At 67.0% G+C, this 114,580-nt stretch carries 107 protein-coding genes and 1 pseudogene (2 of these 108 cut by a window edge); 52 read left to right on the top strand and 56 right to left on the bottom strand.

Features of this window, described 5'->3' with window-relative positions; translation table 11 throughout:
• Positions 1–382: the 5' portion of a phenylacetaldehyde dehydrogenase StyD gene (gene styD, locus J6U32_RS24780; RefSeq protein WP_208792581.1), read on the bottom strand. Its footprint begins 1,106 nt before the window's first position; the window shows 382 of its 1,488 coding nt (coding positions 1–382); the start codon lies at positions 380–382; the stop codon falls past the left edge of the window.
• A gap of 200 nt (positions 383–582) precedes the next feature.
• Between styD and J6U32_RS24775 the strand changes: the two genes are divergently transcribed.
• Positions 583–1,698 (top strand): alpha/beta hydrolase, encoded by a 1,116-nt coding sequence (locus J6U32_RS24775; RefSeq protein ID WP_208792580.1) that lies wholly within the window; start codon positions 583–585, stop codon positions 1,696–1,698.
• A 12-nt stretch (positions 1,699–1,710) separates the two neighbouring features.
• Here the strand turns inward: J6U32_RS24775 and J6U32_RS24770 are convergent, their stop codons facing one another.
• Positions 1,711–1,857 carry a DUF1059 domain-containing protein gene (locus tag J6U32_RS24770; protein WP_006369769.1) on the bottom strand — a complete coding sequence of 49 codons (147 nt, stop codon included), beginning with the start codon at positions 1,855–1,857 and terminating at the stop codon, positions 1,711–1,713.
• A complete protein-coding gene (gene kstR / locus J6U32_RS24765; protein WP_006369770.1) occupies positions 1,854–2,498 on the bottom strand; it encodes a cholesterol catabolism transcriptional regulator KstR in 645 nt (214 codons plus the stop codon). The genes J6U32_RS24770 and kstR overlap by 4 nt, the downstream gene beginning before the upstream one ends.
• Positions 2,499–2,635: 137 nt before the next feature.
• Here kstR and J6U32_RS24760 point away from each other — a divergent pair, with 137 nt between their 5' ends.
• The 7 genes from J6U32_RS24760 to J6U32_RS24730 are packed head-to-tail and all read left to right on the top strand — an operon-like array spanning position 2,636 to position 11,405.
• Complete coding sequence (locus tag J6U32_RS24760; RefSeq protein WP_208792579.1) at positions 2,636–4,783, top strand: acyl-CoA dehydrogenase; 2,148 nt, start codon at positions 2,636–2,638, stop codon at positions 4,781–4,783.
• Between the two features lie 49 nt (positions 4,784–4,832).
• Positions 4,833–5,903 carry an acyl-CoA dehydrogenase family protein gene (locus J6U32_RS24755; RefSeq protein ID WP_208792578.1) on the top strand — a complete coding sequence of 357 codons (1,071 nt, stop codon included), beginning with the start codon at positions 4,833–4,835 and terminating at the stop codon, positions 5,901–5,903.
• On the top strand, positions 5,893–7,056 hold the full coding sequence (locus J6U32_RS24750; protein ID WP_208792577.1) for an acyl-CoA dehydrogenase family protein: 1,164 nt from the start codon (positions 5,893–5,895) through the stop codon (positions 7,054–7,056). Before J6U32_RS24755 ends, J6U32_RS24750 begins: the two co-directional genes overlap by 11 nt.
• On the top strand, positions 7,053–8,063 hold the full coding sequence (locus tag J6U32_RS24745; RefSeq protein ID WP_208792576.1) for a bifunctional MaoC family dehydratase N-terminal/OB-fold nucleic acid binding domain-containing protein: 1,011 nt from the start codon (positions 7,053–7,055) through the stop codon (positions 8,061–8,063). Before J6U32_RS24750 ends, J6U32_RS24745 begins: the two co-directional genes overlap by 4 nt.
• Positions 8,060–8,476: a MaoC family dehydratase gene (locus J6U32_RS24740; protein WP_244332359.1), complete on the top strand. Its 417-nt coding sequence runs from the start codon at positions 8,060–8,062 to the stop codon at positions 8,474–8,476. Before J6U32_RS24745 ends, J6U32_RS24740 begins: the two co-directional genes overlap by 4 nt.
• Before the next feature lie 30 nt (positions 8,477–8,506).
• Positions 8,507–9,682 (top strand): lipid-transfer protein, encoded by a 1,176-nt coding sequence (locus J6U32_RS24735; protein ID WP_208792575.1) that lies wholly within the window; start codon positions 8,507–8,509, stop codon positions 9,680–9,682.
• A gap of 28 nt (positions 9,683–9,710) precedes the next feature.
• Positions 9,711–11,405: an AMP-binding protein gene (locus J6U32_RS24730; protein ID WP_208792574.1), complete on the top strand. Its 1,695-nt coding sequence runs from the start codon at positions 9,711–9,713 to the stop codon at positions 11,403–11,405.
• A gap of 7 nt (positions 11,406–11,412) precedes the next feature.
• Here J6U32_RS24730 and J6U32_RS24725 read toward each other — a convergent pair whose 3' ends face one another.
• Together J6U32_RS24725 and J6U32_RS24720 are read right to left on the bottom strand one after the other, a co-directional pair.
• The gene (locus tag J6U32_RS24725; protein ID WP_208792573.1) at positions 11,413–12,705 is read right to left on the bottom strand and encodes an SLC13 family permease; all 1,293 of its coding nucleotides are present in this window, start codon (positions 12,703–12,705) and stop codon (positions 11,413–11,415) included.
• Positions 12,706–12,714: 9 nt separating this feature from the next.
• The gene (locus J6U32_RS24720) at positions 12,715–14,226 is read right to left on the bottom strand and encodes an MFS transporter (RefSeq protein ID WP_208792572.1); all 1,512 of its coding nucleotides are present in this window, start codon (positions 14,224–14,226) and stop codon (positions 12,715–12,717) included.
• A gap of 150 nt (positions 14,227–14,376) precedes the next feature.
• Here J6U32_RS24720 and J6U32_RS24715 point away from each other — a divergent pair, with 150 nt between their 5' ends.
• Positions 14,377–14,544 (top strand): hypothetical protein, encoded by a 168-nt coding sequence (locus tag J6U32_RS24715; protein ID WP_238534764.1) that lies wholly within the window; start codon positions 14,377–14,379, stop codon positions 14,542–14,544.
• 52 nt (positions 14,545–14,596) lie between these two features.
• Here the strand turns inward: J6U32_RS24715 and J6U32_RS24710 are convergent, their stop codons facing one another.
• From J6U32_RS24710 to J6U32_RS24700, 3 genes are all read right to left on the bottom strand, one after another.
• Positions 14,597–15,025, bottom strand: a complete 429-nt coding sequence (locus J6U32_RS24710) for a DUF6918 family protein (RefSeq protein WP_006369781.1) — start codon at positions 15,023–15,025, stop codon at positions 14,597–14,599.
• A gap of 123 nt (positions 15,026–15,148) precedes the next feature.
• On the bottom strand, positions 15,149–15,832 hold the full coding sequence (locus J6U32_RS24705; RefSeq protein WP_208792570.1) for a hypothetical protein: 684 nt from the start codon (positions 15,830–15,832) through the stop codon (positions 15,149–15,151).
• A gap of 43 nt (positions 15,833–15,875) precedes the next feature.
• On the bottom strand, positions 15,876–16,619 hold the full coding sequence (locus J6U32_RS24700; protein WP_244332357.1) for an SDR family NAD(P)-dependent oxidoreductase: 744 nt from the start codon (positions 16,617–16,619) through the stop codon (positions 15,876–15,878).
• 194 nt (positions 16,620–16,813) lie between these two features.
• Here J6U32_RS24700 and J6U32_RS24695 point away from each other — a divergent pair, with 194 nt between their 5' ends.
• On the top strand, positions 16,814–17,728 hold the full coding sequence (locus J6U32_RS24695) for a LysR family transcriptional regulator (RefSeq protein ID WP_208792568.1): 915 nt from the start codon (positions 16,814–16,816) through the stop codon (positions 17,726–17,728).
• Here J6U32_RS24695 and J6U32_RS24690 read toward each other — a convergent pair.
• Genes J6U32_RS24690 through J6U32_RS24675 form a run of 4 tightly spaced genes read right to left on the bottom strand, consistent with a single transcriptional unit; the run spans position 17,683 to position 21,386 of the window.
• Positions 17,683–18,651, bottom strand: coding sequence for a vWA domain-containing protein (locus J6U32_RS24690; protein WP_208792567.1), 969 nt, complete (start codon positions 18,649–18,651; stop codon positions 17,683–17,685). The genes J6U32_RS24695 and J6U32_RS24690 overlap by 46 nt on opposite strands.
• Positions 18,652–18,675: 24 nt before the next feature.
• A complete protein-coding gene (locus J6U32_RS24685; protein ID WP_208792566.1) occupies positions 18,676–19,644 on the bottom strand; it encodes an AAA family ATPase in 969 nt (322 codons plus the stop codon).
• Complete coding sequence (locus J6U32_RS24680) at positions 19,641–20,498, bottom strand: mycofactocin-coupled SDR family oxidoreductase (protein WP_208792565.1); 858 nt, start codon at positions 20,496–20,498, stop codon at positions 19,641–19,643. Before J6U32_RS24680 ends, J6U32_RS24685 begins: the two co-directional genes overlap by 4 nt.
• 60 nt (positions 20,499–20,558) lie before the next feature.
• On the bottom strand, positions 20,559–21,386 hold the full coding sequence (locus J6U32_RS24675) for a mycofactocin-coupled SDR family oxidoreductase (protein WP_208792564.1): 828 nt from the start codon (positions 21,384–21,386) through the stop codon (positions 20,559–20,561).
• 129 nt (positions 21,387–21,515) lie between these two features.
• Between J6U32_RS24675 and J6U32_RS24670 the strand changes: the two genes are divergently transcribed.
• Positions 21,516–22,136, top strand: a complete 621-nt coding sequence (locus tag J6U32_RS24670) for a TetR family transcriptional regulator (RefSeq protein ID WP_208792563.1) — start codon at positions 21,516–21,518, stop codon at positions 22,134–22,136.
• Positions 22,137–22,158: 22 nt separating this feature from the next.
• Here the strand turns inward: J6U32_RS24670 and J6U32_RS24665 are convergent, their stop codons facing one another.
• Genes J6U32_RS24665 through J6U32_RS24650 form a run of 4 tightly spaced genes read right to left on the bottom strand, consistent with a single transcriptional unit; the run spans position 22,159 to position 27,080 of the window.
• The gene (locus J6U32_RS24665) at positions 22,159–23,019 is read right to left on the bottom strand and encodes a MaoC/PaaZ C-terminal domain-containing protein (protein WP_208792562.1); all 861 of its coding nucleotides are present in this window, start codon (positions 23,017–23,019) and stop codon (positions 22,159–22,161) included.
• A gap of 2 nt (positions 23,020–23,021) precedes the next feature.
• Complete coding sequence (gene kstD / locus J6U32_RS24660) at positions 23,022–24,803, bottom strand: 3-oxosteroid 1-dehydrogenase (RefSeq protein WP_208792561.1); 1,782 nt, start codon at positions 24,801–24,803, stop codon at positions 23,022–23,024.
• A gap of 58 nt (positions 24,804–24,861) precedes the next feature.
• Positions 24,862–25,947 (bottom strand): acyl-CoA dehydrogenase family protein, encoded by a 1,086-nt coding sequence (locus J6U32_RS24655; protein ID WP_208792560.1) that lies wholly within the window; start codon positions 25,945–25,947, stop codon positions 24,862–24,864.
• Positions 25,944–27,080 (bottom strand): acyl-CoA dehydrogenase family protein, encoded by a 1,137-nt coding sequence (locus J6U32_RS24650; RefSeq protein ID WP_208792559.1) that lies wholly within the window; start codon positions 27,078–27,080, stop codon positions 25,944–25,946. Before J6U32_RS24650 ends, J6U32_RS24655 begins: the two co-directional genes overlap by 4 nt.
• A 98-nt stretch (positions 27,081–27,178) precedes the next feature.
• Here J6U32_RS24650 and J6U32_RS24645 point away from each other — a divergent pair, with 98 nt between their 5' ends.
• From J6U32_RS24645 to dmpG, 3 genes are read left to right on the top strand one after another with little or no spacing between them, the layout of a single operon-like run.
• Entirely contained in the window at positions 27,179–27,967 is a 789-nt protein-coding gene (locus J6U32_RS24645) for a 2-keto-4-pentenoate hydratase (protein WP_006369791.1), read from the top strand.
• A gap of 40 nt (positions 27,968–28,007) precedes the next feature.
• Positions 28,008–28,913 carry an acetaldehyde dehydrogenase (acetylating) gene (locus J6U32_RS24640; RefSeq protein ID WP_208792558.1) on the top strand — a complete coding sequence of 302 codons (906 nt, stop codon included), beginning with the start codon at positions 28,008–28,010 and terminating at the stop codon, positions 28,911–28,913.
• Complete coding sequence (gene dmpG / locus J6U32_RS24635) at positions 28,910–29,986, top strand: 4-hydroxy-2-oxovalerate aldolase (protein ID WP_020170128.1); 1,077 nt, start codon at positions 28,910–28,912, stop codon at positions 29,984–29,986. Before J6U32_RS24640 ends, dmpG begins: the two co-directional genes overlap by 4 nt.
• A gap of 91 nt (positions 29,987–30,077) precedes the next feature.
• Here the strand turns inward: dmpG and J6U32_RS24630 are convergent, their stop codons facing one another.
• The 3 genes from J6U32_RS24630 to J6U32_RS24620 form a co-directional block, all read right to left on the bottom strand.
• Positions 30,078–31,007 carry a hypothetical protein gene (locus tag J6U32_RS24630; RefSeq protein ID WP_208792557.1) on the bottom strand — a complete coding sequence of 310 codons (930 nt, stop codon included), beginning with the start codon at positions 31,005–31,007 and terminating at the stop codon, positions 30,078–30,080.
• A 135-nt stretch (positions 31,008–31,142) separates the two neighbouring features.
• The gene (locus tag J6U32_RS24625) at positions 31,143–31,946 is read right to left on the bottom strand and encodes a VOC family protein (RefSeq protein WP_208792556.1); all 804 of its coding nucleotides are present in this window, start codon (positions 31,944–31,946) and stop codon (positions 31,143–31,145) included.
• 85 nt (positions 31,947–32,031) lie between these two features.
• Positions 32,032–32,943 carry a LysR family transcriptional regulator gene (locus J6U32_RS24620; RefSeq protein WP_208796323.1) on the bottom strand — a complete coding sequence of 304 codons (912 nt, stop codon included), beginning with the start codon at positions 32,941–32,943 and terminating at the stop codon, positions 32,032–32,034.
• A gap of 99 nt (positions 32,944–33,042) precedes the next feature.
• Between J6U32_RS24620 and J6U32_RS24615 the strand changes: the two genes are divergently transcribed.
• Complete coding sequence (locus J6U32_RS24615; RefSeq protein ID WP_208792555.1) at positions 33,043–34,182, top strand: TDT family transporter; 1,140 nt, start codon at positions 33,043–33,045, stop codon at positions 34,180–34,182.
• Positions 34,179–34,715, top strand: a complete 537-nt coding sequence (locus J6U32_RS24610; protein WP_208792554.1) for a hypothetical protein — start codon at positions 34,179–34,181, stop codon at positions 34,713–34,715. The genes J6U32_RS24615 and J6U32_RS24610 overlap by 4 nt, the downstream gene beginning before the upstream one ends.
• Here the strand turns inward: J6U32_RS24610 and J6U32_RS24605 are convergent.
• Positions 34,669–35,031 (bottom strand): hypothetical protein, encoded by a 363-nt coding sequence (locus J6U32_RS24605; RefSeq protein ID WP_208792553.1) that lies wholly within the window; start codon positions 35,029–35,031, stop codon positions 34,669–34,671. The genes J6U32_RS24610 and J6U32_RS24605 overlap by 47 nt on opposite strands.
• Positions 35,032–35,035: 4 nt before the next feature.
• Positions 35,036–36,250: a Rieske 2Fe-2S domain-containing protein gene (locus tag J6U32_RS24600; RefSeq protein WP_208792552.1), complete on the bottom strand. Its 1,215-nt coding sequence runs from the start codon at positions 36,248–36,250 to the stop codon at positions 35,036–35,038.
• A 235-nt stretch (positions 36,251–36,485) separates the two neighbouring features.
• On the opposite strand from J6U32_RS24600, the gene hsaA reads away from it, so the two are divergent.
• From hsaA to J6U32_RS24570, 6 genes are all read left to right on the top strand, one after another.
• Complete coding sequence (gene hsaA, locus J6U32_RS24595; protein WP_208792551.1) at positions 36,486–37,697, top strand: 3-hydroxy-9,10-secoandrosta-1,3,5(10)-triene-9,17-dione monooxygenase oxygenase subunit; 1,212 nt, start codon at positions 36,486–36,488, stop codon at positions 37,695–37,697.
• A 65-nt stretch (positions 37,698–37,762) separates the two neighbouring features.
• Positions 37,763–38,674 (top strand): iron-dependent extradiol dioxygenase HsaC, encoded by a 912-nt coding sequence (gene hsaC / locus J6U32_RS24590; protein ID WP_208792550.1) that lies wholly within the window; start codon positions 37,763–37,765, stop codon positions 38,672–38,674.
• Positions 38,675–38,687: 13 nt separating this feature from the next.
• Positions 38,688–39,263: a 3-hydroxy-9,10-secoandrosta-1,3,5(10)-triene-9,17-dione monooxygenase reductase subunit gene (gene hsaB / locus J6U32_RS24585; protein ID WP_208792549.1), complete on the top strand. Its 576-nt coding sequence runs from the start codon at positions 38,688–38,690 to the stop codon at positions 39,261–39,263.
• On the top strand, positions 39,260–40,459 hold the full coding sequence (locus tag J6U32_RS24580) for a hypothetical protein (protein ID WP_208792548.1): 1,200 nt from the start codon (positions 39,260–39,262) through the stop codon (positions 40,457–40,459). Before hsaB ends, J6U32_RS24580 begins: the two co-directional genes overlap by 4 nt.
• Positions 40,456–41,232, top strand: coding sequence for an SDR family oxidoreductase (locus J6U32_RS24575; protein ID WP_208792547.1), 777 nt, complete (start codon positions 40,456–40,458; stop codon positions 41,230–41,232). Before J6U32_RS24580 ends, J6U32_RS24575 begins: the two co-directional genes overlap by 4 nt.
• Positions 41,225–42,367, top strand: coding sequence for a sulfotransferase family protein (locus J6U32_RS24570; RefSeq protein ID WP_208792546.1), 1,143 nt, complete (start codon positions 41,225–41,227; stop codon positions 42,365–42,367). Before J6U32_RS24575 ends, J6U32_RS24570 begins: the two co-directional genes overlap by 8 nt.
• A 65-nt stretch (positions 42,368–42,432) precedes the next feature.
• Here the strand turns inward: J6U32_RS24570 and J6U32_RS27585 are convergent, their stop codons facing one another.
• Genes J6U32_RS27585 through J6U32_RS27575 form a run of 3 tightly spaced genes read right to left on the bottom strand, consistent with a single transcriptional unit; the run spans position 42,433 to position 43,810 of the window.
• Positions 42,433–42,672: a WS/DGAT domain-containing protein gene (locus J6U32_RS27585; RefSeq protein ID WP_244332353.1), complete on the bottom strand. Its 240-nt coding sequence runs from the start codon at positions 42,670–42,672 to the stop codon at positions 42,433–42,435.
• Positions 42,673–42,695: 23 nt separating this feature from the next.
• A complete protein-coding gene (locus J6U32_RS27580) occupies positions 42,696–43,079 on the bottom strand; it encodes a hypothetical protein (protein ID WP_244332351.1) in 384 nt (127 codons plus the stop codon).
• Positions 43,079–43,810, bottom strand: coding sequence for a wax ester/triacylglycerol synthase domain-containing protein (locus J6U32_RS27575; RefSeq protein ID WP_244332349.1), 732 nt, complete (start codon positions 43,808–43,810; stop codon positions 43,079–43,081). Before J6U32_RS27575 ends, J6U32_RS27580 begins: the two co-directional genes overlap by 1 nt.
• Positions 43,811–43,901: 91 nt before the next feature.
• On the opposite strand from J6U32_RS27575, the gene J6U32_RS24560 reads away from it, so the two are divergent.
• Positions 43,902–44,537, top strand: a complete 636-nt coding sequence (locus J6U32_RS24560; protein ID WP_208792545.1) for a TMEM175 family protein — start codon at positions 43,902–43,904, stop codon at positions 44,535–44,537.
• Positions 44,538–44,655: 118 nt separating this feature from the next.
• On the opposite strand, the gene J6U32_RS24555 is transcribed toward J6U32_RS24560, so the two are convergent.
• The 8 genes from J6U32_RS24555 to J6U32_RS24520 all read right to left on the bottom strand — a co-directional run bounded on the left by J6U32_RS24555 (position 44,656) and on the right by J6U32_RS24520 (position 52,193).
• A complete protein-coding gene (locus tag J6U32_RS24555) occupies positions 44,656–44,982 on the bottom strand; it encodes a hypothetical protein (protein WP_208792544.1) in 327 nt (108 codons plus the stop codon).
• A gap of 107 nt (positions 44,983–45,089) precedes the next feature.
• Positions 45,090–46,199: an acyl-CoA dehydrogenase family protein gene (locus tag J6U32_RS24550; protein ID WP_208792543.1), complete on the bottom strand. Its 1,110-nt coding sequence runs from the start codon at positions 46,197–46,199 to the stop codon at positions 45,090–45,092.
• Positions 46,196–47,167 (bottom strand): acyl-CoA dehydrogenase, encoded by a 972-nt coding sequence (locus J6U32_RS24545; protein WP_208792542.1) that lies wholly within the window; start codon positions 47,165–47,167, stop codon positions 46,196–46,198. The genes J6U32_RS24550 and J6U32_RS24545 overlap by 4 nt, the downstream gene beginning before the upstream one ends.
• Before the next feature lies 1 nt (position 47,168).
• Complete coding sequence (locus J6U32_RS24540; protein ID WP_208792541.1) at positions 47,169–48,335, bottom strand: acyl-CoA dehydrogenase family protein; 1,167 nt, start codon at positions 48,333–48,335, stop codon at positions 47,169–47,171.
• Between the two features lies 1 nt (position 48,336).
• Positions 48,337–49,248, bottom strand: coding sequence for an enoyl-CoA hydratase (locus J6U32_RS24535; protein WP_208792540.1), 912 nt, complete (start codon positions 49,246–49,248; stop codon positions 48,337–48,339).
• 15 nt (positions 49,249–49,263) lie between these two features.
• Positions 49,264–50,574 carry an MFS transporter gene (locus J6U32_RS24530; protein ID WP_244332346.1) on the bottom strand — a complete coding sequence of 437 codons (1,311 nt, stop codon included), beginning with the start codon at positions 50,572–50,574 and terminating at the stop codon, positions 49,264–49,266.
• Between the two features lie 98 nt (positions 50,575–50,672).
• Complete coding sequence (locus J6U32_RS24525) at positions 50,673–51,233, bottom strand: TetR/AcrR family transcriptional regulator (protein WP_208792538.1); 561 nt, start codon at positions 51,231–51,233, stop codon at positions 50,673–50,675.
• 78 nt (positions 51,234–51,311) lie between these two features.
• Entirely contained in the window at positions 51,312–52,193 is an 882-nt protein-coding gene (locus J6U32_RS24520; RefSeq protein WP_208792537.1) for an IclR family transcriptional regulator, read from the bottom strand.
• 87 nt (positions 52,194–52,280) lie between these two features.
• Here J6U32_RS24520 and cysD point away from each other — a divergent pair, with 87 nt between their 5' ends.
• From cysD to J6U32_RS24505, 3 genes are all read left to right on the top strand, one after another.
• Entirely contained in the window at positions 52,281–53,237 is a 957-nt protein-coding gene (gene cysD / locus J6U32_RS24515) for a sulfate adenylyltransferase subunit CysD (protein WP_208792536.1), read from the top strand.
• Positions 53,238–53,266: 29 nt separating this feature from the next.
• On the top strand, positions 53,267–55,144 hold the full coding sequence (gene cysC / locus J6U32_RS24510; RefSeq protein ID WP_244332344.1) for an adenylyl-sulfate kinase: 1,878 nt from the start codon (positions 53,267–53,269) through the stop codon (positions 55,142–55,144).
• A 63-nt stretch (positions 55,145–55,207) separates the two neighbouring features.
• Complete coding sequence (locus J6U32_RS24505; RefSeq protein ID WP_208792535.1) at positions 55,208–55,969, top strand: 3'(2'),5'-bisphosphate nucleotidase CysQ; 762 nt, start codon at positions 55,208–55,210, stop codon at positions 55,967–55,969.
• A gap of 26 nt (positions 55,970–55,995) precedes the next feature.
• Here the strand turns inward: J6U32_RS24505 and J6U32_RS24500 are convergent, their stop codons facing one another.
• A complete protein-coding gene (locus J6U32_RS24500) occupies positions 55,996–56,478 on the bottom strand; it encodes a hypothetical protein (protein ID WP_208792534.1) in 483 nt (160 codons plus the stop codon).
• Between the two features lie 14 nt (positions 56,479–56,492).
• Positions 56,493–58,292 carry a type VII secretion AAA-ATPase EccA gene (gene eccA / locus J6U32_RS24495; protein ID WP_208792533.1) on the bottom strand — a complete coding sequence of 600 codons (1,800 nt, stop codon included), beginning with the start codon at positions 58,290–58,292 and terminating at the stop codon, positions 56,493–56,495.
• Positions 58,293–58,433: 141 nt separating this feature from the next.
• On the opposite strand from eccA, the gene purL reads away from it, so the two are divergent.
• Both purL and J6U32_RS24485 read left to right on the top strand, forming a co-directional pair.
• On the top strand, positions 58,434–60,725 hold the full coding sequence (gene purL, locus J6U32_RS24490) for a phosphoribosylformylglycinamidine synthase subunit PurL (protein ID WP_244332342.1): 2,292 nt from the start codon (positions 58,434–58,436) through the stop codon (positions 60,723–60,725).
• Positions 60,726–60,835: 110 nt separating this feature from the next.
• A complete protein-coding gene (locus tag J6U32_RS24485) occupies positions 60,836–61,693 on the top strand; it encodes a hypothetical protein (protein WP_244332340.1) in 858 nt (285 codons plus the stop codon).
• Here J6U32_RS24485 and J6U32_RS24480 read toward each other — a convergent pair.
• On the bottom strand, positions 61,680–62,552 hold the full coding sequence (locus J6U32_RS24480; RefSeq protein ID WP_208792532.1) for a glycerophosphodiester phosphodiesterase: 873 nt from the start codon (positions 62,550–62,552) through the stop codon (positions 61,680–61,682). The genes J6U32_RS24485 and J6U32_RS24480 overlap by 14 nt on opposite strands.
• 73 nt (positions 62,553–62,625) lie before the next feature.
• Between J6U32_RS24480 and J6U32_RS24475 the strand changes: the two genes are divergently transcribed.
• The 4 genes and pseudogenes from J6U32_RS24475 to J6U32_RS24460 all read left to right on the top strand — a co-directional run bounded on the left by J6U32_RS24475 (position 62,626) and on the right by J6U32_RS24460 (position 67,319).
• A complete protein-coding gene (locus J6U32_RS24475) occupies positions 62,626–63,702 on the top strand; it encodes an NAD(P)H-dependent amine dehydrogenase family protein (protein ID WP_208792531.1) in 1,077 nt (358 codons plus the stop codon).
• Positions 63,703–63,824: 122 nt separating this feature from the next.
• Entirely contained in the window at positions 63,825–65,165 is a 1,341-nt protein-coding gene (locus J6U32_RS24470; RefSeq protein WP_338836543.1) for a PepSY-associated TM helix domain-containing protein, read from the top strand.
• Positions 65,166–65,173: 8 nt separating this feature from the next.
• Positions 65,174–65,539, top strand: coding sequence for a hypothetical protein (locus J6U32_RS24465; protein ID WP_244332338.1), 366 nt, complete (start codon positions 65,174–65,176; stop codon positions 65,537–65,539).
• Between the two features lie 120 nt (positions 65,540–65,659).
• Positions 65,660–67,319, top strand: a pseudogene (locus tag J6U32_RS24460) (DUF222 domain-containing protein).
• A gap of 253 nt (positions 67,320–67,572) precedes the next feature.
• Here J6U32_RS24460 and J6U32_RS24455 read toward each other — a convergent pair.
• A complete protein-coding gene (locus tag J6U32_RS24455; protein WP_208792529.1) occupies positions 67,573–69,081 on the bottom strand; it encodes a glutamate--cysteine ligase in 1,509 nt (502 codons plus the stop codon).
• 53 nt (positions 69,082–69,134) lie between these two features.
• Positions 69,135–70,028 carry an SGNH/GDSL hydrolase family protein gene (locus J6U32_RS24450; RefSeq protein WP_208796318.1) on the bottom strand — a complete coding sequence of 298 codons (894 nt, stop codon included), beginning with the start codon at positions 70,026–70,028 and terminating at the stop codon, positions 69,135–69,137.
• A 167-nt stretch (positions 70,029–70,195) separates the two neighbouring features.
• On the opposite strand from J6U32_RS24450, the gene J6U32_RS24445 reads away from it, so the two are divergent.
• From J6U32_RS24445 to purM, 3 genes are all read left to right on the top strand, one after another.
• Complete coding sequence (locus tag J6U32_RS24445) at positions 70,196–70,606, top strand: sterol carrier family protein (RefSeq protein ID WP_208796317.1); 411 nt, start codon at positions 70,196–70,198, stop codon at positions 70,604–70,606.
• 227 nt (positions 70,607–70,833) lie between these two features.
• Positions 70,834–72,417: an amidophosphoribosyltransferase gene (gene purF / locus J6U32_RS24440; protein WP_208792528.1), complete on the top strand. Its 1,584-nt coding sequence runs from the start codon at positions 70,834–70,836 to the stop codon at positions 72,415–72,417.
• Between the two features lie 23 nt (positions 72,418–72,440).
• Complete coding sequence (gene purM, locus J6U32_RS24435) at positions 72,441–73,562, top strand: phosphoribosylformylglycinamidine cyclo-ligase (protein ID WP_208792527.1); 1,122 nt, start codon at positions 72,441–72,443, stop codon at positions 73,560–73,562.
• A 212-nt stretch (positions 73,563–73,774) separates the two neighbouring features.
• Here purM and J6U32_RS24430 read toward each other — a convergent pair whose 3' ends face one another.
• The 3 genes from J6U32_RS24430 to J6U32_RS24420 form a co-directional block, all read right to left on the bottom strand.
• Positions 73,775–73,951 (bottom strand): DUF3073 domain-containing protein, encoded by a 177-nt coding sequence (locus tag J6U32_RS24430; protein WP_208792526.1) that lies wholly within the window; start codon positions 73,949–73,951, stop codon positions 73,775–73,777.
• A gap of 194 nt (positions 73,952–74,145) precedes the next feature.
• Positions 74,146–74,853 (bottom strand): MOSC domain-containing protein, encoded by a 708-nt coding sequence (locus J6U32_RS24425; protein ID WP_208792525.1) that lies wholly within the window; start codon positions 74,851–74,853, stop codon positions 74,146–74,148.
• Positions 74,850–76,043 carry a YgfZ/GcvT domain-containing protein gene (locus J6U32_RS24420; protein ID WP_208792524.1) on the bottom strand — a complete coding sequence of 398 codons (1,194 nt, stop codon included), beginning with the start codon at positions 76,041–76,043 and terminating at the stop codon, positions 74,850–74,852. The genes J6U32_RS24425 and J6U32_RS24420 overlap by 4 nt, the downstream gene beginning before the upstream one ends.
• 97 nt (positions 76,044–76,140) lie before the next feature.
• On the opposite strand from J6U32_RS24420, the gene J6U32_RS24415 reads away from it, so the two are divergent.
• The 7 genes from J6U32_RS24415 (at position 76,141) to J6U32_RS24385 (ending at position 85,034) form a co-directional block, all read left to right on the top strand.
• Positions 76,141–77,031: an aminodeoxychorismate lyase gene (locus J6U32_RS24415; protein ID WP_208796316.1), complete on the top strand. Its 891-nt coding sequence runs from the start codon at positions 76,141–76,143 to the stop codon at positions 77,029–77,031.
• Positions 77,032–77,229: 198 nt separating this feature from the next.
• Complete coding sequence (locus tag J6U32_RS24410; RefSeq protein ID WP_208796315.1) at positions 77,230–78,795, top strand: cytochrome ubiquinol oxidase subunit I; 1,566 nt, start codon at positions 77,230–77,232, stop codon at positions 78,793–78,795.
• A 12-nt stretch (positions 78,796–78,807) separates the two neighbouring features.
• Positions 78,808–79,884, top strand: coding sequence for a cytochrome d ubiquinol oxidase subunit II (cydB, locus tag J6U32_RS24405; protein ID WP_208792523.1), 1,077 nt, complete (start codon positions 78,808–78,810; stop codon positions 79,882–79,884).
• The gene (gene cydD / locus J6U32_RS24400) at positions 79,875–81,587 is read left to right on the top strand and encodes a thiol reductant ABC exporter subunit CydD (protein ID WP_208792522.1); all 1,713 of its coding nucleotides are present in this window, start codon (positions 79,875–79,877) and stop codon (positions 81,585–81,587) included. Before cydB ends, cydD begins: the two co-directional genes overlap by 10 nt.
• Before the next feature lie 52 nt (positions 81,588–81,639).
• Entirely contained in the window at positions 81,640–83,397 is a 1,758-nt protein-coding gene (cydC, locus tag J6U32_RS24395) for a thiol reductant ABC exporter subunit CydC (RefSeq protein WP_208796314.1), read from the top strand.
• Positions 83,398–83,783: 386 nt separating this feature from the next.
• On the top strand, positions 83,784–84,572 hold the full coding sequence (locus tag J6U32_RS24390) for a hypothetical protein (RefSeq protein WP_244332336.1): 789 nt from the start codon (positions 83,784–83,786) through the stop codon (positions 84,570–84,572).
• Between the two features lie 210 nt (positions 84,573–84,782).
• Positions 84,783–85,034, top strand: coding sequence for a hypothetical protein (locus J6U32_RS24385; protein ID WP_244332334.1), 252 nt, complete (start codon positions 84,783–84,785; stop codon positions 85,032–85,034).
• A gap of 43 nt (positions 85,035–85,077) precedes the next feature.
• Here the strand turns inward: J6U32_RS24385 and J6U32_RS24380 are convergent, their stop codons facing one another.
• The 4 genes from J6U32_RS24380 to J6U32_RS24365 form a co-directional block, all read right to left on the bottom strand.
• A complete protein-coding gene (locus J6U32_RS24380) occupies positions 85,078–85,749 on the bottom strand; it encodes an FABP family protein (protein WP_014361343.1) in 672 nt (223 codons plus the stop codon).
• Between the two features lie 257 nt (positions 85,750–86,006).
• On the bottom strand, positions 86,007–86,312 hold the full coding sequence (locus J6U32_RS24375) for a DUF1416 domain-containing protein (protein WP_208792521.1): 306 nt from the start codon (positions 86,310–86,312) through the stop codon (positions 86,007–86,009).
• Positions 86,313–86,314: 2 nt separating this feature from the next.
• Positions 86,315–87,154 carry a sulfurtransferase gene (locus J6U32_RS24370; RefSeq protein ID WP_208792520.1) on the bottom strand — a complete coding sequence of 280 codons (840 nt, stop codon included), beginning with the start codon at positions 87,152–87,154 and terminating at the stop codon, positions 86,315–86,317.
• A 396-nt stretch (positions 87,155–87,550) separates the two neighbouring features.
• Positions 87,551–88,519 (bottom strand): LmeA family phospholipid-binding protein, encoded by a 969-nt coding sequence (locus J6U32_RS24365; protein WP_208792519.1) that lies wholly within the window; start codon positions 88,517–88,519, stop codon positions 87,551–87,553.
• A gap of 183 nt (positions 88,520–88,702) precedes the next feature.
• Between J6U32_RS24365 and J6U32_RS24360 the strand changes: the two genes are divergently transcribed.
• From J6U32_RS24360 to J6U32_RS24350, 3 genes are all read left to right on the top strand, one after another.
• A complete protein-coding gene (locus J6U32_RS24360; RefSeq protein WP_208792518.1) occupies positions 88,703–89,503 on the top strand; it encodes a winged helix-turn-helix transcriptional regulator in 801 nt (266 codons plus the stop codon).
• The gene (gene mshD, locus J6U32_RS24355; RefSeq protein ID WP_208792517.1) at positions 89,493–90,443 is read left to right on the top strand and encodes a mycothiol synthase; all 951 of its coding nucleotides are present in this window, start codon (positions 89,493–89,495) and stop codon (positions 90,441–90,443) included. The genes J6U32_RS24360 and mshD overlap by 11 nt, the downstream gene beginning before the upstream one ends.
• A 70-nt stretch (positions 90,444–90,513) precedes the next feature.
• Positions 90,514–91,461, top strand: a complete 948-nt coding sequence (locus J6U32_RS24350) for an endonuclease/exonuclease/phosphatase family protein (protein WP_208792516.1) — start codon at positions 90,514–90,516, stop codon at positions 91,459–91,461.
• Positions 91,462–91,469: 8 nt separating this feature from the next.
• On the opposite strand, the gene J6U32_RS24345 is transcribed toward J6U32_RS24350, so the two are convergent.
• Positions 91,470–92,600, bottom strand: coding sequence for an LLM class flavin-dependent oxidoreductase (locus tag J6U32_RS24345; protein WP_208792515.1), 1,131 nt, complete (start codon positions 92,598–92,600; stop codon positions 91,470–91,472).
• A gap of 29 nt (positions 92,601–92,629) precedes the next feature.
• Between J6U32_RS24345 and J6U32_RS24340 the strand changes: the two genes are divergently transcribed.
• On the top strand, positions 92,630–93,454 hold the full coding sequence (locus J6U32_RS24340; RefSeq protein WP_244332330.1) for an arylamine N-acetyltransferase family protein: 825 nt from the start codon (positions 92,630–92,632) through the stop codon (positions 93,452–93,454).
• On the opposite strand, the gene J6U32_RS24335 is transcribed toward J6U32_RS24340, so the two are convergent.
• On the bottom strand, positions 93,412–94,614 hold the full coding sequence (locus J6U32_RS24335) for a 4-hydroxybenzoate 3-monooxygenase (RefSeq protein WP_208792513.1): 1,203 nt from the start codon (positions 94,612–94,614) through the stop codon (positions 93,412–93,414). The two genes, J6U32_RS24340 and J6U32_RS24335, sit on opposite strands and share 43 nt — an antisense overlap.
• Positions 94,615–94,654: 40 nt before the next feature.
• Complete coding sequence (locus tag J6U32_RS24330) at positions 94,655–95,992, bottom strand: hypothetical protein (protein ID WP_208792512.1); 1,338 nt, start codon at positions 95,990–95,992, stop codon at positions 94,655–94,657.
• Between the two features lie 398 nt (positions 95,993–96,390).
• Here J6U32_RS24330 and pstS point away from each other — a divergent pair, with 398 nt between their 5' ends.
• From pstS to pstB, 4 genes are all read left to right on the top strand, one after another.
• Positions 96,391–97,515 carry a phosphate ABC transporter substrate-binding protein PstS gene (gene pstS / locus J6U32_RS24325; RefSeq protein ID WP_208792511.1) on the top strand — a complete coding sequence of 375 codons (1,125 nt, stop codon included), beginning with the start codon at positions 96,391–96,393 and terminating at the stop codon, positions 97,513–97,515.
• Positions 97,516–97,572: 57 nt separating this feature from the next.
• Complete coding sequence (pstC, locus tag J6U32_RS24320) at positions 97,573–98,661, top strand: phosphate ABC transporter permease subunit PstC (protein ID WP_079930769.1); 1,089 nt, start codon at positions 97,573–97,575, stop codon at positions 98,659–98,661.
• Complete coding sequence (gene pstA / locus J6U32_RS24315; RefSeq protein ID WP_208792510.1) at positions 98,658–99,587, top strand: phosphate ABC transporter permease PstA; 930 nt, start codon at positions 98,658–98,660, stop codon at positions 99,585–99,587. Before pstC ends, pstA begins: the two co-directional genes overlap by 4 nt.
• A 69-nt stretch (positions 99,588–99,656) precedes the next feature.
• On the top strand, positions 99,657–100,433 hold the full coding sequence (gene pstB, locus J6U32_RS24310; protein ID WP_014361332.1) for a phosphate ABC transporter ATP-binding protein PstB: 777 nt from the start codon (positions 99,657–99,659) through the stop codon (positions 100,431–100,433).
• 94 nt (positions 100,434–100,527) lie between these two features.
• Here pstB and J6U32_RS24305 read toward each other — a convergent pair whose 3' ends face one another.
• The 6 genes from J6U32_RS24305 to J6U32_RS24280 all read right to left on the bottom strand — a co-directional run bounded on the left by J6U32_RS24305 (position 100,528) and on the right by J6U32_RS24280 (position 107,044).
• Complete coding sequence (locus tag J6U32_RS24305) at positions 100,528–100,680, bottom strand: hypothetical protein (protein ID WP_208792509.1); 153 nt, start codon at positions 100,678–100,680, stop codon at positions 100,528–100,530.
• A 145-nt stretch (positions 100,681–100,825) separates the two neighbouring features.
• Positions 100,826–101,482 (bottom strand): phosphate signaling complex protein PhoU, encoded by a 657-nt coding sequence (gene phoU / locus J6U32_RS24300; RefSeq protein WP_208792508.1) that lies wholly within the window; start codon positions 101,480–101,482, stop codon positions 100,826–100,828.
• Positions 101,483–101,599: 117 nt separating this feature from the next.
• Positions 101,600–103,825 carry an LCP family protein gene (locus J6U32_RS24295; RefSeq protein WP_208792507.1) on the bottom strand — a complete coding sequence of 742 codons (2,226 nt, stop codon included), beginning with the start codon at positions 103,823–103,825 and terminating at the stop codon, positions 101,600–101,602.
• Positions 103,826–104,010: 185 nt separating this feature from the next.
• Positions 104,011–105,096: a tRNA dihydrouridine synthase DusB gene (gene dusB, locus J6U32_RS24290; RefSeq protein ID WP_244333034.1), complete on the bottom strand. Its 1,086-nt coding sequence runs from the start codon at positions 105,094–105,096 to the stop codon at positions 104,011–104,013.
• 140 nt (positions 105,097–105,236) lie between these two features.
• Positions 105,237–106,229 carry an acyl-ACP desaturase gene (locus J6U32_RS24285; protein ID WP_208792506.1) on the bottom strand — a complete coding sequence of 331 codons (993 nt, stop codon included), beginning with the start codon at positions 106,227–106,229 and terminating at the stop codon, positions 105,237–105,239.
• A 284-nt stretch (positions 106,230–106,513) separates the two neighbouring features.
• Positions 106,514–107,044, bottom strand: coding sequence for a nuclear transport factor 2 family protein (locus J6U32_RS24280; protein WP_208792505.1), 531 nt, complete (start codon positions 107,042–107,044; stop codon positions 106,514–106,516).
• A gap of 166 nt (positions 107,045–107,210) precedes the next feature.
• Between J6U32_RS24280 and J6U32_RS24275 the strand changes: the two genes are divergently transcribed.
• Positions 107,211–108,614 (top strand): WS/DGAT/MGAT family O-acyltransferase, encoded by a 1,404-nt coding sequence (locus J6U32_RS24275; RefSeq protein ID WP_208792504.1) that lies wholly within the window; start codon positions 107,211–107,213, stop codon positions 108,612–108,614.
• A gap of 40 nt (positions 108,615–108,654) precedes the next feature.
• Positions 108,655–110,682: an NAD(+) synthase gene (locus J6U32_RS24270; protein WP_208792503.1), complete on the top strand. Its 2,028-nt coding sequence runs from the start codon at positions 108,655–108,657 to the stop codon at positions 110,680–110,682.
• A 144-nt stretch (positions 110,683–110,826) separates the two neighbouring features.
• On the opposite strand, the gene J6U32_RS24265 is transcribed toward J6U32_RS24270, so the two are convergent.
• The 3 genes from J6U32_RS24265 to J6U32_RS24255 form a co-directional block, all read right to left on the bottom strand.
• Positions 110,827–112,116: an HNH endonuclease signature motif containing protein gene (locus tag J6U32_RS24265; protein ID WP_208792502.1), complete on the bottom strand. Its 1,290-nt coding sequence runs from the start codon at positions 112,114–112,116 to the stop codon at positions 110,827–110,829.
• Between the two features lie 415 nt (positions 112,117–112,531).
• Complete coding sequence (locus J6U32_RS24260) at positions 112,532–113,689, bottom strand: acyl-CoA dehydrogenase family protein (protein ID WP_208792501.1); 1,158 nt, start codon at positions 113,687–113,689, stop codon at positions 112,532–112,534.
• Positions 113,690–113,703: 14 nt separating this feature from the next.
• Positions 113,704–114,580 carry the 3' portion of an acyl-CoA dehydrogenase family protein gene (locus J6U32_RS24255; protein WP_208796312.1) on the bottom strand. The gene runs 320 nt beyond the window's last position, so 877 of the gene's 1,197 nt are visible here — the last part of the coding sequence; its start codon lies off the right edge, out of view; its stop codon occupies positions 113,704–113,706.

Raw genomic sequence — 114,580 nt, 5'->3', positions numbered from 1 at the left:
GACGGAACGTGGCCGCCGCGTTGGGGACGTCGAGCATCGCCGGCTGGCCGATCGGCTTGCTGATGTCGAGCGACTCGAGGCGGGCCAGGATGTCGGCATCACGCTCGATGAGGTCGGCCACCCGGTTGAGCAGTGCGCCGCGGGCCGCGCCGGGGGTGGCGGCCCAACTGCCCGACAGCGCGGCACGGGCCGCGCGGACCGCGTCATCGATGTCGGCGGTCGAGCCCGCGGCGACGTCGACCAGCGGCCGACCGGTCGCCGGGTTCAGGTCGGTGAAGGTCTCACCGTCGGCGGCCGGGCGCCAGGCACCTCCGATGAAAAGCCTCGTCTCGGTGCCCGCGGGTAGGTGGGTGGCCGCGCCGTCGATGTCTACTGCCGTCATTGCGTCTCCGCTCTCTCGGTCGTTGTGACTGCTGCCACAATTCTCGAAATCGGCGGTCGGCATTACTTGCACGTGCGCGCATGGATTGTTGACCGAACGCGAACCATCACAACTGGCTAACGACCGCTCCCGCGATTTCCGGGACGCCGATTCGGGGCGTTAAGCTGAGAAAACTGTGACTGTTGTGATTGAAGGGGCTGATGGTGCATAAGAGCTTGGTGCGGGTTCTGGCGGCGGTGTCGACCGCCGTGACCGTCGGCGCGCTCACCGGCGCGGGCGTCGGCGTCGCCGACACCGATCCGGCGCCGCCCAATTCCTCGACCAACACCACGACGACGTCGACCACCTCGACTGCCGACCAGCCGGCCAACCCCGCCAATCCGGCACCGATGAACGCGTCGAAGATCCAGACCCTCGTCCATGACTCGCCCCAGCAGGTCACCGCGATCGTGTACTCGGCGTCGATGGACAAGCTGATCCCGGTGACTGTCCTGCTGCCCAAGGACAAGAGCAAGCCCGCGCCGACGCTGTACCTGCTCAACGGTGCCGGTGGCGGCGAGGACTCGGCCACCTGGGCCGCCAAGACCAGTTACATGCAGTACTTCGCCGACAAGAACGTGTACGTGGTGACGCCGATCGGCGGCGCCTTCTCCTATTACACCGACTGGCAGAAGGACGATCCGGTACTCGGGCGCAACAAGTGGACGACCTTCCTCACCAAAGAGCTTCCGCCGCTGATCAACAAGGAGTTCGACACGACGGGCGAGAACGCCATCGCCGGTATCTCGATGGCCGGCACCTCGGTGCTCAATCTCGCGATCGCCGCCCCCGGACTGTACAAGTCGGTCGCCGCCTACAGCGGGTGCGCCCGCACCAGTGACCCGTTGGGGCTGGCCTACATCCGGATGGTCGTCGGCGATCGCGGCCACGGCAACATCGTCAACATGTGGGGCGTGCCGGGCGGTCCCGGGTGGGTGGCCAACGACCCGTACGTCAACGCCGGAAAACTCAAGGGCACCAAGGTGTACATGACCAGCGGCAGCGGTCTGCCGGGTCCCAACGATCAGCTCAATGCGCCACTCATCAACGGTGATCCGGTCACCCTCGGCAACCAGATCCTCCTCGGCGGCGTGATCGAGGCCGCGGTGAACCAGTGCACCGAGCAGATGGCCCAGCGGATGAACGAACTCGGCGTCGAGAACAAGGTCATGTTGCGCCCCAACGGAACCCACTCGTGGGCCTACTGGGAACAGGACCTGCACGACACCTGGCCGATGATCGCCGCCGACCTCGCGAAGCGGACGGCCGGCAACTAGGCCGATAGACGCCTAGTAGGCCATGAACAGGATCTCGTTGCGCGAGTACTCGTGGTCGGGGTGATTCTCGGCCAGGTGCTTGCGAACGTTGTCGACGAGTTCGTCTTCGGTGGTGCCGCGCAGCATCTCGCCGCACGGGCAGGTCAGCCGGGTCTTCATGAGTGGGGCACCCGATCCTTCAGGAGTAGTCGGACGGTCAGTTCGAGCCGATTGGTGACATCGGTCGCCGACGCGCGGCGGGTGAGCCACTGCACCAGGTTCGACATCCACACGTCGGCGAGCACGCGGGCGATGGCCAGATCCTCCTCGCCCGGTTCTCCCTCGTCGACGATCGCGCCGGCGAGCAACCGGTCGATGATGCCGGCGACCTGATCGACCTCGGCGGTCGCCGACGCGTCGGCGAACATGAACGCCCGGGTCATCGCCTCGGTGAGAAGCGGATCGCGCTGCATCGCGAAGGTGATCATGTCCAGGACGTGCCGCAGACGTTCGATCGCGTTGTCGCCGCGCAGTTGTGACCGGTCGACCCGTGACTCGACGCGGGCGAGTTCGCGCGCCAGCGAGGTCACCAGCAGGTGCACCTTGGACGGGAAATACCGGTAGAGCGTGCCGACCGCGACGTCGGCTTTCTCGGCGACGGTCCGCATCTGGACGGCGTCGTAGCCGCCCTTGGACGCCAACGTCAGGGTGGCGTCGAGGATTCGACGTCGTCGGTCTCGCTGGGCCGCGGACCCGTATTCGCCTGTGCCGGTGTCGGCGACCGCTTCGGTCGCGGTTGCGGCGTTGTCAGATGCAGCCATGTGCTCTCGGACATCCTCACGTCGTCGGGTCGTGGTGGGCCGCGCGGTCGCGTAGGTGGGTAGGCGAACCCGCGCCCCTCATGGCATATTAGAACAGGTTCTAGTTCCTGGTCACCTTTCGACACCGAAGGAATCCCGTGACTCTCGCCACGTCTTCCGAACAGCTCGCGGTCTGCGAGGCCATCGCGGCCTGGTCGGCACGGGTCGGTACCACCGACATCGCGCGTGCCCAGATCGACAAACCGGGCGATGACTGGTTGGGATTGTTCCACCAACTCGCCGAGTTCGGGCTGTTCGCCGCGGTGTTACCCGAATCCAAGGGTGGTCTGGGCGCCGGCTTCACCGACCTCGCCGCCATGCTCGAGCAGTGCGGCCGCGACCTCGTACCCGGCCCGATCGGCGAGACCGCGGCGACCGCACTTGCGCTCACCAGGACCGACGACCCGCGGGCCGAGGAACTGCTGGCCGCAGTGGTCGCAGGCGAGGCGCCCGGAGTCGTCCCGGTCTGCGACCCTCCGCTGCCATCCATCGGGGATCGGCTGGAGCTGGTGGTGCCCGGATACGTCGACGCAGCGGTACTGCTCCTGCCCACCATCGACGGGTGGCGCATTCTCGCGCCCGGCGACGGGACGCGAGAAGCGACCGTCGAGACCCCGGTCGATGGGGCCACTCCGGTCGACCGTGTCACGATCGACGGCCTTGAGCCGGACGCGGCGATCGTGTGCGCCGACTCACCCCTCGTCGACGGTGTACTGGCGTTGGCGCGCAACGCTTTCGCGAGCGGCGTGTGCCGCTGGGCGCTCGACACCGCCGTCGGCTACGCCAAGGTCCGCACCCAGTTCGGGGTGGCGATCGGCTCCTTCCAGGCGATCAAACACATCTGTGCCGACATGCTGTGCCGCACCGAGCAGGTCGAGGCCGCGGCCTGGGATCTCGCGAACACCCTCGACTCCGCCACTGCCGACGCCGGCGCCGACGAGCAGTTGTCACTGAGCGTCGAGGTCGCCGACATCCTGGTCGCCGACCTACCCGTCGCCGTCACCAAGGACTGTGTGCAGGTCCTCGGCGGCATCGGCTTCACCTTCGAACACGATGCGCATCTGTATCTGCGCTCGGCGATGACCCTGCGCGCCCGTCTCGGCGGCGGCGTCCCCGCGCGGATCGTGCTGTCACAGCGCGGACTCGGCGGGCAGCGGCGCGAATTCGAGGTCGACCTGTCGGCCGTCGAGGGGCATCGTGCGGAGGTTCGTGCGATGGTCGAAAAGGTGCGTGCCGCACCGGAATGGGAGCAGCGTCGGCTGCTCGCCGCGAGTGGTTATCTGGCACCGCACTGGCCGCCGCCGCACGGCCTCGGCGCCGACCCCGCGCTCCAACTGCTCATCGACGCCGAGTTCGACCGCGCCGGTGTCGTCCGGCCCGACCTCGTCATCGGGGCCTGGGCCATCCCGACCATCCTCGAGCACGGCACCGACGCCCAACGTGACCGCTTCGTGGCGCCCACGCTGGCCGGCGACATCATCTGGTGTCAGCTGTTCAGCGAACCCGAGGCCGGATCGGATCTGGCCTCGCTGCGCACCCGCGCCACCCGGACCGACGGCGGCTGGATGCTGACCGGACAGAAGATCTGGACGTCACAGGCCCACAATGCGCAGTGGGGAATCTGTCTGGCGCGCACCGGCGATGGTGACACACCCAAGCACAAGGGCATCACCTACTTCCTGGTCGACATGGCCTCGCCGGGCATCGACATCCGGCCGCTGCGCGAGCTGACCGGTCGCGCGAACTTCAACGAGGTCTTCCTCGACGAGGTGTTCGTCCCCGACGATTGCGTGGTCGGTGAGGTCGGCGGCGGGTGGCGACTGGCGCGCACGACCCTGGCCAACGAGCGGGTCGCGATGGGCGGTTCCGGGCTCGGCAAGGAGATGGAGTCGCTGCTGCACCAGATTTCCGAAATGTCCCGGCCGCTCGACCGCGCCGAGCAGGCACGTCTGGGCCGACTCGTCGCCGACGCCCACATCGGTCGGGTCCTCGACGCACGTGCGGTCACCCGGCGCCTGGCCGGCCATGATCCCGGGGCGCTGTCGAATGTGCGCAAACTGATCGGCGTCGCCCACCGGCAGTCGGTGCCCGAGGCGGCGCTCGATTTCCTGGGACTCGACGCGGTGATGGCCGGTGGCGCTTCGGATCTCGCATTGCAGAATCGGTGCCTGTCGATCGCGGGCGGCACCACCCAGATCCTCAAGACCGCCGCAGCGGAGCGAATCCTCGGACTCCCGCGCGCCTGATCTGATACAACTAGAACAGGTTCTAATTCTTGCGATAGGAGGTGCCGGGGTGGACTTTGCCGTCGATACCGAGGCGATCGCCGTCGGGGACGTCGCCGCCGAGGTGCTCACACGACACGAGACGGTCTGGGAGTCGAAGTTCACCGACACCGTCGGTGGCTTCGACGCCGCGCTCTGGGACGAGATGACCGCTGCCGGACTCGGACAGTTGGCGCTTCCGGAGTCGCTGGGTGGTGACGATCTCGGCATCCTCGCGTTGACGCCGCTGTTGCGTCGGCTGGGGGAGTCGGCGGCCGTGGTGCCCGCGATCGGATCACTGGCCTCGGCGCTGCTGCTGCGCACCCTCGACTCGCGGCAGCGATGGGCGGGCACGCTCGCCGAGGGCGCCTGGCACGCCGTCGCACTCGGCGAGCTCGGCGGTGCACTCACCGACGCCCCGTCGACCACGCTGCGCGATGGCCGGCTGAACGGCGTCAAAACCGGAGTCCTGCACGCGGAGGGCTCGACGGTGCTGCTCGTCGGCACCGACGCCGGAGTAGTCGCGGTACGCACGGAGGCACCCGGAGTGGCGCTGGTGCGCACCCCGTCCTCGAGCGGCTGGGGTGAGTACACGGTGCGTTTCGACGACGTGCCCGTCGACGCCGCCGACCTGCTGACCGCCGACCTCGCGCTGTTGCGCGACGCCTACCGGATCGCGTTGTGCGCCTACGCCGACGGCCTGATCGCCGGCGCCACCCGACTGACCGCCGACCACGTCACCAACCGTCAGCAGTTCGACAAGCCGATCGCACTGTTCCAGGCGGTCAGCCAGCAACTCGCCGACGTCTACGTCGTCGGCCGTTCGATGAACCTCGCGACCACCTCCGCGGCGTGGCGTATATCGGAAGATCTTGATGCGCAACAGGATCTGGCCATCGGTACCTATTGGATGGCCGACGAGCTGCCCCCGACCCTGCGCACGATGATCCACCTGCACGGCGGACTCGGCGTCGACGTCACCTATCCGTTGCACCGATACTTCTCGATCGCCAAGGACCTCGCCAGGCTGGTCGGGGGGTCGTCGGCGCGGATCGACGAGCTGGCGGACCTGCACACCGAGGAGACCGCCGATGTTCATTGATCTGACACCCGATCAACGGGCACTCAAAATGCAACTGCGCGAATACTTCTCCGACCTGATCGGTCCCGAGGACGCGCACACCATGCTGACCGAGCGGCACGGTGAGACCTATCGCAAGGTGATCAAGCAGATGGGTACCGACGGGTGGCTCGGCGTCGGATGGCCCAAAGAGTACGGCGGCAAGGGTTTCGGTGAGATCGAACAACAGATCTTCACCAACGAGGCGGTCCGTGCCGACGTCCCGCTGCCCGCGGTGACCCTGCAGACCGTCGGCCCGACCCTGCAGGAACACGGCACCGAGGAGCAGAAGGACCTGTTCCTACCCAAGATCCTCTCCGGTGACGTGCATTTCGCGATCGGCTACACCGAGCCCGAGGCCGGCACCGACCTGGCGTCGCTGACCACCAGTGCCGTGCTCGACGGCGACCACTACGTCGTCAACGGACAGAAGATCTTCACCACCGGTGGCCACGACGCCGACTACATCTGGCTTGCGGTACGCACCGACAAGAACGCTCCGAAACACAAGGGCATCTCGATTCTCATCGTCGACACCACCGACCCCGGCTACTCGTGGACGCCCATCATCACCGCCGACGGCGCACATCACGTCAACGCCACCTACTACAACGACGTGCGGGTGCCGGTGTCGATGCGTGTCGGTGAAGAGGGCGGCGGCTGGCGGCTGATCACCACCCAGCTCAACCACGAGCGGGTGATGCTCGGCCCCGCCGGACGCATCGAGGGACTGGCCGCGCGCGTGCGGCGCTGGGCACAGCGACCGGGCGCCGACGGCGTACCGATCGCCGAGCACCCCGACGTCCGGCGCACACTCGCCCGGATCGACGCCTACGCCCGGATCAACGAACTGCTCAACTGGCAGGTCGCCCCCACCGGCGAGGCCATCTCGATGGCCGATGCCGCGGCCACCAAGGTCTTCGCGACCGAACGTCTGCAGGGCATCCACCGCATGATCGACGAGATCCTCACCCGCCATGGTGATCTCACCGACCCCGACACCGACGAGCTCGTGCGATGGCTCGACGTGCAGGCCAAACGCAACGTGGTCATCACCTTCGGTGGCGGCGTCAACGAGGTGATGCGCGACATGATCGCCACCGCCGGACTCGGATTGCCGAGGGCCAAGCGATGACCGCCCGGACGAGCGAGGCCATTCTCGAGGCCACCGAACAGATCAAGGCGGCCGGACCGAGCGCACCGGTCGCCGGCCGGGATCCGGTGAACCTGCCCATGATCCGCAACTGGGTGGAGGCGATGGGTGACGACAACCCCATCTACGTCGACGCCGATGCGGCTCGTGCCGCAGGCCACCGGGGGATCGTCGCACCACCGGCGATGGCGCAGGTGTGGACGATGCGCGGACTGCGCGGGGTGCGCAGCGCCGACGATCCGCTCGGGCGCGCCAGCGAACTGTTCGACGAGGCCGGCTACACCTCGGTCGTCGCCACCAATTGCGACACCACCTATCACCGCTACGTGGAGGTCGGTGAAGAGGTGAGCCTGTCGGCCGAACTCGTCGACGTCGTCGGACCCAAGACCACAGCACTCGGCGAGGGCTGGTTCTTCACCACCCGCAACACCTGGTCGGTCGGCGACGAGGTGGTCGCCGAGATGGACTTCCGCATCCTCAAATTCCGTCCGCCGGCCGGCCCAACCGTTCCGGGGACGACGACGGTCCCGGAGGATCTGGACCCCGCGAAGATGTTGCGGCCCAGTGCGTCCCGGGACACCGCGTTCTTCTGGGACGGTGTGGCGGCCCACGAACTGCGCATCCAGCAGGTCGCCGACGGCTCGTTGCGGCATCCGCCGATCCCGGCGACCTGGAAGCCCCGCGCGGCCGACGGTACCGTGCCGGACACCGACTACGTGGTCTCCACCGGGCACGGCACCGTGTACAGCTACGTGGTGCACCGCGCGCCGAAGGTACCCGGCCGCGGCCTGCCCTTCGTCGTCGCACTCGTCGAACTCGACGAGGGTGTACGTATGCTCGGCGAGCTGCGCGGCGTGGACCCCGATGCGGTGCAGATCGGGATGCCGGTCACCACCACCTATCTCGACTTTCCCGCCGACCCCGATACCGGTGCGCCGGCGTGGACGCTCTACGCCTTCACCCCGCGTGAGAACGGAGAGCGGTCATGACCATCGAGGCGGCACCGGCCGTGGAGGTGGGAACGAGGTTGCCGGAGTTGACGATCGAGGCCACCCCGACCTTCGTCGTGGCGACAGCGCTGGCCACCCGCGACTTCCAGGACGTGCACCACGACCGGGATCTCGCGCACGCCAAGGGCTCCAAGGACATCTTCGTCAACATCCTCACCGACACCGGACTGGTCGAGCGGTTCGTCACCGACTGGGCCGGCCCGTCGGCGCGCATCACCACGATCACCCTCAAGTTGGGGGTGCCCTGGTACGCCTACGATGCGGTGAGGTTGACCGGCGAGGTGACCGCATGCGATAAGGACGCGGTCACCGTGTCGGTGGTGGGTACCAATTCCCTTGGCAAACATGTCATCTCGACGGTCTCACTGACGTTGCACACAGGAGCGAAATGATGGGAACAGCGAAGTGACGGGGACACTGAAGTGACGGGAACACTGGGCGGACAGGCCGCCATCGTCGGCATCGGTGCCACCGAGTTCTCCAAGGATTCCGGGCGCAGTGAGCTCCGGCTGGCCGCGGAGGCGGTAAGTGCGGCGCTCGCCGACGCCGGATTGACTCCGGCCGATGTCGACGGCCTGGTCACCTTCACCATGGACACCAATGCCGAGATCGCCGTCGCCCGCGCGGTCGGCATTGAGGAGATGACGTACTTCTCGCGCATCCATTACGGCGGCGGGGCGGCGTGTGCGACCGTGCAGCAGGCTGCGATGGCGGTCGCGACCGGTGTCGCCGACGTCGTCGTGGCCTACCGTGCCTTCAACGAGCGGTCGGGATTGCGCTTCGGGCAGGTGAACTCGGCAGTCGCCAATCAGGAGAACTCGTCGGGTACCGACAATGCGTTCTCCTACCCGCACGGCTTGTCGACCCCGGCGGCGTTCGTCGCGATGGTCGCGCAGCGTTACATGCACGACTACGGCGCCACCAGCGCAGACTTCGGTCGGATCGCCGTCGTCGACCGCAAACACGCAGCGGTGAACCCGAATGCGTTCTTCTACGGCAAGCCCATCACCCTCGACGACCACCAGGCCTCACGCTACATCGCCGAACCGTTGCATCTGCTGGACTGCTGCCAGGAGTCCGATGGTGGTGTGGCGCTGGTGATCACGTCGGTCGAACGTGCCAAGGACCTGCCGCACACGCCTGCGGTGATCGCAGCCGCTGCCGCCGGAAGTGCGGCCGACCAGTTCATCATGACCAGCTACTACCGCGACGAGTTGGCGGTGCTCCCCGAGATGGGCCTCGTCGGCCGGCAGCTGTGGGAGCAGTCCGGATTGCGCCCCGACGACATGGATCTGGCGATCCTTTACGACCATTTCACCCCGTACACCCTGCTCCAGCTCGAAGAGCTGGGCTTCTGCGGTCGTGGCGAGGCAAAGGATTTCGTCGCCGAGCCGGGCGCGCTGGAAGTGGGTGGGTGGTTGCCGCTCAACACCCACGGCGGCCAGCTCGGTGAGGCCTACATCCACGGCATGAACGGCATCGCCGAAGGTGTACGGCAACTGCGCGGCACCTCGGTCAACCAGGTCGACGATGCGACGAGGGTCGTCGTGACCGCGGGCACCGGCGTCCCCACCAGCGGTCTGGTGCTGACCGCATGACCTCACACCCCGAAGGAGTTCGTCAATCATGACCCCAGACGCCCACATCCCCGTTTCGCAGACCCCCGTTTCGCAGACCCCGTTCAAGTTCAACCTGGCCGACGTGTTCGAGACCGTCGCGGACTCGGTGCCCGAGCGGATCGCCCTGAGTTACGAGGGCCGCCAGATCAGCTACGCCGAACTCGACAGACTCGCCAACCGGGTGGCACACCTGTTGCGCGACAACGGTATCGGTACGGCAGATCACGTCTCACTGTTCCTGAAGAACAGCGTCGAGCACGTCACCAGCCTGCTCGGGCTGCTGAAGATCCGCGCGGTCCCGGTGAACGTCAATTATCGGTACACCAACTCCGAGCTGCGCTACATCTTCGACAACTCCGACTCACGGGGCATCATCGTCGAACTCCCCGAGCATCAACGCAGCGTCGCCGCGCTGCTTCCCGAATTACCGCTGGTGCGCACGGTGTTCGTCGTCGGCGACATCATCGACGAATTGACCACGGCCGCAGCGTCGTTACCCGACGGGCGCACGGTTTCGATCGTGCCGTTCGCCGACGAGGCCGCGGCGTCGGAAGCGCGTGACTTCGAGGCCCGCACCGGCGACGAGCTGTACCTGCTCTACACCGGCGGCACCACCGGATACCCCAAGGGCGTGATGTGGCGTCACGACGACTTCTTCCGCAAGCCCATCTCCGGCGGCAACCCGTACGGCGACGCCCGCAAGGATCTCGCCGAGGTGGGCAGTGCGGTCAAGGAATTCGGCTCCATCGCCTTCAACATCGCGGCTCCGCTCATGCACGGCGCGGCGTCGTACTCGTTGTTCACCTTCCTCACCCTCGGTGGGCGGTTGGTGCTGATGCGCGACTTCGACCCGGCCGCGATCGTGGCGGGCATCGAGGACGAGAAGATCCAGATCATCCTCATCGTCGGTGACGCGATGGGTATGCCGCTCGTCGAGGAGATGGAACGCCGCAAGGACGACGTCGACCTGTCGTCGCTGTTCTCGGTGACCTCCGGCGGCGCGATCTGGTCGCACCACAATCGCGACCGGTTCGCGGCGATCAAACCCGAACTCATCCTGCGCGACAACTTCGGCGCGTCGGAGTCGGGCAACGACGGTGAGATCATGATGGACGACAACGGCAATCTGCGGGTGCCGCCGACCGACAAGATGATGGTCGTCGACGAGCGACTCAACCGGATCGACCCCGGCTCGGGGGACGTCGGCTACATTGCGCGCATCGGCAATGTGCCACTCGGGTACTACAAGGACGAGGAGAAGAGCGCCCGGACCTTCCCGACCCTGCCCGACGGCCGTCGCATCTCGATCCTCGGCGACATGGGCACCGTGGAGGCCGACGGGTCGATCGTCTTCCTCGGCCGGGGTTCGCAGTGCATCAACACCGGTGGGGAGAAGGTGTATGCCGAGGAGGTCGAGGCGGTGTTGCACGCCCATCCCGCGATCGGCGATGCGCTCGTGGTCCCGGTGCCCGACGAACGCTACGGTCAGCGGGTGGCCGCGGTCGCCCGCGTCGCCGACGGCGAGGCGGAGCCCACCCTCGCCGAGATCCAGGAGTACTGCCGCGAATCGCTGGCCGGATACAAGGTTCCGCGCACCATCGTGTTCGTCGACGAGGTCAAGCGCACCCCGGCGGGCAAGGCCGACTACCGCTGGGCCAAGAACACCGCGGCGGCCTCCGAACAGCAGATTGTGACAGCCTGACCGCAGGTCACATCACCTGCAGGCCGACCCAGAGCGCGACGACCGCGGCGACGAGGGTCGGCGGAACGGTGAGCGTGCCCAGCAGCACGTAGCGTCGCGTCGGCGGCGCGATGGTGTGGCGGCGCATCACGTCGCGCCACAACAGGTTTGCCAGCGAACCGAAGTAGGCGAGGTTGGGGCCGATGTTGGCGCCGAGCAGCATGGCCAGTGCCAAGCCGTGATCGTGGGCGACCATCGGCAGCAGGAGCAACGTCGCCGGGAGGTTGTTGAGCACGTTGGCCGCGACTGCCGCCAGCGCAGCCACCGCCAGGAGTGCCCACAGCGAGTTGCCGCCCGGGATGAGATGGGTGATCGCCTCGCCGATCGGTCCGAGCCGGATGGGCAGGATGATGATGCCCAGCGCGGCGACGAACGCGAGGAACGGGATGTTCACCGCGCGCAGCGCACGAACCGCGGTGACCACGGGCGCCTTGCGCATCGGAACGATGAGCATCACCGCCGCCCCGACGCCGGCGATCGCGGCCAAGGGAATTCCCAACGGCTCGGCGACGATGAAGCCGCACAGCAGCAGACCCAGCAGGATCAGGGTGACGACCGGCGCCGGGCGCCGGGTGGCGCTCCCCGGTGTGCCGCTGGGCGGCTCCGCCGGAGTGCGGGTGGTCTGCGGTGCGGTGGTCCGCAGTTCACCGGCGAAGAAGATCCGGAAGATGACGTATTCGACGACGATCGCGACCACCCATGGCGCCGCCATCAGTCCGGCGAAGGAGAGAAAGCCGAGCCCGGTCGCCGAAAAGGCCAGCAGATTGGTCAGATTCGAGACAGGCAACAGCGTCGAGGCACTGTTGGCCAGATGTGCGGTCGCCGTGCCGACCGGGGTCACCCGGGCGCCGATCCGCCGCGCGGTGGCCACTGCCACCGGGGTCAACAGCACGATCGTGGTGTCGATCGACAGCACCGCCGTGGTGAGCGCCGCGGCGACGAACACCAGGCCGAGTAGGTGCGTGGGCGATCCGCGGCTCCAGTCCGCGAGCAACTGACCCACCCAGGCGAAGACCCCGGTGCGTGCGCACACCTCGGCGACGACCAGCATGGCGGCGAGGAAACCGATGGTCGGCCCGATGAACCCGAGTTCGTCGCGCACCTGTGACCACGACACGACGCCGAGCAGGGTCAACAGCACCGCGGCCGGAACCGCGACGATCGCCGGCGAAAGGCGTTGTGCGGACACCGCGATCCCGATGACGGCGATCAGGGCGAGCACGGCCACGGCGGTGCCCAGTGGACTGTGGACGTAGAGCACGTCGAGAGCCTACGCAACCACCCGTCGCGGCGCGAGGATCGTGGTCACCACGGACCCGACCACGAGCACGATGCCCAGCACCAGACACCCCTGGTTCATCGGGACGACGAAGGCGTCCTGCGCGCCCTGCAGGACGCGGGCGCCGAGGTCACCGGGCAGCCGCGCCGCGACCTCCCGTGCCTGCGCCAGTGAGCTGGTGACGTGGTCGGCGGCAGCGGGCTCGGCACGGACGAGGTCGGCGGTCGGGCCGATGCGGTGTGCGTATCCGGCGGCGAGCAGACTGCCGGCCAGGGCGATGCCGATGGCGGCGCCGATCTCGCGTGCCGTGTCGTTGACCGCGGAGCCGACACCCTGATTCTCCAGCGGCGTGTTGGACATGATCGCGGTCGTCGACGGGGCGGTCGCCAGACCGATACCGATCGCGCAGATCGCGAGCATCCACGCCATCATCCAGTAGGCGTCGTAGTCGATGACCCCCAACAGGATCAGTCCGATGCCGGCGATGAGCAGCCCACTGCCCAACACGAAGCGCAGTGAGTGAAACCGCACCGCGAGCCAATTGCCCAGCAGCGCAAAGATGCTCACACCCAGGACCATCGGCATGAGGGCGAAGGCCGAGCGCAGCGGCGAGAAGTCGAACACCAGCTGCAGGCGTTGCAGCAGAAGGTAGAAGGCGCCGAAGGAGGCGAAGAACTGCAGCGCCACCGACAACGCACCGGCGCCGAATGCGCGATTGGTGAACAGGCGGACGTCGAGGAGTTGCCGGGTGCCGCGCAATTCGATCAGGCAGAACACGGCGACGAGGAGTACGCCGCCGATCAGGGTGAGAAGGACCAGCGCGTCGTCCCAACCGCGGTGTGGGGCCTCGAGGAGCCCGAACACGATGCCGGTGACCGCGAGGATCGACACGGCCGATCCGGCGTAGTCGAAGGGTCGTGGATGGGAGTCCTTGGAGGTGCCGATCGTCAGGCACACCAGTGCCGTCAGCACCGCCGACGCGGCGAAGGTGACGAAAATCGAATGCCACGAGAAGAATTCCAGCAGGATGCCGGAGACGAAGAATCCGGCGATCGCGCCGGCGCCGGCGACCGCGGCCCAGATACTGATGCCGATGCTGCGTTTGTCGGCCGGCACGCCGGAGGTGATGAGCGACAACGTCGTCGGCATGATGAATGCCGCGCCCACGCCGGCGACACAACGGGTGATGATCAACTGCGTCGGATCGGTGGCCCAGATCGCGGTCAGCGACCCGACCGCGAAGATGGCCAGACCGACGATCAACATCTCGCGGCGGCCGAAACGGTCGCCGATCGCGCCGGCGGGCAGCAGCAGCGCGGCGAGGGCGAGGGTGTAGCCGTCGGCGATCCAGGTCATCTGGCCGGTGTCGGCGCCGAGGTCGATGGCGATGTCGGCGAGCGCGGTGTTCAGTGCGGCCATGGCGGCGACCACCATGCTGACCGCCGCACAGGCGATCGCGATCAGCCACACCGAGTGCAGATCGAGCGCCCTGAGCCGATTCATCCGGCCCTCCTTCCCCGAACTGCTGCGGAAAACGAATCCAAGAGTGTGATCCAGGCGACACGCGGGGCGCAAATCGCGACACCACAGGCAACCTGTGACACATTGATCACTGGAGTAACAAACCCGAGGTTGCAGATCGCCACTGTGATCGTGTCCTCGGACAACCGAAAGTGGGAGATCATGGCCGCACCGGTCGCCTCTTCACGATCCACCGACACACCGACCGCACGCCTGCACGTCTGGCGGGTGCTGGTGATGCTGGCGGCGCTCATCGCCGTCGTGTGCGCGCTGGTACTCGTCGTCACCAGCGCCGCCTGAGGGCCGTGACGCCCACCCGGGTGTGACCGGGTGAGCGAGCCGCGGCCGCGGGTCACGCGTGCTTCTCGATCACGTCGCCGACGGCGGGAAGTGCCTCGGACACATAGCCCTTGGCCTTGCCGCGCAGCGTGCCGTAGGCCTTGGCCAGCGGCGCCTTGGCGGATTCCACCTGGGCGTCGGTCACCGCGAGCAGGGCCTCCGAGGCGGTGTCGGGGTCACTGGCCAGATGCGCACCGAACGGTGTGCCCGCGGGCTTGGAATCCCAGAACGGCTGCAGGGCGGCGACGAACTCGGGGAGCATCAGGTTGGTCGCCTTCTTCACGATGTCGGGCTTGACCTTGCCGACGGCACCGTATGCAGCCTTGACGGTCGCACCGCCGAGCCCCTTCTGGGCTGCGACCTGCGAGTCGATCACCCCCACCAGATCGTCGACGACGGCCGGACGGTTCGGACCGAGCAGGGACTGCAGCGAATCGCTCATCAGGATTCTCCTCAAGGGACGGGTTTCGACGAAGGAGGGGCGCGGCCGGCGCCCCCTGAGCAGAATAGACGGCTGAGCTCGAGAAGTATGGACCGTGTGTTCTCGGGCTCAGCCGTCGGTGGGTCAGCCGTCGAGGCCGTACTTGTCGATCAGTGGTGCAAGGAGTTCGGCAGCGCGGGCACCGGTGATCACGTCCGAGCGCTCCACCTTGGTGACCGACTTTGATGCCGAATCTTCGTAGACGTGCTCGCCGATCATGCGTACGTGGTCGTTGTAGGGCCACACGAACGCCAGCGTGCGGCGAACGAGGTAGTAGGCGTCGGGATCGTAGGCAGCGGGATCGTGGGCGGCCGGGCCGTCGCTCGGACCCTGCTCACCGAGTGATGCGAAGACGTTGTCGCCCAGCATGCTTCCCGGGACGAACTGGCTGAATTCGGCTTCGCCGGCGAAACCCCAGTCGGCGACTGCCATCTTCTGGCGTCCGGTCCACATCACGAGCATGTCCATCTCGGCGAGCGTCCGATAGAAGCCGCGCACGCTCTCGAGACCGTCGAGGATGACCGGTTGTCCGCCCTCGAAGATCCGATAGTGGGGGTGTCCGATGGTCATCGTGTCGGCGAGTAGTTCGTCGTAGCGACCCGAGACCTCGAGCAAGCCGTGGCGTCGGTAGTTGATCAAAATGCGTCTGTGGGTAGGGTTTTCGAGGGTTTCAATCATTGCGTCGACATCGTCGAACATGTGCACCAGCTCTTCTTCGAAGGGTGTGCACGGAGCGGCTGCGGGGGTGTTGCGGGCTGTCAGGGTCATGGTGCGGCCTTTCAGGCTGAAGGGAGGGAATGTGAGGGCCCGGTCAGAGGTACTTGCTCAGGTCGGGATAACCGCCGACCTCGTAACCGCCGTCGACGACGAGGCTGGCCCCGGTGATGTAGCTGGCACCTGAGCTGGCGAGAAAGACTGTCGGAGCGGCGAGTTCGTCGGGTTGCGCCGGACGTTTGAGAACGGCGTTGGCATCGAACTCGCGCATTATGCCCTCGTTGGCGAGGATGAACTCGGCCATCGGCGTCTCGACGAGTCCCGGCAGCACCGTGTTGACCCGGATGTTGTGTCGGGCGAGTTCGAGTGCGGCGTTGCGGCCGAACATCTCGACACCGGCCTTGCCTGCCGCATACGCGCTGCCTGCGTACAGCGGCATGTGTGCGTTGACCGATGCGATGTTGACGATCGCCCCGCTGGTGCCCGCGGCGATCATCGATCGCGCACCGAGTTTGGTGCACAGGAACACTCCTTTGAGCACCACATCCAGGGTGAAATCCCAGTCCTGTTCCTCCATCTCGATGATCGGTGCTGGCCTGATGGTGCCCGCTACATTGAAGATGCTGTCGAGACCCCCGAGAGACTTCTCGGCGGTGCTGATGGCGGCCGCGACCGATTGTGCATCGGCAACGCTTCCTGTCGCCGGAAGAAAGGCGTCGCCGAACTTCGCGGCGCATTCGCGTAGGCCGGCCTCGTCGACATCGAGACCGACGACGCGAGCGCCTTGTGAGATCGCTTCGGCGGCAACTGCTTTACCGATTCCGGACGCGGCGCCGGTCACCAGTGATCGTTGTGGATATGAATAAGGTTGTGGCATCGAGGGGTCTCCGTTTCGCTGGTATTCGTGATCGAGACGTTGTGCCGTCGGCGGCACGGTTAGACTCTGCGGCGCCCGGACTGTGACGTCCATTACATTTTTCCGGTACTGGTGTTAAGCTATCGCTTATCGCCACTGGTGAGGATGGGTAAGGGATCGTGACGGTTGTCGATTTGAACCTGCGGCAGGTGGGCTATTTGATCGCGGTGGTGGATGAAGGGCACCTCGGGCGTGCTGCCGAACGCCTGTTCATCAGTCCGCCCGCACTCTCGCAGCAGATCCGCAAGCTCGAACGGCACCTTGGTACGGAGTTGCTCGATCGATCCGCACATCCCTTGTGTCCGACGGCCGTCGGCGAGCGGTTCCTCGTGGAGGCGAGGCTCGCGATCGCGGCATCGGCGCGTGCCATCGATGCGGTGAGCGCCCAACCACACCGACTCCGACTCGGCTTTATGACCGCGGCGATCGGGCCGGCGACTCGAGAGTTCCTCAGGGGGCTACGAACCGCGTATCCGGAATCCGACATAGAGCTCGTAGAACTCGCCTGGCCGGAGCAGGCCACGGCAGTGCGTAGAGGAGTGGTGGACGCGTCGCTGATGCGACCACCCGTCGCGGACCCGACCGGGCTGCGCTTTGACACGCTCTGCCATGAGCGTCGGGTGGCTGCCATTTCGATCGACCATCCTCTCGCGCACCGGGAATCGGTCACCATCGACGAGCTCGACGGTCTCTCGCATGTCACCGATGACGAGGCCGACGCGGAGTGGGTCCGATGGTGGGCGTGCGATCCTCGACCGAGTGGTCGGCCGGTCACGTACGGCCCGTCGGTCCATACGATCAGTGAACTGATGGAAGTCGTCGCAACCGGGGAGGCAATCTCCATCACCGGGGAGTTGGTACCGGACGCCCACCGACATCCCGGCGTCGCGTTCATCCCGGTCGCCGACACCGAACCGTCCACGCTGTGTCTGTGCACCCGCGCCGATGACGTCTCGCCGATGGTGCGTGCCGCCCGCGCGGCCGCCGATCAGTTCTCGAAGACGGTGCGAAGCGCAGGCGCCACGCCGCGATGATCCCGGATCGGCAGGCAGCGGCCGTGGCCGAGGAGAGCCAGGTCGGCCGCCAACTCGAGGTCGTGCTCGCCGGAGACGTCGACGAGGACGTCGAGCCGGTTCAGGGTTCCCGGGATCTCCCGCGGGTCCGGGCCGGCGTTGTGCACGCAGTCGCTGAGCAGCAGCACGCGGGAGTCCGCAGCGGGTACCCCACGGAGTTGGTCGGCCGCGGTGTTCAACGCGAAGCTCAGATTGGTCAGCCCCTGGGTGGACAGCGTGAGCAGTGCGTCGATGACCCGGTCGGGGTCGACCGGATCGCCGAGCCGGGAGATCACGGCGGCATCGGACCAGAAGGCGATGACCGACACGGCATCTCGGGAGAGTTCACCGGTCAGCGCGCCGACGGTGGCCGCCGCGGTGCGGACCTGTTCTCCGCGGGCCGATCCAGAGATGTCGACGACGATCACCACCGACCGCCTGCGCCGGATGCGCCGGCGCACCGCGATGTCGTCATCGGTCGGCAGCGGATTCGCCGCGATCGCCTCGAGTGTCACATCGAGATCGATCTCGTCGGAATCGCCACGCCACCGACCGGTCCGCAGGGTTCCGGTGGCCGATCGTGGGGCACGCGGGGATCGGACGACCTCGGTCAATGCGAGTTTCCGGGCGATCTGGCGGGCCCGCCTGCGGGCTTCGTCGTCATGTGTGGATGGGTGGTCGGCAGTGTCGAGTTCGCCTGTCTCCGAGGTCATTCCCGGTTGGGTCGAGCCCGGCGTGCCAGGTGCCCCGGGCGGGCGGCGATCACGTCGGCCGAGGAGAACCCAGCCCGCGCCGCCGGCGCCCGGCACGAGGAGATCGGGCTCGGTGTCGAGGTGCTTCGGTTTACGACGCAGCGGTGCGAGTGTGCGCGGGTGGGTGTGCCGGGCACCGCGGCGGCGGGTCAACGGCGACTCGGCGGCGATCGCTCTTCAACCGGGCTCGGCCGCCGCGGGGTCGAGGACGAAATGGTCCTGCCAGATCTCGGTCAGGACCCCCTCCGGAGTGGTGAAGGCGGTGTCGTCGAGATGGATTCGACCCGACAGCGCCACCATCATCGCATCGAGGACGGTGGCGGTGTAGTCGGTCGGCAGGTCGCGCGGAGGTGGCACGGCGCCGTCGGCGGGCACCGGAACCCCGCGCATCGCGCACAACTGTGCGGTGATGAGCGCGAGGTCGATCGCTCCGCGCACGCTGCTGCCCTGGCGGATGTCGTCACGGATCCGGGTGGCCCGGGTCAGTGCCACCGAGTCGTTGACGATCCGATCCGACCCCGATCCGGTTCGGCGCCGGACGATCTCGCGTTCGGCAGCGTCGTCCTGATAGTCCACCACGAGTCGGCACATCCGATCGTGCACCGAGGTCGACAGGCGTGTGGTGCCCACGTTGTCGTACGGATTCATCGATGCGACGATCCGGAAACTGTCGGCGGCGACGATGGTTCCCACCCGAGGCACGGTGATGACCCGTTCGGCCATCGCGGTCAGCAGTGTGTCGACGGTGTCCTCGGGTGCGCGGTTGAATTCCTCGACGTACAGGAAGCCGCCGCTGCGCATCGCCTGCAGCAGAGGCCCATCGACGAAATTGTCGGGGCGGTAGTCCTCTTTGAGGACGCGGGCGGGATTGTGGTGGCCGACAAGGCGACTGGGCGTGAGATCGGCATTGCCCTCGACCAGCATCAGGGGAATGCCCCAGTGCGCGGTGATCGCCCGCAGCAGGGTGCTCTTGGAGGTACCCGGCGGGCCCTCGAGGATCATGTCGCGTCCGGCGGCGACCGCGGCGAGGACGAGATCCAATTCGCGGTCGCGCCCGACGATCTCGGTCGCGACGGCCGAACGGACCGCAGCGACATCGCTGCGGTCCGTCGTCGGGCTGGATCCCGTCGGAGTGGTCCCCGTCACTTCACCGGATCCGTGTTCACGCCGGTCAGCAGCATGTGCCCGGCGTCGACCGGAATGGTGACGCCGGTGACGGTGGCCGCCAGATCGGAATTCAGGTACAGCGCCGTGTTCGCGATGACCTCCGGCGGCATGAACGAGGTGCCCTTGAGTGCGTGGAAGCTGTAGCCACCCGCGATGAGGTCGTCGGGAGTGCCGCCTTCGTGCCCGGCGAACATGTCCCACGCGCCTTGCTGGTTGGTCATGGGCGTCAGGATCGCACCGGGATTGATGGAATTGCAGCGGATTCCGTACGGGGCGAGTTCGAGCGCGATGTTCTTCATCAACCCGATCACGCCGTGTTTGGTCGAGACATAGTGGGCGTAGTTCATGCCCGGTTCGAGTCCGTTCACCGAGGAGGTGATGACGATCGAACCGGACTGACGCTCGATCATGTGTGGTGCCACGGCTTTTGCCGATTTCCAGACCCCGGTCAGGTTGACGTCCATCATGTCCGACCACATCTGTTCGGTCATCTCCCAGAACGGTGCCCGGGTCCAGATGCCGGCGTTGGCGATGAGGATGTCGATCTTGCCGAACTCCGCGATGCCCGCGGCGACCGCCGCGTCGAGCTGGCCCTGATCACGAACATCGGCGTCGAAGGTCAACGCGCGACGGTCGAGTGCCTCGACCTGACGCACGGTCTCGGCCATGTCGTCGGCGGTTGCGAGCGGGTAGTCGACCGATCCGAGGGCCTGCGAGGTGATGTCGAGCAGGATCACGTCGGCGCCCTCGCGTGCCGAGGTCACCGCGTGGGCGCGGCCCTGTCCGCGGGCGCCGCCGGTGATGAGTGCGGTCTTGCCGTCCAAGAGTCCCATGTCAACTCCTTTGTCGTTGGGTCTGTGTCTTTGGGTCTTTGCCGTGGGGATGGGAGAGGTTTACAGCGCTCCGCCGGCGTCGATGACCTGTGTGGTTCCGGTGACGTAGCGTCCGGCGTCGGAGACGAGATAGAGGATTGCGTTGGAGATGTCGATGGGTTCGACCATCGACACCGGTAGCCGGTTCATCTGCGAGGCTGCCTCTTCGAAATCGGCCCGGGTCGGTTCCTCGAGATCCGGTCGGAACAGTTTGTAGGTGGGCTCGTTGAGGATCATGTCGGTCGCGACCGTGGTGGGATGCACGGTGTTCACCCGAATGCTCTGCGGCCCCAGCTCTTTCGCCAGTACGCGCATCAGTCCGATCAAACCGTACTTGGCGGCGGTGTAGTGGGCGATGTTCTCATTGGTGGCGATGGCCGCGAGCGAACTGGTCAGGACCACCGCACCGCCGCGCCCACCGGCGACGATGTGCGGCACCGCCGCGCGCACGGTCTTCCACACGCCGGTCAGGTTGATGTCGATCATGGTCTGCCACGTCTGCTCCTCCATCTCGAGGGTGGGGGCCATGGTGGAGATCCCGGCGTTGGCGAGGACGATGTCGAGCCGGCCGAGGGCGGCGACCCCGTCCTGCGCGGCTTTGGTCAGCCCGGCGAGATCCCGCACGTCCACCTCGGAGGCGATGATGCGACGGTCGAGTGCCTCGACCGCACGCACCGTCTCCTCGAGATCGCCGGGGCGCGCCGTCGCGTAGGGGACCGTGTCGACCTGTTCGGTGATGTCGACGGCGATGATGTCGGCGCCCTCTTGCGCCAGACGCAGTGCATGACTACGCCCTTGGCCGCGTGCTGCTCCGGTGATGAAGGCGACCTTGCCTTCGAGTGTGCCCATGATGATGACCTGCTTCCCTCGACGAACTCGTGTGATCCACGTCGCATCCCGAGGATATGTCACAGGGTGTCACAACACCAGAGGGACGAAGGTCCCCACGCTGACATCGGTCGGTGGGACGATGGGCGGATGGCATTCAGCGCAGAGCGGAGCGTCGCGGACACCTCGGGCGAGGTCGATCGCGGGGGACGGCCCGCCAGCACGAGTGCCCACGAACTCGCGGCGGCCGCACAACGCTTGTTTCTCCGCGACGGATTCGACGAGACGAGCGTCGAGGACATCGCTGCCGCGGTCGGCGTCAGCCGGCGCACCTTCTTCCGGTACTTCCCGACCAAGGCCGACGTGGTGTGGGTCGAATCCGACAAGGAACTCGACGAGTTCCGTCGTCTGCTCGCGGCGTCGGATTCGGAGACCGACCCGATCGAGATCGTGGTCGAGGCGTTCATCTCGGTCGTCGATCACGGGCGTCATGAGGACGAATGGGCCCGCGGGCGAGCGCAATTGATCCTCGAGGTGCCCGCCGTGCAGGCTCGCGCCAGCGAGGTCTATCGCCAGTGGCGCGCGGTGATCGCCGAGTTCGTCGGCGATCGGAGCGAGATGTCGGCGACTGCGATCTATCCGACCGCGGTCGCCCACTCCATGGTGGCCGCGTCGGCCGCCGGGCATGAGCAGTGGATCGCGAATCCGGGTCGTGGTCTCCGGGCGAGCCTGGCCCCGATGTTCGCGCTGATGGTGCCTCGACGCCCCTGACCGGGCACCGCGGCAGTGGCCGTCAGCGCTTCTCGATGACCACGTTCTTCAGCGCGGGTGCGCCGTCGCGGTCGGCGACGCTCGCCGCGACCAGTAGCGACCGGCCCTCATCCCACACGTCGACGTCGATGGTCTCGCCCGGGAACACCACGCCGGCGAAGGTGGCCGAGTAGTCGGCCACAGAGGTCACGTCGCCGTCGAGGAGTGCGTCGACGACGGCTCGGCATACTGTCCCGTACGTGCAGAGCCCGTGCAGGATTGGGCGGGGAAACCCTGCACGAGAGGCGAATTCGGGATCGGAGTGCAGCGGGTTGCGGTCACCGCACAGCCGATAGAGCAGCGCCTGGTTGGGCAGCGTCGGTACCGACAGGCGCTGATCGGGTGCCCGATCGGGGTAGTCGAGCTTGGCGGAGTTGCCGCGGTCGCCGCCGAAACCGCCCTCGCCCTTGGCGAAGATGGACGAGCGCGCCGTCCACAGCGGTGTGCCGGCGTCGTCGACGGTGACCGATTCCTGGATGATCACCGCAGCCGAACCCTTGTCCTGGATCTCGGCGATCGTGGTCCGGGTGGTGGCCTTGCCCGACGCGGGGATCGGGCGGTGCGCGGTGACCTGCTGGCTGCCGTGGACCACCTTGGCCAGGTCGATGTCGACACCGGGGAACGAGACCTTCGGCGCCTCGGTGGCATGGAAGGACGCCGCCACGGTCGCGAACGAGGGCAACACCTTCGGGGCGACGTCGTCGACGTAGGTCAGACCGGCGCGATCCATCGGGTCGGCGGCCGCACCGACGGCCAGGTGGTAGAGCGCGACGTCGGAGGCCGACCATTCGAAGCCGACCTCGGGTAGCTCGGCGCCCAGCGCCACGGACAGGTCGATCGGCATGGTCAGTTCTCCTCGCCGGCGGACGCGGATGTCGTTGCGGTATCCGGGATTCGGACGCCGGGGTGTTCGGCGCAGTCGAGTGCGGCGAGGTAGCCGAAAACCATCGCGGGTCCGATGGTGGCTCCTGGGCCGGCGTAGGTGTGGCCCATCACAGGTGCCGAGGTGTTACCGGCCGCGTAGAGCCCCTCGATGACCGAACCGTCGGCGCGCAGCGCCCGGGCGTGTGCGTCGGTGTCGATGCCGCCCTTGGTGCCCAGATCGCCCGGCACCATCTTCACCGCGTAGAACGGTGCTTTGTCGACCACCCCGAGACTCGGATTGGGCTTGTTGGTGATGTCGCCGTAGTAGTGGTCGTAGCCGCTGCGCCCACGCCCGAAGTCCTCATCGGTGCCGCTGCGCGCGAAGCCGTTGAACCGCTCGGTGGTGGCGCGCAATGCCTCCGCGGAAACCCCGATCTTCTCGGCCAGGGCTTCGACGGAGTCGGCCTTGACGACCACTCCGGACTCGAACCACTTCTTCGGAAGGGGTTGGCGCGCATTGATGCCGGCGAACAGGTAGCGGTTGCGGCAGCGCTGGTCGAAGATGAGCCACGACGGGACGTTCTCGCCGGGGCCTTCGCCCTGTCCGAAGTCGCCGCCGTACATCTGGTGCACCGCTTCGACATACGGCAGTGACTCGTTCATGAAGCGTTGTCCGCGTTCGTTGATCATGAAGGTGCCGGGGACGGCGCGCTCGGACAGTGCGAACCACGGCCCGCGCGGCAACGGGATGGTCGGACCCCACCACGAGTCGTCCATCAGTGATACCGCGGCGCCGATCTTGAGGCCCGCGTTGATGCCGTCGCCGGTGTTGGTCGGTGCACCGGTGGTCCACTCCGATCCGATGGGTTCGCGCTGATACTTCTTGCGCATCTCGGCGTTGTGCTCGAAGCCGCCGCACGCGAGGATGACACCGCGCTGCGCGTGCAGGCGGGTACGCGTGCCTTCGTGTTCGGCGATCACCCCGACCACCCGGTCGTTCTCGGTGATCAGGTCGACCAGGCCGGTCGACAGGCGCAGCGGCACACCGGCTTTGCGGACCCCGAGCAGCAGCTCGGCGGCCAGTGCGGCGCCCATCGCGATGAGTTTCTTTCCGCGGCTGCGGGCCCAGAAGAACCGGGCGCCGACCTTGCCCATCCGCACCGGTCCGCGCCAGTGCCGTAGGCCCGTGTTGAGCCAGCGGTAATCCGATTGCAGCACAACCATGTTGAGCGGCGCCTTGGTGTACTGCGGATGCAGGGTCGACAGGTCATCGCCGAGGGCCCGGGCGTCGAAGGGCCGCGGTTCGACGCTGCGTCCGCCGAGGCGTCCGCCGGGGGCCTCGGGGTAGTAGTCGGAATAGTTCTTCACCCATTCGAGGTCGAGGGGAGCATGGGCCATCAGGAACTCCAACGCCTCGGGGCCGCGGTCGATGTAGGCGTCGATCTTCTCCGCGGGCGCGTGCTCACCGATGATCGCGTGGACGTACTGCCGGGCCGTCTCCTGGTCGTCGCGCACCCCGTCGCGCTTGAGCACCGGATTGCCCGGAATCCAGACGCCGCCGCCCGAGCGCGAGGTAGAACCGCCCCAGTACGCCGACTTCTCGATGATCACCGTCCGCAGGCCCTGCGCGGCCGCGGTGATGGCGGCACTCAGGCCCGCGGCGCCGGCGCCGACGACGATGACGTCGTAGGTCTCGTCCGCCTCCGGACGGCCTGCGGGGGGAGTGGATGCCTGCTGTCCTGCTGGTTCGGTCGCGTCGGCCATGAATCGGTCCCTTCGTGCGCCGCGGGTGGAACGTGTTCTCATCTAAAAGTAGAACACGTTACAGATTCGCGGCGCCAGGGGTCGCGCTCGGCGGGGCGTGGTCGGCGTCGACGACGAGTTCCCACGGGTCGATCCCGTCGTCCAACGCACGTTCGGCAAGTGCCCGTGACCAGTACTTCTCGTCGCCGTGTCGGTCCCGCCAGGCCAGCAGCGCCATGGTGAATCGGCCGAGATGATGCTCCGAGGTGAATCCGATCGCGCCGTGAATCTGATGCGCTGCGGCGGCGACCTCCCGCGCGGTCGACGCGACGACGATCTTGGCCGCGGCGGTGGTGCCGGCGTGATCGGGGTTCCCGGCCATCTCGACGGCGTGCTCCACCGCGGCACGGGCCTGCGCGGTGAGCGCTGCCATCGACGCCAGACGTTGCTGGATGGCCTGGAACTTGGACAGCGGTCGGCCGAACTGGGTGCGTTGCGATGCGTGGCGCACCGTGGTCTCGACGATGGTGTCCGCGCAGGCGGACATGGCCACCGCATAGGCCAGCGCGCCGCGCAGGCGCAGTTCCGCCGAGTCGACCGGAGAGTCGGTGAGCCGTTCGACGACGACGGCGTCGAGAGCCACGTCGTCGACGGACGCCCCGAGCAGATCGGCGCCGTGGTAGAGCGTCAGGCCGGGTGCGGTTCGGGAGACCAGTGCCACCGAAGAGGCGACGTGCACGACGAGAACGTCGGCGTCGCAGGCGTGTACGACGCCTGGCAGCAACCCGTCGAGCGCCCATCCCTCGTCGGTGGAGCGCACGGTGGTGCTCTCGCCGCCCAGGGCGAGTGTCGCGGTGCGCCCGCCGAGGTCGAGTCCCGAGCGTGCAGCCAACCAGGCGGCGAGGACGGTGTGCTCGATGAGTGGGGTGAGTGCGCCGCTCGCCGCTGCCGCCGACACCACGGTCAGTGCATCGGTGAACTCGCCGCCGGTGCCCCCGAGATCCTCGTCGATGCCGACGCCGGTGAACCCCGCATCGGTCAGCGCCGCCCAGACCCCGGTGTCGATCGTGGTGTCCGACGTCGTGGTGTCCGGCCTCGTGGTGTCTGGGCCGACGCGCTCGATCACCGCGGTCACCGCCGCATGCAGCTGGGCGTCGCCGATCACCGCAATCCCATTCCTCTGGCCACGATTCCACGCAGGATCTCGTTGGTGCCGCCGCGAAGTGTGAAGGCGGGGGTGTGCAGCATCGCGGTCGCCAGCAGGGTGGCGAAGGGGTTCGCATCGCTGACCCGCGCCACGGTGTCCGAGGAGGATCGGATGGCCTCGACGACGTCACCCTCGAACTGCGAGCCGATGTCCTTGACCATCGCGGCCAACACATCGGGTGCGCCGCCCTCGGCGAGTTCGGCGGCCACCTGCAACGACATCCGGCGCAACGCCCACGCACGGGCGGTCAGCGTTCCGAGGGTGTTCCGCTGCTCGTCGGACGCTCCGGCTCTGCGCAACTCGTCGGCCCACGCCCGCAGCAGCGGCATCGTCGACAGGTATCGCTCCGGTCCGGAGCGTTCAAAAGCCAACTCGCTCATCACTTGTTTCCATCCCGCGCCGCGTTCGCCGAGTAGTGCCTCGGTGCCGACGTTCGCGTCGTGGAAGATCACCTCGTTGAAGTGGGTGCCGCCGTCGATGCTGCGCAGCGGGCGGATCTCGATGTCGGGGTGGGGGAGATCGACGATCAGCTGGGACAGTCCGGACTGGCGGTCGGCGGGTGTGCCGTCGGTGCGGGCCAACAACACCATCGCATGCGCGACGTGCGCGCCGGTGGTCCACACCTTGGTGCCGCTGATCCGCCACGACCCGTCGTCGGTGCGCACCGCGCGGGTCCGTACCGAGGCGAGGTCGGAGCCGGCGTCGGGCTCACTCATGCCGATTGCGAAATAAGTTGTACCCGAGCATATTCCGGGGAGGTAGCGTTGCCGCTGGCGTTCGGTGCCGTGGGCGAGGATGCCCGGCGCCATCTGCCGGTCGGCGATCCAGTGCGCCGCGACCGGAGCCCCGGCGGCGAGGAGTTCTTCGGTGATGATGAATCGTTCGACCGCGCTGCGGCCGCGGCCACCGTACTGCTCGGGCATCGTCATACCCAGCCAGCCGTGCTGTCCGAGGCGTCCACTGAACGCCGGGTCGAATCCGCTCATCCAGCTGTCGCAGGCCGGGACGAAGGTGCCGGCATCGAGTTCGGCGGTCAGGAACTCACGCACCTTGTGGCGCAGCGTGTCGATACCCGCCTGGTCGGTGCCCACGGTCGAACCGTAGCACCGGACCGGACCGAGGAGTCCTCCCTGAAACCTGGAACATGTTCTAAACTAGAACACGTTCATTCCCCGGAAGTGAGGCTCTCATGGCGGTTGACCAGGCAATCCGCGAGCGGATCGCCGCTGATCTGTGGACCGCGGAGCGGACCGCGACGGCGATCGGCCGACCGACCGATGCCCATCCGGAACTCGATGTCGTCGACGCGTACGAGATCCAGTTGATCAACATTCGCAAGCGTCTCGACGCCGGTGCGAAGGTCGCCGGGCACAAGGTCGGGCTGGCGTCGGAGGCCATGCAGAAGATGATGAACGTCGACGAGCCCGACTACGGGCATCTGCTCGACGAGATGCAGTACCACGAAGCCACCCCGATCGACACCGCGACGCTGTGCTTCCCGCGGGTGGAGGTGGAGGTGGGGTTCATCCTGGGCAAGGATCTGCCCGGTGCGGGATGCACCAACGACGACGTGATCGATGCCGTCGAGTGGGTGGTGCCGTCGATCGAGTTGATCGATTCGCGGATCACCGATTGGCAGATCACGTTGTGCGACACCATCGCCGACAACGCGTCGTCGTGCGGGTGGATTCTCGGCACCGAGCGAGTGGCGATCACCGACATCGACACCGGTGACATCGACGCGGTGTTGCACCGCAACGGCGAGGTCGTCGCGAAAGGCAATTCCTCTGCGGTGCTGGGCCATCCATTGAACGCGGTGAGCTGGCTGGCGCGCAAGGTGGAGTCTTTCGGGGTGCGACTACGCAAGGGGGATGTGATCCTGCCGGGCACCGCGACACGGGCGTTCGACGTCGGACCGGGTGATCACGTTGTCGCCGAGTTCGCCGGACTCGGCAGCGTCACCCTCGATTTCACCTGACCAACAACAGTTTTCGACAACACTCTCAGAGGAGGCGCAGGTGGCAGCCAAGCTGACCGCGGCGATCATCGGGTCGGGCAACATCGGTACCGACCTGATGTACAAGCTGGAACGATCCGAGGTGATCGCTCCCCGATGGATGGTCGGGATCGACGCCGACTCGGAGGGCATGAAGCGGGCCGCCGAACACGGGCTCATCACGATGAGTGGCGGCGCCGACGAGTTGCTCGCGTCGTCGGAGAAACCGGACCTGATCTTCGAGGCGACGTCGGCCTATGTGCACCGCGAGTATGCGCCGCGCTATGAGCAGGCGGGTATCACCGCGGTCGACCTGACGCCGGCGGCGGTGGGTCCGGCGGTGGTGCCGCCGGCCAATCTGCGCGAGCATCTCGACGCGCCGAACACCAACATGATCACCTGCGGTGGGCAGGCGACGATCCCGATGGTCCACGCGGTGTCGTCGTTGGTGCCGGTGCCCTACGCCGAGATCGTCGCATCGGTCGCGTCGGTGTCGGCAGGTCCGGGGACGAGGGCCAACATCGACGAGTTCACCCGGACCACGTCGAAGGGAATCGAGACGATCGGTGGTGCCGCCCGCGGCAAGGCGATCATCATCCTCAATCCGGCCGATCCGCCGATGATCATGCGCGACACCATCTTCTGCGCCATCCCCGACGACGCCGACACCGATGCCATCGCCGCGTCGATCCACAAGCGGGAAAAAGAGATCCAGGCCTACGTGCCCGGTTATCGACTGCTGCAGGATCCGCAGTTCGATCCGCCGAGTGTGCTCAACGGCGGCCACGCCCGCGTCTCGATCTTCGTCGAGGTCGAGGGCGCCGGGGACTTCTTGCCGCCGTACGCCGGCAACCTCGACATCATGACCGCCGCCGCCACCAAGGTCGGCGAGGAAATCGCGAAGCAGAAGTTGGGAGTTTCGGCATGAGTACACCGACGACGGACCTGATGGCCAACGCCCGCAAGTACTCCGCGGATCTCGACATCCGCATCACCGATTCCTCATTGCGCGACGGAAGTCATCACAAGCGTCACCAGTTCACCACCGACGAGGTGCGGGCGATCGTCGGTGCCCTCGACGACGCGGGTGTGCCGGTCATCGAGGTCACCCACGGTGACGGTCTCGGCGGATCGTCGTTCAACTACGGCTTCTCCAAAACACCTGAACAGCAGCTGATCTCCGCGGCCGCCGAGACGGCCAAGCGGGCGAAGATCGCGTTCTTGATGTTGCCGGGCCTCGGTACCAAGGACGACATCCGGGCCGCGCAGGACAACGGTGGCCAGATCTGCCGCATCGCCACGCACTGCACCGAGGCCGACGTGTCGATCCAGCACTTCGGACTGGCCCGCGAACTCGGGCTCGAGACCGTCGGCTTCCTGATGATGAGTCACAGTCAGCCACCGGAAGTGCTTGCCGCCCAGGCGCGGATCATGGCCGACGCGGGCTGTCAGTGCGTCTACGTCGTCGACTCGGCAGGCGCGTTGGTGCTCGAGGATGTCACCGTCCGGGTGCAGGCGCTCGTCGCCGAACTCGGCGACGACGCGCAGGTCGGTTTCCACGGGCACGAGAATCTCGATATCGCCGTGGCCAATTCGATCAACGCGGTGCGCGCCGGAGCCCAGCAGATCGACGGGTCTATCCGGCGCTTCGGAGCCGGCGCCGGGAACACGCCCACCGAGGCGTTCGTCGGGGTGTGCGACAAACTCGGCATCACCACCGGCGTGGACTTCATGAAGATCGCCGACGCGGCGCAGGACGTGGTGCGCCCGGCGATGCCCTCGGAGTGCCTGGTCGACCGATCGGCGATGATGATGGGCTACGCGGGCTGCTACAGCTCGTTTCTCAAGCACGCCGAGGGTCACGCCGAACGCTACGGCGTGTCCGCCGCGGAGATCCTCATCGAGGCAGGCAACCGCAAACTCGTCGGCGGCCAGGAAGACCAGCTCATCGACATCGCGCTCGAACTCAAGAAGAAGGCCGACGCCAACGCCGGTGTGTAGCGGGCTTGCGAAGTCAACATCGAAACGCGGCCTGAACTCGTAGACGCGGTCTTTGCACGGACCGCGTCCACGAGTTCGCACGGCATGTACTTCACGCTGCCATCAAGGCGAAGTGGGTCAGCCACCGACGGATGCGGGTGACGACGGTCCCGGCTTCGAGGTCGGCCCACACCCAGCGGATGACCATGATGCCTTGGGCGCGTAAGCGGTCTTCGCGAATCTTTTCGCGGATGACGGCGTCGGCCGCATCCTCTCCTGGCCGTAAGTGCTTCTGATACTTGACTTTTCCGTCGAACTCGCCGACGAGGACTCCGCTCCAATCGAAGTCGGTCCGGGCGATCTCGTTGCCCTCCGCGTCGTGGAAGCGATGCTGGAGCCGTGCCGGGGGAATGCCGGCTTCGATCATCTGTGCTCGGCTCCAGGACTCACCGGGGCTTTCAGCGTTGCCGTCGGCGTGATGCAGAGCGCGCCGCGCGACGCCGACCCCACGTCGAACCCCGCGCAGCAACGACTCCATCGTCGCCCGATCGGCGCCGGCACGCAGCGCCGCGTCGAAGACTGCAAGTGCCCCGGCGAATCCCGCCGCGGTGGTGCACGCCACGTCGACGGCAGCGTACTCGATACCTGGAACGATGACGCCGTCGATCTCGATGAGGTGGTCGGGAGGAACGATGCCGACGTGGTTGTGTCGCGTCGCTGTTCGTCCGCCACCGCGAGCGCGGCCGGTGGTCGTGTGGATGCGGCGGAAGTTGGGCGAGAGCATCGGCAGCCGGTGCAGTGCGGCAGCGGATTGGTGGCTGGGTACCGACTCGTCAAATCGTCCAAGGCGGCTGGTGGCGATGACGGCCAAGCGATGGATTTCGGCGCGTTCACGGTGCTGCGCGGGGAGGTAGGCGCCTCTTACCAGTTGGGTGATTTCGCCGTGGCTGCGTGCTCTGGCGAGATCGGTGTCGGTGAAACCGGCCGTAAGGCAGGCGTGTCGGTAGATGATGTCATGTTCGTCTGTGGGAAAGCGTGTCATGCAGGGTTGGACGCATGAGGGGACGGATCGGCTCCATCGACACCAAGACGCGGCCTGAACTCGTAGACGCGGTCTTTGCACGGGCCGCGTTCACGAGTTCATGCCGCGCCGGGCAGGCGCCGCCCGATCCGTCGCCTACATCCCGGCCGGCGGATGGCCGAGGCAGATCATCGCGCCGAACGGGTCGTTGATGACGGCGAGGGTGCCGTACGGGGTGTCCTCGCCGGGCATGACGATCTCGCCGCCGAGATCGGCTGCCTGTGCCACGGTCGCGGCGACGTCGTCGACGCAGATGTAGATCTGCCAGAACGACGGGGCGTCGCCGAACAGTCCGGTGGCGTCCATGACGCCGGCGTACGCGGTCTCCCCGAAGAACAGCTGCGAGTAGCGCAGCGGCCCGCCGGGGGCGACCTCCTGACCGGTGTTGTCGATGACGGTGTCGGCGCGGGCGCCAACGGTCTCGGTGTAGAACGCGAGTGAGGCCGGGTAGTCGCGGGTGGCGAGTTCGAACCAGTAGGGCGCTCCGTGCACACCCCACTCGGCGAAACCATGATGCTGGTTGGGCTTCCAGAACCCGATGACGGCTCCGGCGTTGTCGACGGTGACCATCATCGTGCCCTCCTCGCCGACTGCCATGGGCGGCACCATGATCGAACCTCCAGCGGCTTCGACGTTCTTGACGGTGGTCGCCGGGTCATCGGTACGCAGGTAGAGCGACCAGATGTCGGACGGGCCACCACCTTCGGCCATGTACGGACTCAGGCCGGCGACGCGTTTGCTGTGCAGGGTGAAGTTCTGATAGCCGCCGAACTCCTCGCGCGGTGGGCCCTCGACCTCCCAGCCGAACAGGGCCTGATAGAACCCGGCGGCCTTCGCCGGCTCGCTGCTCATCAGGTCGAACCAGATCGGTGCGCCCACGGGGGCTGAATATGCGGTCATGGTGAACTCCTGTTTCCGATGACGATTGGTGACAGACGGTTGGTGTCAAGGGTGAGACCTCCATCCTCGTCGAAACTCATCGGTGTCACGGCCGACCTGCCGATCTCGTGACGTGCGTGAGGAAGTCGCGTGCCGCACCGGCGCGCGGTTCGTCGCCGCCGATCCACACCGCCCGCAGGGCGCGTCGCAGATCGAGCCCGGACACCGGCACGGCGATCAGCCGACGACCGAGATCGTCGCGTACGGACAGATCGGACACGACCGCCGGTCCGGCGCCGGCGATGACCGCCGAGCGCACCGCCGCGGTCGTCGACAATTCGAGCACCGGTTGCGCCCGGGCCACGTCGGGGTCGTGGGCCCCGGCCAGCATGGTGTCCAGGAAGAGTCTTGTCCCGGAACCGGATTCGCGGGTCACCAGCGCTGTGCGGGCCAACTCGTCGGAGCTCACCGCCGTGCGCCGACGCGCCCACGGATGCTCGGGCGGTACGACGAGCACCAGGGTGTCGTGGGCGACGACGCGACTGCGTACCCCGGGGGCCACCTGCGGGCCCTCGACGAAGCCGAGTTCGACGTCGCCGGCCCGGACCAACTCGCAGGCGTGCTCGGAGTTCGTCGCGGTGAACGACACCTTGGGTGCGTGCTCGACGCTCTGCCCGAACGACACCAACCATTGCGGAAGGAGATGTTCGGCGACCGTCAGACTGGCGGCCAGACGCAGTTCGTCGCGTCGTTCGCGACGTAGTGCGGCGAGCCCGGCGTCGAACTCCGAGGCCAAGCCGAGAAGCCGATCGGCCCACTCCGACACCAGGATTCCGGCCTCGGTGGGTGCGGTGCCGGTGGGGGAGCGGGTCAGCAGTGAGATCCCGAGCGTGGCCTCCAACGCCCGCATCCGCGCCGAGACTGCCTGCTGGGTGATCCCCAACTCACCCGCGGCGGCATTGAGGCTGCCGGTGGTGACCACCGCGAGCAGTGTCTCCAGCGAGGGCAGGTCGGGCATGCGCGGGCTCAACACCCTCCCAGGTTACAACCATCCGTTGTAACTCTTGCAGGGAATTGCCCTCTACCTGCCAAGACGTCGATCGGCGACCGTAGGTGCATGACGTTGCGCGAACCACCGGTCCGGACCCACTTCGCCCACGTGCCGCCGAATTGGTTCGCGACGGTGATGGGCACCGGCATTCTGGCGATCGCAGCGCACGGGCTCGGCCACGGCACGCTGCTGACCGCGCTGTCGATCGTGTTCTGGCTGCTCGCGTGCCTCGTCTACATCGGGGTGATCGCCGCGACCGTCATGCACTGGCGTCGCCACCGCGACGCCGCACGCGCCCACCTGCGGCACCCGGTGATCGCGCACTTTTACGGTGCCGTGCCGATGGCGACGCTGACCGTCGGCACGTCGACCCTGGTGGCCGGCGTCCACGTGATCGGGCCGAGCGCCGCGCTCGCCGTCGACATCGTGTGCTTCACCCTCGGCACTATCGGCGGAGTCACGACGGCACTGTTGATTCCGGCCCGCCACCTCCTCGGCCGAGCGGCAGACCCCGAAGGACCGAACCGGCCGGAATCGAACCGGCCGGAACCGTTCGGGGGTTGGCTGATGTCGGTGGTCCCGCCGATGGTGTCGGCGTCGGCGGCCGCGGTGCTCGCCGGGGCGCTCGACGAACCGAGTGCACGCCGCGAGCTGCTGGTCATCGGGGTCGCGGCCTTCGTGTTCTCACTGGTCCTCGCCGCGCCGATCGCGGTCTCGGTGATCGGTTCCCTGATGACGCACGGAACGGGCCCCGCCGGACTGGCACCGACGTGGTGGATCGTGCTCGGACCGCTCGGACAATCAGTGACCGCGGCGTGTCTGCTCGCGCACGTCGCGACCGGGGTGACCGGAGCGGCCACCGCCGGAGTCCTCGGCGCCCTCGCCCACGACTACGCGCTCACGGTGTGGGCCGCGGCGGTGATCTGGATCGTCGTCGCCACCGTCATCACCGTGCGGTCGGTGCGCCGCGGTCTGCCGTTCGGTCTGACCTGGTGGTCGTTCACCTTCCCGCTGGGCACCTTCGTGACCGGGTCGTCGGCATTGGCGGCGACCACCGGGCACACGATGTTCGCGGTGGTCGCAGGTGTCGGATTCGTCGCCCTGCTCCTGGCCTGGGGGATCGTCGCGACCCGCACCGTCGCCGGGATCATCGACGGCGCCTTGCTCATCGCCCCCGCAGGAGCGCGTGGCACGCTGGGACGGTGAGCCTCGAGCGGATTCAGACGTTCCTGTGGCCGGCGTTGGTGGTCGTGGGTCTGGCGATCGCCGGCTGTGCGCAAGCGAGCTGGGGTGCCTCCGATCAGGGGGCGCAACTGCAGGTGAGCGGACTCGGTGGGGTCAGCGCCCGAGCGGCCGCGACCGCCGACGTCGAGGCGGCGTTCTCCGCCCACACCGAACGCCCGGCCTTGCTCACCCTCGTCTTCGGCATCGTCATCGCCCTGGCGGCGCTGCTGGGCTGGTGGAAACCGTTTCGCCGCAACCCCATCGGTGTGCTCGCCGTGTCGGCGGTGATCGTGGCGGCGGGGGTGGCGACGATCGTCGTGGCCGCGATGGTGATCGCCGACCCGGCGGGACATCTGTTCGACGCCGCGGTCAACGACGCCATCGAGACTCCGGGCCCGCTGTTGTCGCCGGCGTGGGGCGTGATCGCCACCCTGATCCTCGGGGTGCTGAGCGTGGTGCTCGCGCCGCTCACCAGTATCCGTCGGGGTCGGACTCGGGAGACTGCGCCGGGATGATCCCCTCGGCGACACCGTGATCGATACTCGCCGAGAGTCGCGGACACGTCCGCATCATCGCCGGGTTGCCGCCGATCCGCCGGATCTCCTCGAGCTCGTCGCAGCGCGCCCGGGCACCGGCATTCCATTGCACGCTGGTGTGGTGCGGACTGGTCTTCTTGACCATCACACAGGCGTGGCAGGACCGGCATTCGATCTCGGTCATACCGCCGCGCAGGTAGTGGTCACGGTCGCGGTCGGTGGCCTCGTGGACCCGGGCGAGGAGTTGCGGGTCGTCGGTGTGGTCGGGAGCCTTCGCCCAGCCCGCGCGGGTCATCGGGTCAGACCCGTGACTCGGTCGTCTCGGTGGACGAGTCGGCCTGCTGCGCCTCGTGTTCCTCCCGGAGCCGAATGTTCTCCTGCACCTCGATGTTCCAGCTCTCGACGGCCTTGGTGGTGTCGATCTCGTACTCGAAGCGCTGGGTCATCTCGTCGGTGACATCGGCCTTGTCGACGTAGAACTGCTCATACCATCGACGCAGCTGATAGACCGGTCCGTCCTCCTCGACGAGGAGTGGATTGTCGATGCGTGTCTTGTGCTTCCAGATCTCGACGTCCTGCAGGAATCCGACCTCGATGCCCGCGGTGATCTTCTGGGCCATCTTGTCGGCCTGTTCGGGGGAGAGGCCCTCGGGGATCTTGGCCATCACGCCGTACATGAGGACGAACGAATTGGCGTCGATCGGGTAGTGGCAGTTGGTGAGGATGGTTTCGATGGCGTAGCCGCCGTAGTACTGCACCATCGGATTCAGCATGTACGACGGTCCGTAATACGCCGCGATCGACTCCAGGCGGGTGTCACCGTAGGCGGTGCCCAACGAGATGTCGGGGCGCCCATGGGAGTTCATGTATTGTGCGGCGGTCTCACCCTCGAAGACGTTCTTGAAGTAGTCGGGGAGCGCGAAGTGCACGTAGAAGAAGTGCGCCATGTCGACGACGTTGTCGATGATCTCGCGGCAGTTGGAACCCTCGATGACGATCCGATTCCACGTCCACGCGGTCCACTCGTCGTTGTCGACCTCCGACAGCTCCGGGATGATGATTTCCTCCGGCGGAGGATTGCCCTCCGGGTCGTTGTAGACGAACACCTGCCCGTTGCGGACCATCGTCGGCCACGCCCGGGTCTTGGCGAGTTTCGGATTGCGCTTGGCGTAGGGTACGCCGGCGCAGCGTCCGTTGCCCTTCCACAGCCAGCCGTGGAACGGGCAGGCGACGTTGTCACCCTTGACGCTGCCCTGTGACAGGTCGCCACCCATGTGTCGGCAGTAGGCGTCGAGCACCTGGATCTGTCCCGACGTGTCGGTCCAGACGACGAGTTTGGTGCCGAAGATCTGCACCGAGTGCGGCTTGCCGTCGGCGAACTCGCCCACCAGGCCCAGGCAGTGCCATCCGCGGGCGAAGCGGGTCGGCGGGGTACCGGTGTCGATCTCCCGCACGCCCGGATCGGCCGCGTCGGCGGCCGAGGTTGCGTTCGGGGTGCCTGTGCTCACAGCCATTCGGATCTCTCCCATCGTGGCGCTGCATGCGAATCGCGTACAGCCGATACTAGAACATGTTACAAAAATAACAGTGGGCCGAGGCCGGTGAACCCGGATACGGGCAGGAAATGGGCACAAAGTCCCAGTACTCGACATAAATGAGAACGTGTTCTAGTCTTGGAATCGGTACGCGTCACGCCGGTGCCGGTGGGGGGACGAGCACACGAGAAGACACACAGTGAAGAGAACAGGGATGGGTGAGATGCCAGCACGAGAGAGCGATCCGAGCCAGCGCAGCGAGGCCGGGACGCAAGTCCTGGAGAAGATCAATGCGCTGCTGCCCGAACTCGAGCAGCGTGCGCAGCAGACCGAGGATCTGCGCCGGATTCCCGACGAGACGGTCTCCAGCCTCGAGAGCGCGGGCTTCTTCCGGCTCATGCAGCCCGAGCAGTGGGGCGGTTATCAGGTCGATCCGGTGACCTTCTACGAGGCCGTTCGGCGCCTGTCGACGGCGTGCGGGTCCACCGGCTGGGTGTCGGGGATCATCGGTATCCACAACTGGCATCTCGCGCTGTTCGACCAGCAAGCGCAGGAGGACGTGTGGGGCAACGACACCACGGTCCGAATCTCCTCGTCGTACGCGCCGATGGGCATGGGCGAGGTCGTCGACGGCGGATACAAGGTCAACGGCAACTGGGCGTTCTCGTCGGGATGCGAGATCGCCGACTGGACCTTCGTCGGTGGTCCGGTCATCAAGCGCGGCAAGCCCGTCGACTTCGTCAGCTTCTTGCTGCCCCGCTCGGACTACACCATCAAGGACGTGTGGAATGTGGTCGGGCTCAAGGGCACCGGCTCCAACACCATCGAGGTCAAGGACGCCTTCGTCCCGACCCACCGCGTGCTGTCGATGCGCACCATGGCCGAATACCGCAGTCCCGGACTCGAGCGCAACACCGCGCCCGTCTACAAGATGCCCTGGGGTACCGTCCATCCCAGCGTCATCTCGACGCCCATCATCGGAATGGCCTACGGCGCCTACCATTCGCACGTCGAACATCAGGGCAAGCGCGTTCGCGCCGCCTACGCCGGCGAGAAGTCCAAGGACGATCCGTTCGCCAAGGTCCGGATCGCCGGCGCCGCCAGCGACATCGACGCCGCCTGGCGTCAGGTGTCGGGCAACCTGCAGGCCGAATACGACCTCATCCTCGCCGGCGAGGAGATCCCGATGGAGTTGCGGCTGGCCGCCCGGCGCGACCAGGTGCGCGCCACCGGCCGCGCGATCGAGTCGATCGACAGTCTCTTCGAGAACTCGGGTGCCGGTGCGCTGAACGTGGATTCGCCGATCCAGCGGTTCTGGCGCGACGCACACGCCGGACGCGTCCACGCCGCCAATGACCCCGAGCGCGCCTACGTCGCATTCGGTAACGGGGAGTTCGGGATTCCCGTCGGCGACACCATGGTCTGATCCACGCCGATCTGATTCACGCCGATCCGGTGGACAGCACACGTGAGGACAGGAGAACCCAGCACATGACCGACAGTCCGATCCGTTCCCTGGGGTACATGCGCATCGAGGCGACCGACGTCGACGCCTGGCGCGAGTACGGTCTGAAGATTCTCGGCATGGTCGAGGGCACCGGTACCGTCGACGGCGCGCTCTACCTGCGGATGGACGACTTCCCGGCTCGCCTGGTGATCGTGCCGGGCGAGCACGACCGGCTCGCGTCCTCCGGCTGGGAATGCGCCAATGCCTCAGCGCTCCAAGACGTCCGAGATCGGTTGTCGGCGGCCGGCGTCGTCTATCGCGAGGCCAAGGACGAGGAACTGCTCGAGCGGCAGGTCGTCGAGATGATCGTGTTCACCGACCCGGCCGGCAACACCATCGAGGCGTTTCACGGTGTGGCGCTGCAGCATCGACGTATCGTCAGTCCGTATGGTCACCGCTTCGTCACCGGCGAGCAGGGCCTCGGGCATGTGGTGCTCACCTGCGACGACGACAAGGCCGCACTGGAGTTCTATCGTGACGTCCTCGGCTTCTCGCTGCGCGATTCGATGCGGCTGCCACCGCAGGCCGTCGGCCGCGAAGAGGGCGACGAGGTGCCGTGGCTGCGCTTCCTCGGCTGCAATCCACGACATCACTCGCTGGCGTTCCTGCCGATCCCCAATTCGACGGGCATCGTGCACCTCATGGTCGAGGTCGAGAACTCCGACGACGTGGGGCTGTGTCTCGATCGGGCGCTGCGCCGCAAGGTGAAGATGTCGGCGACCCTCGGCCGGCACGTCAACGACCTCATGCTCTCCTTCTACATGAAGACACCCGGCGGATTCGACGTCGAATTCGGTTGTGAGGGAAGAACCGTCGCCGACGACGACTGGATAGCCCGGGAGAGCACCGCGGTCAGCCTGTGGGGACATGACTTCACCGTCGGATTCTCCCAGTAGCGACGAGTCGGCCATGAGCGCCCATACCCCCTACGGCTCCGCCGATTTCGACTCCCGACAGTTCCGCACCGCGATGGGGCAGTTCTGCACCGGGGTCACCGTGATCACCACGCTCACCGCCGACGACCAGCCGGCCGGATTCGCCTGCCAGTCGTTCGCGGCGCTGTCCCTCGACCCGCCGCTGGTGCTGTTCTGCCCGCAGAAGACCTCACGAACGTGGTCGGTGATCGAGCAGCGGGGTGCCTTTTGTGTCAACGTGCTCTCGAATCGTCAGCAGGACGTGAGCGCGAATTTCGGTGCGCCGAGCGAGGACAAGTTCTCCGGCGTCGTCTGGGACCCTTCGCCCGCGGGGCTGCCGGTCATCCGGCACTGCCTGACCTGGGCGGAGTGCACCATCGAGCAGGTCGCCGACGGTGGTGATCACCACATCGTCATCGGCCGCGCGCAGACGCTGGGAGAGGTGTTGCAGGACAAGCCGTTGCTGTTCTATCGAGGCGGATACCTCTCCACCGAGCACCCGCGCGTGACACCCGCACAGGCCGAACTCGAGAACTTCCTGACCTGGACCGGAGGGGACACCTGGCTATGAGTGCACCGAGTATCACGATCGCCGAACAGGCCACCAAGCCGTTCACCGATGCCATCGCCGAGGCCGAGAAGCTGATCCGCTCAGCGGAATTCGTGAGCAGCGAACAAGATCTGGCCGAGGGGCTCGACTATCTCGCCGGCAGTATCTCGGCGATCGGTCACCTGGTCCGTACCCGCAACCTCACCCATCCGGTGTTCGTCGCCTCGACCGGGCCATACACCAAGATGGGTCTGGACAACCCCGACACCCTCTACTACCACGCCGACATCGACCCCGCAGGCACCTACCGGGTCTGGGGGCGGCGGGGCACCACCGCCGACCTGAGTTTCCAAGTGCTGCGCGGGGATTACACCCCCGACGCGGTCCCGGGCGGTGACGACGCCTTCGACGACCGGCGCATCACCATTGCCGACGACGGTTCCTTCGATATTGTCTTCCGCCCCGCGGGCAGCGCACCGGGCGGCGCGGACGAGTTCGTCCTCCCCGACGGCGCCACCGCACTATCGGTGCGCGAGGTCTACTCCGACTGGGCCCAGCGCAAGGGCGCCATCGCCATCGAACGCGTGGACACGAGCGGAACCGCGCCCACCGAACCGGACCTCGAACGGGTCACGCGTCGCTACCGGACCGCGGCCAAGATGTTGACCGCGCGCATCAACACCTGGTTCAACTTTCCCAAGTGGTTCTACCTCGACGAGCCGGTGAACACCTTCACCCCGCCGCGGCTGACACCCGGTGGGCTGGCCACCCAGTTCTCGTCGGTCGGCCACTATCGTCTCGCCCCCGACGCGGCGATCCTCGTCACCGTCCCGAAGTCCGACGCGCCCTACCAGGGATTCCAGCTCGGCAGCCTCTGGTACATCTCGCTGGACTACGTCCATCATCAAACGAGCCTGAATTCTGCTCAGGCACAAGTCGATCCCGACGGGATGATCCGCATGGTGATCTCCCATACCGATCCGCACATCACCAACTGGATCGAGACCACCGGGCGTGAACGCGGGATCATGCAGTTCCGCTGGCAGCGGACCGAGCGACCGATCACCGGCGAACAGGGCCCGACGGCGCAGGTCATCGACGTCGGCGACGTGGCGGCGCATCTACCGTATCTCGAGCACAACCGGGTCGACGCGGCCGGCTGGGCGCAGCGAATAGCACAGCGGCAGCGAGGCTTTGCCGAGAGGATGCTCGCATGAGTGACGGACTACTGGCCGGCAAGGTCGTCGTCGTGTCGGGCGTCGGGCCCGGGCTCGGACGCTCGATCTGTGTTCGGGCCGCGGCTGCCGGAGCGAGTGTGGTGCTCGCGGCTCGGACCGAATCCAGGCTCAAGGAGGTGGCCGCCGAACTCGACACGCCCACGCTCGTCGTACCCACCGACATCACCGACGACGACGCCGTCGACACACTGGTGAGCGCCGCCGTCGGCGAGTTCGGTGGCGTCGATGTGCTGGTGAACAACGCGTTCGCGCTGCCGTCGATGAAACCCCTGGCCCGCACCGACTTCGACCAGATCACCGCGAGTCTGGACCTGACCGTGCTCGGCACCCTGCGCGTGATCAAGGCCTTCACCGACGCCCTTGCCGAGCGGGACGGGTCGATCGTCAACATCAACTCGATGGTGATCCGCCACTCCGAACCCCGCTACGGCAGTTACAAGCTGGCCAAGTCGGCGATGCTCGCGATGTCGCAGACACTGGCCACCGAGCTGGGGGACAAGGGGATTCGGATCAACTCGGTGGCACCCGGCTACATCTGGGACGACCAACTGAAGTGGTACTTCGGCGAGGTGGCCAAGAAGTACGGCATCACCCCCGAGCAGGTGTACGAGCAGACGGCGGGCCGCTCCGACCTCCATCGGCTACCCGAGCCGGACGAGATCGCCGACGCGGTGGTCTTCCTCGCCTCGCCGATGGCCCGCGCCATCACCGGACACACCCTCGACGTGAACTGCGGTGAGTACCATGACTAGGTCAACGTTGACGACGGTGGGTACCGTCGACGACCTCCACGAATCGGCCATGCGGGCAACCGGTTTGGACGACTTCGGCGACGACGGGTACCGCGAGGCGCTGGCGATCCTGCTCACCTCGTACGCCGAGGAAGCCGGGCTCACCGAACTCGGTAGCAAGATGTTCCGGTTCTTCCTCAAGGGGGCGCTGGTGGCGCGGCTGCTGAGCGAGGCGTCGTGGAAAGCCAACCCCGGCTACGTCGACGTGCCGATCACCCGGCCGATCTTCGTCACCGGGCTGCCACGGACCGGGACCACCGCGTTGCATCGGCTGCTCACCGCCGATCCCGCCCATCAGGGCCTCGAGATGTGGTTGTGCGACGTCCCGCAGCCGCGTCCGCCGCGCGAGACGTGGTCGGACAACCCGGTGTTCACACAGATCAACGCGGGCTTCGCCCAACACCACGTGGAGAACCCGGAGTTCCTGGGACTGCACTACATGGATGCGTCCGAGGTCGAGGAATGCTGGCAGTTGTTGCGGCAGAGCATGATGTCGATCTCCTACGAGTCACTGGCGTATCTGCCCACCTATTCGCGCTGGCTCGCCGGCCAGGACTGGACGCCGGCGTACGCCCGACACAAACGCAACTTGGCGCTCATCGGCTCCAACGATCCCGAGAAGCGTTGGGTACTCAAGAATCCCAGCCACCTGTTCGCCTTGGATGCGCTGATGGCCACCTATCCCGATGCGCTGGTGATCCAGACGCATCGTGCGCCGGAAACGATCATCGCCTCCATGTGCAGCCTCGCCGAACATGCCACCCCGGGGTGGTCGACGACCTTCGTCGGCGAGCGGATCGGCGCCTCACAGCTCGAACTGTGGTCGCGTGGCCTGCGCGAATTCTCGAGTGCCCGACAGCGATACGACCCCGCACAGTTCGTCGACGTCGAGTTCGACGAGTTGCGAGCAGACCCGTTCGGCGTCGTCGACCGCGTGTATGGAGCGCTGGGGACATCGGTGTCCGACGGGGCACGAGCGGCGATGCGGGTGCTCGACGAGGAGAGCCGTTCGGGTGCGCGAGCACCCCGCCACACCTACCGGCTATCCGACTACGGTCTCGACGAGGACACCGTGACAACCGCTTTCACATCCTGATCGCTTGCGCCCGGGCGGTCGATCACCGCCGTCAGACGCCGGTCCGGCGGCTGGGGTCCGCGTGGCTACAGCAGATCGGCGATTGCGGTGCGCAGGCATTCGGTGAGCAACCGGCTGTCGGTGACGGCTGCGGGATCGCAGTTCACGCCGAGGAAGACGCCGCCGGCGTAGGACATGAGTCCCACGTTGACCGCGGCCCCCGACTTGGGTGCGAACGGGATCAGCTTGGTGACCTTGGCGCCCGCGGTGTAGACCGACATCGGTGGGCCCGGGACGTTTGTCGCCGCGACGTCGACCCCCTTCATCAACGATCCCGCGATCGAGGTGGTCAGCGGGGCCGTAACGAGGCGAGCAGTTGGTAGACGACGGTCGAGGCGCGCAGCGCCGGATCGTGTTGGGCCCGCCGCACCACGGGCTCGATCCGTCGGAGCAGGCCGCCGATGTCGGCGGGTTCGGCCGGCATCACGAAACGTGCGGGGACCCAATGATTCCCGGCTGCCGCGTCGGCGTCGGTACGCACACTGACCGGCATGTTGACCCGGACCCGGCGCAGTTGCTCGCCCAACGCAAGGTGATATTCGCGCAGCGCTGCGGTCACCACCGCCAGGAAACAGGTGTTGAGCGTGGTGTCGTGCCGACGCGCGGCGGCCTTGAGGGCATCGAGGGGTACCTCCACCACCGAGAAGTCCACCGACAGCGAGCGATCCGACATCAAGGTGGACAGCGGGCGGCCCTGGGTGCGAGCATCCGAATCGTCGACGCCGCGGTGTCGACGGCCTGCCGGGTCAGACCCACGGGGTCGGCGACAGCGGTCTTGGCGGTCGTGAACGCCAGTCGTGCGAGCCGGGCGGTGTCGTCGGCGGCGACACGGACCTCGAACCCCACAGCCTGCTCGACCCGATGGATCAGGCTCGACGGTTCGGCGGTGGGCATCATCGGCATGTCACCGGGTTCCGGTGCGTCGCGGGTGAGGTCGAACAGCGAGGCGGCCATCGCCAGACCACCGATGCCGTCGGTGATGCAGTGGTGGATCTTCACGATCAGGGCCGCCTGATCGTCGGCGAGACCGGTGATGATCGCGGCCTCCCACAGCGGGCGCGCGCGGTCGAAGTCGGCCTCGCTCATCCGCTCTGCGAAGTCGAGGACCTCAACGAGCGCTTCGCGTTCGCCCGGTGCGCGCCGCCACCGCAGGTGGAATCCGGCGTCGAAATGTGGATCGACCTCCCAGCGCGGCGGAGCCAGCGACATCGGATTGCCGACGGCTCGCTGACGTAGGCGCGGTTGGAGGCGGGTCAGTCGTTCGGTGCGGTCGGTCACCCGCTCGAGGTCAGGCGCGCGGTCGAGCATCGCGACCAGCGTGATCGACGACCGCAGCAGTGGGTCGTCCTCGATGCCGAACATCACCGCGTCGAATGCGCCCTTCCTGGGATCGAGGCCAACCATGTGCGTATTGTGCGACAGCCATCCTTGCCGGTGCCACGAATTGCGCGAGGTCGGCGATCGTCGGCGGGCCATCGGACCTAGGGTTGATCCCATGTCCGAGAAGTACGACCGCCGTACCGACGAGGGGTTCCGTCGACTGATCGCCTTCACCGATGCCGTCGTCGCGATCGCGTTGACGTTGCTCGTCCTGCCGCTCGTCGACATCATCCACGACGTCGCCCAGGATCCGACGGTGGGGCAGGTATTCGACGAGCATTCCGACGAGATCACCAGCTTCCTGATCAGCTTCGTCGTGATCTGGGCGTTGTGGCGCAACCACCACGGCACCTTCGAGTACTTCAAGAACTACGACCGGGTGATCTTCAACCTCCATCTGCCGTGGCTGCTGACCATCGTGGTGCTGCCCTTCGTCACCGCGCTGATCAGTGGGAACACCATCAAAGGGGCCAGCGTCTTCTACATGGCGGTGTTGTGGCTCTCGATCGCGTCGGTGATGGTGATGTCGATGTGGGGCCGCCGGCACCGCGAACTGCTCCACACCGGCGACGACGTCGACGCCTGGCTGGCCCGGCTACCCGACTTCGGCACGCTGATCCTGCTGACCGTCGCGATCGTGATCACGCTGGTGGTGCCGGGCTCGGGGCTCTACTCATTGCTCCTGCTGTTCGCCGTCGGTCCCGTCAACGCCGTGATCGAACGGTGGGTCGGTCGGGGAAAACCGGCCTGAGCTGCACCGGCGGGAGGGTCTTTTCCGGTCGGCGGGGTCTTTCCGGTCGTCGAGGTGTGACGAGCCGCCAGGCGAGGAGCCTCGAGACGTGGTGCGGTGGTGCTGGTTCTCAACCGTGTCACCGAACCGGATCAGCCGCCGGGTAGTCGTCGAACACGGTCTTCCAGTACTGCTCCGGAAGCTCGACGCCGCGGCGGAGAACGATCGCCAGTCCGGTGGCCATGGCGATACCCAGAAGCCCCAGCCACAGACCGCCGAGTGCGAGCGCCACGAGCGCGATGGTGTGCAACACCGGCCACCCGTCGAGCAGAAGAAGAATCGGCGCGAACAACAGGCTCACCACGATGTAGGACGAGGAGCCGAAGCGGTCGCTGCGCATGATCATCCGCAGCCACCGTGGAACGTCGATGTCGGGGGAGGTGTTGGAATCGGCGGTGGCGGTCATATCGAGCTCCTCTCGTCGGTTCCATTCCACTGTTCGCGGGGTTGCCCGGTCAATGACCTTGGAGGTCATGGTTGCCACACCGAGCTGATCGTTCGTCTCGACGAGCACTAGACGTTCAGGCGCAACCGTTTCACCATGTTGGCGACCACCTCGTGCGGTTGGCCGAACAGCTGGGAACTCGATTGCGCGCGTTTGAAGTACAGCTGGATGTCGTGTTCCCAGGTGATGCCGATGCCGCCGTGGATCTGGATGGCGTCGCCGGCGACGCTCGTGTAGGCCTCCGAGCAGTGGACGCGGGCGGCCGCCGCGAGCTCTGCGGCGTCGACCGAACCGGCGGCGAGTGCCTCGACCGCGGCGTGGGAGATCGCGCGAGACGTCGCCACGTGTGCATACATGTCGGCCATCCGGTGTTTGAGTGCCTGGAACGATCCGATGGCACGGCCGAACTGGTTGCGCTCCTTGCTGTATCCGACTGTCAGATCGAGGGCACGGGCGGCGCCACCGACCTGCTCCGCCGACATCAGAGCCCAGGCCGCGGTCCGGATCGCGTCCACTGTTCCGGCGCCGGCGGTGATCGTCTCGGCCGGCACATCGTCGAAAGTGACCGATGCGAGCGGACGTGTCGGGTCGAGCAGTGGTTGCGGAGTGATCGTCACGCCTTCGGCACGGGCATCCACGTCGTGGACGGTAAGTCCGGCGTCGGTGCCGGCAATGACGAGCAGATGATCGGCGGACTCCGCATCGAGGACGTAATGGGCTGTGCCCGAGAGCAGTCCGGCCTCCGCGTGGACACCGGACGACGACCACCCCGACGGTGCCGCCCAACACAGCGCGACGATCGACGTCCCCGCGGCGATCGCGGGCAGCAACCGCTCCGAGGCCGCATCATCACCGGCGGCCAGCAGCGCGGCGCTCGCGAGCGCCGCCGAGAACACCGGCACCACCGACAGCGCGCCGCCGAGTTCCTCGAGCACCACTGCGGTCTCGAGGAAGCTCGCTCCGGCGCCACCGAACTCCTCGGGAATCGGCAGTGCCGTGACACCGATCTCCGTCGACAGCGTCTGCCATAACCCCCGGTCGATGCGTGGTGTTGTTGTCATCGACGTACGCAGCGCGGCAGAACCACCCCGCTGCGTGAGCAACGCGGCAATCGACTCCCGCAGAGCCTCTTGTTCCTCGGTGGAGATGGATTCGCGCACAGTGGGTTCGGTGGTCACAGCGTCTCCAGGATTCGCGCCCGATGCGCGGCGGGGGTACCCCACGCGCCGATCAGGGCGCGGGTCTTGGTCAGATACAGGGAGAGATCGTGCTCGGCGGTGTACCCGATCGCCCCGAGTACCTGCAGAGCCTGACGCGACGCCAGGTACGCCGCATCGGCGGCGGCCACTTTCGCCGCGGAGATGTCGCGGCCCACATCGGTGCCCTCCGGGGCGCCGCCGTCGACGCCGACGGCCGCGCCGTGAATCAGCGGCCGTGCCATCTCCAACGCGATGGCAACATCGGCCAGATGGTGCTTGACGGCCTGGAAGGAGCCGATGGCGCGACCGAACTGTTTGCGTGCCACCGCGTACTCCGACGCGATCGACAGCATCCGATCACCCAGGCCGAGTAACTGGGCGGCGGTGGCCAGCGCGCCGAGATCGGCTGCGGCGGTACCGTTCACCTCGGTGGCGACCGGATCGACCGCGCTCACCTCGGAGACGGTGCGGGCCGGGTCCACCGTGCGGTGGGTGGCGGTGATCTGCGCCGTGGACAAGGTGCCGTCGGCGAGGAGGTACACCTGTGACGCGGCGTCGGCATCGGCGGCGCGAGGCGCCCACGGCGCCGCAGCCACCGACACCAGCAGGCCCCCGGCAATGGCGCCGAGGTCGTCGGCGGCATCGGTGCCGGCGAGCAGAGTCGGTGCGAAGGCCAATGTTTCGGCCAGGGGGCCGGGAACGCCGTGCCGGCCCAGAACCTCGGCGACGACCACCATCTCGACCGCTCCCGCGCCGGCGCCGCCGTGTTCGTCGTCGATGAGGAGCCCGAAGACACCGATCTCGGCGAGTTGGCCGAAGACCTTGGCGGCCGGCGCCCGGTCGCCGGCGGCCCATGCGCGGGCGACGGCGGGACTGTCGGCCTTGGTCATCAGCGCATCCACGCTGGAGGCGAGGTCGTTGTGGTATTCGGCGAGCAGGAAATCCATGTCAGCGATCCCCCCGCGGTAGGCCGAGGAGTCGCTCGGCGATCACATTGCGTTGAATCTCGTTGGTGCCGGCATAGATCGGTCCCGACAGCGAGAACAGGTAGCCGTCGAGCCACGCGTCGTCGAGTTCGGCGTCGACGCCCTGCAGGTCCAGGGCGGTCTCGTGGGCTGCGATGTCCCACTGACTCCAGAACACCTTGTTGATCGACGACTCCAGGCCGAGCTGACCGCCGGCGGCGAGCCGGCTCACGGTCTGATACGTCGACAACTCGTATGCGCGGGAACCGATCCACGCGTCCGCGACGCCCTTGTCGGTCGCCGCGGCGGGCGGAACACGGTCGCCGCATGCCTTCCACAGTTCGACGAGCCGGTCGGTGGTGGCGAGGAACCGGCCGGGGGAGCGCAGCGACAGTCCGCGCTCGTTGGCGGCGGTGCTCATCGCCACCCGCCACCCGTTGTCGACCTCTCCGATCACCCCCGACCCGGCGGGATCGGCCGGGTCGTCTGGGACGAAAACGTCTTCGAGGAACAGTTCCGCAAAACCGGGTTCGCCGTCGAGCTGGGCGATCGGACGCACCGTCACCCCGTCGCCACGCAGGTCGAACATGAAGTAGGTCAAGCCCTTATGGCGTTGCGCGGACTTGTCGGTGCGGAACAGACCGAATGCGCGATCGGCGAAGGACGACCGCGAACTCCACGTCTTCTGGCCATTCAGCAGCCATCCGCCGTCGGTGCGGGTGGCACTCGAGCGCAGCGACGCCAGGTCGCTGCCGGCTTCCGGTTCGCTCCACGCCTGACCCCAGATGTCGTCGGCGCGTGCCATCCGCGGCATGATCCGGGACAGCTGTTCGGTGCTCGCGTGCTCGAACAGCGTGGGCGCCAACAGGAAGATGCCGTTCTGGCTGACCCTGCCGGGTGCGCCGGAGCGGTAGTACTCCTCTTCGAAGATCAGCCAGTGCAGCAGCGGCTCGTCACGACCGCCGTACTCTTCGGGCCAGCTGACCACCGACATCCGGTCGGCCGCCATCGTTCGTTCCCACTCGCGATGCGCCTCGAAGCCCTCGGCGGTGTCCATCGACGGCAACGGCTCCGCGGGAACATGCTCGGCGAGCCAGCTGCGGATCTCCGCCCGAAATGCTTGTGCCGCATCGTCCAACAGATAGTCCACGTCAGGACCCCGCCCCGGCGGCGGCGCTCTTCATCGACTTCGCGTCCATGCCGCCCAGCGAATCCCCGCCGGAGGATTCGGCATTGGCCGAGTGCGCGAAGTGGTGCCAACCGAAGACCGAGTCCATCGCGTTGCGCATACCCATCTGGTCCTCGCAGATGTTGACCGCCTTCTTCGACAGGAACAGCCCCTGCATCGGCATCTCGACGATCTTCTCGGCGATGCCGTTCACCTTGCCCGCGAGGCCATCTCGCTCGACGACATGATTGACCATGCCCCACTCGGCGGCCTGGGACGCGGTGAACCGCTCGCCGGTGAACAGGATCTCCTTGGCCCGGCGGGGCCCGAGGACGTAGGCATGGGCGAAGTACTCGACGCCGGGGATGCCCATGCGGGCGACCGGATCGGAGAAGAAGGCGTCGTCGGAGGCGACGATGAAGTCGCAGACCCACGCCAGCATGAGTCCGCCGGCGATACATGCCCCGTGCACCGCGGCGATCATCGGCTTGGGGATGTCGCGCCACCGGCGACACATCCCCATGTAGACCTCCATCTCACGGGCCAGTCGCTGATCGGCACCCGACTTGTCGGTGTGATCCCAGTGCAGGACAGCAGCATTCTCGTAGTAGGTGTCGAAATCACGCTCCGGAGTACCGATGTCGTGCCCGGCCGAGAAGTGCTTACCGTTGGCCCGCAACACGATGACCTTCACCGACGCGTCGTCGACGGCCTTCCGGAACGCGGCGTCGAGCGAATACGTCATCACCGAGTTCTGCGCGTTGCGGTACTCGGGTCGGTTGAGGGTCACGTAGGCGACCGCGCCTGCCGGACCGCCGACCTCGTAGGCGACCGGGGAGGTGTCGGGTCCGAGATCGTCGGGACCCAGGGGTGACGGGATGACGGCGTCGCTCATGTCACCGAGCGTAACCTAGCAAGTGCTTGGTTGGTAGTGGCCCGGTCGGGCGAGAGCGACGAGGAGAACGCTCAGTCCAAGAGGGACGATCGCCCACAGGGCTGCGGTTTGGTAGCCACCGACGGCCGGCAGAAGAGAATCGGGCGGCGTCGCGGAGGCGAGGAGGAAGCCTGCGACGGCGCTGCCCGCGCTGAAACCCATCGCTCGGACGATCTGATTGATGGAGAGCACGCTCGAGGTCTCGTCCTGTGGCACGCCGACCAGCAGAAGCCCGGGCATGGCGGCGGAGATGCCGCCGACCGCATAGCCGAGCAGCGCGATTGCGACCAGCACAGCGGCCAGAGAGTTGTGAGCGACGACGAACACCGCTGCGGCAGCAATGGCAGGCATTGCCGACAGTGCGTACACCCACCCTTCGGTCAGGCGACCACGTAGAAGCGGAGTCGTTCTCGCTGCCACGAATCCGAGCAGCGAAAACGGAATGAGCGACGCTCCTGCCGCTATACCCGGAAGTGCGAATCCGTAGTTGGCGGCCGCGGGCGTCTGGACGTATCTGGTCATCAGGCTGAAGAGCAAGTAGAGACCTACCGCAGCGATCAGCATCGCGAGGTTCGCCCGCAATAGCCGAGCGCGGCCCATCAGCCGTAGGTTCACCAGAGGGGAACGGCTTCGGAGTTCGATGGCAACGAATGCGGCGATTGCGACCAGTGCACCGACAACGGTGGCCACAGCTGCCCTCGGTGCCTGCCATAAGGCGGGGTCGGCGATGATCAGCAATACGCCGAACATTCCGACCGCGAGCATCGCCGCCCCTCCGATATCGATCGTCGGACGCGGACCAGGCTTCTCGGCGGGCAGTGATCGCCACGCGACGATCAACGCGACAACAGACAAAGCGAGCCCGATGCCGTATGCGGCGCGTAAACCCGTGGCCTGGTCGACAAAGCTGACCAGCGGATAACCGACCCCGATCCCTACGGTTGACGCGACTGAGAGGGCGGCGATGGTCGAAGACGAGTGCTGTGGTGAAAGATGTTCGCGCGCAACACTCATCAGCAGTGCGACGACTCCGACGGCGAGCCCCTGGAGACCGCGACCGACGAGCAGAACCCACAAGGGTGCGGCGATGACCGTCAGGATGCCGCCCACGGCAACCAGGGACAGGGTAGCCAGGATTGTGGCGCGCCGAGCCGGTCCGCTCCCGAGTCGGCCGAGTACCGGACTCGCGATCGCGCCGGTGAACAACGTCACCGTGAGCGTCCATTGCGCGGCGTCGAGTGACACATGCAGGCCGGTCGCGACCGCAGTGATCAACGGTGCTCCCACGCTTCCGATCACCGCCGCCGCCAAGGCGGTGCACACGAGTGAAACACCGAGCCGACGGTCGGGTCGCGAGATGTCCGTGTCCTCCGGGTTGCCGCGGGTCATCGGTTGGTCTCGGTCGTGATGTGCGCGAAGAGACCTGGCCGAATGCGTGTGCGGACGCCGTCGGCCCAAGGCGCGTCGATGTCGTTGACGTCGAGAGCCGCGCCCGCGTTGAGGAGCATGCCGTATGCGAGAAATGTCTTCACTGTCACCGGTTCGAGTCCGGTGCCATGGTCGACTGTGTCCCACAGCGCTGCGAAGCACTCCCGGACGGTTTCGCGCACCTCGGGGTCTCCGCATGCCGCCAATCCCTGCAACTGCAGCAGTAATCCGGTTCTGTCGGCGAGCAGGTCGTAGTACTGCGCGCCCATCTCTGAGAGGCCGGCGAGTCCGGTGGTCTCGCCGGCGGCTGCAGTCATTCCCTGGCTGACCCGGGTGAATGCTGCCCGCACCAGCTCGAGGAACAACGCCTTCTTGGTGCCGAAGATCCGAAATATGTAGGCCTGTGTGATCCCCGCGGATTGGGCGATCGACTCCGTCGACGCTCCGTGGAGGCCGAATGCTGCAAACTCCTCCGCTGCTATTGCCAGGATCTGAGCCCTGCGGTCTGCGCCGCTCATCCTCGATGCCATATAGCAAAGTTACCAGTTGCTAACTACTTACTAAACTGGGCGATGGTGATCGCTACGGGGCGAGTGTCAGGTGCGATCTCCCGTTGGGTGGCCTGCAGGGCCCTCGGAGAGTTCCGCAGCGCATCCACGCGCCGCGTCGACGAGGTGATCGAGTTCGGTGCGATCCACCCGACCGCGCGGGCAGACCACGACCGAGGCGTGAACGGCGCCGCCGGCGTCGAAGATCGGTGCGCCGATGGTGACCGCGGCGACCGCGTCGTCGGTGAGCTCGTCGGGCAGATAGTCGATGGTGCTGATCTGTTCGAGGAGTTCGTCGACGCGAACCCGCACGCCGGCGGGTACCTCCAACGAGTCCAGCGTGGCCATCAGGGTGACGTGGTCGTCGGTCATCCGCTCGATGGAGACGCCACGCTCGCGGACCGCGTCGAGGACGAGTGCGAGACGGGTGCGCAGGGAGGCCGGGGCCATGGCGATCCACGATGCGCGCTCGGCCGGTGGCGCCCATGCGAGAAATTCACGGCACACCGGAGGCCGCAGCGGCATGCGGGCGCCGCTGGTCAGCCACGCCGCCGAGCCGAGAGCCCGGACAGGTGGCGCCGACCCGACCACGATGGTGATCTCGTCACCGACCCGTCGTGCCAGAAAGCAGTGCAGGCCCAACTGTTCGGCGAGCGCGTCGAGAAGAGGGCCGGCTCGGCGCGTGAGATGGTCGGTCCGGGAGATCGCGGTGGCGAGGCCGATGAGGCGGCCACCCGTCGAATAGTTGCCGTCGGGAAGGCGCGTGGCCCATCCGCGAGCCGTCAATTCGCCGAGGATCGCGTGTGCCGTGGCGCGGGAGTGCCCGGTTCGGCGGACAATGTCGGCGAGGGACAACGGGCCATCGGCGGTCCCGAGGACCTCGACGATCTCCACAACCCGTGCAGTTGGCGGGGACGGTGACCGTGTCACCGATGGGCCGGATGGTTGTTGACCCGGCCCATCCGCACCGCCTAGCGTGTCCGTCACATAGTCAATACTGAGTGTCGAATATTCGACATGTCAAGGGAGCGCAGAGTGACAGCGTCATCCGCGAGCACACCCGTACGGGGCCACTACGAGCTGAGTCATCTCGACGCACTCGAGGCCGAGTCGGTCCACATCTTCCGCGAGGTCGCGGCGACCTTCGAGCGGCCGGTGTTGCTGTTCTCCGGTGGCAAGGACTCGGTGGTGATGTTCCACCTCGCCCGCCGAGCGTTCTGGCCGGCCCCGATCCCGTTCCCGCTGATGCACGTCGACACCGGGCACAACTTCGACGAGGTCATCGACTACCGCGATCGGGTGGTCGCCGCGACCGGCGTGCGGCTGGTGGTGAGTTCGGTGCAGGACGACATCGACGCCGGTCGCGTCGTCGAGCAGACCGGACCGGGTGCGAGCCGCAATCGGCTGCAGACCACCGCGTTGCTCCGTGGCATCACCGAGAACGGATTCGATGCGGTGTTCGGCGGGGCGCGCCGCGACGAGGAGAAGGCTCGGGCCAAGGAACGTGTCTTCAGTTTCCGGGACGAGTTCGGCACGTGGGACCCGCGCGCCCAGCGGCCCGAGCTGTGGCACCTCTACAACGGCCGCCACCACAAGGGCGAGCACATCCGGGTGTTCCCGTTGAGCAATTGGACCGAACTCGACATCTGGCAATACATCGCCGAACAGCACATCGAGCTGCCGTCGATCTACTACGCACACGACCGTCAGGTGATACCGCGCGACGGAATGCTGTTGGCGGACACGCGGTTCCTCGAACGTCTGCCGGACGAGCAGCCACACACCGAGCGTGTGCGATTCCGGACGGTGGGCGATGCCACCTGCACGGGCTGCGTCCTCAGCGACGCCGACACCGTCGACAAGGTCATCGCGGAGGTGGCGGCGACGCGGATCACCGAGCGAGGCGCCACCCGCGCCGACGACCGCATCTCCGAAGCGGGTATGGAAGACCGCAAGAAGGAAGGTTACTTCTGATGCCCCAGATCCCGATGCCCCAGACTCCGATGCCCCAGACTCAGACGCCTCAGGCCGAGATGCCCGGCGCCACAGGAGAACTCCTACGCATCGCGACCGCGGGGTCGGTCGACGACGGGAAGTCGACGTTGATCGGTCGACTGCTCTACGACGCGAAATCGATCTTCGCCGATCAGCTCGAGTCGATCGAACGGACCAGTGCCGAGCGCGGTGACGAGTACGCGAATCTGGCACTGCTCACCGACGGTCTGCGCGCCGAACGTGAACAGGGCATCACCATCGACGTCGCCTACCGCTACTTCTCCACGCCGAGAAGAAAATTCATCATCGCCGACACGCCGGGGCATGTGCAGTACACCCGCAACATGGTCACCGGCGCGTCGACCGCGAACCTCGCGATCATCCTCATCGACGCACGCAAGGGTGTTCTCGAACAGACCCGGCGGCACGCCTTCCTGTCGTCGCTGCTCGGCATCCCGCACCTGACGGTCTGCGTCAACAAGATGGACCTCGTCGACTGGTCCCGAGCGCGTTTCGACGAGATATGTTCGGAATTCTCCGATTTCGCTGCCAAGCTCAACGTCGGTGAGATCACGTTCATCCCGATCTCGGCGCTGCGCGGCGACAACGTCGTCGACGCCTCGGCGGCGATGGACTGGTATCAGGGTCGAACACTGCTGAGTCATCTGGAGAATGTGCACATCGCCTCCGACCGCAACCTCATCGACGCGCGGATGCCGGTCCAGTACGTGATCCGGCCACAGCGCAGTGACGGCGCCGATCACCGCGCCTACGCCGGCACGGTGGCCGGCGGGGTCTTCGCCCGCGGCGATGAGATCGTGGTGCTGCCCAGTGGTTTCACCACCACCATCACCGAGATCTGGGGCCCCGGCGGGACCAAGGTCGACGAGGCGTTCGCCTCGATGGCGTGCTCGATCGAACTCGCCGACGAGATCGACATCGTCCGCGGTGACATGCTCGCCCGACCGAACAACCGGCCCTACGTGAGCCGTGACATCGACGCGATGGTGTGCTGGTTCTCGGAGGACTCGACGCTGACCGAGCGCAGCAGGTTCGCGCTGATCGCCGGTACGCGTACCACCCGCACCGAGATCACCGGCCTCACCTACCGTCTCGACGTCAACACCCTGCACCGCGACGAGGCGGCGACGTCGTTGCACCTCAACGAGATCGCGCGCGTGACGCTGCGCACGCAGCAGCCCGTCATGTTCGATTCGTATCGACGCAACCGGGAAACGGGGAGCTTCATCCTCATCGACGAGTCCACCAACAAGACGGTCGGTGCCGGCATGATCACCGCCCCGGTCAGCCACGACAGCCACATCGTCTGGCAGACCACCAAGGTCGGTCGAGAGCATCGGCCGTACGCCGGCGCGACGGTGTGGCTGACCGGGTTGTCGGGGTCCGGAAAGTCGTCACTGGCAATGGAACTCGAGAGAAGATTCGTCGCCGAGGGGCGGCCCGCCTACCTGATGGACGGCGACAACCTGCGGCACGGGCTGAACTCCGACCTCGGATTCGGCGACGACGACCGCCGCGAGAACATCCGGCGCACCGCCGAGGTCGCGGCACTGTTCGCCGACTCCGGATCCATCGCGATCGTCTCGCTCATCTCGCCGTTCGGTGACGAGCGCACCCGGGCGCGCGAGATCCATGCCGAACGCGGACTGCCGTTCTTCGAGATCTTCGTCGACACCCCCCTCGACGAATGCGAGCGCCGTGACCCGAAAGGCTTGTACGCCAAGGCCCGACGTGGTGAGATCAGCCAATTCACCGGCATCGACTCGCCCTACGAACGCCCCGAGCACGCCGACCTCGTCGTCACCCCCGCCGACGGTTCCCCGTCGGAGGCCGCCGACGCGGTCCTGCGTAATCTGGGCCTGTAGTGCCCCGAGAGGTGGCGCGCGGAAGTCGCGGGCCGATCCGGGAATCGAGCATGGGAGACGAGGATGGACGATCGCGCACTCGCCGGTGAGTTGGCCACGGTGGCAGGACATCTGCTGCTGGACATCCGTGCGACGAGCGGCTTGACGGGCAAGGATCTCGGCAAGGAGGGGGACCTGCGTTCCAACGACCTGCTGATGCGCCGCCTCGCCGAGGAACGGCCCGACGACGCGGTGCTCTCGGAGGAGTCCGCCGACGACAAGTCGCGACTGGGTGCGCAGCGCGTGTGGATCGTCGACCCGGTCGACGGCACACGCGAATACGGTATGGACGGGCATACCGACTGGGCGGTCCATGTGGCGCTGTGGTCGGCCGACGGTGGCGGCACACTGATCGCGGGGGCCGTGGCACTGCCCGCGCTGGGAGTCACCTACGTCGACGACGACCTTCCGATCACGCCCACCGACGGACTGGCGAGTACCCCGAAGGGCGAGCTGCCGCGGGTGGTGGTGAGCGGCTCGCGGCCCCCGGCGTTCTCGCAGCCGGTGGCCGACGCGATCGGCGGCGAGGTGTTGTCGATGGGATCGGCAGGCGCCAAGGCGATGGCCGTGGTGCGCGGTGAGGCCGACGCCTACGTGCACGCCGGTGGCCAATACGAATGGGATTCGGCGGCGCCCGTCGCGGTGGCACGGGCAAAGGGCTTGTGGTGCGGCCGGATCGACGGGTCGCCACTGGTCTACAACCGCGACGACACCTACCTGCCCGATCTGGTGATCTGCCGACCGGAACTCACCGAACGCATCATCGCGGTGACGTCTGCGAGTTGAGGACCGGCTCGGATTGCGCCGCCCGGTCAGTTCGGTAGGCGTCCGGCGACGAGGTCGGCGATGAGCGCATCGGGGTAGCCGGGACACACGGTGGTGTAGATGTCGATGACCACCCCGAGTCGGGTGTTGTCGGCGGTGGCGCCGTTGGCGCGCAACACCGCCGCCTGCGTCGACCGATCCAGCGTCACGAACTGGCTGCACGTCATCGTCGTCGAGTTCGGTGGCGCGGGCACGTCGCTGATCGGCGCTTCGGTGCTCGAATCGGGCTGGGTGGAATCGGGCTGGGTCGAATCCGGTTCTGTCGCATCGGGAGCCGTGGAGTCGTCGGGATCGGGGGAGTCGGTGGTGGCGTCCGGGTCGGTGGTCGTCGTGGAGATCGACGCGGCCGACGGGTCGGCCACCGGGTCGCCGCTGACGGTGCACGCGGGCACCGCCGCGAACACCACCACCGCGAGCGCGATGATCGCCACCCGGATTCGGTGGGTGCTCATGGGTGATTCGGTACTCATGGGTGACTCCGTGTTCATGCGTGACTTCTGGCCAGCGCCAGGCCCGACAGCACCGAGTTCAGCGCGGCACGCAGGTCGGCGACCTCGATGCGCATCAGTTCGTCGTGGGTGAGGTTCTCCAGATCACCGCCCGCTGACAGACGCACCTCGCGTTCCTCTTCGGCGGCCTCGATGATGTTGCGGATGAACCGGCCGTTGCCGGCGAGGTCGGTGGCCCGCTGGGTTCCGCCGGTGCCTTGGCGCACATCGTGATACAGCGGTGTGCATGACTGCTCTAGTTCGGCCATCGCCTCTGCCGTGAGGATCGAATCCCGTTGCGCGGCCAGGAACTCGCCGATGCGGGCCAGCTCGCTCGGGGTGTAGGACTCGAACCGGACGCGGCGGGCGAAGCGCGAGCCCAACCCCTCGTTGGCGGCGAGGAAGCGGTCGATCTCGGCGTCGTAGCCGGCGATGATGACCACCAGCCGGTCGCGGTCGTCCTCCATTCGCGCGAGCAGGGTGTCGACGGCCTCCCGGCCGAAAGCGTCGCCCCCGGACAGGCCTTGCTGGATCAGCGTGTACGCCTCGTCGATGAACAGCACCCCGTCCATCGCGGAGTCGATCAGCGTTGACGTCTTGATCGCGGTGGAGCCGAGGTGCTCGCCGACCAGATCTCGTCGGGTTGCCTCGATCACCTTGTCGGACTTGATGAATCCGAGTCCGCAGTACAGTGTGGCGATCACCCGGGCGATCGTCGTCTTACCGGTACCGGGTGGTCCGGTGAACGCCAGATGCAGGCTGCGCGCCGACGTCGACAGCCCGCGATCGGCCCGGATTCGGGCCAGTGTCGCCGCCGACTTCAGTTTGGCCACTTGCTCTTTGACCGACTCCAGACCGATCTGTGCGTCGAGATCACGTTGCGCCCGGGCGACGAGGTCGTCGCCGTCGACCGAGGCCGGGTCCGCGGAGTCGGTGCCGGGTGTCGACGCCGGGTCCCACATGTCGGCCCGTGCCGCGATCTCCTCGGCGCTCGTCACGGTCAGCCGCAGGGTCTGGCTGCGCATCGCGTCGGCGGCCGCGGTGAACGCCGGATCCCGGGAAAATGCCTGCTCGAAGGCGGCGCGCGCCTGATCCTCCTGACCGGTCTCCCGCAGGGCGAGCCCGAGAGCGAACAGCGCCCGGGTCGCGCAGGAGGGGATCGGGCCGTCGATGGCCCGCTGCAGCCGGCGCAGCCCCTCGGTGAACATGCCCAGTTGCACGCACGCGCTGCCGCACATGTAGTCCGCGGCACTACCCAGATACTCGTCGGACCATGAGTCGGTTCGCCCCAGTGCGGTCAGGACATCGGGCCAGCGTTGCGCCGAGAAGTGCAGCACGCCCGTCATGAACTCGGCGATCGGTGCGTCGCCGGTGATCTGTGACAGGACCTCGGCGGCCCCGGCGAGGTCGTGCCCGCGGATGAGGGTGGCGGCGTACGCGGCGACGGCGTGGTCGGCGTCGACGAGCGGATAGTCGATGAACATCCCGGTGTACCAGCGGCCGACGAGAAGTCCCGGCGGCAGCCCGAGCCGACGCTGTTCGCGACCGATCGCATCGCGGTGGCGATACACCGCCAGCAGCGCCTCGTTGACCGCGTCGCCCGTACCGACGGCCGCCGGTCCGCACGCGAGACGACCGATCCAGGCGTCGGCCATGCCCGGGTCCCACTCGCTCGCGCGGGTGAAGGCGAGTGCCGCCTGCTGCGGATTGTCCACCGGATCGGTGCCCTCGACCGCAATACCCATCGACAGCACGCCGAGTTCAAACAGTTGTCGTGCCCTGCCGACGTCGACCATCGAGAACTCCCCCCGTTTCGGACCCTGCGAGGAGCCTAATCGGTGGCGCGCGTCACGGGGAGATGATGTGCACCGATACCCGCGTGCGCTGTGGATTGTGTGGACTCACGACGCTCCGGTCGCCACGTCTATCATGGCCGGGTGAGCGATCAGACTCATGTGGACACCGTCTCCGCAGCCGCCCAGTCCCCCGATCATCCCCAGCCCTACCGTGAACTCGGTCTCAAGGACGACGAGTACGACCGCATCCGCGAGATCCTCGGACGCCGACCCACCGATGCCGAGCTGGCGATGTACTCGGTGATGTGGTCCGAGCACTGCTCGTACAAGTCCTCGAAGGTGCACCTGCGGTACTTCGGGGAGACCACCACCGACGAGATGCGGGCCGGGATGCTCGCCGGGATCGGTGAGAACGCCGGCGTCGTCGACGTCGGCGACGGCTGGGCGGTGACCTTCAAGGTCGAGTCGCACAATCACCCGAGCTACGTCGAGCCATACCAGGGTGCGGCGACCGGCGTCGGCGGCATCGTGCGCGACATCATGGCCATGGGTGCGCGGCCGATCGCGGTGATGGACCAACTGCGCTTCGGTCCCGCCGATGCCCCCGACACCCGCCGCGTCGTCGATGGCGTGGTGCGTGGGGTCGGTGGCTACGGCAACTCGCTGGGTCTGCCGAACGTCGGCGGCGAGACCGTCTTCGACCCGAGCTACGCCGGCAACCCGCTCGTCAACGCGCTGTGTGCGGGTGTGCTGCGCACCGAGGATCTGCACCTGGCGTTCGCCAGCGGCGCGGGCAACAAGATCATCCTGTTCGGTGCGCGTACCGGACTCGACGGCATCGGCGGTGTGTCGGTGCTGGCGTCGGAGACCTTCGACGATTCGGGGGAGGCCGGTCCGAACCGCAAGAAGCTCCCGAGCGTCCAGGTCGGTGACCCGTTCACCGAGAAGGTGCTCATCGAATGCTGCCTCGAGCTCTACCACGCGGGGCTGGTGGTGGGTATCCAGGATCTCGGTGGCGCCGGATTGTCTTGTGCCACCTCGGAATTGGCTGCTGCCGGCGACGGCGGCATGCGGATCGAGCTGGAGAAGGTGCCCATGCGTGCGGTCGGCATGACACCGGCCGAGGTGCTCTCGAGCGAATCCCAGGAACGCATGTGCGCGGTGGTCACGCCGGAGAACGTGGAGGCCTTCCTGGCGGTGTGCCGCAAGTGGGATGTGCTGGCCACGGTCATCGGAGAGGTCACCGACGGCGATCATCTGGAGATCACCTGGAACGGTGAGACCGTCGTCGACGTGCCGCCGCGCACGGTGGCCCACGAGGGGCCGGTCTACGAACGACCCCTGGCCCGACCGGAGTGGCAGGACGAGGTCGTCGCCTCCGGCTCGGCGTCGCTGGCCCGGCCCTCGACGCCCGACGAACTGCGCTCGACGCTGCTGACGATGCTGGCCTCGCCGGCGTTGTGCAGCCGCAAGTTCATCACCGAGCAGTACGACCGGTATGTGCGCGGCAACACCGTGCTCGCCGAGAACGCCGACTCGGGAATGATCCGCATCGACGAGCGCACCGGCCGCGGTATCGCGTTGGCCACCGACGCGTCGGGCCGCTACACCTATCTCGATCCGTACCGCGGTGCGCAACTCGCGCTCGCCGAGGCCTATCGCAACGTCGCCGCATCCGGTGCCACGCCGAAGGCCGTTACCAACTGCCTCAACTTCGGGTCCCCCGAGGATCCGGCGGTGATGTGGCAGTTCCAGCAGGCGGTTCGCGGTCTGGCCGATGGGTGCGCGCAGCTCGGCATCCCGGTGACCGGCGGCAACGTCAGCTTCTACAACCAGACCGGCGCCACGGCGATCCTGCCGACACCGGTGGTCGGTGTGCTCGGTGTGATCGACGACGTCCGGCGCCGCATCCCCACCGGATTCGGCACCGAGCCCGGCGAGACGCTCATCCTGCTCGGGCAGACGCGCGACGAGTTCGATGGCTCGATCTGGGCGCAGGTCGCCCATGATCACCTCGGTGGTGTGGCGCCGGCGGTCGACCTCGACCACGAGAAGCTGCTCGGCGACATCCTCACCGCCGCGTCACGCGACGGCCTGGTCTCCGCCGCCCATGACCTCTCCGAGGGCGGGCTGATCCAGACCGTCGTCGAGTCGGCGCTCGCCGGCGAGACCGGCTGCCGCGTATTGCTGCCCGAGGGGGCCGACCCGTTCGTCTGGCTGTTCTCCGAGTCGACCGGTCGGGTGTTGGTGGCGGTGCCGCGCACCGAGGAGTCGCGATTCGTCGCGATGCTCGACGCCCGCGGCATGCCGTGGACCCGCATCGGCGTCGTCGATCAGGGCAGCGATTCGGTGAGTGTGCAGGACCAGTTCGAGGTCACCCTCGAAGAACTGCGCACCGCCCACGAGGGAACACTGCCGGCGCTGTTCGGCTGAGCGGGAGCGGAGCGAGCGGGCCGAGACATAACCGTATGCTCGGGTGATCACTCGTTACGCGGTGTGCTGGTCGTGAGAGCTGGGGCATCGAGGAGAAAGGGCGTCACCTCATGACCACTCCGCAGGACGGCTCGGGATCGCAGCCGTACGGCCAACAGTCGCAGCCGTATGGTCAACAGCCGTATGGCCAACAGTCCAACCCGGGTGCGACGCCGGGATCGTCTCCGTGGGACCAGAAGACGGTGTACGGCGGCGCCGGTCAGTCGCCTGCGGCGGGATCGCCGTCCTACGGTCAGCCCGGCGCCCAGTACGGTCAACCCGGCTATGGGCAGCAGCCGGGTTACGGGCAGCAGCCGCCCTATGGGCAGCCTGCATACGGTCAGCAGCCTGCATATGGCCAGGAGCCGAGTTATGGCCAGCAACCCGCATATGGTCAGCAACCGGCGTGGGGGCAACCCGCGGGAGCCAACGTTCCCTATCCCCAGAATCCGTACGGCGATCCGTACACGCCGAAGCCCTCGGGCGGCACCGCGATCACCGCCGCGGTCCTCAGTTTCCTCGGAGGGGTGTCGTCGATCATCGGGATCATCGCTGCGATCGTCGTCATCGCCGCCATCTCGGCGCTGACGACCGAGGTGGATCAGATCCCCGGGTGGTACACCGGCATCCTTGTGATGCAGATGGTCGTCGATGTGGTGCTCGCCGTGCTGTTGATCTGGGGTGGCGTCTCGGTGTTGCGGCACAAGATGATCGGCCGAATTCTGGTCGCCTCGGGGTGTGGCGTGTCGATCGTGTTCGGCATCATCGGGGCGATAGCGGGCCTGGCTGTCGAGTCGGCGTTGAGTCACAACGGCGTCAGCAGTGGCTTCGGAAGCGGCATTTTCAGCTTTGTCGGTCTCATCTTCCCGATCGCCACGGCGATCCTCGTGATGCTGCCGTCCACCGCAGCGTGGATCAAAGCCGGCTGACGCCAGAACCCCCTGTCGCCGAACCGAACCGCCGGGCCACGCCCTGTGGGTCGTCGGTGGTGATCTGGTCGGCGCGCAACTCGAGCGCGCGGTCGATGTCGGGGTCGTCGGCCCGGCCGAAGGTGTAGATATCGATCTCGCGTCCGGTGGCGTGGAACGCTGCGACGAGGTCGGTGCCCCGATCGGCGACGGTCAGCACCAGCCTCCGGTCGAGGTAGATCACCTCGGCCCGAGGGGAAGCGGCGACCGCATGGTCGACGAAACGCCGATAGGTGCGCCACCTCAGCACCCGGTCGACCGCGCCGTGATGGCAGGGGTCGTACCCCACACGCAGGCGTGGTACCGCATCGGTGAGGATGCGTACCGCCTCGGCATCGCCGCACGAGAGAATCGCATGCTTTGCGAACGGTGCTACGGCCTCGACGAACGCCTGCACAATCGGCTCGTCGAGGTCGCCGGCGGACTGCTTGAGATCCAACTGCAGCAACGCATTCGGGTGAATGGCGGTGAGCAGACCGCCCAGGTCACCGAGCAGCGTGACCGGTTCGTCGATCCGATGACCGTCGTTGTCGCGTAAGGACAACGATCGAAGGTAGTCGGCTGGGGCTGCGCCGACGTCGCCGGCGCCGGTCGTCGCCTCGGCCAGATCGCGGTCGTGCAGGATCGCGAAGCCGCATGACGCGGACGAGCCCGGCCCGTGGATCACGAGGTCGACCTCCACGCTCGCCCCGACTGCCATCCCCTCGACGATTCTGCTGCGCGTGAAGGGCGGGTCGTCGGAGCGTTTGCGTGCGCGATGCCATTTGAGGCGGGTGCGGTGGCCGTCGGACGTCACGGCGATCGGTTCAGCGGTACTCATCGTCGGCGCACTCTACCGTCGGCAGTTGGCCAAAACGTGTCCGACAAAGTGAAACGTGTTCTAGTTTTGGCTCATGACGTTGCGAGTGGTGGAGTGGTCGACCGGAACCGTCGGCCGACATGCGATTGCCGGGATCGACGCCCATCCCGACCTCGAACTGGTCGGCGTGTGGGTCTCGGACCCGGCGAAGGTGGGCAAGGACGCGGGCGAACTCGCGGGTCTCGGCCGCGACCTCGGTGTACTCGCGACCGACGACCGGGCCGCTCTTCTCGCGCTGGCCCCCGACGCCATCGTGCACACCGCGATGACCGACGACCGCATCTTCGAGGCGATCGACGACCTCATCTCCTTCGTCGAGGCGGGCGTCAATGTGGTCTCGAGCGGGCCGGTGGTGCTGCAGTTCCCCCAGGGCATCCTCGATCAGAAGCTTCTCGATCGCATCGCGGCCGCAGGCGCGGCGGGCGGGGCCAGCCTGCATGTCAACGGCATCGACCCAGGATTTGCGAATGATGTTCTGGCGCTGTCGATGACGAGTCTCTCGCAACGGATCGACGAGGTGCGCTGCCTCGAGATCGCCGACTACTCGACGTACTACCAACCGGTGGTCATGCGCGACATCTTCGGTTTCGGGCAGCCCATGGACGCGACACCACTGCTCCTGCTGCCGGGTGTGCTTGCGATGGGGTGGGGCAGCGTCGTCCGCCAGCTCGCCGCCGGGCTCGGACTCACACTCGACGAACCGCTGATCGAACGGCATGAACGCGTCGCGGCCGACCGTGACTACTCGACCGTGTCGGTGGAGATTCCCGAGGGAACCATGGCCGCACTGCATTTCGAGGTGGTCGGCCAGGTCGCCGGAGTCGACCGCATCGTGCTCGAGCATTACACCCGCACTCACCCCGAGCAGTGCCCGCAGTGGCCGAGTCCCGTCGACGGTGACGGCTGCTACCGCATCACCATCTCCGGTGAGCCGCAGATGTCGGTGGAGGTCGCTCATCACGGTGAGAATGGCGATCACAACGTGTCGGGGATGATCGTGACGGCAATGCGATTGGTGAATTCGGTTGCCGCGGTGGTTGATGCACAACCAGGCCTGGTGACGGCACTCGACCTGCCGCTCATCACCGGAGCCGGGCTGGTGTCGCGCTAGGAGGCGCGCTTCGCCGGTTGGCTGCGCTTCCGGGAATTACTGCACTGCAGCGCATTTCGTAATTCTCGGACAAGTCGGACAAATCAAATCTTTGGTATTTGGTTATGCTAACCTTGGCCGCCATGGTCACGGAGAAGGTTGCCAGCCCACCGGTCGAACGCGCCAGGGCATCGGCGAACCGTCGGCGAACGTCGAAGAAGCCGGTGCGACGTGCTCTGATCGTGACGCACCGGTGGAGTTCGATCGTTCTCGGTCTGCTTCTGGTGGTCGTCTGCACCAGCGGCGCGATCCTGGTGTACGAGCCAGAACTGGTGCGCGCCACCAACTCCTCGCTGTTCACCACCACCGACACCGGGCGCCAGGCGAGTTTCACCGACGCGGTGTCGGCGGTCCACGCTGCCGACCCGGATTTCGATGCCCAGTACCTGTCACTCAAGGACGGTGTCTACTTCCTCAGTTCCGCCGATACGGCCGCAGGTACCTGGGCCGTCGATGCCGGCACCGGAAAGGTCAACGGCCACGGCGATATTGACGGCGGTTTTCTGGGTTTCCTGGTCAACCTGCATGACTGCGGCCTGGCCTGTGAGGGCTATCCGGGGTACATCGCATGGTTGGCCAAGCCGTCGGTGGTCGCCGGTTGGGGTTGGTTCACCGCCGATATGACCTGGGGTGCACTACTTCTCGGGATCAGCGGACTGTTGCTGGTCTTTCTGGCGATCTCCGGCATCGTCATCTGGTACCCAGGGCTGCGGCGCTGGCGCAACGGTTTTCGGGTGCGCATCGGCAAGGGGCGATTCGCGCGGGACACCGACCTGCACAACGTGATCGGCATCGTGGCCGCGATCCCGCTGCTCATCTGGGGACTGACCGGGATGAACTTCGAGATCCCGGGCGTCGGCAAGGTGTGGTACGCCGCCACCGGAGGTGTCGCGCCGGCCGACGACGCATACACGATGCCGACCTCGGAGTCGACCGGACCTCTCATCTCCCTCGACCAGGCAATCGCCGCCGCCCAGGCCCGCTACCCGGGCTCGCACGCCACCTGGGTGGGGATGCCGTCGGAGGGTTCGGAGTACTACTCGGTGGATCTGCTTGCCGGAGGACCGGATCTGTGGTCGGGGAGCGCGACCTACCACGGCAACCGAGAACTCGGGATCGACGGCCACGACCCGTCGGTGATCAAGGAGTTCTCCGGGGCGCCGGCGACGGTGTCCAACGCGATCGCCGACGACTGGGCGCAGCCGACCCTGCACTACGGGGTGTCGGTCAACGGCTGGTGGCGGGCGCTGTGGTTCATCTTCGGGATGACGCCGCTGCTACTGATGATCACCGGGCTGAGCACCTGGCAGATCCGAAACCGCAACGCGCGACGCAGACGTCGTCGCGCCCGCGATCGAGCGGCCGCTGCACCCGAGGCCTCCGCCGGCTCGACGAGCGTCGCCGCCGCGACCGGCGCCGAATGAATCCATCGGTGGCATTGCTGCTCTGCGCCGCGTGCGTAGGGACGGCGCTGTGGTCGCTCCTGGGCCTGACCTCCGTGCCGTCACTGGAGTGGCCGACGCGAGTCACCGTGACCGTCGCGGTCGCTGTGATCGCCTGGACCGCAGGCGGTCTGGTGGCGTGGATGATCGGCGCCGACGCCCCGGCGCGACCCGGGGTGTTCCTCGGCTACGCGGCCACGGCGGTAGCTCTCGCGGCATTTGGCGTGCCGGCGACCACGGCCCTCGGTCGACGGGGTTCGGCCGTCGTCAGGGCGCTCGTCCTCGCTCTCTTGGCTTTCGTGTGCTGGCGAGTCGAATCCGTCTGGCTGATCGGCGTGCCCGGGGTACGTGGCTGACCCGCTGAAACTTACCCGAAAATACTTTCGACAATCCCTTGCCAACCCGACAAACCCGGCATACACTCGAACACAACAGCACACAAACACATGTGCGCTATCGCCGGGGGGTGAGAAATGATGGTCGACACCGCACTGCCGGACGTGTCTGGGTTGTCGACCGCCCAGAAAATCGCCCTCGCCCACACGCTGATGGACGAGTTGGCCACCGATGATTTGACCGGCCTGTCCAACGATGACCTGGTGTCGGTCGCTCAGTCCACCGAACAGTTGATCACCCGCGTCACCGTCCAGGGGGACGCGGGTGATCGTCGAGTTCTCCGACCGCCATCTCGCCCGCGAATACGGATACGGGTCGATCATCGACGCCATGATCGGCTTGTTGCGTGTGTCGGAACCGTGGCGGCGGTGGAAACAACTCAAAGCGACCGCCACCTTCCACACCGTCACCGGCGAGGTTGCTGCGCCGAAATATCCGGCGTTGGCGGAGGCGATGGCCTCCGGGGCGGCCGGCTCCTCCCACGCCGCAGTCGTGATCGACGTGTTGGACCGCATACCGGCGACAGTGCCGTTCGACGAGAAAATGTCGGCCGACGCCACGATGGCCGGGTTCGCCCGCACCCACACCCCGTCTGATCTGCGGATTTTGGGGGCACGGGTGTTGGCGCACCTCGACCCCGACGGTGAGTTGACCGACGATGCTGATCGGCAACGCCACCGCCAGATCCGCATCGGGCGTCAAGACGCCCAAAAAATGAGTGGGCTATCGGGGCAGATGACTCCCACTCTGACCGCGCACCTCGAAGCAGTGTTGGCGATGTGGGCAGCCCCTGGAATGAACAATCCCGCCGATCCGGAGTCCCCGACCGGGAGTCGTGAAGATGCCGATCCCGATGCGTTGGCGGCTGCAGCGCGGGATCACCGTGATCAGGTGCAACGCAACCATGATGCGTTGGAAGCAGTCCTGCGTGCCGGTCTGGATGTCGGACTCGGCCCGCACTCGCATCGCGGCCTGCCACCGCATCTGATCATCAAAGCATCGCTGTCGGAGTTGATTGCGCAAACCGGGATGGGCGTCACGGCGACCGGCACCCTCCTCCCAATCCGGGATGTGATCGCTTTGGCGGCCCACAGTCAGCCGTGGTTGGCGGTGTTCGACGACCACACCAGTCTGCCCCTGTATTTGGGTCGGGCGCGGTTGGCGAGTCAAGGACAGCGGATCGCCCTGTTCGCCAAAGACGGCGGTGAATACTGCTCGTATCCCGGATGTACCCAACCCGCCGCGCACGTCGAAATTCATCACGCCACCAAAGATCATGCGAAAGGCGGACTCACCAACATCGGTGACCTCGCCCCCGCCTGCGGCAAACACAACCGCATGGTCGGCGACAAACCCGGACAATTCACCACCGGCATCTATCGGGACGGGCCGTGGGCCGGACGATGCTGGTGGCGCACAAACACCCCCGTCGGCGCAGCCGAACCGAACCCGAAACGCACCAACGCACTCCCCGACGTCGGGGCCACCTACGCTGCGGCGTTGGCTCGCGTCCGGGCGGAGTTGCATCCACCACCCGACCCACCACCAAGTGGTGCCGATACCGATCTCGCCACAAGCGACGACCGGGACTCGATGCTGCCCACCAACCGAATCCGGCGCAGCCAGGTCCCGATCGGACACGGATATTACGACCTCGTCGAAATCCTCCACCCTGACCCCACGTCAGACTCGCCGGTCGAGAACCGACTCGCCCAACTCCTCGGCGACCACGGACTCTAGACCGTCACGTGCTCGGTCCGGAGTCGGAAACCAGCAGCGGTGCAACAGGTCTCGAGGCTCGTCGCTAACGCTCCTCGACACCTCGACCACCGAGAGAAAGTGTCACCGGGAGGAAAGCGGCCACCGGGAGAACAGCTCGTCGCTAACGCTCCTCGGCACCTCGACCAACCTCGACCACCGATCAAGGAGCGCCTCCGCCCGGCGAGGAAGGCCCCTCCCGCTGGTGGAGGCCTCGAGGACCGTCGGCCGGCGCTCACAGGGTCCAGGAGTGCACCGGCTCGCCCTCGTGCATGAGGGCGACATAGTCGGCCAACATCCCGCGAAGGGCGGCGGCGCGTTCCTCACCTGCCTGCTCGCGGGCGGCGACTGCCCGGCGCTGCCATACCGCTCCGGTTTGTCTTGTGACACAACGGCCTTCGATGACGGACAGGTAGCGGGTGCGCGCCCTGGACGAGACGCCGAATGCGCGGAGGCCGTCGTCGGCGAGGGGGAGTAGTCGACGTAGGGTGAGCTCGTCGGGGCGCACCCATCCGACGTCGGGCCAATACAGTTGCGACTCAAGGCCTCCGCGGGCGCCGGCATGAAGATTCTCGGCGGCGGCATTGAACGACATCTGTGACCACAGCGGCCGGTCGGCCTCCACGAGCCCGCGGACCACCCCGTAATAGAAGGCGGCATTGGCCATGGTGTCGACGACGGTCGGCCCGGCGGGCAGTACACGGTTCTCCACCCGCAAATGGGCCTGCCCGTCGACGACGTCGTAGACGGGCCGGTTCCACCGGTACACGGTGCCGTTGTGCAGACGCAGTTCCTCGAGCGCGGGGATACGCCCGGCGTCGAGTTCGGCGAGCGGATCGACGTCCGTCGACACCGGCAACAGCGCCGGAAAGTAGCGGGTGTTCTCTTCGAACAGATCGAAGATCGTGTTGATCCATCGCTCCCCGAACCACACTCGCGGTCGCACGCCCTGGTTCTTCAGTTCCAGTGGCCGGGTGTCGGTCGCCTGCTCGAAGACGGGGATGCGACTCTCGTGCCACAGCGCGGTCCCCGCCAGGAACGGTGCGTTGCCGGCCAGCGCGACCTGCACCCCGGCAATGGCCTGCGCGGCATTCCAATGCGCGGCGAAATCCTCCGGCGCCACCCGCAGATGGAGTTGCAGCGACGTGCACGCGGCCTCGGGCAGGATGGAATCGGTTGAGGTGTGCAGTCTTTCGCTGGCGTGATGCTCGCCGAGCGGGACCCCGGCGATGTCGATCTCGATGTCCTCACCGCGGGCGGCGAAGATCTGCTGGTTCAGCAGGTCGTAGCGCGGATTCGCCGAGATCCATTGATGTGCGAAGTGCTCGGTCCGCAGGGTGGGCAGTGTGCCGATCATGACGAGGTGCGTACCGACGCGGTTAGCCTGCTGCTCGGCGCGATTGAGCGAGGTGCGCAGCCGTTGTTCGAGAGACATCGTGTCGTTGTCGACGAACGGTCGCGGCGAGACGTTGATCTCGATGTTGAACTGGCCGAGTTCGGTTTGATAGTCGGGGTCGGCGATGGCGTCGAGTACCTCGGCGTTGGCCATGGCCGGGTTCATCTCGTCGTCGACGAGATTGAGCTCGACCTCCATGCCGAGCAACGGCTCGGGCGGAGCGCCGTGGTCGGTGAACAAGCCGTCGGCGAGCATCCGGGCGATCGCCTCGGTGCCCCGGCTGACCTGCTTGCGAAAACGCACCCGGTCGGCGCCGGAGAACTGCTGGGTGCTGACGTCGGTGCCCATGGCCCAATCCTGCCCGGTCCGTCCGGGTTGCGGGCGCGATCAGCCCAGGGCACTCAACGCAGGGCGGCCACGACCTGATCGGCCATCGCCTGTTGGCCGCGCGTGTTGGCGTGCATCGCCGGGAAGTTGGCCGCACCCAGGGTCGGCTCGACCCATCGTCGATCACCCGCGCAGGCGTCGTGGCCCGCGGACACCTTCGACATGTCGACGAAGGTCGCGTGTGTCGTCGCGGCGGCACGGCGCAAGGCGTTGTTGAGGGCGGCGAAGGTCCGGTGCAGATACTCGGTGTCGGCGGGCGTGGTGAGCAATGCCGCCGAGCAGGCCGGGGTTCCCATAGCCGGGAAGATCTGCGGATATCCGACGAGGAGCACTCGCGCGTTCGGTGCGGCGGTGTCGATGCGGTGCAGCACGTTCACGAGGTCGGGGTAGGTGGAGGAGTTGATCTTGTCGACCAACGAGGTGCCGAGTTCATCGCGGCACGGGGTGGCCGACAACGGCGCGGACAGCCAGGCCTGCTGGCAGGCCGAGGTCGAGTCGTTGAACAGTCCGTTGTTGTTCGCGCCGATCGTCAGGGTGATCAAGCGGGTGGCCGGTCCCACAGCGTTGATCTGCGGGCCCTGCCACCGGTATTGCGACTTGGTCAGGTCGGTGGTGGTGGCGCCGGCGCAACTGACGTCGGCGACGTTCATCCCTCGTCGCTTGGCGACGAGGTGGGAGTAGTTGACCAGCGAGTTGGAGCAGAACGTGGCCGCACTCGTGGCCTGGGGGAACACCGAAGCGCCTGCGCTGTAGCTGTCACCGAGATTCACGTACGGGTATCCGTCGGCCGCCTGCGCCCCGCCGGCCTGAGCGAGTCCGCCGAGGAGGGCGACGGCGGTGGCCGCCGCGGTCAGCACGGTGCGGATGCCGAGGCGTCGGTGGGGGCTGCGGCCGTACGGCAATGGCATTCGGGGACTCCAGATCGTGGTGCTCATGTTACTGACGTTGTTAGTGTGACAAATGGTACTGATGATGTCGTCGGGTTCGGCCGGAGCGTTACCGGAATGGGTCCTGACTACCCGCGGGCGTCGCTATACCCGCCGCGAGGAGCGGCGTGAATCGGCCGCGAGGCATCATGGGCGGCGTGCCCGCCCGAAAGCCCATCGATCCCACCGACACTCGCGCGGCGGTTCTCGCCGTCGTCGAGTGGTTGCGTGATGAGCAACTGCCCGCGCCTGCTCGGCCCACGCTCGCGGCCGCGGTCCGGCTGACCGCGCGCACGCTCGAGGACATCGCACCGGGGAACTCCGTCGAGGTCCGAGTGCCACCGTACGTGGCCGTCCAATGCATCGAGGGTCCGCGGCACACGCGGGGGACTCCGCCGAACGTCGTGGAGACCGACCCGCGCACCTGGTTGAGCCTGGTCGTGGGGGATGTGCGATTCGCCGATGCCGTCGAATCCGGTGCGGTCACGGCGTCGGGATCCCGCGCGGGCGAGGTCGCGCAGTGGCTGCCACTGGTGCCGGTGCCCCGGACCGGACTATGACCCTGCTCACCGTCGCGGAATAACGTCGGGCGCGTCGTCGCTGCACGGTTGGCATCGGGGCAGTACCGATCGGTAGACTCCGTAGGGTCTCCAGCCCATTGCCGCGTTGGCTTCCGCACGGCCGGTCTCGCCCGTGATCGGATCACCATCGTGACCCGACATCTCATCCGGCCGTGGTGTCCGCGTCCGAATGTGCAGACCAGAGCCCAGCCCCAGGGAGATCGTCGATGACCGAAGAGTCGATAGCCGGCCGGAACCTCCTGGCCCCCACGTCGCAGGGATGTCCCTCGACCCGACCGATCGACGAACCCGAGAACGAGCCGCGCGAGGAGTGCGGCGTTTTTGGTGTCTGGGCCCCTGGTGAGGACGTCGCGAAGCTCTCGTACTACGGCCTCTACGCCCTGCAACACCGTGGCCAGGAGGCCGCCGGAATCGCGGTCGGTGACGGCTCGCAGGTGCTGGTCTTCAAAGATCTCGGACTCGTCAGCCAGGTGTTCGACGAGCAGACGCTGGCATCGATGGTCGGCCACGTCGCGATCGGCCATTGCCGCTACTCGACGACCGGATCGACCACCTGGGAGAACTCCCAACCGATCTTCCGCACCACCGACGCCGGCACCGGGGTTGCGCTCGGACACAACGGCAACCTGGTCAACACCGCGCAGCTCGCGGCGCGGGCACGTGAGGTCGGCATCAAGAGCACCGCGGCGACGTCGGATTCCGACGTCGTGGGTGCGCTGCTGGCCCATGGTGCCGCCGACAGCAGCATCGAGCAGGCGGCCATGGAGTTGCTCCCGACCCTGCGGGGTGCGTTCTGCCTGACCTTCATGGACGAGCACACCCTGTACGCGGCGCGTGACCCGCACGGCGTCCGCCCGCTGTGCCTGGGCCGGCTCGATCGCGGGTGGGTCGTCGCTTCGGAGACCGCGGCCCTCGACATCGTCGGTGCGTCGTTCGTGCGCGACATCGAACCCGGCGAACTGCTCGCCATCGACGCCGACGGCGTCCGCAGTTCCCGCTTCGCCGAGCCGACGCCACGCGGCTGCGTCTTCGAGTACGTCTACCTCGCCCGCCCGGACAGCATCATCCACGGCCGATCGGTGCACTCCACGCGTGTCGACATCGGGCGGCGGCTGGCCCGCGAGTTCCCGGCGGTCGGTGACCTGGTGATCCCCGTCCCCGAGTCGGGTACGCCCGCGGCCGTCGGGTTCGCCCAGGAGTCGGGTATCCCCTACGGGCAGGGGCTGATGAAGAACGCCTATGTTGGCCGTACCTTCATCCAGCCCTCGCAGACCATTCGCCAGCTCGGCATCCGCCTCAAGCTGAACCCGCTCAAAGAGGTGATCCGCGGCAAACGCCTTGTTGTCGTTGATGATTCGATCGTGCGTGGCAACACCCAACGCGCACTGATCCGGATGCTGCGGGAGGCGGGCGCGGCCGAGGTGCACGTCCGTATCGCGTCGAGTCCGGTGCGTTGGCCCTGTTTCTACGGCATCGACTTCGCCTCGCCCGCGGAACTGATCGCCAACGGCATGGAGTCCGAGGAGCACATGGTCGAGGGCGTCCGACAGGCGATCGGCGCCGATTCGCTCGGCTACATCAGCACCGAGGAGATGATCGCGGCGACGCATCAGGAACCGTCGGCGCTGTGTGCGGCGTGCTTCGACGGCAACTATCCGATCGAGCTGCCCAAGGAGTCGTCACTGGGCAAGGCGGTGCTCGAGCAGATGCTCGCCAACGCTGCCGACGATGTCCGGATCGACCCATTGACCGCTCCCAATGACAACGTCAGCGCCGTGATGCGGCCCTGAAGCACTCGGGTAGCGTGTCTCCCGTGAGCGAACCGGATGCGGCTGACGAGAAGTCCACTTCACCTTCCGCGGAACTTCCTTCTGGCGGCCTGTCGTACGCGGGGGCCGGGGTCGACATCGACGCCGGCGATCGCGCTGTCCAGCTGATCGGTCCGCACGCCAAACGCGCCACCCGCCCGGAGGTCCTCGGCGGCCTCGGCGGTTTCTCCGGGCTCTTCGCCCTCAAGGGCAACTACCGCGAGCCGGTGCTCGCCGCGGCGAGCGACGGCGTCGGCACCAAACTCGCCGTCGCCCAGGCGATCGGCAAACACGACACCGTCGGCCAGGACCTCGTGGCCATGTGCGTCGACGACCTCGTGGTGTGCGGCGCCGAGCCACTGTTCCTGCAGGACTACATCGCCATCGGCAAGGTGGTTCCGGAGACCGTCGCCGAGATCGTCGCCGGCATCGCCGACGGCTGCGTGATCGCCGGTTGCGCACTGCTCGGCGGCGAGACCGCCGAACATCCCGGTCTCATGCGTGACGACCACTACGACCTCTCGGCAACCGCGGTCGGCGTCGTCGAGGCCGACCAGGTGCTCTCGCCGGATCGGGTCCGCGCCGGCGACTCGGTGATCGCATTGGGCTCCTCGGGCCTGCACTCCAACGGATATTCGCTGGCGCGCAAGGTGCTTCTCGACTGGGGCCACATGGATCTCGCAGGCGACGTCGAGGAATTCGGTCGCACCCTCGGTGAGGAACTGCTTGAACCGACGCGCATCTACGCACGCGATTGCCTCGCGCTGGCGGCCGAGGCGGACGTGCGGACGTTCGCCCACATCACCGGTGGGGGGCTCGCGGAGAATCTGGCCCGGGTCATCCCGTCGGGGCTCGTTGCCGAACTCGAACGCAACACCTGGACTCCCGCACCGATTTTCGCCATGATCGCCCAGCGCGGTCGCGTCGAGCAGGCCGAGATGGAACGCACCTTCAACATGGGTGTCGGCATGGTGGCCGTGGTGGCGCCCGAGGACACCGATCGTGCCCAGGCGGTACTGACCGCGCGCCACGTCGACAACTGGGTGCTCGGCACCATCAAGCGCAATCCCGAGGTCAAGGGCGGATCGGGGCGTGTGAACCTCGTCGGCGACCACCCGCGCTTCTGACAACCCGCGCTTCAGATAGCCCGATCCGGGCCCGACGCTGCGCGAAAGCGGCCCGAAGCGTCGCGAAAACCAACGATCACCGGTCCGTTCGCCCGGCGCATTCGAGAAATGCGTCAGAAGATCGGACCGGTGATCGCCTGTGGTGGCGTTACCGTGACGACGACGCCGGGGCAGTCGGCGTCAAGGGGTGAGCGAAATGAGGGCGTTCGCGCTCAGGCGCGGCGCCACTCGTCCTCTTCAAGCCACTCCTCCACCGGATCCGGGCGGTCTGCCGAATCCGCCGAACCCGACAACTCGCGCTGCAAGCTGTCGAAATCGGTGTGGGGAGTGGAGTACTTCAGCTGACGAGCAACCTTCGTCTGCTTTGCTTTAGCCCGGCCGCGGCCCATATGGGACCCCCTCGCACAATGACGGGGCGGCCAAACTGGTGGCGGCCCCGTTCTCTCGGTAGTTGAGTATCTCGTGGGCACCAGTTTAGCGCGCGTTTCGCGATTACGCGGATCGCCCCGGCAATGGCACGCCGAACAGCTGTGATGGGGTGTTGTCCGGGTGGTTTGCCGGAGTCCTCGAGCCGGGCGGTTCGTCAGACCTCAACGACGCGTGCGAGGTGTCGGCTCGCCTCGCGGCGGACCTTCGCGGGCAGGTCGTCGGCGGCCAGCAGGGTCTGCAGGGGCTCGGCGTCGGTGCCGGTCAGCAGATCGCGGACGGTGACCCCGTGGTCCGGGCGCGAGACGACGCGGATCGCGTCGCCGGCCCCGATGCTCCCGGGCGTGAGAACCCGCAGGTAGGTGCCCACGTCGCCCTGCTGCATGAACCGCTTGACCCACCGGGGCTCGCCCGCCCAGGCGGCGAAGGTCCGGCACGGGGTCCGGGGGATGGTGGTCTCCAGCAGGACGCCGGTCGACGGGTCGTCCGGTGGGCCCACCCACCAGCGTTCGCCGACGAGCGCGTCGGTGACGGGTAGGCCGTCGACGCGCAGGTTCTCACCGAACCAGCCGTAGGGCAGGTCGCGGCCGAGTTCGTCGGCCCAGCGGCGCGCCTCGTGGTCGTCGTAGGCGTAGACGGCCTGGTCGTGGCCCCCATGGTGTTTCGTGTCACGGACGTGGTCGGTCACCAGGCCGAGCTCGCCGACCTGCACCCGCCCGTCGTGCGGCCGCTTGTCGATCGCGCTGATGCCCGCCCTGCCGAGGTCGACGTCGGCGTGGACCGCGCAGACAGCCAGGACGCGCCCGTCCGGCTGACCCTGGTGTGCAGGACCCAGGTGAGCCGGCTCGTGCGGTGTCACCGTCATGCCCGGCCGCGAAGGCGTTCGATGGCCGCCCGGCCCGCCTGCACCCGATCGTCGGCGTCCACGGAGTCGGGATCGACGCGGGCGGCCATCGGGGGCTCGTCGGCGTCGGCGGCCACGAGCAACTCGACGTCGGGGCCGATGCCGCGCTTGAGGAGTCCGAGGGCGATGGGACCGAGGTCGAAGTGGTCGACGGCGGTGCCGAGGCGGCCGACGGTGCGCCCGCCCGCGGTGATCGGGGTTCCGGGCGGCGGACGGTGATCGGAGCTGCCGTCGAGGTGCAGCAGCACGAGTTGGCGCGGCGGCTTGCCGAGATTGTGTACGCGGGCGACGGTCTCCTGACCGCGGTAGCAGCCCTTGTCGAGGTGGACGGCGCCGAAACGCTCCGGGCCGCCGATCCACCCCGCCTCGTGGGGGATGGTGCGTTCGTCGGTGTCGACGCCGAGGCGGGGACGCCGGGCGGCGACGCGCAGGGCGTCGAAGGCCCAGCTGCCGGCCATCCGCGCGCCGGCCTCGGTGAGCTGCTCCCACCAGCGCAGCAGCAGGAACTCCGGTACGACGAGGTCGACCATCGGGAGCGAGGTGTCGGCGTGCGGGCCCTCCGACAGCGGAGGCATCATTCGCCAGAAGCCGAGCGGCTCGTCCTCGTGATGGGATTCGGGCAGGTCACCGGCCTGGTAGGGCGCGGCTTCGGGGTCGATCTCGAGGAGATCGGCGATCGGTCCGCGCACCGCGTCGGGGCCGATGAGGGTGAGGACCTTGACGTCGGTACGCGCCGCGGGCTGCACCTTGGCCCAGAAGACCATCCTGGTGAGAAATGTCAGCAGGGCCTCGCCGCGTGCGGCCTCGGTGTCGATCCAGGTGACCTCGTCGACGTCGGTGAGCACGAAATGATCCTCGACCCGCCCGTTGGCGTCGAGGGACAGCGCCTCGGCACTCGACCGGTCACCGAGATCGCTCACCTGCTGCGAGCAGATCGTGTTCAGCCAGGTGAGGCGTTCGGGGCCGGGGAGTTCGAGGACCGCGCGGTCGGTGCGGTCGACGATGGCCGCGCCGCGGACCGCCGCCCGCTGCTCACCGAGGGGATCGCCGTAATGCCAGGCGACTCCAGTGCCCTGCGGGGTGGTGGGAGTCTCGGGAGCGGCGACCGCGCCCTGGCTGGAATACCTGGTCAGGATGGGTGAGCGGCTCACGGGTCGAGTCTACGCGGCGGGTCGATAGGGTGGCGGCATGTCCCAGCCCGACAAGTCCGTGTCCGCAGTGTCGCAGCCCGCCGTGCCGCAGTCCGCCGTGTCGCAGTCCATCCTGGTGGCCCTCGACGGAACCGTCCTCGATCCCGAGGTCCCGTTCCTGCATGCCGACGACCTGGCCGCGGTGCGGGGCGACGGGATCTTCGAGACGCTGCTGATCCGCGACGGGTGGGCGCGGTGCGTCACCCTGCATCTGCAGCGCCTGGCCCGCTCCGCGGAGATGCTCGATCTGCCCGAGCCGGATGCCGAGAAATGGCGTTCGGCGATCGAGGTCGCGACGCGCACGTGGGTCGACCGGAACGGCGAGTTCGCCGAAGGCCTTCTGCGCCTTGTCTATTCGCGTGGTCGGGAAGCTCATCCGGCAGGCGCGGGCGCCGGGTCCGGGGCGCCGACGGCGTACCTGACGGTCGGGCCGGTGGCCGACCGGGTCGCCGCCGTCCGGGCGAATGGGGTTTCGGTGATCACCCTGGATCGCGGGTATTCGATCGATGTCGCCGAGGCCGCCCCGTGGCAGTTGCTCGGTGCCAAGACCCTGAGCTACGCGACCAACATGGCGGCACTTCGCCATGCCGCCGACAACGGGTACGACGACGTGATCTACGTCAGCAGTGAGGGTGCGATTCTGGAGGGTCCGCGCTCGACGGTGGTCGCTGTGATGGGGAAGACACTCGTCACGCCGCCGGCCGAAATCGGCATCCTGCCCGGCACCACCCAGGTGGCGACGTTCGCGTTGGCGGCCGAAGAGGGCTGGCAGACCGAGACCCGCGTGCTACGTCCGGCCGATCTGCTCGAGGCCGATTCGGTGTGGCTGATCAGCAGCGTCACCCTCGCCGCGCGAGTGACCGCGCTCAACGGTCACCTGCTGCCTGTGACGGAAGTTTGCCAGGATCTTATCGATTTGGTCGACCGCGCCATTTCTTCTGACCGATAATGGTCGGTGTCTGCGGGGTCTCCCCGTGGGCACCAGCGAGATCCAGCCCACAAATGAACCCAGGTGACGGGACTTTCGGCGCTTGTTCGCGTGAGTGGCCAGGCGTAGCGTCACCGGTATGGTTACTACGTGGTGTAGTAGCCAACTTTCGTCCCGCGTCTCGCAGCCCGAGGCGCGACCATGCGATTCGAGGCGACGTTGAACGCTCTGGATTTATCCCGATGGCAATTCGGTATCACGACCGTTTATCACTTCCTGTTCGTCCCGTTGACCATCGGTCTCGCACCGATGGTGGCGATCATGCAAACGGTCTGGCACAAGACCGGAAATGAGCAGTGGTTACGGGCCACGAAATTCTTCGGGAAGCTGTTCCTGATCAATTTCGCGCTCGGTGTGGCCACCGGCATCGTGCAGGAGTTCCAGTTCGGAATGAACTGGAGCGAGTACAGCCGCTACGTCGCCGATGTGTTCGGCGCACCGCTGGCCCTCGAGGGATTGATCGCCTTCTTCCTCGAATCGACATTCCTGGGACTCTGGATCTTCGGCTGGTCGCGTCTGCCGCGCCGGGTGCATCTGGCCACCATCTGGCTGGTCGCAATCGGCGTGACCGCCTCGGCGTACTTCATCATCGCCGCGAACTCGTGGATGCAGCACCCGGTGGGTGTGGCCTGGGATGAAACGCGTAATCGCCCGGCCATGAACAACTTCTGGGCGGTCATCACCAACAACACGACCCTCGCGGCGTTCCCGCACGTGATCGCCGGCGCGTGGTTGACCGCGGCCACCTTCGTCGGCGGCATCGGCATCTGGTGGATGTCACGAAACATGTGGCGCGCCAAGAAGTTGCGGGTGGCCATCGACACCGGCGACACGAGTGGCATGCCCAAGACCACCTCGCCGAGCCAGATCGACGCCACCCCTGAGGATCTCGAGCGCGACGCCCATCGCCTGTGGCGTCCGGTGACCCGGTTCGCGTGCTGGGTGGCCATCGTCGCCGGTGTGCTGCTGTTCATCACCGGGGACTTCCAGGCCCAGATCATGTTCAAACAGCAACCGATGAAGATGGCGTCGGCGGAATCGCTGTGCAACACCCAGGAGAATGCCGGTTTCTCGGTGCTCTCGATCGGGCGGCAGAACAATTGTGCCGACATCGACCACGTCATCGAGATCCCGGGCATGCTGTCCTTCCTGGCCACGCACCGCTTCGGCGAAACATTGCAGGGTGTGAATCAGTTGCAGGCGCAATATCAGGAAGCGCTGAACATGCCCGGCCAGAACTTCGCCCCCAATCTGTTCGTCACCTACTGGGGATTCCGCGCGATGATCACCTGGGCGCTCGGATCGGTCGTCGTGGCCTTCGGTGGACTGTGGTTCACCCGACGAAAGAAGGTGGTCGAATCCAGACGCCTGGGCCTGTTGGCCCTCTGGATGATCCCGACCCCGTTCCTGGCCAACGCATCCGGCTGGATCTTCACCGAGATGGGCCGCCAGCCATGGGTCGTCGCCCCCAACTGGGAGAACAACCTCGACCCGTTGCGCATACACATGCTCGTGCAGGACGGCGTCTCCAACCACACGCCACCGATCCTGTGGGTCACCATGATCGGCTTCACGCTGCTCTACGGCGGGCTGGGTGTGGTGTGGTTCCTCCTGCAACGGCGCTACGCCATCGAGGGTCCCGCGGCATATGACCACATCGCTCCGGAGGTGGAGTCCGAGGACTCCGATTCCGATGAGCCCAAACAGCTTTCGTTCGCGTACTGAGGAGCGGGACAGATGTCACTCGAAAACTTCTGGTTCATCGTCGTCGCGGTCCTGTTCATCGGATACTTCGTTCTCGAGGGCTTCGACTTCGGTGTCGGCATGCTGATGCCGTTCCTCGGCGCGAGCCACACCGGTGGCGACGAAAAGGTCGCGGCCGACGACGACGCCGCCGACCCGGACAAGCGCAGGCGTGCGCTGCTCAACACCATCGGCCCGGTGTGGGACGGCAACGAGGTGTGGCTGCTGACCGCCGGCGGCGCGCTGTTCGCGGCGTTCGGTGGTTGGTACGCAACGATGTTCACCGCGTTCTACCTGCCGCTGTTCCTGATCCTGATCGGACTGATCACCCGGGTCGTGGCCATCGAGTGGCGGGGCAAGATCAACGACCCGCGCTGGCGGATGTGGTGCGACGTCGGCATCGGCCTGGGATCGTGGATTCCCGCGCTGCTGTGGGGCGTGGCCTTCGCCAACGTCGTCCGCGGGCTGCCGATCGACGCCGCGCACCAGTACACCGGCGGATTCTTCAACCTGCTCAACCCGTATGCGCTGCTCGGCGGTGTCACCACGCTGCTCGCATTCCTCACCCACGGTGCGGTCTTCCTCGGACTCAAGACCAGCGGTGTGCTGCAGCAGGATGCGATGAGATACGCCAAGCTGCTGGCCATTCCGACGCTCGTCGTGGCCGCGGCGTTCCTGCTGTGGACGCAGTTCGCCTACGGCAACGGCTGGACGTGGATTCCGGTGCTCATCGCCGCCGTCGCCGCGCTGGTCATGGTCGCGGCGACCCAGGTGCAGCGCGAGGGCATCGCCTTCCTGGCGACCTCGATCGCCATCGCCGGAACCGTGGCGACGCTGTTCTCGGTGCTGTTCCCGAATGTGCTTCCGTCGACCACTGATTCGGCCTACAACCTGACCGTCGCCAACACCGCGTCGAGTCACTACACGCTGACCGTGATGACGATCGCCGCGCTGATCATGACGCCCGTCGTCATCGCCTATCAGGGCTGGACCTACTGGGTCTTCCGCAAGCGCATCAGCGTCGGCCAGATCCCGGCACCGACCGGCTTGTCGTTGAAGGCATGGCAATAGCGGAGGAGGACGGGGGTTCCCGGCGCGCACGGCGGGCCCGCCCGCCGCTCGATCCCCGCCTGCTCCGGTATTCGCCCGCCACCCGGCGCTACGTGCTGGTGACCGCCTTGCTGGCGGCGATCACCACGGTCGCGGTGATCGTCACCGCGGTGATGACGGCGTCGATCCTCGCGGAGTTGGTGACCGATCCGGCGCGCCGTTCCCTCGCCGCCCAGTCGGTGCACCTGTGGGTGCTGGCGGCAGCGGTCGCCGTCCGCGTGCTCACCTCGTTCGGCCACGATCGGTACGCGCACCGGGCCTCGGCGACGGCGATCGCCGAGCTGCGCGCCCGCGCCCTGGATGTATTGACCGACCCGGACCGCACACCGCCGCGAGAACTGCTGCGGCGCCGCGAACACGCGACGACGGTGCTGCTACGGGGGCTGGGCGCACTGGGGCCGTATCTGTCGGGATATGTGCCCGCGCTGATCGTCACGGTGCTGGTCACGCCGACGGTGCTGGCCGTCATCGCCGTCGCCGACTGGCCGTCGGCAGTGATCATCGTGATCACGCTGCCGCTGATCCCGCTGTTCATGATCCTCATCGGACTGATGACACGTGATCGCACCGAGCGCAAGCTCGCGACGATGAGCCGGCTCAGCGCTCAACTGCTCGACCTGGTCACCGGTTTGCCCACGCTGCGCGCGCTCAATCGCGCTCGCGCGCCCGCCCGGCAGGTCGCCGACCTCGGGCAGGCGCACCGGCGCAGCTCGATGTCGTCGTTGCGGGTGGCGTTCCTCTCCGGCGGGGTTCTGGAGTTCCTCGCGACCATCAGTGTGGCGTTGGTCGCCGTCGGTATCGGCCTGCGACTGGTGTCGGGCGAGATGACCTTGTACGCAGGTGTTCTCGCACTCATCCTGGCGCCCGAGGCCTATCTGCCGCTGCGGCAGGTCGGTGCGCAGTTCCACAACTCGGTCGACGGGGTGACCGCTGCCGGCGAGGTGCTCGATCTCATCGACTCCGGTTCCGCGGGCGCGGGTGTCGGCCGGACGCGTTCGTGCACCGTTGCCGGAGAACCGATCCGGCTGCTCGACGTCGGTGTGCACGGCCGGGACGGCTGGGCGCCCTACGAACTCACGGCGACCGCGAATCCAGGTGAACTGACGGTGTTCACCGGACCCAACGGGTCGGGCAAGTCGACGATGTTCGCCGCAGTCCTCGGTCTGCTCGCCCCCGACGAGGGATCGGTACTCGTCGGGTCGATCCCGGTGGCCGAGCTCGAGCCCGATGCCTATCACGAGCAGGTCGCGTGGCTGCCCCAGCAACCGGTCGTGGTACCCGGCACCGTCGCCGACAATCTCGCCCTCTTCGGCGCCCTCGACCCGGCACAGCTCCATCGTGCCAGCGCCGCAACGGGTTTCGACGAGGTACTGGCCTCCTTGCCGGACGGCGCCGACACCGTGCTCGGTACCGGGGGCGTCGGGCTGTCCGCGGGGCAGCGGCAGCGGCTCGCGCTGACGCGGGTGCTGGCCTCGCCGTCGCCGCTGTTGCTGCTCGACGAGCCCACCGCACACCTCGACGCCGCGAGCGAGGAGTCGGTGCTCGCCGCGCTGGCCGCGCGGGCGCGCGCCGGTGACACCGTGCTCGTCGTCGCCCATCGCGATGTGGCCCGCGCACACGCCGACCACGTCGTCCAACTCCCGGAGGTTCTCGGTGTCCGCTGATCTCGCTGAGACCTCTGACGTCGCCGAAAGTACTGGGCGGCATCGTGATCCGTTGATCCGCGCGCTGGGATTCCTCGGTCTGCGCACCCGGCCGGTGCTGTGGTCGCTGATGCTCGGCGTGGCCGGTGCCCTCTCGACGCTGGGGCTTGCTGCGCTCTCGGCGTGGCTGATCACCCGCGCCTGGCAGATGCCGCCGGTGCTGTACCTGTCGGTCGCGATCACCGCCGTTCGCGCGCTGGGCATCTCGCGGGGACTGTTCCGGTACCTGGAGCGCCTCGCCACCCACGACCTCGCACTCGGCGCGATGGCGACCGCGCGCGAACGCCTGTATGTGGCGTTGGCGTCGGGATCGCCCGCCTATTCGGTGACCCTGCGTCGCGGAGATCTGTTGACCCGCACCGGAGACGACGTCGACGAGATCGGCAATGCGCTCATCCGGGCGCTCATCCCGATCGGCGTCGGAATGACGACCTCGGTGGCCGCCGTGGCGATCATGGCGCTGGTCTCCGGGTGGGCCGCCCTCGTCCTCGCGATCGCCCTGATCGTCTCCGGGGTTATAGCACCCTGGCTGGCGGCCCGCGGCTCCGATCGCGCCCTGGGTGATGCCGCCCGCGCGAACACCGCGGTCGCCGAGGCGGCCACCACAGCCCTGTGGCATGCGCCCGAACTGGTCGTCTCCCGGCGGCGGCGCAGTGTGCTGGCCACCGCGCGGCAAGCCGATGCCGAGGCGATCCGGGCCGCCGACCGGGGTGAACGTATCGAAGCACTGGCCGCCGCGGCGACCCCACTCTCGTTGGGGGCGTCGCTGATCGCGGCCTGCGTCATCGGGATCGGTCTCGCCTCGGGGGTTTCCGGCTCGCTGGCCGGCGTGTCGAGTACGACCGGCCTGCTGACGCCGATGGTGCTCGGCGTGTTGATCCTGTTGCCGCTGTCGTCCTTCGAGTCCACGGCGCCGCTGACCGAGGCGGGAATCCAACTCGAGCGCAGTCGACAGAGCGCCGCACGGGTGATGGCACTCGTCGACGGGGCACGCAGGACCGGGGTACGCCGGAGCGGAGAGGGCAACTCGGACGGTCAGGACTCGACCGTCGGGGATGCGGCGATCGACGACGTGGACGTGCATGCCGCGCCCGTGACACTGCGCCTCGATGCGCTGCGCTGGGGATGGTCGGATGCGGCCGTGCTCGGCCCCGAGGCGGGTGTGACCGCGACGCTCACGCCGGGCTCACGGATGGCCGTCGTCGGACCCAGCGGTATCGGCAAGTCGACGCTGCTGCTGACGATGGCCGGTCTGCTCGATGCCCGCGGCGGGTCGGTGACGGCCATCGACGACGCCGGGAAACAGCTGGTAATCCGTTCGGCGACATGTTATTTCGCCGAAGAGGCACACATCTTCTCCACGTCGCTCGAGGAGAACCTCCGCGTCGCCCGCGGGGATGTGACCGTCGAGGAGATGCACGCGGCGCTCGCCGAGGTGGGACTGGCCGACTGGGTGGCCGAACTGCCCGACGGGCTCGGCACCGAATTGACCGGCGGCGCCGAATCGCTCAGCGGTGGCCAGCGCCGGCGACTGCTGCTCGCCCGCGCGTTGCTACATCGTGCGCCGATCGTGCTACTCGACGAGCCGACCGAACACCTCGACGCCGCCGACGCCGAGCGCCTGCTGGGGCGCATCCTCGACCCGACATCGAGCATGTTCGCCCCGGATCGCACCGTGGTGGTGGTGACGCACCAGCTGTCGGCGGTGGCGCTGCATCCCGGGCGTGCCGAGTCGGTTCGGGTGGTCGACCTCAGCCCGGTCGCGCGCTGACGCGAATCTCGGGTGAAAACCCTCGGAACGAAAACCTGTTGCCGGGCTTGCGATTGCGGCGTAGTTTCGTCGGTACACATGGAAGGAGGTGGTCCGAAGTTGATTGGCAAACGGACAAGTGAGGTGACCATCCGCTGACGCGGAGATCCATCTGATATCCCTCGATCGATCCCTCGCATCGGCGAATACCAGGTGGTCACCCGACCCCCGCACCCGACCTGGTCCGGTCGCTCGGCCCGAATCCCCGGGCGGTGCGGGGGTCGTTCCATGTGCGGGCTCAGGTCTTTCTCGTGCGCCCGGTTTTTCGGGTAGTGCACTACTCGTGTTCGGGCGGCCCGGCCGGTGTGGACTGACGTGCAGATCAGCCCACCAACGCGGGAGACGTCATGAACACCGGCACCCTGGATTCGTCCGAAACTGCCTCATCACCAACCGTGGGCATTGCGACCGCATCGACGCGGGAGTTCTCGGTACCCACCGGCCGACTGTCGCGATTTCTCACCCCGGGCGATCGCGACTGGAACGACGACGGCGCGGGGACCTGGATCGCGGGGTACGCCGGCGGCCTCACCTATACGTTGACCGCCGATTCCGCGGACACGCGTCTGACCCTGCACAACCGCGGACGCAGTGATCTCGCCGTGCTCTCGATCCCCGGCTTCACCGCGATGTCGGGTGCCCGGCTCACACCACTGAGCGCGGGATCATCGGCAGCGTTGCCGGACAACGAGTTCCACGTGCTGCAGGCCGAACGCCGCGGCGGGCGGCCGGTCGTCGTCGGGCAGATCGTCGACGACGGCGTGCCCGCCTTCCTCATCCACCCACCACGGCCCGACGAGGTCGACTGGCCGCGTATGCCCGGTGCGGACGAGTTCTGGACGCCCTACTCGGCCACGCCCCACAGCGCCGCTGAACCGCGCAGCGCCTCAGACTTTCACGACGCCGCGGACGCCGGGGTTTTCTGCGAGAGTGTCGCGGGGATGGCCGTCGTCCACAATCGGGGGCCGCGACGGATCGCGGTGCTGATGACCGGGCTCGGCGGGGCCTTCGACCTCGTCGTGGCGCTTCCCGGGGAATCGATCCCGATCCCTCCCGGCCCCGGCATCCACTACGTACAGGCGGCTCGGGATTCCGGGCGGCCGGTCGTCGTCGACGTCATCCACGTGCGCCCCTGATGGGTATCAGGTCCTTGTGTATGACGTTCTTGTGTATGACGATTCCGTCGGAAACCGGGCAAATCGTCATACTGATCGACCTTCCGGGTGGCATGGGGGGATTGACGGTAGCGTATGCGCGGTGAATGACTGCCGCTACTCATCCTGTTCCCGACGCTGCTGTCGTCGATCCTCATCCTGTGCAACGTCGCCCGGCGCGGATTCTCCGCGGTGAACGTGCTGTTCGGGGTCATCGGTGCGGGCGTGGCGACGGTGGCCGTCGTCGACCCCTCGGTGGTGGTCGGCACCTTCGACAACGACTCATCGCAGTACGTCGAGGCCCACTACACGTTCTCGGCCGGACCGTCGGCGATCCTGCACGTGATCCTCGGCGTCGTGGTGGTGCTGCTGGGAATCGGCGGAATCATCTGGGGTGGCAAGGCGCCCGCGCCGGCGCCGGTCTATGCACCGCCGCCGGTGTGACGGCGCAGCAGTTCAGCCGACGCAGCAGTTCAGCCGACGCAGTTCAGCCGACGTGACGCCGCAGCTTGGCCGACAGGCGCGGGGTGAGGTCGCCCTCGGCGTCGACGCGTTCCTCGACGTAGGCGAGATCGCCGTCGGGCACGATGCCATAGAGACGCTTGGCGCCACCGGTGTGCTTGCCCGACTCGGAGCGGATGACGACGTCGGTGGTCAGATTCCACGACGTCTGATTGAGCGGGCGGCCGTAGTACAGCTCGATCGAGCCCTCGGCGTGGGTGAGGAGGAGTTCGATGCTGTCGTCCTCACCGATCCGCCAGAAGCCGGCTTCACGCAGATCGGGGCGGACGAAGTTCCCGTCGTCGTCGATCACCCATGAACGGGCCTCCCAGTTGAGGAAGTTCTGTCCGTCATGGCTGACCACGATCTGTTGGGCGAAGTGGTAGTCGTTGCCGCTGACCGGGTCGTGCCCCTCGCCCTCGCCGCGCCAGACTCCGACCATCGGCAGGAGGGCGAGCAGGCCCGGATGCAGGTCGGCGCCGATCCGCAGATTGGCGGTGTCGGCGGGCAACGGCAGATCGTCCCACGAGGGGGTGTTGCGTTCGCGGCTGCCGGATTCGGCGGCACGGACCTCGGCCTGGTTGATCGCCTCGTCACCCGACCGACGTGGGGTATCGGCCCCGTCGGGGTCGGGCTGTCCGTCGGACGGCAGGGTCACGATTCGTCGTTGACCAGGCGGTAGATCACGTACAGCGTGAACCAGATGATCAGCAGCGTTGCCAGACCCAGCAGGATTTCGAAGAAGAGGACCACGGGTGGGAGTTTACCTCTCGGGGTGTGCGCGGACGTCGTCGGTCCGGCCGAGTGAAAGATGAATCACGGGCCGCTCTGGGAAGACCCGAGGAAGAACGGGTGAGAACGCCGACGGCCCGGCCACCGCGAGGGTGACCGGGCCGTCGGGGAGTCCGCGATGACTTACTTGCTGACGGTGATGTCGTGGCTGTGCACGCCGGGTCCGTCCGGATTGACGGTGACGTCACCGCTGCCGACCGAGCTCAGCGCACGCAGCGTCCACTTGCCGGGCGCGGCGAAGAAACGGAAGTCGCCGGTGGGGCTGGCGACGACCTCTGCGGTGAACTCACCGGTCTCGTCGAGCAGCCGCACGAACGCACCCGCGACGGGGCTCCCGGAGTTGTCGGTGACCTGTCCGGTCAGGACGGTCTCCTTCTCGACGTCGACGCCCGCGGGCAGCTTCTGTCCCTGCTTGGGTGCAGCACACATGATTACTTACCTTCTCCCAGTTCAACCGGAACACCGACGAGCGAGCCGTATTCGGTCCAGCTGCCGTCGTAGTTCTTGACGTTCTTGTGGCCCAGCAGCTCCTGCAGAACGAACCAGGTGTGGCTGGAACGCTCGCCGATGCGGCAGTAGGCGATGGTTTCCTTCTCGCCGTCGAGGCCGGCGTCGGAGTACAGCTCGGCGAGTTCGTCATCGCTGCGGAAGGTGCCGTCCTCGTTGGCGGCCTTGCTCCACGGCACGTTGATGGCACCGGGGATGTGGCCGGGACGCTGGCTCTGCTCCTGCGGCAGGTGGGCAGGAGCGAGGATCTTGCCGGAGAACTCGTCGGGGCTGCGCACGTCGACCAGGTTCTTGGCGCCGATGGCGTCGACGACCTCGTCGCGGAAGGCGCGGATCGAGTTGTCCGGATCGGCGGCCTTGTACTCGGTGGCCGGACGGCTCACGGCGTCGGTCGACAGCGGACGGCCGTCGAGCTCCCACTTCTTGCGGCCGCCGTCGAGCAGCTTCACGTCCTGGTGGCCGTAGAGCTTGAAGTACCAGTAGGCGTACGCCGCGAACCAGTTGTTGTTGCCGCCGTAGAGCACGACGGTGTCGTCGTTGGCGATACCGCGCTCGGAGAGCAGCGCGGAGAACTGCTCGCGGTCGACGAAGTCACGACGAACCGGATCCTGCAGGTCGGTCTTCCAGTCGAGCTTGACCGCGCCCTCGATGTGGCCGCCGTCGTAGGCGCTGGTGTCCTCGTCGACCTCGACGAACACGACCTTGTCGGTGTGCAGGTTCTGCTCAGCCCAATCGGCGCTGACCAGGACGTCGGAACGTGCCATGGGTGTTTCCTCCCGTAGATGTGGGTATCGGGTGTGGTGGAGATGATCTGTGAAACAGCGATGAAGGCGATCGGCGTCGGACGCCGACGACTTCGGCGGATGATGACGGCATGATCCGGGTGAGAACCGAGATCTCGGTGGACGGCGTCGTCATGGGAAACGCGCTGTACCGGCCGGCATCGAGTGATCGTGGCGACTCGGGCGCGACGGTGCGGGCGCGAGCGAGACGATCACATCGTGATGCGACAGCAACAGTCGGCGACTCGACAGAAGTCGATCGCCCGGCGGCGGGTGAGCATGAACTCACGGCGCTGTTGCATGTCCACGAGGGTACAACAGCGATCGGTACCCGCCACAAACGTGTCCCCGCCCCGGCGGTGGTTGCGATCGTCGAGGTCAGAAGCGCTCGGGCAGCAGGTCGCGTGGCCCGGACCCGGCGGTGAGCAGGATGTCGCTGCCCGAGCTGTGTGCCCCGGTCGCCGGCAGGTCCCACGGCATGGGCAGCAGCGGCAGCGTGGCTGTGAAACGCGCGAGCACGGCCGCGCGTAGGGCGGACTTGTCGGCGCCGGCGAGTTCCGGTGCGTCGACGTGCTTTTCGGGCCCGGTGTAGAAGCCCGTCGCCTGCAGGTGCAGCCGGCCGTCGCGTACCGATACCTCGACGGTGACGCTGACCCTGGTCCGTGGGCCCGGGTACTCCGAAGCCGACGGCGCGAGCTGCGGACTCGGCGTCGCACCGGTCGGCGGCGCCGAGGCCGGCGGCAGGGCCACCGATCCGGTGAGCACGATGCCCGAGGTGCGCTCGAGATTGCCGAACTGGGGTCCGCCGCCGCCGACACGGTCGGGGCCGGCGGGGGTGTTGACGGTGAGATCCAGGATGCCCAGCATGCGGCCCAGATTCACCGAGTCGAGTCGCGAGTAGGCGGTGACCGAGTCGGTGCGCAGGGTGTCGGTGGTCCCGATGCCGAAGCCGTCGGGGACCCGCAGCGCTCCCAGCGTCGCCCCGAGTTCGGCGAAGCAGGGGCCGGCCGCGGGATACGAGCAGCCGTGCGGGATCGGCACGCCACGGGCGGTGATCGTGGCGCCGGTGAACTCGCCCGAGGAGGCATGGGTCAGGAACGGGAAGCCGCCGAGCGTCACCTCTGGCCGGTAGGTGATACCCGGCGCACTCGCGAGGGACATCGAGAGGCGATGTTCGCTGCGACTCGCCGTGACGGTGTCGGCGATCACCGCGATGGCACCCACGACGACGACGAGCGCGAGCGTCACCAGAAGCGTGCGTCGGAGCCGATGTCGCGAGGGTGCAGGAGTCGCTGCGTCCGAGGTCACGGCCTCCGAGTCTGCCTTGTTAACAGCCGAGCGTGACATTGCGGCTATTCTGTCATCTGTCGCGCACATGTTGGTAAGGCAGAGTAAACATGCTCTTTCGGGCGCGATCGGTGGATCGCCTCAACGTCGAGGTGGCCGGGAGACGGGGTACGACCATCCCCGAGGCCCCCTGCCTCGGGGCGTAAGGTGCGCGAGGCGCGACGAGGAAGATCGGAGAAGGACGTGGATCTCCTGTTGTTGACCGCCGATCCCAACCCGGAGTCGGTGTTGCCGTCCCTGTCGCTGCTCGCGCACACCGTGCGGGTGGCGCCGACGGAGGTGTCGTCGCTGATGGAGGCGGGTAACGCCGACGTCGCGATCGTCGACGCCCGCACCGACCTGGCCGCGGCCCGCGGACTGTGCCGGCTGCTCGGTAGCACCGGATCGGCGGTGCCGGTGGCCGCGGTGCTCACCGAAGGCGGATTGGTCGCGGTGAATGCCGATTGGGGGCTCGACGAGTTCCTGCTGCCCGGGACGGGCCCCGCCGAACTCGACGCCCGCCTGCGTCTGCTCGTCGTGCGCACCCGCGGCGTCAGCGCCGAGGAGGCCTCCGGCAAGGTCACGCTCGGTGAGCTGGTCATCGACGAGGGCACCTACACCGCCCGTCTGCGCGGACGCCCGCTGGATCTCACCTACAAGGAGTTCGAGCTCCTGAAGTATCTGGCGCAGAACGCCGGCCGTGTCTTCACCCGGGCGCAGTTGCTGCAGGAGGTCTGGGGATACGACTTCTTCGGTGGCACCCGCACCGTCGACGTCCACGTCCGGCGCCTGCGCGCGAAACTCGGCAGCGACCACGAGTCGTTGATCGGCACCGTCCGTAACGTGGGCTACAAGGCCGTGCGCCCGACGCGCGGCCGCTCCGCCTCGGCGGAGACCGCCGACGACGAGGTCGAGGACTCCGGAGACGAACTGCCCGGCGAGGATCTCGGCGACATCGGCGACACCCGGATCGATCCCTTCGACGAGGAGTTCAGTGCCCCCTGAGGTCGAGGTCCACGAAGTTGACGTCCCCGAGGTTGATGTCACCGAGTCCCTGACACCCGAGACGGCCTCGCACGCACACCGTCTCGTCGCGGCAGCGACCGCGGCCGACGGGGTGGCGCCACTGTCGGAACAGGCTGTCCTCGCCATCGACGGTGCCGGCGCGGGCGTTCAACACGTCATCAGCGCGGCCGGCTATGCCAACATCGTCCCCGGCCGCGACGACGAGCCGGCGATGATCGAGGCCGTCGTCGATCCCGAGCAGCGTCGCCGGGGGCACGGCCGGGCACTACTCACCGCCGCCTTCACCGCGGCGCGCGAACGTGCCGGCGCAGCTTCCTCCTCGGATGCCGTGCGGGCCTGGGCGCACGGCGATCTCCCGGCCGCGCAGGCGCTGGCCGCATCGCTCGGGCTGCAGCGTCGGCGAGAGTTGTTGCAGCTGCGGCGAACCGGCGGCGCCGATGGCCTGCCCGCCCTCGAGGTTCCCGCCGACATCGAATTGCGCACCTACGCAGGGCCTTCGGATGATGCGGAGATCCTTCGCGTCAACAACGCCGCCTTCGCCTGGCATCCCGAGCAGGGTGGGTGGGCGCCGGAGCAGATCGCCGAGCGGGTGGCATCGGACTGGTTCGATCCGGCCGGGTTGTTCCTGGCGTTCGACGCCGCAACCGGTGCCGGCGAAGCAGATCGTCGACCGCTCTTGGGTTTTCACTGGACCAAGACACAGGGGCCGGGACTCGGCGAGGTCTACGTCGTCGGTGTCGATCCAGCCGCGCAGGGACGCGGTCTCGGGCGGCTGCTGACGCTGGCGGGTCTGCACTACTTCGCCGCGCGGGGTGTCGACGAGGTGCTGCTGTACGTGGAGGGTGACAACACCGCGGCGCTGCACACCTATGAGCGGTTGGGCTTCACCCGCTACGCCATCGACGTCGCCTATGGGTGAGCCGGCCCCGGCAACAGGTGGTCGTCGTTCGAGCTCTACCGGTGCAATCCGGTGGAGTGTAATCCGTTGGGTGACAACGGTTGTCGGCGCGGTGCTGGTCGGTGCGGGGATCGCCGGGGTGGCCGCTCATCATTCGCCGCTGACCAGCTCGACGGCCAGCCGGATCGCCGCGTTCACGCCGTTGCTGGTGCTCGCCTCGATCGTCGGGCTGGCCGCGCTGCTCGCCGTACGGCGCCGCCTTGGCGCGGTGCTCGCGGCCGTCGTGGTGGTGGCCGGCGTGGCGACCCAGGTACCGCTCTACGTCGGGTCGGCGTCCGCGCGGGCCGACGATCTCGTGATCATGCAGGCCAACATCTACCTCGGCGACGCCGACACCGATGCGCTGGCTGCCACGGTGCGCGCCGAGAAGGTCGACATCCTGACCGTCGTCGAGCTCACCGACGCGGCGCTGACGCGGCTACGCTCCTCGACTCTGGCTGCGACGCTGGGATATTCGTTCACCCACGCCCTGCCCGACGGTCGGGGGATCGGCATCTTCTCCCGGTTCCCCGTCGTCGAGGGTATGGTGCTGGAGCATTTCCGCCTGGGGAACATTCGCGCGGTGGCCGAGATCGACGGCCACGGCCGCCACGCCGTCTACGCACTGCATCCGTTGCCGCCGTGGCCGGAGCCGGCCTGGCGCTGGGAGACCGAACTCTCGCGACTCTCGTCGATCCTGAACGCCGAGACACTCCCGACGATCATCGGCGCCGACATGAACTCCACCTGGGATCATCGGCAGTTCCGAGAGTTGTTGCGCGGCCACGGCCCCGACGGATCACCGGGCCTGCTCGACGCCGCCGAACTCACCGGCGCGGGCGCCGCCGCGACCTACCCGGCGCACCGTCGGATACCGCCGATGCTGGGAATCGATCACGTCATGACCCGCGGCGGGCCCGTACCGACGTCGCTGCGCACGGTGGACCTACCGGGGTCCGATCACCGCGGCGTGGTGGCCACGGTGCGGCTGCGCCGATAGCGGGGCCGTCACGCCACCGCGGGGTGGCCGGCGTCGGCGAGCAGCGGCAGCAGGAGGTCGGCGGCGATCTCGGCCTCCGCGGCCAGCGGCCAGCCCGACAGAATCCAGATGTCGATACCGGCTTGTGCGGCAACGGTGTTCATCGCGCGGGCCACGTTCTCGGCGCTTCCGACGAAGTACGTTCCGGTGCCCTTGCCCGCGATGTCGAAGGGAGGTTCGGCGGCGGTCCAGGTGGTCAGCCCGGCGGCCATGTTCGGGGCGAACTCGAGTAGGTCGCGCCCGGGGATGCGCCCGGCACGCAGGGCGTCGATCCGGCCCTGCACCTGCGGGTCGGGACTGGTGATCTCGTCGAGCCCGGGGAAGCCGAAGCTGCGCAGGTTGCGGTCGGCGGTCGCGAGCACCGTCTCCGGGCGTGTGCGGGACAGCTGATCGGAGAACCGCTCCCACGCCTGCTCGTCGGTCTCGCGCACGATGACGCTGGCGAGCACCCCGAAGCGCAGTGACCGGCCGCGGCCCGCGGCGGCGTCGCGAACCCGGGCGAACAGCGTCGACAGGTCCGCGGGTGCCGACATGAACGACAGGTACACGTCGAGGACCTCGGCCGCGTGCGCGAGGCCCTCCGGTGACGCGCCGGTGCCCCAGACCTCGATGCCGCCGGGCTGTCGGGGGCCGGGAATCGCGGGCTTGTATCGCGGTCCGTAGGAGAAGAACTCGCCGTCGTAGGCATCGGTGGCGTCGGCGTAGAGACGTTTGACCTGGGTCCAGTATTCGGCCGAGAGCCGGTACCGCTGCGCCTTCGAGGCGTACTGGCCGTACCGGGCGAGGACGGCGTCGGCGCCGTTGACCTGATTGAAGATCAGCCGCCCGCCCGAGTACTGGTCGAAGACCTGTGCCTCCTCGGCGAGCATCGCCGGTGGCTTCACCCCCGGATATACCGGGACCAGGAAGCGCAGGTTCTCGGTCTCGGGAACCAGGGCGATCGGCTCGCGGGCGGTGGTCAGTGCCCCGCGGTAGCCGAGCCGGTCGAGGGTGCGGGCTTGATGACGGATCACCTCGAAGGTGGGTTCGGTCCGCAGCGACGGTTCCCACGGGACGTCACCGTCGGTCGGATTGATGTACCAGAAGACCTCGGGAGCCATGGAAGATGAGGTTAGCCTATCCTGTTGTCGTGGACGCAAGCGATGCCTGGTCGGGTGGTGAGGGGGCGCCGCTTCAGCCCGCCGCGTATCTGTCGAGGATCGGCGTGACCGAGGTTGCCGCCGACCCGGCGGACCTCGTCGTCGCGATCGCCACCGCGCAACATCGGCGAATCCCGTTCGAGAATCTGGGTATTCATCTCGGAACACCCGTCGAGGTGGATCCGCGCGTCATCGTCGACAGGCTCGTCGACGGCCGTCGGGGCGGGATCTGCTACGAACTCAACGGACTGCTGCTGCTCGCGTTGCGCGCACTGGGCATCGACGCACACGCCGTCGGCGCGAGGGTGGAGAACGCGGCCGGCCTCGGCCCGCCGCTCGGGCACATGGCCGTGCGCGCGCAGGTCGGCGCAGAGCAGTGGCTCGTCGACGTCGGATTCGGTGGTGAGATGGTCTGCCGGCCCATCGACCTCGACTCGGTCGCCGAGCGTCGGATCGAATTCGATTCGGCGGCCTACCTTCTGGAGCCGTGCACGCGGGAACTCGCCGAGTTCGAGGCGATGGCGTGGTGGCACAGCACCTCGCCGCGGTCCCGATTCACCGGCTCGCTCATCGCCACCCGGCCCGTCGACGGCGGCCGCGTGAGCATCACCGGCGGCGTCGATGACTATCGGCTGATCGTCACCGACGCGCGGGGAACACGCACCGAATCCGACCTCGATCACCGTGCGGCGCTCGCCGTGTGCCGCCGGGTCCTGCGCCTCGACGTCGACGAGTTACCCTCGCTACCACTCGGTTCCGCGCGCGACCGCTCTCACTCCGGGCGCCACGGGGTGGGAAACGGCAACCCGAGGTAGACCTCGCCGAGCGCCCCCTGCTCGGCGCGGGAGGCGACCCACCGATTCAGCTTCGCGCGCCGCAGCCCCCAGTCGAACGGATCGTCGGTGAAGCGGTGCAGCACCGAGGTCAGCGTCCAGGAGAAGTTCTGCGCCTGCCAGATCCGCGGCAGCGCGGTGTCGGTGTAGTTCTCGAGAGGGGTGCGGTCACCGTCGCGGTAGAAGACGCCGAGGGCATGGGACAGCACGCTCGCGTCCGACACCGCGAGGTTGAGCCCCTTGGCGCCGGTGGGCGGCACAATGTGGGCGGCGTCGCCGAGCAGGAACAGTGAACCATGCTGCATGCGTTCGGTGACCACGCTGCGCAGCGGGGCGAGGCTGCGGTCGAAGATCTCTCCGGTCTGCAGTTCCGGATGATCGTCGGAGGCACTGCGCCTGCGTAATTCGGCCCAGATGCGTTCGTCGGGCCAGTCGGCGAGATCGGTGTCGGCCGGCACCTGGAGGTACTGGCGCGTGATGTGTGTGCCGCGCATGCTGTGGACCGACAACCCGTCGGGGTGGGCGCAGTACATGCCCTCCTCGGTCACCGGAGTCGTTCGGGCCAGGATGCCCAGCCACGCAAAGGGATACACGCGTTCGATGGTGCGTACCGAGGACGGCAGCCGGGTTCTGCCGACCCCGTGGAAGCCGTCGCAGCCGGCGACGAAGTCGGCGGTGAGGCGATGGGTGCGGCCCTCGACGGTGTAGGTGACCTCGGTGGTGGGTCCGTCCGTCGGGCCGATCTCGACGTCGGCAGCGTCGAACACCAGCGGCAACCCGGCCGCCGTGCGCGCGTCGATGAGGTCGGCGACGATCTCGGCCTGCCCGTAGACGAAGGCGTTGCGCCCGGTCAGCCGGTGGAAATCGAGGTGGTGGGTGTGGCGATCGAACCGGAGGTAGAAACCTTTGTGGCGCAGCGCTTGCGCGTGCAGCCGGTCGGCCACGCCGAGTTCGGTCAGGGTGTCGACGGTGGTCTGTTCGATCACCCCGGCGCGAACCCGGGCACGCACGTGCGTCTCGTCGCGCGCCTCGAGGACGACGGCGTCGATACCCTGACGATGCAACATCATCGCCAGCGACAAACCCGCCGGGCCGGCGCCGATGATCGCTACCTGACAACGTATGAGGGGACTCCTGGGCATGAGGGGACTCCTGGGGTGTGGGTGCTCGGTCGGTACGCGCTCAGGTGAGCGCGACCAGGGCACGGAGACGATCGGGCAGGGCGGCGAGTGCGTCGGCGACCGCGGCGGAGGACACCGCGTCATCGAAATAGGCTGCGGCCACCGACATCCCGCCTCCGACGAGCGCGGTCGTCACGGTGAGACCGCGTGGTGACGGGGGGTCGGCAACCGAGAACACCCGCGCCCGATCTTCGGCGAGCCACGTCCACCGATGATCCCGGCCCGGCACGGTGCCCACACTCGAATGCAGCAGCGGCACCGGCGCATCGGTGAATGCGGTGGGCCGCGGGTCGGCTGCGCGCCGGGCGGACACGAGCGTCTTGACCGAGGTGATCGCCAGGTTGGCGATCGGGCGTCCCATCCGCGCCGACGCCGACAAGGCACGTTGAAGTTCGTCCGGGTCACTGCCGGGCGGAACCGGAAAGGCCAGTCCGGCGGAGAAATTCGCGAGCGTGTTCCGGGATCGGGGGAGGTAGACGCGGGCGTCGAAAGGGGCGGTGATCGTCGGATGCAGATCGACGCCCCCCTCGACGAGCGCGTCGACGAGCGCGACGGTGGTCAGTGCGTACATCCCCACCCCGGGACGGTCACGGTCCCGCGCGGCGCGGAGTTCGGCGACCGTGGCCGCGGGGACGTGGGCGAGGGTGGCGCGTGGGCGGCGGTCGTCGGCGGTGTCGACACCACTGGCGGTGCCGGAACCGCCGGGTGGCGAGGCCGCTTCGCCGGCGGTGCGGATTCCCCCGGGCTCGGACGGCGCCCGACGCAGTAGCCGCGCCAGTGCGACCACGCGGCGTGGATCCGCGCAGATCGCGGCCGAGGCCAGCGCCAGCGGCGGTGTGCGGTGGCCGAATCGGCTCCACGTCCGGCGGTCATGCGGGTCGGTGGACCCGAGGATCACCGCGACGACGACGTTGAGCAGTGCGGCGTCGCCGAGACCGTGATCGAAATCGATGGCGATGTGCTCGTCACCGAGTACGACGCGCAGGGGTCGATCGGGGCCGCTGCGGACCTCGTCGAGCAGACGCAGCGGATCGTCGCCGCCCCTGCTCGCCCGCACCTGGCAACCACCGGCGTCGGGATCGTGGGTCCATCGTGCACGCGCCGGCGTGGGGTGCAGGCCCACCCGCGTGAACGGGCCGGCCGCAGCCATCGCACGCACCCGCTCGCGCACCTGCGCCACAGACGGGACCTCGACGGGTCCCACGACCAACGCCGAACGCCGACGGCTGTGGTGGCGGTCGAGGGCAGCGCTGCGAATCGATTGCCGGGGGAGCGACCCACGTCGCATCGCGACCCGGGGAGTCGGGAGTGCGGGATCGGGGGTTCGCTGCGTCGCCATGAGAATCGAGTCGACTTTACCAAGCCTTACCTAAATTGATGGCGTCGGGATGGCTTTGCGCCGGTGCGCACCGGGTGGCCACCCGGCATTCACCGCACGCTCACCCGAGTGGCGGCAGCAGGCCACGGGCCGCAGTTGACGACTGGCACGTTTCGTCGATGCGCCGGGGCTCGTGGCGCACCCGAATGGGACGTATCGGACCAGCTCCGAGGGGTGTTTGTCCGATCCACGCCGCCGATCGGGGGAGCCGGCGACGGGAATCGGCATGTCCGAGTCGTCCAATTCATCTTCTGTTCACCTTTCGTCGGGGGACCGTCCATCACTGCCCCATAAGGTCAGCTCGACCGGGCAGGGTCGCATGGCCCGACTGCCGTGTTTTGATGCTGGAGGAACCAGAAGTGAAATTGAGTCGTACAGGTGCTGTTGTCGCCGCCATGGCGGCCAGCTCGGCCCTCATTCTCGGCGCGTGTAGCAGTAACGCGGACAAGGGGACCACCAGCGCGGCACCCGCGTCGGCCGTCGCCAACGTCAAATGCGAGGGCAAGCAGTCGCTCAAGGCCAGCGGCTCGACCGCCCAGGCCAACGCGATGAAGATCTTCTCCACGTCGTTCGCCAAGACCTGCCCGGGCTACGAGCTCGCCTACGGTGGCGGCGGCTCCGGCCAGGGTGTCTCCGACTTCACCCAGGGCCTCACCGACTTCGGCGGCTCCGACTCCCCGCTCAAGGGCGACGAGATCGGTAAGGCCGCCGCGCGTTGCACCGGTTCCGAGGCCTGGCAGCTGCCGCTGGTCTTCGGTCCGATCGCGGTCGCCTACAACGTCGACGGGGTCAGCGACCTCGCACTGTCCGGCCCGACGCTGGCCAAGATCTTCAGCGGCGAGGTCAAGACCTGGAACGATCCGGTGATCACCGCCGACAACCCGGGCAAGACCCTGCCGGCCACCCCGATCAGCGTCATCTACCGCGCCGATCAGTCGGGTACCACCGACAACTTCCAGAAGTACCTGACCGCGGCCGGTGGCTGGACCAAGGGTGACGGCAAGACCTTCAACGGCGGTGTCGGCGAGGGCAAGCAGGGCAACCCCGGTGTGGGTTCGGCCGTGAAGCCGACCCCGGGTTCGATTGCCTACGTCGAGTGGGCCTACGCGCAGTCCAACAACCTGTCGATGGCCAAGATCATCACCGATCAGGATCGCAGCGGTGTGGCGTTGACGGCGGAGTCCGGCGGCAAGACCATCGAGTCGGCCACCCTCAAGAACGGCCCGGACAACCACAACATGGTGATCGACACCTCGTCGTTCTACAAGCCCACCTCGGCCGGTGCCTACCCGATCGTTCTGGCAACATATTCGATTGTCTGCTCGAAGTACTCCGACACCTCGGTCGGGCAAGGCGTCAAGTCCTTCCTCTCGGTCGCCTCGGCGCCGCAGAATCAAGGGCAGGAACTGATCAACGCGGGGTACATCCCGCTCCCGAGTGACTTCCAGCAGAAGCTGCAAGCCTCGATCAACGCCATTCAGTAAGCGGCGCGAACGTCAACGAAACACCTCGAAGTACCCGAACCCTAGGCGATAAGAGTTATGTCAGTGGATGACACCACCGGTACGGGCCGGGGTCATACGGACAATCCGTACGACCCCGGAGCGCAGCCGCCCGAAACGCCCAACCAGTTACCGCCCGAAGAAGAGCGAGAACTCGACGAGCAACTCCACCCGGGCCTGCGTAGCCACCGAGGTGCCACCGGCGACCGCGTCTTCTCCTATCTCGCCCGGGGTACCGGGTTCTTCGTCATCGCCCTGATCGCCGGTATCGGTATCTCACTGATCGTCGATGCCATACCGGCGATCGCGGCGAACAACGCGAACTTCCTGTTTTCCTCGGAGTGGCAGGTCAGCCAGTCGAACTTCGACGGCAACTCCGTGCGCTTCGGTGTGTGGGAGTTGTTCCGGGCCACCGCTTTGTCGTCGGTCTTCGCCCTGGCGCTGGCGACGCCGATCGCCATCGGCATCGCGGTCTTCCTCGTCGAATACGCACCGCGGCAGATCTCCCGGCCGCTCGGTGCGGTCATCGACCTGCTCGCCGCGGTGCCCTCGATCATCTTCGGCCTCTGGGGTATCTACATCCTCGCGCCGTTCATCGCGCCGTTCGCGGAATGGTTGAACAGCTCGTTGGGCTGGTTCTTCCTGTTCTCCTCGGGCAGCACGTCGGTCGCCGGCGGCGGCACCGTCTTCACCGCGGGGATCGTGCTCGCGATCATGATGCTGCCGATCATCACCTCCATCACCCGCGAGGTGTTGCGCCAGACGCCGAGCGGCCAGAAGGAGGCCGCGCTCGCGCTCGGCGCCACCAAATGGGAGGTCATCCGGATGACCTCCTTCCCCTACGGACGCTCCGGCATGATCGCCGCATCCATGCTCGCCCTCGGTCGCGCACTCGGCGAGACCATCGCGGTGATGATCATCCTGAGTTCGGCCGTCGGCCGTCTCAAGTGGTCGCTGTTCGAGGGCGGTGACACCTTCGCCTCCAAGATCGCCCGCGACGTCGGCGAGTTCGTCGGCAGCCGCGACACCCAGAGTGCGTACATCGCAGCAGGTCTGGTGCTGTTCATCCTCACATTCGTGGTCAATGCGATCGCCCGTTCGGTCGCCGGTGGAAAGGTGAACGGATGACCGTCACGATGGACAAGACCCCCGGGGGCGGCCCGGTCAAGGCCTCCGGCACGGCCTTCCGCGAGGTCTCGCTGAGCCGGAAACTACGCAACAACTCCGCGAAAGGCATCTTCATCGGCTGCTTCATCATCGGCGTCATCCCGCTGGTGTGGCTGCTGTGGACGGTCATCTCCAAGGGCGTCGGTGCCATCACCGACCCGAACTGGTGGTTCGGCGACGCCTACGGCATCGACACCACCACCCAGTTCGGGGCGGGCGTCGCGCCGGCCATCATCGGTTCGATCATCCAGGCGCTCGTCGCCGCGATCATCTCGGTGCCGATCGCCGTGCTGACCGCGGTCATGCTCGTCGAATACCCGACGTCGCGGCTGGTGAAGCCGGTCAGCTTCATGGTCGACATCCTCGCCGGAGTGCCGTCGATCGTCGCGACACTGTTCATCTTCACCGTCTTCGTCATCGGGTTGTCGATGGGGCAGAGCGGCTTCATGGTGAGCCTCGCACTGATCCTGCTGATGATCCCGATCGTCGTGCGCTCCACCGAAGAGATGCTCAAACTCGTTCCCGACGAGCTCCGCGAAGCCTCCTATGCGCTGGGCATCCCCAAGTGGAAGACCATCATGCGCATCGTCATCCCGACCGCACTGTCGGGCATGCTGTCGGGCATCTTCCTGGCCATCGCCCGCATCATGGGCGAGACCGCGCCGGTGCTGATCCTCGCCGGACCGGCGAGCACGATGGTCAAGACGAACCCGTTCGAGGGCGGCATGAACTCGTTGCCCCTGTTCATCAAGGACATGTGGGCGGCGAGTCAGCCCGCGTCGTCGTTCTACTACTGGGGCGCCGCGCTCACCCTGATCATCATCGTCGCCGTCCTCAACCTGTTCGCCGCCGTGCTCTCGAAGCTGCTGGCCCCCAAGACCAAGTAAGTCCGAGCCGAGCGCAGTCGAAAGGGGCTGTGCGCCAAGCTCATCCATCGCCGTAAAGAAAGTAGTTCCATGGCCAAGCGCCTCGACATCAAAGACCTGAACATCTACTACGGCAAGTTCCACGCCGTGAAGGACGTGACGCTCTCGGTCCCGCCGCGCAGCATCACCGCGTTCATCGGCCCGTCGGGCTGTGGCAAGTCGACCGTGCTGCGCACGCTCAACCGGATGCACGAGGAGATCCCGGGCGCCTACGCGGTGGGCAGCGTGCTGCTCGACGGTGAGGACATCTACGGCAAGGGCGTGAACCCCACCAGCGTCCGTACGACCATCGGCATGGTGTTCCAGCGCCCCAACCCGTTCCCGACGATGTCGATCCGCGACAACGTGGTCGCCGGTCTCAAACTGCAGGGCGTGCGGGGCAAATCGCAGCTCAACGAGGTGTGCGAGCGCAGCCTGCGCGGCGCGAACCTGTGGGAAGAGGTCAAGGACCGGCTCGACAAGCCCGGTGGCGGGCTCTCCGGTGGTCAGCAGCAGCGTCTGTGCATCGCCCGCGCGATCGCGGTCTCCCCGGACGTGTTGCTGATGGACGAGCCGTGCTCGGCGCTCGACCCCATCTCGACCCTGGCCATCGAGGACCTGATGGGCGAGCTCAAGAAGGACTACACGATCGTCATCGTCACCCACAACATGCAGCAGGCCGCGCGGGTGAGTGATCAGACGGCGTTCTTCAACCTCGAAGGGGTCGGGCAGCCCGGCCAGCTCGTCGAGATCAACGACACCGAGACGATCTTCTCCAACCCGACCAAGCGTGAGACCGAGGACTACATCTCGGGACGCTTCGGCTGAGGCAGGGAAGCGCGCAACGACCGAAGTCCCCGGATCGCCTGGCAGTGGCACGAAGCCATCGGCGGCCGGGGACTTGTCGTATGTGGAGGGCTAGTCACATGTTGAGGTAGAGAATCACCAGTAGTGCCAGCAGGGACGCGATCACCCCGGCATAGGTGAGCAGCTGCCGGGCACACACGCCGGCACCGGCATTGCCTTGGTCCCCAGCGGCGTCGACATCCGGGTCGGTGGGCGAGTGCAGGCTCATGACGAGCTACGCTAGCCGGTCGCCGGGGCCTGATGCACACCGATCGGTGACCTCGGATGGGGTATCACACGCACATACGCAACGTGGTGCAGCACACACCGAGCGTGCTGCACCACGAAAGCGGAAGTGACCGGGGTGAGACGCCCTAGGCGTCGAGGTCGGCGAGGGTCTTACCGGTCGCTTGGAACACCACTCGGCGTCCGATCATGACGGCGTGGTCGGCGAACCGCTCGTAGTAGCGGCCGAGCAGGGTGATGTCGACCGCGGAGGCCACCCCGTGTTCCCATTCCCGGTCCATCAGCACGGTGAACAGGTGACGGTGCAGGTCGTCCATGGCGTCGTCATCCTCTTCGAGACGGACGGCGGCCTGCGGATCCTGCGAATCGAGGGCTTCGCGGGCGTTGCGCGCGAGATGCACGGCCAACCGCCCCATCTCCGCGAAGTACCCGGCGACCTCCTCGGGCAGCGCCTTGGCGGGGTGCCGACGACGTGCGACCTTGGCGACATGCAGCGCGAGCGCGCCCATGCGGTCGGCGTCGGCGACGATCTGCAGCGCGCTGACGATGCCGCGCAGATCACCGGCCACCGGGGCCTGCAGGGCCAGCAGCCCGAAGGCCTGCTCCTCGGCGCGGGTGGCGAGTTCGTTCATCCGGTCGTTCTCACTGATGACCTCTTCGGCGATCGCGAGATCGGCTTGGAGCAGCGAGCGGGTCGCGCGCTCCATCGCCGAGCCCGCGAGGTCGCACATCTCACCCAGGATGTTGTTGAGTGAGTGGAGTTGTTCCTGGTAGGCGGTCCGCATGTATCAAGGCTACTGCCTGTGTCGAGCGGTCACCGTCCCCTGTCGGGTGAACACACCGTGAACGGTGATCGGCGGTTCGACGCGGGGTCGGCATACCACCACGCGGAGTGATGCAGATCACGAACAGGTGGTGTCACCGGCATTGGTGATGGCCAGGTCATTGGGCAGATTCGAGGTGCTGGCGGCCGGCGGCAACGACGACGCCGAGAGCGTCGTGCCGACCGAGGGGGCCGTCCCGACCGACCCGTCGAAGGCCGATCCCAGGATGACCTCCACGCCGTCGCGCACCGTGCGGTCGAGCTGGATCGAGGCGCCCGGGAACATCTCGGCCACCGTGGCCGCCGAGTCCTCCGAACCGGTTCCGTACCGGATGACGGTGTCGGTGCGGTTCTCCGACGCGTCGGCGACGCCCTGGACGTCGAATCCCTGCGCCGACATCTGGTCGGAGACCTCGCTGGCGACACCGCTGCGCCCGCTGCCGTTGAGGACGCGCAGCGAGACGTTGCCGGGGTTCTGGGCGGTCGCCGCGACCTTGGTGGGGGCGGCCTGCGTTGTCGTCGACGGGCGGGCACTCGAACTGGAGCTGGTCTTCTCGGCCTGCTCGCCGGGCAGCGGCTGATCGTCGATGATGGCGTTGAAGATCGCGTTGATCGCGTCGGTGTTGGGCAACTCGTTGTTGCTGCCGTCGGTGGCGGTGCCGCTGGTGGGCAGGGTGATGAAGGTGACCCGGCCGGCCTCGATGCCCTGCATCGATTCGGCGAGCTTCAACAAGGAGTCGGTGTTGACGTTGTCGACGAAGCTGTAGTTGATGAAGGTGTTGACGATCGAATTCAGCTTCGCCGGGTTGGTGAGGACGTTGCTCGACAGACTCGACCGCAGCAGCGACGACATGAACAGCTGCTGGCGTTTGATGCGGCCGTAGTCGCCGTTGCCCTCGGTGGAGACCATGCGGGCGCGGACGTAGTTCAGGGCACGACGGCCGGTCAGCTTCTGTTTGCCCGGTTTGCGCAGGATCTGACCGAGCTCGTAGTCGTAGATCGGTTGGGTCGAACAGACCTCCACACCGCCGACCGCGTTGACGACCTTCTCGAAGCCCTCGAAGTCCATCGCGATGAAGTGGTTGATGTTCAGACCGCTTATCTCGGTGATGACCCGCACCAGGCACTGCGGACCACCGTCGGCATAGACGCTGTTGAGTTTCACCTGCGTCTCGGCGCCCAGCGGCGCGCCGTAGGAGCCCTTGTCGTTGTCCCACTGCTCGCATTCGGGCCGGTCGACCTGCAGATCACGCGGGAACGACACGGCCACGACCCGGCTGCGGTCGGCGGGGATGTTGACGAGGATGACGGTGTCGGAGCGGGCGCCCTCCACGTCGGCGGTGGTGCCCGCGCCGACATCGCCGTTCTGCCCGCTCCGGGTGTCGGTGCCGACGATGAGGTAGTTCTCGTCGCCGTACTGGGCGTTCTTGTTGCGGATGTTGGTGTCGTCGGGGTTGACGGCCATGATGTTGCGCCAGGCGCCGTTCTTGGAGTTCAGATAACCCCAGACGAAGCCGGTGCCGACCAGCGCCATCACGCAAGCCACCGCGACCAGGATGCGACCGGTCACCGTGGCGTTGCGTCGCATCACCTGCTTGCGTGTGCGGGCCCGCACACGGCGGGGACGCGACCGCGCCATCTCGGTCAGATCCGGGGTGCGCTGCAGCGGGGGGCCGGCCGGTTCGGTGGCGGCGGCAGGAGCGTCGGTGCCGGTGGTGGTGTCGGGGGCCGGTGCGTCCTCGCTCTCACCCGTCGGCGCGACCGGTGTGACGGGTTCGAACTCCTCGGGTGCGACCGGCGCGGCGTGGGAGCCCTGTGCGCGCGACTCCTCGCTGGCACGGCGCGCGGTGGCCTGGTCGGAGAGGTCCACGCCGGTCGGTGCGTCGGTGACCGGGGGGAGTTTCTGGGTGACGTCGGCCGGGGCGTAGCGCGTGACCGGGGGAACCGACACCGGGGGAATCGACTCGGTCGGCGGATCCGCACGCGGGGGAGCAGGCGCAGGTGGCGGGCTCGACCGCGGGCGTCGAAGTCTCGGGCGGGTCGGCGGGATGGCCTGCGTCGGGGTGTCGTCGGATGCTCCGGCCGACGCGTCGTCGGCATTCATCTGCTCCATCAGCTGCCGCACGGTCAGCCGACTGCGCCCCCGGACGAACCGATCCGCGGAGCGGGGCTCGCGGAGCCGATCGGCGGGCGGGCTCTCACCCGACGCGGCGAAGCCCGACCCACGGTCATCGCCGGTACGGCGAGCGTCGGGGTCGTCACCGTCACCCGGCTGGGCGCCCTTGTTCGGCGTCGAACGACTCAACTGACAGTTCCTCTTCCCCCGGCAAGCTTTCGTGGACCGCGCCGTCGGGGTTCAACGCGTGCGGCACGCTCCGATCTCGAACCTGCCGCAGCAGGACCTTGCGACATCTTACTTAGTCTCTGCCGGGAAGCACTTCCGCCGGTCGCCGATCCCGGCGGCGAGGGCACGAGTCGCCTGGGCTCGGCTCACCCGCCGGAGTGCATCACCTCGGCGCCGGCCGGCACCACGTCCTCGTCCGGATCATCGAGCCAGCCGTCCGGCAGCGCCACCTTGGCGGGCGATCCCTGACGCCCGCGAGGACCGTGTCCGTCGTCGGGGAATGGGGCGTCGGCGGGCAGCGTCGCCACCAGATCACGCAGCTCCGGAAGCGTGGTGACCAGTGAAAGTCGTTGGCGCAGATCCGATCCGGCAGGAAAGCCGCGGAGGTACCAGGCGACGTGCTTGCGGATCTCGCGCATGCCCTTGTCCTCGCCGTGGTGGTCGGCGAGCAGCTCGCCGTGGCGCACGATGATGGCCGCGACCTCGCCGAGGGTCGGCTGGGCCGGCGCGGGCAGGCCGTTCAGCTCGGCGGCGAGTTCGGCGAACAGCCACGGCCGGCCCAGGCAGCCGCGGCCGATGACGACGCCGTCACACCCGGTGCGCTTCATCATCGCCACCGCGTCGGCGGGCTCGAAGATGTCGCCGTTGCCGAGCACCGGGACGTCGGTGACATGCTCCTTGAGCCTGGCGATCTCGTCCCAGTCGGCCTGCCCGGAGTATCGTTGGGATGCCGTACGTGCATGCAGCGCAACCGCTTTCGCGCCCTCCTCGGCAGCGATGCGCCCGGCGTCGAGGTGGGTGTGGTGCTCGTCGTCGATGCCGATGCGGAATTTCACGGTGACCGGGATGTCGGTGCCCTCGGTGGCGCGCACCGCGGCGGCGACAATCCTGCGGAACAGGGTGCGCTTGTAGGGGATCGCCGATCCGCCACCCTTGCGGGTCACCTTCGGGACCGGGCAACCGAAGTTCATGTCGATGTGGTCGGCGAGGTTCTCCTCGACGATCATCTTCGCGGCCTCGTAGGTGTACCGCGGGTCGACCGTGTACAGCTGCATCGACCGCGGATTCTCGTCCGGACCGAAGGTGGTCATGTGCATCGTCACCGGATGGCGCTCGACAAGCGCTCGCGCGGTGACCATTTCGCACACGTAGAGCCCCGACACCGTCCCGGTGCGGGCGAGTTCGAGTTCGCGGCACAGGGTGCGGAAGGCGACGTTGGTGACCCCGGCCATCGGTGCGAGGACCACCGGGCTCGACAATTCGAACGGTCCGATGCGCAGTCCGGATTCTCGGGACGGGGCGGTCGGGACAGACGCCGAACCGGCGCCCTCGGTGGTCGAGGACGCCGGTGCGGTCAGTGTCGGTGCGGTGCTCAGGATGCCTGACGCTCCCGCTTCTTGGCCTCGCGGGCGAGGGCGCGGTCGCGCATCTCCTCGAACTTGAGGGTGTCCTTCTCGAGCTGCTCGAGGAAGGCGGCGAGTTCCTCGCGGGTCTTCTCACCCTCGGCGGAGAAGTCGTCGCGGTCGAACACGTTCCACTTGCGCAGGACGGGCTGCACGACCTCTTCGAGGTGCTGGCGCAGGTCGTAGATGCCGTGCTTGGCCATCAACACGCCGTGGCGGCGGAAGTTGGGCATGCCGGCGCCGGGCATCTGGAAGTTGGTGACGATGTCGGTGACCGCACGCAGCGTCTGATCGGGGGCGAGATCCATCCCGGCGCCACAGATGTTGCGGTAGAAGATCATGTGCAGGTTCTCGTCGGCGGCGATGCGCTGCAGCATCTTGTCGGCGATCGGGTCGTTGCAGGCCTTGCCGGTGTTGCGGTGGCTGACCCGGGTGGCCAGCTCCTGGAAGGTGACGTAGGCGACGGAGTGCAGGATGCCGAGCTCGTCGACGTGCTCCTCGATCTCGTCGGTGCGTCCGGCGGCGGCGAGCATCGGGTCGTAGCCGTTGGTCATGTGGACCATGCGGTCGGCCTCGAGGGCGGCGGGATCGACACCGCGGGTCACCACGAGGTAGTCGCGCATCACGATGCCGTGACGGTTCTCCTCGGCGGTCCAGCGGCCGACCCAGTGGCCCCACGCCGAATCCATCGAGAAGTTGTCGGCGATCACGCGGTGATACGAGGGCAGGTTGTCCTCGGTCAGCAGGTTGGTGATCATCGCGGCCTTGGCGACCTCGCTGAGCTGCGACTGCTCTGGGTCGTAGTCCGGGCCGCCCAGCGCCGGGTAGTTCTTGCCCTCGTCCCACGGGATGTAGTCGTGCGGGTTCCAGTCGCGAGCGATCTTGAGGTGTCGGTTCACGTTCTCTTCGGCAACCGGAGCGAGTTCCTGCAAGAGCTCCAGTTGAGTCAGTGCACGTGCCATAGAGATTCCTCCGAACGGTGGTCGCATACGTGTGGGGTCGGTGCGCACACGGTTGGGTCAGCACTACAGGCTACGGCACAAACCAGGCCGAACCCAAGTCATTACCTACGGTGTCGTAACCAGACCTCTCGGTCATGTTGCTGGGGTGATGTCGCTGCCTTTGCGATGTCGCTGTCCCTCGGATGTCGCTGTGGACGTCGATGGTGTTACCCCGGTTCACCATCGTGGGCGATCGGCATCGGCCGGGTCCAGGCCCGGACGCGTACTCACAGGTGATCGGCAGATCAGCGGCGCGCGGCGAACGCGGGCCCGATCCGGCGCATCCATTCGGCCGCGCCGTCATCGAGAGTACCGAGCTCGGAAGCCTTTTCACACCACTTCATCGCAGCGGCCCCGAATTCGAGCGGGTTGTAGACGTCCTCCTCGCGCGACCACAGCCCGTCGCCGGCGTAGGTGAGGATGGTGATGTTGGTCGCGGTGATGAGGCTGCCGTCGCCGGGATCGCGCATCGGGTTGTCCACCTCGCAGATCACCCGCGCGGTCGACGGGTCGGCGACGTGCCACAGTGCCGGAAAACCCGTCATATGGCTGCCCGGGAATGCCGTCATCGTCTTCCAGATCCACGCCCGGATCTCCTCGCGACCACGCATGACGCCCATGGCGTGCTCCACGTAGTCGGCGTCGGTGGTGAACAGCTCGGCAAAGCGATCCCAGTCCCGGCTGACCCCGATCTCCGCCACGGTCTGCTGGAAGTTGGCGAAAGCGGCGTCGAGTTCGGCGGCGTCGAAGGTCGGCGCGTCTGCGGGGTTGGACACGTGTCCACCCTACGGGTGGCAGGCGCCGAATCGGTCGAATTCCGCATTCTCGGGCAATGCGTGGGGATGGCCGCGGTCGGGGAGCAGAATGGTGAGTGGGGCCGAAAGAGGGCCGCGTCGCCGAAGCGCTCCGGGGTGCTTCGGCCGAGACAAGTGGAGGTCCGCAGTGCAGCGGTTGAGTGGTTTGGACGCGTCGTTCCTGTATCTGGAGACGCGCTCGCAGTTGATGCATGTCGTGGGGATCATGGAACTCGATGCGAGCACCATTCCCGGTGGCTACAGCTTCACCCGGATGCGTACCCAGCTCAACGCGCGGGTCGCCGCGATGCCGATGTTGCGACGCAAACTGGAGAACTCCGCGCTCAACATCGACCACCCGGTGTGGGTCGAGGACGACCACTTCGACATCGATCGGCACGTGCACCGGGTGGCGTTGCCCTCGCCCGCGGGCAAGAAGGAACTCAACGAGCTCTGCGGCCACCTCGCCGGGCAGGCCCTCGATCGGGGCAAACCGCTGTGGGAGCTCTGGATCATCGAGGGCAGCGCCGACGGCAAGATCTGCGCGTTCCTGCGGATGCACCACGCCAGCGTCGACGGCGTCACCACCGCCGAGGTGCTCGGCCAGCTCTGCAGCCTGACCCCCGACGAGCCCGACGTCGACCCGGAGAAGGTCGCCGAGACCGCCGGTGGACCCAACCGGACCGGCATGGTGATCTCCGGCGCGCTCAACTACTTCGTGCAGCGACCGATCGCGATGGTCAAACTGCTTCCACAGACCGTCGGCGTGCCGATCGAGTGGTTCCGCCGGTCACGCTCCCGGACCGGAATGCCCGCCCCCTTCGCCGCGCCACGCACCGTGTTCAACGGTCCGATCTCGCCGCATCGCAGCATCGCGACCACCCAACTCTCCCTCGACGATGTCAAGCGGGTGAAGAATCGCTTCGGGGTGAAGGTCAACGACGTGGTGCTCGCGATGGTCGGCGGCGCGCTGCGTGAATATCTCTCCCAGCACGGTGACCTGCCGGGGTCGCCGCTGGTGGCGATGGTCCCGGTGTCGGTCCACGACGCCGACGAGCGCGATCTCGTGGTCAACGGCACCAACAAGGTGACCGGCATGTTCACCGAATTGCCGTCGGACGTCGCCGATCCGGTCGAACGGCTCGAACGTGCCGGGGAACTCGCCCGCCGCGCCAAGGAGCATCACGCCGACATCGATGCGAACATCCTGCGTGCGTGGGCGCAGTTCGCACCCGGCACCACGCTGTCGACGCTGATGAAGTTCTACGGCGACCGCAAACTGTCGATGAACCATCCGCCCGTCTTCAACGTGACGGTGTCCAACGTCGCCGGACCCGACTTCCCGATGTACTTCTGTGGGGCGAAGGTGGCGGCCATCTATCCGCTGGGTCCGATCTTCCACGGCCTGGCCCTCAACATAACCGTCTTCTCCGTCGACGGACACCTCAACGTCGGCATCCTGACCTGCCCCGACGAGGTGCCCGACGTCGAGATGATCGCCGAGGCCTTCGATCACCAACTCAAGGCGTTGATCGAGGCGTGTGACGACTGAGGGTCGACGCCGCGAACGGCCTCGCAGTTAGGCTGAGACCGTGTCTGTTCACGACCATGGTTTCGCGCGGGTCACCGGGGCAATCCCGGTTGTCCGCATCGCCGATCCGAAGGCCAATGCCGAGGCGATCGTCGAGTCGATGCGGCAGGGCGCCGCAGAGGGCTCGCTGCTCGTCGTCTTCCCCGAGATGGGTTTGTGTGGTTACAGCATCGACGATCTCGTCCAGCAGGATGCGATTCTCGACGGTTGTCGCGACGCACTGAAGTCGATCGTCGACGCCAGTGCAGGGTTGACCCCGCTCGTGGTGGTGGGGTTACCGCTGGTGGTCGGCGACGGCCTGTACAACTGTGCCGCGGTGATCCGTGACGGCGCAGTACTGGGCGTGATCCCCAAGTCGTATCTGGCCAACTATCGGGAGTTCTACGACAAGCGCTACTACAGTGCCGCACGCGATGCGTCGCAGGATACGGTGCGGCTCTTCGGCTCCGACGTCCCGTTCGGTGCGGATATCCTCTTCGACGCCGAGGATGTCCCGGGCTTCTGCCTGCATGTGGAGATCTGCGAGGACGGCTGGGTGCCCATCCCGCCAAGCGTGTGGGCCTCCCTGGCCGGCGCGACCATCCTGGCGAATCTGTCGGGTAGCCCGGTCACCGTCGGAAAAGAGTCGTACCGGAAGTTGTTGAGTACCAGCCATTCCGCGCGCTGCATCGCCGCGCACCTGTACGTGGCGGCCGGGTTCGGCGAATCCACGACCGATCTCGCGTGGGACGGCGACGCGTTGATCACCGAGAACGGGACCCTGCTCACACGCAGTAAGCAATTCGAGATGGGTGCCCAATCCATCACCGCCGACATCGATCTCGACCGTCTGCGCCAGGAGCGCATGCGTATGACCAGTGTGCGCGATCAGGTCGGCGACCACGCCGAGGACCTGAAAAGGTTGCGGCGCATCGGTTTCAGCTTCGGCGTGCAGCCTGGAACCGATGACGTCGATGTGCTGCGACGTGCCATTGCGCGGTTCCCGTTCGTGCCCAGCGGCACCAGCGACCTCGATGAACGTTGTCGGGAAGTCGGCAACATCCAGGTGCAGGGACTCGCGGCGCGTTTGCGTGCGACGGGACTCGAGAAGATCGTCATCGGTGTTTCCGGTGGACTCGATTCGACCCTTGCGTTGTTGGTCGCGGTGGACACCTTCGACCGACTCGAGTTGCCGCGCACCAATATTCTGGCCTACACGATGCCAGGCTTCGCCACCGGAGGCGCAACACTGCGGCGGGCGCACGTCCTGATGGACTCGCTGGGCGTGAGTGGGACGGAACTCGACATCCGCCCGTCGTGCGAGCAGATGCTCGCCGACCTCGACCACCCGTACTCGCGTGGCGAGAAGGTCTTCGATGTGACGTTCGAGAACGTGCAGGCCGGGGAACGGACCTCACACCTGTTCCGCCTGGCCAACCACCATGGCGCCATCGTCCTCGGTACGGGAGATCTTTCCGAGCTCGCCCTCGGATGGTGCACCTACGGCGTCGGTGATCAGATGTCGCACTACAACGTCAACGGGTCGGTTCCCAAAACTCTTGTCCGCCATCTCATCCGGTGGATGATCAGCTCCGGTGAGTTCTCCGATGAGACCAGTGAGGTTCTCGCCGAGATCCTCGCCGACGTGATCTCACCAGAATTGGTACCGCCAGGCGAGGACGGTGCGATTCAATCCACCGAAGACACCGTCGGGCCGTACGAATTGCACGACTTCTTTCTCTACTATCTCACCCGGTTCGGCTACCGTCCCAGCAAAGTCGCGTACCTCGCCCGTCAAGCTTGGGGTGATCTCGACCGAACGCCGTGGGATACCGAGCCGCTCGACGACCGCAACGTCTACGACGCGGCGACGATCGACAAGTGGCTCACGGTTTTCTGCCAGCGGTTCATGGCCAACCAGTTCAAGCGCACAGCCATGCCCAACGGACCCAAGATCGGTTCCGGCGGTTCGCTGTCGCCACGCGGTGACTGGCGTTCACCGTCGGATGCCTCCGCACGTGCGTGGTTACAGGAGCTCCGCGGGGAGTGAGACGCGGGCAGTGAGATGCGGCCGGGCCCCACGGTGATCATCTCGACCACCGTGGGGCGGTTCGCTATTGAGTTCTCAAACAACAGATGCGGTCCCGGCGATGCCGGGTGCGGGGAATCAAGTTGTGGGGCAGGGCAGGGCAGGTCAGGCTGCTGCGTCGTCGAGTCGCATGCTGCGTCGGTGATACGACGGCACAGGTCGGCGTTTCGGATCGACAGTGGCGGGTGGGATCAGCCAGGGGTGTCGGTCGAATCCCATGATGATGTCCCATCCGTGGTGGTGGACGTCGTCATGGCAGCTGGTGCACAGGAGACAGCCATTGTCGAGGTCGGTGGGACCGCCATCGGCCCAATGCGCGAGGTGGTGTCCCTGGCAGCGTCCGGCGTGGGCGCCGCATTTGATGCATCCACGATCACGCACGAGTAAGGCTTTGCGTTGGCCGGGGGTGAAGAAGCGTTCTTTGTGTCCGACGTCGAGGGGTACGCCGTCGGTGTTGAGGATGATTTTGGTGATCGTGGTGTCACACGACAACAACTTGGCGGTGGCTTCGGTGATCGGACCCATGTTCTGCAAGTCCCCGCCGAGTGCCGGGTTGTCGGCCGACCAGGTCCACAACAGGCCGTTGGTGGGTGTGGCTGAGAAGGTGGTGTCGGCCAATCCTTGTGCCGCGAGTTCGACGATCGTTTCGAACGCGGCGGCACAGATCTGCTCGGGCGTCCGCGGATCGGGTGACCCATCGGGCTGCGGTTTCGGTGCAGACAAGGTTTCCATCAAAGTGCGGGTTTTCTCCCCGGCGACGATGTCGAGGTTCGCCGAGATCTCCAACCGGCCGTCGTCGGTGATGCGGTCGGTGTAGGAGTTGATCGTCTTGTCTTCGGCGGCCGGTGACCCACCGGGCGTCTCCGCGGCGAGCTCGTTACCCAACTGCCGCGCGTAGAGGTTGATTTCGGCGGGGGTGAATCCGGCGAAGTAGTGCGACAAGAGTTTCCGGAGGTATTCGCAGCGTTGGACGGTGTCCAAAGGTTCGGGAGAGCGGGTGTCGATGTGTGCCAGTCCGCGGACGATGGCGTCGGTGTGTTCGGACGAGATGGACCCGTCGGCGGCGTGCGCCAACAACAGATCGATATCGGTGGTGCCGGCGACCCGCACGTACCGACCTGCGACTGAGGGCGCGAAGCCCATGCTGATCAACAGTTCTCGCAGTCGGGTGGTTTTGTGGTCGGCGACCCCGAGTCGGTCCAGTTCGCCGGTGAGGGTGGTGGCGTGGTGATCGACCAGGTTCCGCAACAACAGGACTTGTTTCATCGCGCCGAAGGCTTGGGGCCCGGTCATCTCCGGATTCCATTGCAGGTCGCTGAGTTGGGTGACGATGGTGGCGAAGATTGCTTCGGCGTCAACGGTTTCCGCGTCGAGAGTTTCAGTGGTGTCGATCATGGGCCCCTCCCCGGTGGCTGATCGGTTTGATGGCTCCAGTGTACTCGAACATGTGGATTAGGGCAAGGGTATTCGATAGTTCTGGGGAGGGAAAGGTGTTTGTGGACAACAGGTTCCGAGGGTGAGCTGGCGGCAGTTTTCTGTCGGTGGGGTGTGGTAGGGGATGCGGATTCAGCTGTAGATGTTCGATGTGGTTGGGAGGCTTGTTGTCTCGCCGGGTCTCGAGGCTCGCCGCACGCGGCTCGCACCTCGACCATCGGGGGGCAGGCCGCTGGGCGCCGTTGATCTCGACCATTGGGGGAAGGGCAGGCCGCTGGGTGCCGTTGATCTCGACCATTGGGGGAAGGCCAGGCGGCTGGGCGGCGTTCACCTCGACCATCGGGGGAAGGGGACGGAGTGCGCGGCGCGCGAAAAACTACAGCCCCAGATCCTTGGCGATGATCGTCTTCATCACCTCGTTGGTCCCGCCGTAGATCCGCGATACGCGGGTGTCGGCGTAGAGGCGGGCGATGGGGAACTCGGTGATGTAGCCGTAGCCGCCGTGCAGCTGTAGGCATTTGTCGATGACCCGGCCCGCGGTGTCGGTGGCGAAGAGTTTGGCGCGGGCGGCGTCGGGAACCGAAAGCTCACCCGAGTTGTGCAGCGTCAGAGCGTGATCGACGAACTGCTGGATCGCCTCGACCTCCGCAGAGCATTCGGCGAGCACGAACTTCGTGTTCTGGAAGGAGGCGACGGGACGCCCGAAGACGTCACGCTCGCGGGTGTAGGCAAGTGCATGCTGCAGGGCAGCGGCGGCGGTGGCCGCCGAGCCGATCGCGATGGTGAGCCGCTCCTGGGCCAGATTGTGTGTGAGGTACCGGAATCCGGCGCCCTCCTCACCGAGGCGATCGGCCACCGGCACGCGCACCGAGCTGAACGAGAGTTCGGCGGTGTCGGAGGCCTTGAGACCGATCTTCTCCAGCTTGCGGCCCACGGCGAAGCCCTCGGAGGAGGTGTCGACCACCAGGATCGACAGGCCGCCGCGCCGGTTGTCGGGGTCGAAGGCCGACGTGCGGCAGACCACCAGGATGCGGTCGGCCAGGGCGCCGCCGGTGATGAACGTCTTGGCGCCGTCGAGGATGTAGTGGTCGCCGTCCTCGCTGAGTCTGGCGGTGGTGGAGATGTTGGCCAGATCAGACCCGGTGCCGGGCTCGGTCATCGCAATCGCGAACATCAGCTCGCCGGAACAGAATCCGGGTAGCCACCGCTGCTTCTGTTCGTCGGTCGCGTACTCCATCAGGTAGGGCAGGATGAGGTTGGCGTGCACCGAATAGCTGCCGAAGGTCACTCCGGCCAGCGCGCATTCCTCGGCGATGACCATCGAGTAGGTGAAGTCGTGCTCGCCGCCACCGCCGTATTCCTCGGGCGCCTCGATGCCGAGCACCCCGAGTTCACCGAGCTTGTTGTAGAACTCGCGCGGCGGATGCCCCTGCTTCTCCCAGTCGTGGTGGACGGGTACGACCTCCTTGGCGATGAAGTCGCGAATGGTCTTGCGGAAGGCTTGGTGATCGTCGTTGAACACGGTGCGCTGCATGGGTTCTGGCCTCTCTAATTGGTGCGGTACTCGCGGAGCAGTCCCTTGGAGATGATCTGTTTCTGGATTTCGCTGGTGCCCTCGCCGATCAGCAGGAACGGAGCTTCCCGCATCAGCCGTTCGATCTCGAATTCCTTGGAATAGCCGTAGCCGCCGTGGATACGAAAACTGGCCTGGGTGACCTCAGCGCAGTACTCGCTGCACAGGTACTTCGCCATGCCGGCCGCGACGTCGTTGCGTTCGCCGGAGTCCTTGAGCCGGGCCGCGTTCACCATCATCAGGTGCGCCGCTTCGGTTTTGGTGGCCATCTCGGCCAGCGAGAAGGCGATCGCCTGATGCTCGGCGATCGGCTTGCCGAAGGTGCGTCGCTGTTGGGCATAGGTGACGGCGAGTTCGAAGGCGCGCTGGGCGATGCCGCAGGCCCGCGCCGACACGTTGACCCGGCCGACCTCGACGCCGTCCATCATCTGCGCGAATCCGCGGCCCGGTGTGCCGCCGAGGATGTGCTCGGCATCGGTGCGATAACCGTCGAAGATCAACTCGGTGGTGTCGATCCCCTTGTAGCCCATCTTGTCGATCTTTCTGGGAATCGTCAGTCCGGCAACCACTTCGCCGAAACCGGCCGGCTTCTCGATGAGGAAGGTGGTCAGGTTGTGGTGTGGCTTCTCGGCTCCCTCATCGGTGCGCACGAGCGCCGCGACCAGGGTCGACGAGGCGCCGTTGGTGAGCCACATCTTCGCGCCGTTGATCGTGTAGGTTCCGTCGTCGGAGCGTTTGGCCGACGTCGTGATGGCCGCGACGTCGGAGCCGAGGTCCGGTTCGCTCATCGAGAAGGCGCCACGCACCTCACCGGTCGCCATCTGCGGCAGCAGCCGCTGCTTCTGCTCCTCG

This window comes from Gordonia polyisoprenivorans (assembly GCF_017654315.1).
GTDB classification, from domain to species: Bacteria; Actinomycetota; Actinomycetes; order Mycobacteriales; family Mycobacteriaceae; genus Gordonia; species Gordonia polyisoprenivorans_A.
The sequence above is the reverse complement of the archived record's forward strand: the minus strand, read 5'-3'. Positions and strand labels throughout refer to the sequence as shown.

What these genes read in the sequence shown, in the direction of transcription:
- J6U32_RS24675 (WP_208792564.1), bottom strand. Translation starts at nt 21,386, where the DNA reads ATGGGCACACTCGAAGGCAAGGTCGCCTTCATCACCGGAGCAGCACGC.
- cydD (WP_208792522.1), top strand. Translation starts at nt 79,875, where the DNA reads ATGGCAATAGCGGAGGAGGACGGGGGTTCCCGGCGCGCACGGCGGGCC.
- J6U32_RS24625 (WP_208792556.1), bottom strand. Translation starts at nt 31,946, where the DNA reads ATGACCGCATATTCAGCCCCCGTGGGCGCACCGATCTGGTTCGACCTG.
- kstR (WP_006369770.1), bottom strand. Translation starts at nt 2,498, where the DNA reads ATGGCTGCATCTGACAACGCCGCAACCGCGACCGAAGCGGTCGCCGAC.
- J6U32_RS24705 (WP_208792570.1), bottom strand. Translation starts at nt 15,832, where the DNA reads ATGACCCTGACAGCCCGCAACACCCCCGCAGCCGCTCCGTGCACACCC.
- J6U32_RS24335 (WP_208792513.1), bottom strand. Translation starts at nt 94,614, where the DNA reads ATGCCCAGGAGTCCCCTCATACGTTGTCAGGTAGCGATCATCGGCGCC.
- pstB (WP_014361332.1), top strand. Translation starts at nt 99,657, where the DNA reads ATGGCCAAGCGCCTCGACATCAAAGACCTGAACATCTACTACGGCAAG.
- J6U32_RS24425 (WP_208792525.1), bottom strand. Translation starts at nt 74,853, where the DNA reads ATGACGGTGACACCGCACGAGCCGGCTCACCTGGGTCCTGCACACCAG.
- J6U32_RS24720 (WP_208792572.1), bottom strand. Translation starts at nt 14,226, where the DNA reads ATGAATCGGCTCAGGGCGCTCGATCTGCACTCGGTGTGGCTGATCGCG.
- J6U32_RS24260 (WP_208792501.1), bottom strand. Translation starts at nt 113,689, where the DNA reads ATGCAGCGCACCGTGTTCAACGACGATCACCAAGCCTTCCGCAAGACC.
- J6U32_RS24615 (WP_208792555.1), top strand. Translation starts at nt 33,043, where the DNA reads ATGACGTTGCGCGAACCACCGGTCCGGACCCACTTCGCCCACGTGCCG.
- J6U32_RS24555 (WP_208792544.1), bottom strand. Translation starts at nt 44,982, where the DNA reads ATGACCGCCACCGCCGATTCCAACACCTCCCCCGACATCGACGTTCCA.
- J6U32_RS27580 (WP_244332351.1), bottom strand. Translation starts at nt 43,079, where the DNA reads ATGTCGGATCGCTCGCTGTCGGTGGACTTCTCGGTGGTGGAGGTACCC.
- J6U32_RS24580 (WP_208792548.1), top strand. Translation starts at nt 39,260, where the DNA reads ATGAGTGCACCGAGTATCACGATCGCCGAACAGGCCACCAAGCCGTTC.
- J6U32_RS24430 (WP_208792526.1), bottom strand. Translation starts at nt 73,951, where the DNA reads ATGGGCCGCGGCCGGGCTAAAGCAAAGCAGACGAAGGTTGCTCGTCAG.
- eccA (WP_208792533.1), bottom strand. Translation starts at nt 58,292, where the DNA reads ATGGTCGACGTCGGCAGGGCACGACAACTGTTTGAACTCGGCGTGCTG.
- dmpG (WP_020170128.1), top strand. Translation starts at nt 28,910, where the DNA reads ATGAGTACACCGACGACGGACCTGATGGCCAACGCCCGCAAGTACTCC.
- J6U32_RS24730 (WP_208792574.1), top strand. Translation starts at nt 9,711, where the DNA reads ATGACCCCAGACGCCCACATCCCCGTTTCGCAGACCCCCGTTTCGCAG.
- J6U32_RS24645 (WP_006369791.1), top strand. Translation starts at nt 27,179, where the DNA reads ATGGCGGTTGACCAGGCAATCCGCGAGCGGATCGCCGCTGATCTGTGG.
- J6U32_RS24680 (WP_208792565.1), bottom strand. Translation starts at nt 20,498, where the DNA reads ATGGGACTCTTGGACGGCAAGACCGCACTCATCACCGGCGGCGCCCGC.
- pstA (WP_208792510.1), top strand. Translation starts at nt 98,658, where the DNA reads ATGACCGTCACGATGGACAAGACCCCCGGGGGCGGCCCGGTCAAGGCC.
- J6U32_RS24750 (WP_208792577.1), top strand. Translation starts at nt 5,893, where the DNA reads ATGTTCATTGATCTGACACCCGATCAACGGGCACTCAAAATGCAACTG.
- J6U32_RS24480 (WP_208792532.1), bottom strand. Translation starts at nt 62,552, where the DNA reads ATGAGTACCGCTGAACCGATCGCCGTGACGTCCGACGGCCACCGCACC.
- hsaC (WP_208792550.1), top strand. Translation starts at nt 37,763, where the DNA reads ATGACCGACAGTCCGATCCGTTCCCTGGGGTACATGCGCATCGAGGCG.
- cysC (WP_244332344.1), top strand. Translation starts at nt 53,267, where the DNA reads ATGCCCCAGACTCAGACGCCTCAGGCCGAGATGCCCGGCGCCACAGGA.
- J6U32_RS24285 (WP_208792506.1), bottom strand. Translation starts at nt 106,229, where the DNA reads ATGGCACGTGCACTGACTCAACTGGAGCTCTTGCAGGAACTCGCTCCG.
- J6U32_RS27585 (WP_244332353.1), bottom strand. Translation starts at nt 42,672, where the DNA reads ATGAAGGGGGTCGACGTCGCGGCGACAAACGTCCCGGGCCCACCGATG.
- pstC (WP_079930769.1), top strand. Translation starts at nt 97,573, where the DNA reads ATGTCAGTGGATGACACCACCGGTACGGGCCGGGGTCATACGGACAAT.
- J6U32_RS24345 (WP_208792515.1), bottom strand. Translation starts at nt 92,600, where the DNA reads ATGGCTCCCGAGGTCTTCTGGTACATCAATCCGACCGACGGTGACGTC.
- J6U32_RS24710 (WP_006369781.1), bottom strand. Translation starts at nt 15,025, where the DNA reads ATGAGCGATTCGCTGCAGTCCCTGCTCGGTCCGAACCGTCCGGCCGTC.
- J6U32_RS24485 (WP_244332340.1), top strand. Translation starts at nt 60,836, where the DNA reads ATGACCACTCCGCAGGACGGCTCGGGATCGCAGCCGTACGGCCAACAG.
- J6U32_RS24390 (WP_244332336.1), top strand. Translation starts at nt 83,784, where the DNA reads ATGAACACCGGCACCCTGGATTCGTCCGAAACTGCCTCATCACCAACC.
- cysD (WP_208792536.1), top strand. Translation starts at nt 52,281, where the DNA reads ATGTCAAGGGAGCGCAGAGTGACAGCGTCATCCGCGAGCACACCCGTA.
- J6U32_RS24445 (WP_208796317.1), top strand. Translation starts at nt 70,196, where the DNA reads ATGGGCGGCGTGCCCGCCCGAAAGCCCATCGATCCCACCGACACTCGC.
- hsaB (WP_208792549.1), top strand. Translation starts at nt 38,688, where the DNA reads ATGAGCGCCCATACCCCCTACGGCTCCGCCGATTTCGACTCCCGACAG.
- J6U32_RS24560 (WP_208792545.1), top strand. Translation starts at nt 43,902, where the DNA reads ATGTCCGAGAAGTACGACCGCCGTACCGACGAGGGGTTCCGTCGACTG.
- J6U32_RS24500 (WP_208792534.1), bottom strand. Translation starts at nt 56,478, where the DNA reads ATGAGTACCGAATCACCCATGAGCACCCACCGAATCCGGGTGGCGATC.
- J6U32_RS24620 (WP_208796323.1), bottom strand. Translation starts at nt 32,943, where the DNA reads ATGCCCGACCTGCCCTCGCTGGAGACACTGCTCGCGGTGGTCACCACC.
- dusB (WP_244333034.1), bottom strand. Translation starts at nt 105,096, where the DNA reads ATGGCCGGGGTCACCAACGTCGCCTTCCGCACCCTGTGCCGCGAACTC.
- J6U32_RS24600 (WP_208792552.1), bottom strand. Translation starts at nt 36,250, where the DNA reads ATGGCTGTGAGCACAGGCACCCCGAACGCAACCTCGGCCGCCGACGCG.
- J6U32_RS24525 (WP_208792538.1), bottom strand. Translation starts at nt 51,233, where the DNA reads ATGAGCGGCGCAGACCGCAGGGCTCAGATCCTGGCAATAGCAGCGGAG.
- J6U32_RS24265 (WP_208792502.1), bottom strand. Translation starts at nt 112,116, where the DNA reads ATGATCGACACCACTGAAACTCTCGACGCGGAAACCGTTGACGCCGAA.
- J6U32_RS24575 (WP_208792547.1), top strand. Translation starts at nt 40,456, where the DNA reads ATGAGTGACGGACTACTGGCCGGCAAGGTCGTCGTCGTGTCGGGCGTC.
- J6U32_RS24630 (WP_208792557.1), bottom strand. Translation starts at nt 31,007, where the DNA reads ATGACACGCTTTCCCACAGACGAACATGACATCATCTACCGACACGCC.
- J6U32_RS24740 (WP_244332359.1), top strand. Translation starts at nt 8,060, where the DNA reads ATGACCATCGAGGCGGCACCGGCCGTGGAGGTGGGAACGAGGTTGCCG.
- phoU (WP_208792508.1), bottom strand. Translation starts at nt 101,482, where the DNA reads ATGCGGACCGCCTACCAGGAACAACTCCACTCACTCAACAACATCCTG.
- J6U32_RS24605 (WP_208792553.1), bottom strand. Translation starts at nt 35,031, where the DNA reads ATGACCCGCGCGGGCTGGGCGAAGGCTCCCGACCACACCGACGACCCG.
- purF (WP_208792528.1), top strand. Translation starts at nt 70,834, where the DNA reads ATGACCGAAGAGTCGATAGCCGGCCGGAACCTCCTGGCCCCCACGTCG.
- J6U32_RS24670 (WP_208792563.1), top strand. Translation starts at nt 21,516, where the DNA reads ATGGCATTCAGCGCAGAGCGGAGCGTCGCGGACACCTCGGGCGAGGTC.
- J6U32_RS24305 (WP_208792509.1), bottom strand. Translation starts at nt 100,680, where the DNA reads ATGAGCCTGCACTCGCCCACCGACCCGGATGTCGACGCCGCTGGGGAC.
- J6U32_RS24535 (WP_208792540.1), bottom strand. Translation starts at nt 49,248, where the DNA reads ATGAGCGACGCCGTCATCCCGTCACCCCTGGGTCCCGACGATCTCGGA.
- J6U32_RS24505 (WP_208792535.1), top strand. Translation starts at nt 55,208, where the DNA reads ATGGACGATCGCGCACTCGCCGGTGAGTTGGCCACGGTGGCAGGACAT.
- J6U32_RS24770 (WP_006369769.1), bottom strand. Translation starts at nt 1,857, where the DNA reads ATGAAGACCCGGCTGACCTGCCCGTGCGGCGAGATGCTGCGCGGCACC.
- hsaA (WP_208792551.1), top strand. Translation starts at nt 36,486, where the DNA reads ATGGGTGAGATGCCAGCACGAGAGAGCGATCCGAGCCAGCGCAGCGAG.
- J6U32_RS24545 (WP_208792542.1), bottom strand. Translation starts at nt 47,167, where the DNA reads ATGGATTTCCTGCTCGCCGAATACCACAACGACCTCGCCTCCAGCGTG.
- J6U32_RS24665 (WP_208792562.1), bottom strand. Translation starts at nt 23,019, where the DNA reads ATGCCGATCGACCTGTCCGTGGCGCTGGGCGCCGAGCTACCCGAGGTC.
- kstD (WP_208792561.1), bottom strand. Translation starts at nt 24,803, where the DNA reads ATGGCCGACGCGACCGAACCAGCAGGACAGCAGGCATCCACTCCCCCC.
- J6U32_RS24475 (WP_208792531.1), top strand. Translation starts at nt 62,626, where the DNA reads ATGACGTTGCGAGTGGTGGAGTGGTCGACCGGAACCGTCGGCCGACAT.
- J6U32_RS24450 (WP_208796318.1), bottom strand. Translation starts at nt 70,028, where the DNA reads ATGCCATTGCCGTACGGCCGCAGCCCCCACCGACGCCTCGGCATCCGC.
- J6U32_RS24745 (WP_208792576.1), top strand. Translation starts at nt 7,053, where the DNA reads ATGACCGCCCGGACGAGCGAGGCCATTCTCGAGGCCACCGAACAGATC.
- cydB (WP_208792523.1), top strand. Translation starts at nt 78,808, where the DNA reads ATGTCACTCGAAAACTTCTGGTTCATCGTCGTCGCGGTCCTGTTCATC.
- J6U32_RS24330 (WP_208792512.1), bottom strand. Translation starts at nt 95,992, where the DNA reads ATGGCGACGCAGCGAACCCCCGATCCCGCACTCCCGACTCCCCGGGTC.
- J6U32_RS24570 (WP_208792546.1), top strand. Translation starts at nt 41,225, where the DNA reads ATGACTAGGTCAACGTTGACGACGGTGGGTACCGTCGACGACCTCCAC.
- J6U32_RS24775 (WP_208792580.1), top strand. Translation starts at nt 583, where the DNA reads ATGGTGCATAAGAGCTTGGTGCGGGTTCTGGCGGCGGTGTCGACCGCC.
- J6U32_RS24455 (WP_208792529.1), bottom strand. Translation starts at nt 69,081, where the DNA reads ATGGGCACCGACGTCAGCACCCAGCAGTTCTCCGGCGCCGACCGGGTG.
- J6U32_RS27575 (WP_244332349.1), bottom strand. Translation starts at nt 43,810, where the DNA reads ATGGTTGGCCTCGATCCCAGGAAGGGCGCATTCGACGCGGTGATGTTC.
- J6U32_RS24370 (WP_208792520.1), bottom strand. Translation starts at nt 87,154, where the DNA reads ATGGCACGTTCCGACGTCCTGGTCAGCGCCGATTGGGCTGAGCAGAAC.
- J6U32_RS24470 (WP_338836543.1), top strand. Translation starts at nt 63,825, where the DNA reads ATGGTCACGGAGAAGGTTGCCAGCCCACCGGTCGAACGCGCCAGGGCA.
- J6U32_RS24365 (WP_208792519.1), bottom strand. Translation starts at nt 88,519, where the DNA reads ATGTCACGCTCGGCTGTTAACAAGGCAGACTCGGAGGCCGTGACCTCG.
- J6U32_RS24375 (WP_208792521.1), bottom strand. Translation starts at nt 86,312, where the DNA reads ATGTGTGCTGCACCCAAGCAGGGACAGAAGCTGCCCGCGGGCGTCGAC.